We start from the raw sequence: 111,601 nt of genomic DNA, 5'->3' as shown, positions 1-111,601 counted from the left end.
GGCCGACAACCGGGCCCGTGCCGTGGCCCTGACCTATGAACGCATGAACAAGGCGGTCGGTGGTTACCTGCAGACTTACTACAAAGAGCTCACGGCCTTGAGGCCCGAGTGCGGCCGAACGAACTGGGCCGCCAACTCCGGCAACGGCATCTCCGCGAACAATTACACCGGCTGTAACCTGAACCTGCAGCTCAATGGCGGGCCCGTGACGCCCGTGGTCAATGCCCTGCAACCCACCCCCAGGGAATTGGCCCGGCTGGGCTTTCTTGAAGGGGGCAGCGCCTATGTGGACAGCTTGCCCCTGCCGACGTTGACGTCTGCCAATCCCACCCTGGCCTTCACCACCGGCAACTGGTTGGTGGGCGGACCGGGCGCGGCCATCTTGCCGGCGCGCTTCATGGTTCTCATCCAGTTCATGTGCATCAATGGCGGGTCGGTCTCGGTGTTCTTCACCACGGGTGCCTGTGCCTCGGGCACCATCGATTTGCGCAGCCTGGTGTTCAACTCGCAGCCCTACAACGTGCAGGCCGCCGACCCCAGCTCGCAGGTGCTCTACCAGGCGCTGGACAGGGTGGGCAGCGACGGCTACCTCTCGGGCCCTGGGCCCGGCACCAACACCCCCACCCAAGACACCGGCGAGCTGCGCAGCGTCAAAGGCGCGGCGGAACCCACCATGAGCAACCCCACCCGTCTTTACCCAGGAAATTTTGGCACGCCCTTCATTTTTGCCATGCGCAACGGCTATGGCACCGCCGACTGGAGCTTGTTCAAAAACCAGTTGGATGCTTTGCAGACACAGGTCAACAATCTGAACAACACAATCAATAGCATTCTGAACAACGGCGCAAGATGGGTTGAAGTCAGGGTCAATGACAACGAGATGCGCGCGCAAAATACGGGCTGGGCTTGCTCGGACTGGAGCAAGCCCGTTCTTTCGACGGCTTCACCAAACGATGATTCAGGATTCCAGGCTGATGTCTTTTGCGACGGAGGTACATGGCGCATTGCATTCGAAAATACCAAAAGTGCATTGCAGTGGTCCGACTGGGTGTCCTTTCGGGGAAAACGGTGGTGACCCCCATGCTGGTGCGACGGGTGGTGAACATTTCTGGCGAAACATGATGATGCGATGGCATGGCGTGTTGCTGGGCTGCACCCTGTTCTTGGGGTGTACGGTGGCGGCGTCCCATTGTTTTGAGCATGCGGCCCAGCGCTATGGTGTGCCGACGGTGCTGCTGCAAGCCATCGCGCACCAGGAGTCGGGCGGGCGGGCCACGGCCATCAACGTCAACCGCAATGGCAGCCGCGACATCGGTCTGATGCAGATCAACAGCGGCTGGTTACGTACCTTGGCGCGGCACGGCATTGACGAGCGCGACCTCTACGATCCTTGCGTGAACACCCTGGTGGGGGCTTGGATTTTGGCCAACAACTTTGCCCGCCACGGCTACACCACACAAGGGCTGGGCGCTTACAACGCCGTCTCGCCCGACAAGCGCGAGCGTTATGCCCGCCAGGTGCTGCAGCGTGTCGAACGCATGACGCATTGGCCTACGCAAGCCCCCAACGTGGCTTCAGCGGCACAGACCGCGCCCTGAAGGCAAGGGCATGGACTTGGCCGATTTGTCGCATCTGCCCAGTGGCTTCTGGGTGGGTGTGGCCGCCTTGTGGGGTCTGGTGTGGGGCAGCTTTGCCGGTGTAGTGGTGTACCGCCTGCCCCGCCAATTGCTGGGCGAAGAGGGCTTGGGCCTGTGTTTCCCGGCCTCGCATTGTGCGGCGTGTCAACACCCGCTGCGCTGGTGGCATAACCTGCCGGTGTTCAGTTATGTGTGCTTGCGCGGGCGCTGCGGTTTTTGTGGCGCACCCATCGGGCTTGCCAACCTCGGGCTCGAGTTGGTTTTTGCGCTTGTGTGGGTCGCTTGCGTGCTGCATCTGGGGCCTGGGCGTGAGGCGCTGGTCTGGGGGGCCTTCTTTTCGGTGCTGGTGGTGCTGAGCGTCATCGATGCGCAAACCCTGTTGCTGCCCGATGTGCTGACCTGGCCGCTGGCCCTGGTGGGCTTGTTGTTGTCATTGTTGGGATGGACCGGGGTGGATGGGCTGTCGGCCTTGTTGGGGGCTGGGCTGGGCTGGGGCATGCTGGCGGGCGTGGCCTGGGTCTTTGAGCGTTGGCGCGGCGTGGCGGCCATGGGTGGGGGCGATCCCAAACTCATGGCGGCGTTGGGCGCATGGTTGGGTTTTCCGGCCCTGCTGCCTCTGCTGTTGATGTCCAGCTTGTTGCACTTGGCCTACGCCCTGGTGCTCACGGGGGGCCGCCGCCAGCAGGAAGTGCCGTTCGGGCCAGCCATGGCCGTTGCGGCGGCGATTTACTGGATGTTTCGCGAACAAGCCTGGATGCAGGTGCTGAGCGGGGGGCTGTCCGGACCTCTGGGATAATCCCGCCCATGAGCGGCAATACCTTCGGAAACTTATTCAGTGTCACCAACTTTGGTGAATCCCACGGCCCGGCCATTGGCTGCGTGATCGACGGCTGCCCCCCGGGCATGCCGCTGTCCGAAGCCGACATCCAGCCCGACCTGGACCGCCGCCGTCCCGGCACCAGCAAATTTGTCACCCAGCGCAACGAGCCCGATGCGGTGCAGATCCTCTCGGGCGTGTACCAGGGGCTGACCACGGGGACCCCGATTTGCCTCTTGATCCAGAACACCGACCAGCGCAGCAAGGACTATGGCGACATCCTGCAAACCTTCCGTCCCGGACATGCCGATTACACCTACTGGCGCAAATACGGCCTGCGCGATCCGCGAGGCGGTGGCCGCTCGTCGGCTCGCCTCACAGCCCCCATGGTGGCCGCAGGGGCCGTGGCCAAGAAGTGGCTGAAAGAAAAATATGGCACCACGTTTGTCGGCTGCATGAGCCAGATTGGCGATGTGCCCATTGGCTTTGAGAGCTGGGACCATGTACCCCACAACCCGTTTTTTGCCCCAGTGGCCGATGTGTCGGCACTGGAGGCCTATATGAACGCCCTGCGCAAGTCGGGCGATTCTTGTGGTGCGCGCTTGCGCGTGGTGGCCCGGGGCGTTCCCGTGGGCCTGGGCCAACCCCTGTTTGACAAGATCGACGCCGACATCGCGTTTGCCATGATGGGCATCAACGCCGTCAAGGGCGTGGAGATCGGCGCCGGTTTTGGCTGCGTCACACAAAAAGGCAGTATGGCAGGCGATGCGCTCACCCCTGAGGGATTTGTCGGCAACAACGCGGGCGGCGTGCTCGGCGGTATCAGCACCGGACAAGACATTGAAGTGTCGATCGCCATCAAACCGACCAGCTCGATCCTGATTGCCCGCGATTCGATCGATTCGGCCGGCCAGCCCACCGAAGTCATCACCAAAGGCCGTCACGACCCTTGCGTGGGCATCCGCGCCACGCCGATTGCCGAGGCCATGCTGGCCCTGGTGGTGATGGAGCATGCCTTGCAGCACCGCGCCCAATGCGGCGATGTTGAGCACGCGCAGGCCCCGATCGCCGCGACCAAGCCTTAAGGCATGACGCCACGCAGTCAACTTTGGCCTTTTGCCGCGTTGTCGGCCAGTTACTTTGCACACATCGGGTTTTTCAACCCGTATTTGCCACTGTGGCTGCAGGACATGGGCTTGAGCTTGCTGACCATCAGCGTGCTCACCGCCGTGCAGGCCACCACCCGTTTGTTTGCGCCCTATGCCTGGGGCGCCATCAGTGACCGCACCGGAGAGCGGGTCAAGTTGCTGCGCATTGGCGCCGGGGTGGCGTTTGCCACGGCTTGTTTGCTGTTTTGGGATTGGGGCCCGCTGGGCCTGGGTCTGGTGCTGCTGCTCATGTTCACCCACACCAGCGCCATGATGCCCATGAGCGAAGCCGCCATGGCCCACCTGGTCAGCCGAGGCGGCGCGTTTGACGCCAAGCGCTATGGGCGGGTGCGCCTGTGGGGCTCTATGGGTTTTCTGGTCACGGTGTTTGCGGCGGGGGCCTGGTTCGAGGCCTTTGGCATGCAGCACTTCCCGGCCTGGACGGTGCTGACCCTGGGCGCGGTGCTGCTCAGCGTGTGGTGGATGCCCGACCTGAAAGAGACCACCCACCACACCGATGAGCACGCCCCTGTGTGGCCTGTGCTGCGCCAAAAACCGGTGTTCTGGTTTTTCACTTCCACGTTTTTCCATGTGCTGTCGCACATCGGGGTGTACGTGTTTTTCTCGCTTTACCTCGATTCGCTGGGTTACAGCAAAACCATGATCGGCCTGTTGTGGGCCGTCTCGGTGGCGGTCGAGATCATTTGGTTTTTCACACAGTCGCGCTGGTTGCCGCGCATGCCTTTGACGGCTTGGCTGGTGCTGTGCTCGGCCGTGATGGTGCTGCGGATGCTGATCACTGCGACTTGGGCCGATGTGTTGTGGGTTTTGCTGCTGGCGCAAACCCTGCACGCCATCACCTTTGCCACGCACCACACGGCTTGTATTGCGCTGATATCGCAGCATTTTTCCGGCCGTTTGCGCGGGCGCGGGCAGGCGCTGTACACCGTGATCGCGTATGGCTTCCCAGGCGTGTTGGGCGCTTTGTTGGGCGGCTTGATCAGCGAGCGCTGGGGCTTGCAGAGTGTCTTTGTGCTCAGTGTGCTGACCAGTGTGGTGGCGACCATGGCGGCCTTTAAAGTGTGGCGCTTGCATGAACCGGTTTGAATGTCCTGATTTTTTACCCCCCGATCTGCGCGTGTCGCTGGCCGGGGCCACACGCCTGCACACCCTGTGTGATGGCAGCCGCACGGTCTGGCACGCTTGGGGGCAGCCCTCGCAGCCCGCCGTGGTCTTGCTGCACGGCGGCAGCGGCAGCTGGACGCACTGGGTGCGCAACATCGCCCCTTTGCAAGCGGCAGGCTGGCGGGTCTTGGTGCCCGACTTGCCCGGTTTTGGCGACTCGGATTTGCCGCCCGGCTGCACCGATGTGGACGCTTTGCACGCCCATCTGCATACCGGTTTGCAGCAGCTGCAAGCCAGTGGTGCCTGTGGCGATCGGGTGCGCGTGGTGGGTTTTTCGTTTGGCGGCATGGCGGGCGCTTTGTGGCTGGCCGCGCACCCGCAAGATGCCGAGCAACTGGTGTTGGTCGGCGCGCCGGGCATGGGCATGGCCACGTCGCAACGGGTGCCGCTCAAAGGCTGGCGGCATTTGCCCACGCCCGAAGCACAGAACCAAGTGCACCGCCACAACCTGATGGCGCTCATGCTCGAATGGCCCACTTCTTTGGATGAATTGGCCCTGCGCTTGCATGCCGCCAATGTGCAGCGCGACCGCATGCCGCGCAGGCGCTTGTCGTCGACCGACATCGTGGCGCGTGCTTTGCCTCAGTTGCAGGTGCCTGTGAGCGCCATTTTTGGTGAGCACGATGCTTTGTACCGTGAGCGCTTGTCAGAGCTCCAAGCGGCCATGCCTCGCTGGGCACACCGGTGGGGGCAATGGCACACCGTGGCCGGTGCCGGGCATTGGGTGCAGTACGAGGCGACACAGGCCTTTGATCAGGCCTTGCAGAGGGTGTTGGGCTCGGTGCCTGCTTGAATCAGCCTCGGGCGGCCGATACGGCTGCCCGCAGGCCCAGCAAGTAGCTGTCCACACCCAAACCGGCGATCTGGCCTTTGGCGATGTCGGCGATCACCGAGTGGTGGCGAAACGCTTCGCGGGCGTGGATGTTGGACATGTGGACTTCGATAATGGGGCACTTCAAGATGGCCAAAGCATCGCGGATGCCGTAGCTGTAATGCGTCCAAGCCCCGGCGTTGATGACCACCGCCTGCACGCCATCGGCGTGAGCGCGGTGGATGCGCTCGGCCATTTCGCCTTCGAAGTTGGTTTGGTAGCACTCGACCTGTGCACCCAGTTCAAGGCCCAGGGCGGTCACTTGGGTGTTGATTTCGTCCAGCGTGGTCGTGCCGTACTGGGCCGGGTCGCGTTTGCCGAACATGTTCAGGTTGATGCCGTGCAGGACAAGGATCTTCATGGTGGGGCTCTATCGCTCGATGGATCATGGGAATTGGAGGGCTTGGCTGCGATTGTCGGTGATTTACGGCAATATCCAAGGCCTTGATTGAAAGTGTCCCATGACCCCTTTGAAAATTGATTTTGTGTCCGACATTGCCTGCCCTTGGTGCGCCGTGGGTTTGGGTGCGCTGGAGCAAGCGCTGCAGCGCCTGCAAGGCCAGGTGCAGGCCGAGCTGCACTTCCAGCCTTTTGAGCTGAACCCGCACATGGGCCCCGGCGGGCAGGACTTGGGTGAGCACCTGACGCAAAAGTACGGCTCTACCGCAGCTCAGCAGGCGCAAATTCGCCAGAACATAGCGGCACGCGGGGCCGAGGTGGGTTTTGAATTTCACCCGGGCGGTCGGGGCCGGGTTTACAACACTTTCAATGCGCACCGTTTGTTGCATTGGGCCGAAGGGCAGGGCGCTGGTGCGCAGCACCAACTCAAAAAAGCCTTTTTGCAGGCCTATCAGGGCCGTGCCGAGTGCATGGAGGACCCTGAGGTTTTGCTGGCGAGCGTGGCGGCGGCGGGGCTGAATGTGGACGCGGCCCGAGCGGTGCTGCAAAGCGATGCACACACCGAAGAGGTGCGAGAGCGGCAACAGTTTTACACCCAGGCGGGCATCCGCTCGGTGCCAGCGGTCATCATCAACGACAAGCACTTGATCTCGGGCGGCCAGCCGGTGGAGGTGTTTGAACAAGCCCTGCGCCGCATCGCCTTGGGCGAAGTGGATTGAGCAGGGCCCTGCACATGAACACCACGTCCAAGCTGCCCGCTGCACACCACGAGACGCCCATGGTCTGCACATCTCGGCGCAGACTTTTGGGCCAATGGCCTGCGGCGGCGCTTGCCCTGATGGGCATTTCTGGCGTGGTGCAGGCGCAGCCTGAGCGCAAGTCAGCCGCGGCCGAACTGTTGCGCCTGTGGCGGCAAAGCGGCGGTGCGCTGCTGATTCGCCATGCCGCGACCGAGGCGGGTCTGGGCGACCCGGCGGGATTCACTTTGGGCCAGTGCCGCACCCAGCGCAATTTGAGCGACGCGGGCAAACAAGCCTCGCAGGATTTCGGGGCCTGGCTGCAAGCGCAAAATTTCAAGCCCGATGCGGTGCTCAGCAGCCAGTGGTGCCGCTGCCAAGACACGGCGCGACTGGCTTTTGGGCAGTTCGAAGACTGGCCCGCCTTGAACAGCACCTTCGCCGGGCAGGGCGATCCGGCGGCGCAGCAAAAGGCCTTGTTGGCCCGTTTGCGGGGATTGCCCAAAGGGCGCACCGAGGTCTGGGTCACGCACCAAGTGATCATGACCGGCCTGACCGGGGCCTACCCCAGCATGGGCGAAGGGTTTCTGGTGGACCGACAAGGCCGGTTGGTGGCCCGAGCGGAGTTGGCCCCATGAGCGGCCTGCACAGTTTGACCGTTTACTTTGACGGCTCGTGCCCCATGTGCCGACGCGAGATCGCCATTTACCGGCGTTTGCCCCAAGCGGCTGCCATCGATTGGGTGGATGTGAGTGCTGGGGCCGAATTGGGCGCTTCGCTCAGCTGCGCGCAGGCCATGGCCCGTTTCCATGTGCGCGACCGCCAAGGCCGTTTGTTCAGTGGCGCGGCAGCGTTCTCGCAAATGTGGCGCATGTTTCCGGGGTGGCGTTGGCTGGGCTGGCTGTCGGCCTGGCCGCCGCTGTCGTGGCTTTTCGAGGCCGCCTACCGTTTGTTTTTGCCCTTGCGACCCACTTTGCAAAAGTGGGTGCGACGGGCTTGGGGTGAGGAGAAAACGTGATGAGCAAAGGTTTGTGGCGTGCTTTGTCCGCAGTGCATGGGTGGGGTCTGTTGGGCGCTTGGGCTTGGGCGGGTCTGCCCCAGGCGCTGGCGCAAGCCCCCAGCCCTGTTGGCGAGAAGGTGGCTTTGGGCAGCTGGGCCATTGACCGCACCGAAGTGACCATTGGTCAGTTTGAGCGCTATGTGCGGGCCACTGGCACCGTGACCCGCGCGGAAAAAGAAGGCGGTGGTTTTGAGTATGTGGGCGGATGGGTACGCCGTCCCGGCTGGTCTTGGCGTCAACCGGATGGCGTTCCTGCCCGTGCTGATTTGCCTGCTGTGCACGTGGACTTTGCCGAGGCGCAGGCTTACTGCCGCTGGGCTGGTGGCCGCTTGCCCACAGGTGCGGAATGGCAAAAGGCGGGGTTCACCGAGATGCGCGACAACCCCCCAGCGCCCTGGGTGAAAGGCCGAACCTACCCTTGGAGCACGGGTGACAGCCCGCAAGGCGCGAACACCAGCGACCCAGACCCCTGGCCCCGCGCAGCGCCGGCCGGGGCCACCCGCCCAGGCGTGAACGGCTTGTTCGACATGGGCGCCAACGTGTGGGAGTGGACCAGCGATGCGCAGGGCAGCGAGCGGCGCACCGTGGGGGGGTCGTGGTGGTACGGCGCTTACAACATGAAGGCCGATGTGCAGGCCTTCAAAGCCGCTGACGTTTATGTGGTCTACCTCGGCTTTCGCTGCGCTTATGACCTCTCGCCAAAAGGCGGCAACCCGAGCAAATCACCCTCATGATGCATTCCTTGCCCGATGGCTACCGCGCCTTGGTGGTGGGTGCGAGCGGTGCCATCGGCAGCGCCTTGTTGCAGCAATTGCAAAGCGACCCGCGCTGCGCTTCAGTGTGCGGCGTGTCGCGCCAAAGCACACCGGGCCTGGACCTGCTGGACGAGCCCAGCCTTGCAGCCTGTGCGCAGGCGCTGGCCGGGCAGGGGCCTTTTCATTTGGTGCTGGACGCCACGGGGGCCTTGACGCTGAATGGGCGTGGCCCCGAAAAGCGCCTGGACGAACTCGATGCCACGCATTTTCTCAACGCCATGCACTTGAATGCGGTGGGCCCTGGTCTTTTGCTCAAGCACTTCGCGCCTTTGCTGGCGTCTGGGCAGCGGGTGATTTGGGGCAAGCTGTCGGCACGGGTGGGCAGCATTGAAGACAACCGCAAGGGTGGTTGGTACGGTTACCGGGCGGCCAAGGCGGCACTCAACATGCTGCTGCAAACGGCGGCCATCGAGTTGTCGCGGCGCAGGCCCTTGCTGGTGGTGGCCGCTTTGCAGCCGGGCACGGTGCAATCGGCCTTGAGCCATCCCTTTGTGGGCCAGGATGCCCTGCACCCTGACGCGTCAGCCCAGCGTTTGCTGGCCACGCTCGATGGCTTGCAGCCCACCGGGCGCGCGCAGTTTGTGGACCATCAGGGTCAGCACATCCCTTGGTGATGCGCCTGGGCTGAGTGGCGTGATCAGCCCAGCGCCTTGGCAATCTTGTGGCGCGGCACAGTGGTTTTGGGGCATTGCCCCTTGGGCAGCTTAAACCACTGGCGCACATCGTTGTCCACCCCCACGCCGTGCATGAAGTTGTAGATGGCTTTTTTCAGGCCCTGGCCCAGCAGGTCGTGGTCCACGCCAGGGGGCATGGGGGTGGGATCGACAAAACCCACATCGTTTTTGGCAAAGGTGCCTTCGGGCAAGGGCAGCAGCGTCACGCCGTAGGCCTCGGGGTTCAGGCCCACGGGCGAATGCACGGTGCAGACAAAGCGGTGGAAAAAACCGCTGTGGATGCAGCCGTTTTCAAACAACTGGCGCACGTATTCGAGCGCGTCCACCGTGTCTTGCACGGTTTGCGTCGGAAAGCCGTACATCAGGTAGGCGTGCACCAGCACGCCCGCGTCGGCAAAGCCTTTGGTGACTTGGGCCACCTGCTCGACCGAGACGCCTTTTTTCATCAGCTGAAGCAAGCGGTCCGACGCCACTTCGAGCCCGCCCGACATGGCGATGCAGCCACTTTGCGCCAGCAGTTCGCACAGCTCGGGCGTGAAGGTTTTCTCAAAGCGGATGTTGCCCCACCACGAGATTTGCACGCCCCGGCGCAGCAGCTCTTCGGCCAGGGCCTTGAGGGCTTTGGGGGGGGCGGCTTCGTCCACCAAGTGAAACCCGGTCTGGCCCGTCTCGGCCACGATCTGCTCGATGCGGTCCACCAGGGTGCTGGCCTGCGCGGTTTCGTAGCGGCTGATGTAGTCCAGGCTCACATCGCAAAAGCTGCATTTTTTCCAGTAGCAGCCGTGCGCCACGGTGAGTTTGTTCCAGCGCCCGTCGCTCCACAGCCGGTTCATCGGGTTGAGCATGTCCAGCAAGGACAGGTATTGGTGCAGCGGCAGGCCATCCCAAGTGGCCGTGCCCACGTCTTCAAAAGCGATGTCGGGCTCAGCCAAGTTGATGTACTGCACCTGGCCTGCGTCATTGCGGATGAAGGTGCGTTGCAGGCGTTGTGCGCTGCGTTGGCCTTGCAGGTGCTCGATCAGGCTGAGCAGTGGGCGCTCGCCGCCGTCGAGCGTGACGAAATCGACATGGTCGAAGACGCGGGCGTCTTTCAACTCACGCAGCTCGGTGTTCACAAAGCCGCCACCCAGGCCAATGCGGATGCTGGGGTGCGCCCGTTTGAGGCACTGCGCGATGCGAAAGGCCGCATAGACCGAGCCAGGAAAGGGCACCGACAACAACACCAGGCTGGGCTGGTGGCGCTCAACAGCCTGCAGGGCCAAGCGCTCCAGCGTGGCGTCGATCAAATTCGGCGGCTCGGCCAAGGCCTCTGCCAGTGCGTCAAAACTGGGCTGGCTCGCGGCCAGGCGCTCGGCGTAGCGCACGAACTCGAAACCCTCATCGACAGCGTCGCGCAGCACATCGGCCAGGTCGTTCAAATACAGCGTGGCCAGGTGCCGAGCGCGGTCGGTCTGTCCTAAGGCGCCAAAAGCCCAGCCGATCGGGTCGCCGGTGCCATCGTCGTCGTAGGCGTCGAGCGCGGCAAAGCGCGGGCCTTCGGGCAAAAAGCCCCGGCCTGCAATGCGGTGGCTCAGCGTGCTGTCGCGGCCCTGCAAAAAGGCGATCACCGGCCCGATGCTGACGGCGTAATCGTGGAAGTGGTCCAGAAAGAAGTTCACCGGGCCCGAGCGCTCTTCGAGTGGCAAAGCCAGCGCTGCGTCGCGCAGATCGGTCAGGCCTTGGCGGTTGAGCAAGGCCAGCACGGTGGCCAGGGCCAAATCCTCTTGCACCGCATCCAAACCCCGTGAACGCAAAAAACCCGTCAGGTAGGCCGTGGACGGGTAGGGCGTGTTCAGCTGCGTCATCGGCGGGATGAGGCTGAGCACTTTGAGGGGGGTGGGGCTGGGCATCAGGCGGGTGGTTTTCGGGTCACAGCTGGGATTATCAACGGCCTCAGGGGCGTTAACATCCCACAGCCCAGCTGCTAGGCATGATTTGACTTTTTGGATGCCTCTTTTGCCCGACGCGCTCCCAGCCACGCCCCCTGCTTTGTCCATCCTGATGGTGCAGGCCTCGGCCCAAGCCCCACTCACCCCTGCTCAGCAGCGCTTCAACGACTTGCTGGCCCAGATCGAGCGGCTGTCGGGGCTGATTCAGCGCCTGGAAGCTTGGTCTGACCAGCACCGTTATGCGCACATTCAGGCCCTGCGCGAGTGGGTGCAACAGGCGCAGGTGCACCGCAAGAGCCTGCTGCTCTGGGTGCACGAACGCTTGCAAACGACCGACTTCACCGATCGGCAGCAGCGCATGGCCCGGGGACTGGTGCGGGGTTTGATCGACCAATTGTCCGCCAGTGCTGACCCGCAAGTGCAGGCTTTGTCCGACTTGTACGTGAGCGAAGAAGACACGCAGGAAGCCGCCGAAGAACAGGCCGAGGCCGCGCAGCGCTTGCGCGAGCGAATCGAAGAAGCGCTCGGCCAGCCGCTCAACAAGCCCAGTCAATACCAAACACCTGAAGAGATGATGCAGGCGGGCATGCGCCAGTGGCAAGCGCAGCAAGAGGCCAATGAAGCGCGCAAGGCCGCCAAGCGCGCGGCCCGAAAAGCACAAAAACAAGCGCAAAAGAAAAGTGCTGCCGCCGAAACAGGCGAACTGCCCGTCGCCATGCTGCGCGAGCTGGACGCCAAAAGCGCCATCCGCACCATTTTCAGGCAACTGGCCAGTGCCCTTCACCCGGACCGCGAGCCCGACGAACAAGCGCGTCTGCGCAAAACCGCGCTGATGAGCGAGGTCAACGCCGCTTATGAAAAAAACGACCTGACCACCTTGCTGCGCCTGCAAATGCAGGTCACGCAGGGCGGCCCCCAAAGTGCGGCCCGCATGGCTGACGACAAGTTGATCGCCATGTCGGTCTTGCTCAAAGAGCAAGTGGCCGCGTTGGAAGACGATCTGGATCAGTTGGAAAGCCGCTTGAGCCGCGAGTTGTGCGTGCCGGTGCGCGCCGATGCCGACGAGGCGGCGCTGACCCAGTCGCTGCAGCGCCTACAGGCCGATCAGCGCCAGATCGCTGACAGCCTGGCCTCGGACCTGCGCCGCATTGAGAACGAGGCCGAGCTCAAGCGTTGGCTCAAGGAGCAATGGCAGCTGGCGAAAGCCACTTCTGCATGAAGCTGGCTTGGCCCGCCGCCGGGTCCAGCGCATAAGGCGCAAAGCCAAAGCCGAGGTAACTCTTCAAGGCCCGCGTGTTGCCCGTGAGCACTTCCAGCGTGAGCTTGCAGCAGCCACGCGCTTGGGCGTGTTGCTCGGCCGCCGCCAGCAGGGCCTGGCCGACCCCCGCACCCCGGTGACCTGGCAGCACGGCGATGTCGTGGATGTTCATCAGGGGCTGGGCCTTGAAGGTGGAATAGCCCTCGATGCAATTGACCAACCCCACCGGTGCACCGTCCAGCCAAGCGATGAAGCTGGCCGCGTCAGTGCGCGCGGCCAAGTCGTCGCACAGCCGGGCTTTCACATCCTGCGCCAGTGGCTCACCCCCGCCCATCGGGTCTTGGGCGTAGGCGTCCAGCAACATCACCAGCGCTTGGCGGTGTGCAGGGTTTTGGTAATCAACAGGCAGGATGTGCAGCGGCATGATCAGGCGGTGGCAGGGGTCATGAAGGAGCGCACATTGTCCTTCATACCGGCCATCACATGGCCCGCCAATTGGTGCGCTGTGATGGCACTCAGCGTCCAGCCCAGGTGGCCGTGGCCGGTGTTGTAGAACACGTTGGCTTTTTTGCCCGGGCCCACGCGCGGCAGCATGTTGGGCATCATGGGGCGCAGGCCGGCCCACGGCACCACCTTGCGGGTGTCGATGCCTGGGAAGCACTGGTTGACCCACTGGATCAGGGGCTGGATGCGGTCGGCGCGGATGTCCAGGTTGAGGCCGTTGAATTCTGCGGTGCCCGCCACGCGGAAGCGGTCATCGCCCAAGCGGCTGGTGACCAGCTTGGTCTCGTCGTCGAGCAGGCTGACCTGTGGCGCTGCGGCCTGGCTGGCACCGTCGGGCAGGTTGACGGTGATCGAGTAGCCCTTGACAGGGTAGATGTTCAGGCGGTCACCCAGCTGCGCGGCCAGGCGGCGGCCATGCACGCCAGCACAAACCACGATGCCGTCAAAGGTCAGCGAGTCGGTCTCCCCGGCATGCTTGACCTGCACGAAAGCGCTTTGCCCGTTGGCGGCCACGCTCAGGACTTCGTGTTCGTTGAGGATCTTGACGCCCAGGCGCTCGCACGCCTTGGCCAGGCCGTAGGTGAACTTGTGGATGTCGCCGGTCGAGTCGCTTTCGGTGAAGTAGCCACCGTAGTAGCTCCCATGCAGGGTGGGCTCGATGGCTTTGATCTCTTCGGGCGTCACCGCGCGGCGGGGCAAGCCGCCTTGGGCCAGCAGCTTGGAGACTTGGCCGGCATGGTCAAAGCCTTTTTTGTCACGGTAAAAATGCAGGATGCCTTCGCGCTTGTGGTCGAACTCGATGCCCTCGGCCTGGGCCCAGGCAAAGTGGTGCGCGCGCGATTCGACGGCCAGCTGCGCGGTGGCGATGGTGTTGTCCCGGTACTTGGGCATGGCGGCCATGAATTCGGCCATCCAGCTGAGTTTGTGCCAGGTGGGGGTGGGGTTCATCAGCAAGGGGGCATCGCTTTTGAGCATCCACTTCAGGCCCTTGATGATGGTGGAGGGGTGGGTCCAGACCTCGGCATTGGAGGCGGACAACTGGCCGCCATTGGCATAGGACGTTTCCATGCCGGGGTAGCGGTTCTTCTCGATGAGGGTGACCTCAAAACCCTGTTGAACCAGGGCATAGGCGGATGTGACGCCGGTGATGCCGCCGCCGATGACAACCATGTGTTTTTTCATGGAGCTTCTCTCTCTTTAAGACGTCTCAAACAAGTGGACACGCGGCACACCGGATGTGTTCTGCATGACCCCCTCTGTTTGAAACCTGAGAGATTCACCGAACGGGGTTCGGCTTGCTCCTGCGGTGGACCCGGCTGACGAAGCCGGGGCGCTCTTCAGAGTTTTTGACACGGATGTGTCGACCTGCATCGGTCCTTTGGCCTGAGAGTTTCCGGGGTGGTTGCTCCTTCGGCGCTGTCTGCTGTGACAGACAGTCTCTCCCGATGCGAGTATTTGATTTTGAAGTGTGGGTCTTCCTTTGCGCGTGGATCAGGCGTAGTCGCTCAGCGGAATGCAGCTGCAAAACAGGTTGCGGTCGCCATACACGTTGTCGACACGGCCTACTTGTGGCCAGTACTTGACGCTGCCGGGCACGCGCTGGGCTTGCGCGGCACCGACCTCGCGGCTGTAGGGCCGGTTCCATTCGCTGCCCAGCAGACTGTCTGCTGTGTGTGGCGCGTTTTTCAGGGGGTTGTTGTCCTGCGGCCAGCTGCCGTTTTCCACCTGACGAATTTCTTCGCGGATGGCGATCATGGCGTCGATGAAGCGGTCCAGCTCTTGCAGGGTTTCGCTCTCGGTGGGCTCCACCATCAAGGTGTTGACCACCGGAAAGCTCAGCGTGGGTGCGTGAAAGCCGTAATCCATCAAACGTTTGGCCACGTCTTCGGCCATCACGCCGCTGGTCTCCTTGAGGCCGCGCAAATCCAAGATGCATTCGTGGGCCACATGGCCGCTGTCACTGGCGTAGAGCGTGGGGTAGTGCGCAGCCAGGCGCTTGCTGATGTAGTTGGCCGACAAAATCGCCGCTTCGGTCGCGTGCTTCAGGCCTTCGGCACCCATCATGCGGCAGTACATCCAGCTGATGGGCAGCACGGCGGCATTGCCCAAAGGCGCGGCACTGACAGCGCCCACACCGTTGACCGGCACACCGCCGGTGGCGTGCCCCGGAAGATAGGGCACCAGGTCTTCGACCACGCAGACAGGGCCCACACCGGGGCCACCGCCGCCGTGCGGAATGCAGAAGGTCTTGTGCAGGTTCAGGTGGCTCACATCGCCGCCGAACTCACCCGGTGCGGCCACGCCCACCAGGGCGTTCATGTTGGCGCCGTCCACGTACACGCGCCCGCCGTGCTGGTGCACCAGCTCGCAGAGCTGCTTGACCTGGGTTTCAAACACCCCGTGGGTGCTGGGGTAAGTGATCATCACGGCAGCCAGGTTCGCGCTGTGTTGCTCGCACTTGGCTTGCAGGTCGGCCATGTCCACGTTGCCGTTCTCGTCGCATTGGGTGACCACCACGGTCATGCCGACCATTTGGGCACTGGCGGGGTTGGTGCCGTGCGCACTGGACGGGATCAGGCAGATGTTGCGGTGGCCCTGGCCGTGGGCGCGGTGGTAGGCCTGAATGACCAAAAGACCGGCGTATTCGCCCTGGCTGCCTGCGTTGGGCTGCAGGCTGATGCCTTTGTAACCCGTGGCCTGGCACAGCCAGTCGCGCAGTTGCTGGTCCAGCAGTTGGTAGCCCGCCAGTTGGTCGGCCGGGGCAAAGGGGTGGACGCCCGCAAATTCGGGCCAGGTGATGGGGATCATCTCGCTGGTGGCGTTGAGCTTCATGGTGCAGCTGCCCAAGGGGATCATGCTGCGGTCCAGCGCCAAATCTTTGTCGGACAGCTGGCGGATGTAGCGCAGCATGCCGGTCTCAGAGTGGTAGTGGTTGAACACCGGGTGAGTCAGAAAGGGGCTGGTGCGGCGCAGGGATTCGGGGATCAGGGGCTCGATGCCTTTTTCGAACGCATCGAAGCTGGGCAGCGCCTGGCCCGGGTTGGCTGATTCGGCGGCGAACACTTGCCACAGGGCCTGGATGTCCTCGCGCGTGGTGGTTTCGTCCAGCGAGATCGACACGCTCTTGTCGCAAGCCTTGCGCAAGTTGATGCCCGCTTGCAGGGCCCGCTGAATGAGCGAGGCCGAGGATTCGCCGATGGCGATCCAGACGGTGTCAAAGGCGGTGTCTTTGCGCAGCTTGTAGCCCAGGCTTTGCAAGCCTTGCGCGAAGATGGCGGTGTAGGTCGCCACGCGGCGCGCAATGCGCTTCAAGCCCTCGGGGCCGTGGTACACGGCGTACATGCTGGCCACCACGGCGGGGAGCACCTGCGCGGTGCAAATGTTGCTCGTGGCCTTTTCGCGGCGGATGTGTTGCTCGCGGGTTTGCAGTGCCAAGCGGTAGGCGGGTTGGCCATGCACGTCCACGCTCACGCCGACCAAGCGGCCGGGCAGGGAGCGCTTGTACTCGTCGCGGCAGGCCATGTAAGCCGCGTGCGGGCCACCCGCGCCCATGGGCATGCCAAAGCGCTGCGTGGTGCCCACCACGATGTCGGCGCCCATGTCGCCAGGGGGCTTGAGCAGCGTGAGCGCCAGCAGGTCAGCGGCCACGATGAAGGCGGCCGACTGCGCATGGCTTTGTGCGGCATAGCCGCTGAGGTCTTCCACCAACCCGGTGCTACAGGGGTACTGCACCAGAGCGGCAAAGTGTTCAGCGTTCAGCGCCGCGGTGAAGGCGTCGGCACTCTGCGGTACCAGCACCTCAATGCCCAAGGGTTTGGCGCGGGTCTGGATGACCTCGATGGTTTGTGGATGGCAAGCGCGTGAGACCACGAAGACCTTGCTTTTGCTTTTGACCGTGCGCATCGCCAAGGTCATGGCCTCGGCGGCCGCAGTGGCCTCGTCGAGCATGGAGGCGTTGGCAATGGCCATGCCGGTCAGGTCGGTCACCATGGTCTGGAAGTTGACCAATGCTTCCATGCGGCCTTGCGAAATCTCGGCTTGGTAAGGCGTGTAGGCGGTGTACCAAGCGGGGTTTTCCAGGATGTTGCGCAGAATCACGCCCGGCGTGTGGGTGCCGTAATAGCCTTGGCCGATGTGGCTTTTGAGCAAGCGGTTTTTCTGCGCCAGGGCTTTGAGTTCGGCCAGAGCTGCCGCTTCAGTCAGGGGCGCAGGCAAGACCATGGCTTGTGCCCGGGCGATGCTGCGCGGCACGATGGATTCGATCAGGGACCGACGTGACGCCTCACCGATCACACCCAGCATGTGCTGTTCGTCGGCAGCGCCGATGCCAATGTGGCGGGCGATGAATTCGGACGGGTTTTCGAGTTCGCCCAAGGGCTTGAGGGTGGACATCAGCATGCGCAGCTCCGTGAAAAAAATCAACCAGCAGAGAACTTGTTGTAAGCGGTTTCGTCCAGCAGGGCATCGGTCTGCGCCAGGTTGGACAGCTTGACCTTGAAGAACCAACCTTTGCCCAGCGGGTCGGTGTTGGCCAGCGACGGGTCGCCGCGCAGTTCTTCGTTCACTTCAGTGACCTCGCCGTCCACCGGCATGTAGACGTCGGCTGCGGCCTTGACCGACTCGACCACGCCAGCGACCTCTTTGGCCGCGAAGGTTTTGCCGACTTCGGGCAGGTCCACAAACACCACATCGCCCAGCGCATCCTGCGCGTGATGGGTGATGCCGACGACAGCGGTGTCGCCGTCAATTTGCAACCATTCGTGGTCTTCGGTGTACTTGATCATGAGGGGGCTCCTTGTGTAGGGGGTTGGGGTCATTGAATTGGGATCTGACCCCGATTAACCGATTAATTTCAGCCGCGGTGATAGCGGTTGGGGACGAAGGGCAGGGGGCTGACTTGTATGGGCACGGCCTTGCCGCGCACCATGGCGTTCAGACGTGTGCCCGACGCTGCATATTCTGCCTGCACATAGGCCAGCGCCACGGGCTGGTCGGCGGTGGGGGCCAGCAAGCCGCTGGTGACTTCGCCCACTTTTTGGCCTGCGTCGTTGTGCAAGTCGACATGCTCGCGCACCGGCACGCGCTCCAGCCCCACCAGGCCCACGCGCAAACGCTGCGCTGGCGCTGTGCCGTCCAGTTGTGCCAGCACCTTGGCCGCACCCGGAAAGCCACCCGCGCGGGCACCGCCGGTGCGGCGTACCTTTTGCATGGCCCAGTTCAGACCCGCTTCGACCGGGGTGGTGGTGGTGTCGATGTCGTTGCCGTACAGGCACAAGCCCGCTTCCAGGCGCAGCGAGTTGCGGGCCCCCAGGCCAACGGGCTTGACTTCGGGTTGGGCCAGCAGGCGGCGGGCAAAGGCCTCGGCAGCGTGGGCGGGCAGAGAAATTTCAAAACCGTCTTCGCCGGTGTAGCCGCTGCGCGTCACGTACAGGTCTGTGCCCTCCACATCAAAAGCAGCGCCGGTCATGAAGACCAGTTTGTCGACGTCAGGCAAGAGGCGTTGCAAGGCGGTCACCGCTTGTGGGCCTTGCAGGGCGAGCAAGGCGCGGTCAAATTGGGGCTCGATGGTGCAGCGGCTGCCGATGCGTTGCTGGATGTGCGCCAGATCGCCGTGTTTGCAGGCGCCGTTGACGATCACAAAAATGTCACCCCCGTTGGCCACATCGCGGTTCACGAACATCAGATCGTCGACGATGCCGCCCTCGTCATTGAGGAGCAGGCCGTAGCGTTGTTTGTTGACTCCCAGACCGATCACGTCCACCGGCATCAAGCTTTCAAAGGCCGCTGCGGCATCGGCCCCGCGCAGGCACAACTGGCCCATGTGCGAGACATCGAACAGGCCGGCGGCCTTGCGGGTGTGGTGGTGTTCGGCCACGAGGCCAGCTGGGTATTGCACCGGCATGCTGTACCCCGCAAAAGGCACCATGCGTGCGCCCAGCTCAGTGTGCAGCGCATTCAAAGGGGTGGTGAGCAGGTCGGCAGAAGCGGTCACAAAAACTCCAAGGGCAACGAAAAACCACAGCACTTGCTGTGGCGCTTGCCCTCGCTGTCCGCTTTACCTGAGAGATTCGCCGGGAGCGTTCGGTTGTTGAACCAAACACTCTGCGGGTTGCTCCTTCGGTGGATGCCGTGACTCGATGGTCCGGCACCTCTCTCCAGTGAGGTAACGCTTGGGATCAAGCGTTTTGTCAGTCCTTTTGCCTGAGCGTTCAGCAGCTGGTCACAGCGCCTGCGCCTTCGGCGGCCTGACTTGTTTCACGAGGAAGCAAGTCAGGCGCTCTCCTGACAGGGTTGTATTCTAACTTTATTTGCTGAAAATCAGATCCCGCAAGGTCAAGGATATGGCGGGCACATAACTGATCAGCATCAGACAAGCCAGGATCACCCCAATGAAGGGGATCAGGTCTTTGATGATCCTGTCCAGCGATATTCGGGCCACCGTACAGGCGGCAAACAGGTTCACCCCAAAAGGCGGGGTGATCATGCCTAAAGCCAGGTTGACGATCATCACCATGCCGAATTGAATCGGGTCGATGCCAAAGTGGATCGCCACCGGCACCAGGATCGGGGCCAGCACGATGATGGCCGCGCTGGTCTCGATGAACATGCCGATGACGAACAAAGCCGCATTGACGCCCAGCAAGAAATACACGGGTGACTGCAGCACCTCTTGCAACCAAGCGCCAATGGCCGCGGGCACACCGGCACGGGTGATCATGAAGGCAAACAAGCCGGCGTTGGCAATGATGAACATGATCACCGCGCTTGAAATCACCGATTTGCGCAGGATGGTGTACATGTCCTTGAAGCCGATTTCGCGGTAGATTACGGTGCCCACAATGAAGGAGTAAAGCACCGCCACAGCCGCCGCTTCGGTGGGGGTGAAAACGCCGCCATAAATGCCGCCGAGCACAATCACCGGCATGAGCAAAGCCCAGCTGGCTTGCCAAGTGGCTTTGCCAAAGCTCAGGCGGCCCTCGCCGTCGTTTTTGCCCCAGCCTTTGTACTTCGCATACAACCAGCAAAACAGCATCAGGGCAAAGCCAATCAGCAGGCCAGGGCCCACGCCCGCCACAAACAGCTCGCCGATCGAGAGTTCGGCGCTCACGCCCAGCAAAATCATGGGGATCGATGGGGGGATGATCACGCCCAATTCGGCCGAAGTGGCTTGCAAGGCGGTGGCCCATGGCCTGGGGTAGCCGTGTTTGATCAATGCCGGGATCAAGATGGCGCCGATGGCAAAGGTGGTGGCCACCGAAGAGCCTGAAACCGCCGCAAAAATCATGCAAGTCAGCACGCAGGTGATGGGCAAGCCGCCCTGGATGCCCCCCACAATGCTCTTGGCAAACTCCACCAAACGGCGAGAAATGCCGCCGGTTTCCATGAGGTTACCCGCCAAAATGAAGAAGGGGATCGCTGCCAGCGGAAACTTGTTCAGCGAGTTGAACATTTCCTTCACGGAAATGAGCATGTTGGCGTTGGCGATCTGGATGCCAACAATCGCCGACAAACCAATTGAAACGGCCACCGATACCGTCAGTGCAAAGCACAGCAGCATCGTGAAAAGCATCGCTGAACTCATTGTGCGCTCTCCAATTCCATGCGCTGGGGATCCAGCCAAAAGCCGATGATGCCGATGATGCTGAACACCGCCCCCACGGGCAGCGCCAAATACGCCCAGAACATCGAGACGCCCTCAAGGCCAATCATGGACTGGACGCTGCCCCGGTTGGCATAGTCCCAGCCCCACCACAAAATGATGCCGCACAGCGTCAGGGCCGTGATGGCCACCACGGCATCCAAAACCCGCCGCATGCGTTCGCCGCTCAAGCGGTACAGCAAATCCACGCTGACCATGGCGCCTGTGCGAAAAGCGGTGGGAATGCCGAGAAACACCATCCAGATCAGGCTGAAACGGATGAGCACTTCAGTCCATTCTGCGGGGGATTCGAGAATGAATCGGGTCACGATCTGGTGGATGCCGAAGGCAGACGCCAAGGCCATCATGAGGCAGGCGACCATCATCGAGAAGGAGGTGGTCCAGCTCTCGAAGCGTAAGTAAAGTTGTTTCATCGGCCCATCGCTTTGCTGAATTAAAAAACGCCCGCCAGCCAAAACCGGTCGGGCGTTGCCAGAAGACTCAGATCACTTGAAATTGCGGATGCGGTCCAGGTTGGCTTTGCCGAACTGCTTTTCAAACTCGGCCATGGCTGGGCCCATGGTGGCGAGGAACTTGGACTTGTCCACGTTCTCGATGATGGTCATGCCTTTCTTGCGCAACTCAGCCACACCGTTGGCATCGTCTTTGTCGACGCGCGCACGGTTGACCTTGACGGCTTCTTTGGCCGAGTCGAGGAAGATCTGCTTGTCAGCGGCGCTGAGTTTGTCGAATGAACCTTTGTTCATCAAGATCACCACGGGGGAATAGACGTGGCCTGTGAGGGTCAAGTGCTTTTGCACTTGGTCAAAGTTGGCCGCCATGATCACGGACAAGGGGTTTTCCTGACCGTCCACAGTGCCTTGCTGCAAAGCGGTGAACACTTCGGGGAACGCCATGGGGGTAGTCACAATGCCCAAGCTCTTGTAGGCCGCGACGTGCACGGGGTTTTCCATGGTGCGCATCTTCAAACCCTTGAGGTCATTGGGCTCATTGACCGCACGCTTGCTGTTGGTCATGTGGCGCACGCCGTTTTCGCCCCAGGCCAAAGCTTTGAAGCCCTTGGCGTCAAATTTGGTCAACAGTTCTTGACCAATAGGGCCGTCCAAAACAGCGCGTGCGTGCGCTTTGTCACGGAACAAGAAAGGCACATCCAAGATGCGCGACTCGGGCACAAAGTTGGGCACGGGGCCGGTGGAGGTGGTGGCCAATTCCTGGGTACCCAGTTGCACCGATTCAATCGACTCGCGCTCGCCGCCCAAAGCGCCAGAGTAGAAGTTCTGGATCTTGATGCGACCGTTGGTGCGTCGCTCGACTTCTTTGGCCAAGGTGTCAATGGCCTCACCTTGGTGGGAGTTTTGACCCACAGAGATGCTGTTGCGCATGGTGATTTGTGCGGAGGCCGTGGCCACGATACCGACAGCCAGGCTCAGGCCCAACATCAATTTGCTCAATTTCATTCAAAAGCTCCTCATGATTCGGTGGAAGACAACAAGGTGGGAATCAACTTGTCATACAAATCGGATTATGGTGTTTGGCGAAACCATTTCGCCTAGGGTTTTCGCGGGGGTGATGATGCCTTGGAGACCCTGCTTTGAAAATAAGCAAAGGCCCATGAAATAAGAGGCTTTGAGGGCCTCTTTGGAGGGGCATCACATGCCGGTGTAGTTGGGCCCACCACCGCCCTCTGGTGTGACCCACACGATGTTTTGTGTGGGGTCCTTGATGTCGCAGGTCTTGCAGTGCACGCAGTTTTGCGCGTTGATCTGCAGGCGGTCGCTGTTGTCTTCGTTCTTGACGTATTCGTAAACACCGGCAGGGCAATAGCGAGCTTCTGGGCCTGCGAATTTCGCCAAGTTGATGCCCACGGGCACCGACGCATCTTTGAGGGTCAGGTGGGCGGGCTGGTTTTCTTCATGGTTGGTGTTGCTGATGAACACGCTGCTCAAGCGGTCGAAGGTGAGCTTGCCGTCCGGCTTGGGGTAGTCGATCTTGGGGCACTCGGCCGCAGCTTTCAGATAGGTGTGATCGGCCTTGTCGCGGCGCAGCGTCCATGGGATGTGGCCGCGCAAGACAAACTGCTCAAAACCGTTCATGAGTGTGGCCACCGTCAGGCCCTTTTTGAACCAGGTCTTGAAATTGCGCGACTTGTTGAGTTCGGTGTAGAGCCAACTGGCCTCAAACGCTTCGGGGTAGGCGCTCAGCTCGTCGTGCTGGCGACCGGACACGATGGCGTCATAAGCCGCTTCGGCGGCCAGCATGCCGGTCTTGATGGCGGCGTGGCTGCCCTTGATGCGGCTCACATTCAGGTAACCGGCGTCACAACCCACCAAGGCGCCCCCCGGGAACACGGTTTTGGGCAGGCTCATCAGGCCGCCAGCGGTGATGGCGCGGGCGCCGTAGCCGATGCGTTTGGCGTTGACTTCACCTTGGTCGTTGGTGAAGTACCACTGGATGTTGGGGTGGGTCTTCCAGCGCTGCAACTCTTCAAAGGGACTCAGCCACGGGTTGGCGTAGTCCAGACCCACCACATAACCGATGGCGATCTTGTTGTCTTCCATGTGGTACATGAAAGCGCCGCCGTAGGTGTCGTTGTTCATGGGCCAACCGGCGGTGTGCATGACAAAGCCGGGGGTGTGGCGTGAGGGGTCGATCTCCCAGACTTCTTTGATGCCGATGCCGTAGGTCTGCGGGTCGCGGCCTTCGTCGAGTTGGTATTTGGCGATCAGCTGCTTGCCCAGGTGGCCGCGCGCGCCTTCGGCAAACACGGTGTACTTGGCGTGCAGCTCCATGCCCAACTGAAAGTTTTCGGTAGGTTCGCCGTCTTTGCCCACACCCATATTGCCAGTGGCCACGCCCTTGACGCTGCCGTCTTCGTTGTAAAGCACTTCGGCGGCCGTGAAGCCCGGGAAAATTTCAACACCCAGGTTTTCGGCCTGCTGGCCCAACCAGCGGGTGAAATTGGACAGGCTGATGATGTAGTTGCCGTGGTTTTGCGCGCACTCGGGCAGGAAGATGCCGGGGGTGCGGGTGGCGCCGGTCTCGCTCAAAAAGCTCCAGGCGTCGTCAGTCACAGGCTGGTTGAGGGGCGCGCCGCGCTCTTTCCAGTCGGGGAAGAGTTCGGTCAAGGCCTTGGGGTCCATGATGGCGCCCGACAGGATGTGCGCGCCGGGCTCGCCGCCTTTTTCAAGGACGACCACCGACACGTCTTGGCCTTTTTCAGCGGCCAGTTGCTTCAAGCGAATGGCCGTCGAGAGGCCACCGGGGCCGCCGCCGACAACGACCACGTCGTATTCCATGGATTCGCGGGGGCCGTAAGTGCTCAGGATGTCTTCGGGGCTCATGGGCGTCTCTTCAAGTGCAAGGGGGTCAATACAAATGCCCGGACACCTTGATGTCGAAGTGGTGTCGGGCGTGTGACTCATTTTATGCGGCTCTTGGCGGCTTGGCCTGCACAATGGCGTCAACCGTTTTTGCCCGGTAAGGGTTCATTCTCAGAGGAGATGTCATGGCTTATGAAATCGATTTGTCCGGCCGCGTGGCTTTGGTCACGGGGGCGTCCGGGGGGTTGGGCGCGCAATTTGCCAAAACCTTGGCCGCAGCGGGTGCGGGCGTGGTGCTGGCCAGTCGCCGCATGGAAAAGCTCAAGGACCTGCGGGCTGAGATCGAGGCCGCGGGCGGCGACGCCCATGTGGTCGAGATGGATGTGACCGACCGGCACAGCATTGCCGCCGCCGTGGCGCACGCCGAAACCGAGATGGGCAGCATCGATATTTTGGTGAATAACTCGGGCGTGAGCACCACCCAGCGCATCCAGGATGTGACCGAAGAAGACTACGACTTCATCATGGACACCAATGTGCGCGGCGCGTTTTTTGTGGCGCAAGAGGTGGGCAAGCGCATGCTGGCCCGGGCCAAGGGCGCAGCGCCGGGCAGCTTCACCGGCGGGCGCATCATCAACATTGCCTCGATGGCAGGCCTCAAGGTCTTGCCGCAAATTGGGGTGTACTGCATGAGCAAGGCCGCTGTGATCCAGATGACCAAGGCCTTTGCCGTCGAGTGGGGCAAGTTCGGCATCAACGTGAACGCGATTTGCCCGGGCTACATCGACACCGAAATCAACCACCACCACTGGCAAACCGAGCAGGGCCAAAAGCTCATCAGCATGCTGCCGCGCAAACGCGTGGGCCAGCCGCAAGACCTGGACGCTTTGTTGATGCTGCTGGCCAGCGACCAGAGCCACTTCATCAATGGTGCAGTGGTGTCGGCCGACGACGGTTTTGCCGTGTGAGGGTCAGGCCATGAAGCTGTCGCTGCCTGAACACAAAAAGCAAGTTTTTGAGCTGGTGATCCCCATCCGTTGGGGTGACATGGACGCCATGGGCCATGTCAACAACACGGTGTACTTTCGCTACATGGAGACGCTGCGCATCGACTGGTTTGAAGGAATCGGGTGTCAGGTCAACCCCCAAGGGCAGGGGCCTGTGATCGTGAACGCGTTTTGCAATTTCTACAAACAGTTTGAATTTCCCGGCGACATTCTGGCCAAGATGTTTGTCAGCGACCCGGGCCGCACGACCTTCGAGAGTTGGTGCACTTTGGAGCGCACCGACCAGCCCGGGGTGATTTTTGCGGCCGGTGGTGCCACCACGATTTGGGTGGATTTCCCGAATCAAAAGGCGGTGACCTTGCCCGACTGGGTGCGGGCTTTGGTCAGCGACTGAAGGCGTTAAGCCGCCGATGGGGCGCTTGTGCCCACCGCACGCCATTGGTGGGCGTGGCTTTGCAACCAGTCTTGCGACAGTGTGGCACTGCCCACTTGCATGGGGTGAAAGTCTTTGCGGGTGTAGGCCCACATGGGCTTGGCCACGCGCCACACCATGCCGTGGCGACCGAACAAGAACTTGGACGCCGACCACCAGGTGGAGGGCTTGAACAGCGTCTTGTCGTGCCACAGGTTGTTGACCGTCTGGCGAAACACGTCGGTGCTGAACTGGACTGTCACGTACCAAAACCATCGCATGCGCCACTGATGGTTGCCACCCAAACGTTGGTAGAGGTCAAAGGCCACACATTTGTGCTCGGACTCTTCGGCCGCATGCCAACGCCACAGGGTTTTGAGAGGGTCTTCGGCCTTGGCAAACCAGTCTCCTGCTTGGTCCATGCGGTCCAAAGTCAGGTCGCCAAAGATGGAGGTGTAGTGCTCAAAAGCGGCGGTGATGGCCAATTCGTGCAGGTAACCCTTGTCGCTTTTGCTGAAGAACTCTTCGCGGCCTTGTTTCAGGCGTTGTTCAGCACGGGGGCCCCAGTGGTTGACCAGGCCTTGCTTTTCCAGGTGCGCGTTGTAGAGCGCATGCAGGTGGCGGTGGGTGGCTTCTTGGCCCACAAAGCCCTTGGCGATGTGCTTGAGTTCGGCGTTTTCTGGGGTGTCCGGCAGGTTCTTCGCCCCGTTTTTGACCGCGTCGATGAAAGACTGCTCTCCGACTGGAAAACTCATGGACAGCGCGTTGGCGTAGGCCGTTAAAAACGCGTCGCCACCGTTCCAGTGACGAGAAAAACCTTGGCTCAGGTCCACGCTGAGGCGGCGAACGGTCAATTCGGTCGGGGATGCGGGTGTGCTCATGGCGTGCTTTGTAGGTGATCAGACAGAATATGAGCATTGTTCAGGTTTTGCAAAGACCTTGCAACTCGCGATCTGCTCACATTTTTTGAAGGGCTTTTTCATGGCCAGTGCCAAACCCAGCAAGACAACGGCTCAGCCGCAAGCTCCAGCCGGCTTGCGTCGTCAGCCCTCGCAGGCCCGGGCGCAGCAAACCATGCAAACCCTGTTCAAGGCGGCTGCTCAGATTTTGGACAAAGAAGGCGAGGCCGGTTTGACCACCAACAAGGTGGCCGCTGCAGCCGGTTTCTCGATTGGCACGCTCTACCAATACTTCCCCAGCAAAGAAGTGCTGGTGCGCGCCATGGCGGCCAAAGGGCAGGGCATGGTGCTGCAGGAGTTGGGGCGCTACCTGAGTGAGCTGGAAAATTTGGCCGATGTGCGCGAGTTGGATGGCCGCGAGTTGCTGGCCAAGGCCATTCGCATCTTGGTGCGGGGCTTTGCCACGGGCAAGGGCCTCAGCCAAAGCCTGATTCACCTGTGCTGGACGCTCGAAAAGCCCGAAGAAACGGCCAGCGCCGTTCGACAGGTGGCCGACCGGTTGGCCATCTTTTTTGAGCGCATTGACCACCCGGCGCTGCAAGCCCCCAGCCCAGCGCAGTTGTTTGTGTTGACCCGCTCGGTCATTGGCACGCTGCGCAGCGCCAGCCTGGAAAAATCGCCTTTGCTGGGCAGTCCCGCGTTCGAAGAGGTGTTGGTGCAGATGGCTTGGGCTCTGTTGGCCCGGCCAGAGCCCCTTCAAGCCCCTGGTTTGACTTTGGGCGCACGGCCCATCAGGTAAAACTCGGGGTTGGGCATCATGCCGCTGAAGCTGGCCATGCGGTTAGACAGGCCAAAGAAAGCGGTGATGGCCGCGATGTCCCAGATGTCCTCGTCGTCAAAGCCGTGCGCGTGCAGGGCGGCAAAGTCGGCGTCTTCCACTTGGTCGGAGTGGTTGCAGACTTTGAGCGCGAAGTCCAGCATGGCGCGCTGGCGGGGGCTGATGTCGGCTTTGCGGTAATTGATGGCCACTTGGTCGGCCACCAGGGGTTTTTTCTCGTAAATGCGCAGAATCGCACCATGGGCCACCACGCAATACAAGCAGTTGTTGGCCGCGCTGGTGGTGGTCACGATCATCTCGCGCTCGCCCTTGGTCAGGCCGCTGGTGCGCCCCACGGATTCGGGCACCATCAGGGCGTCGTGGTACGCAAAAAACGCACGCCACTCGGCCGGGCGACGGGCAAAGGCCAAAAACACATTGGGCACAAAACCGGCTTTTTCTTGCACTTCCAGCACCTTGGCGCGGATGTCGTCAGGCAAGTCCCGGATTTCGGGGGCGGGGTAACGGGGGGTGCTAGGGGATGTTTGGGGTGTGCTCATGGTGTCTCCTGGAGGGCTTGCCTTTGATTATGCTCAAGGCTTTTACAGGAGCCTGTCATGTCCCAAACACCTTCAACTTCAGCCATTGACCAAGCCCGTGATGCCCGCCTCGACGATGCGGCCTTCCAAGCGGGCCTGACCACCCGCACCCAGGTCATGGGACCGGCCTATGTGGAGCGCGCTTTGGGCGCCGCCACCGACTACACCATGCCCATGCAAGAGTTCATCACGGCCAATGCCTGGGGCAATGTGTGGCAGCGCCCAGGTTTGGAGCTGAAAACCCGCAGCCTGATCACCGTGGCCATGCTGGCGGCGCAGGGCAAGCAGCATGAACTCAAGGCCCATGTGCGCGGGGCCATCCACAACGGCGCCACGCCCGAAGAGTTGCGCGAGGTGATGCTGCATGCCACCGTGTACTGTGGCTTCCCCACGGCCATCGATGCGTTTCGCAGCGTGACCGAAGTGGTCGAATCGATGGCCTGAGTGCCCGATCAGTTGGCCCGCGCCACCCAGACGGTGGCGCCTTGCGGGCCATACAACTCGGCATGGGCCACATTGCGTGCCAGCCTGAAAAAGTCACCTTCCTTGAGGTGTTTGACGTCGTCGCCCACGGTCAACCAGTATTCGCCTTGCGCCACATAGGCACTCACGTCGAAAGGATGGGTGTGTGTGTCGAGTTTCAGGTTGGCGTCCCATTGGCGCACGATGATTTCGTCAAAGCCCTCGTCCATGGATTGGGCGGTGAAGGATTCCAAAGTGGGGGTGTTCATGCGCAACTCCTGTTTATTTGCCGTTGATGGCGAGCAGTTCGACTTCAAACAGCAAAGTCGCGTTGGGGGGGATCACGCCGCCTGCGCCCCGTTCACCGTAGGCGGTGGCGGGCGGGCAGGTTAATTTGGCGCTACCGCCCACTTTCATCATTTGGACGCCCTCGGTCCAGCAGGGAATGACCCGGTTCAGGGGGAACTCAATGGCTTCATTGCGCTTGTAGGAGCTGTCAAATTCTTTGCCATCAGGCAGCGTGCCCCGGTAGTGCACTTTCACTTTGTCCGAGGATTTGGGGCTGGCGCCCGTGCCTTCTTTGAGGGCGCGGTAAACCATGCCCGAGGGCGTGAGTCTGGCGCCCGCTTCTTGGGCCGCTGCGGCCGTGACCGCGTTGGAAGCCGAGGCCGGCGAAGCGCTCAAAAGGCAAAAAGTCAGGCTGCTGAGGGTCAAAAGGGTTTTCATGGCAAGTGGGGCAGGGTGGGTTGAAGTGTTTGAGCTTAGCCAAAAGCGTGTTGTTGTGCCAACAGCCCAAGCCTTGCGGTGATGCTGCGGAACTCGGCCACCGTTTGGTCGATGATGTGCTGAGCGGTCAGAACTTCATGGACCAGACCCGCCGATTGGCCTGCCAAGGCGGGCGCAGCGTTCATGTCGCCGCCAAAGTAAACCTGTTGTATGCCTTGAAACGCATCAGGCCCCATCAGGCCTGCTTCGTGCAGGCTCTGGGTGAAGGGCGCTTTCAGGGCGCGGATGCAAGGCGAGGACTTGGTGTTGAGCATGTAAGTGCCGGTGGTGCTGGCGTCCACGATGGCTTGTTTGTAATGCGCGTGCACCGGACTCTCGGCGCAGGCCACAAAGCGCGTACCCATTTGAATGGCTTCAGCCCCCAAGGCAAATGCAGCGGCCATGCCGCGCCCGTCCACGATGCCGCCTGCCGCAATCAGGGGCAGGTCGGTCTTTTCGCGAATGGCCTGCAGAAGTACCAATGTGCTGACCTCTTCGGGATTCTTGAATCCACCCCCTTCAGAGCCTTCGACCACCAAGCCGTCGACACCGGCATCGGCGCACTTGAGGGCTGCCTCCAAGGTCGGCACGGCGTGGTACACCGCGATGCCCGCCGCTTGCAGGGGCGCTACAAACTTGGCGGGGCTGCCTGCAGAGGTGGTGACAAAGCGCACGCCCGATTCGCAGACAAAGCGCAGCATGGCATCGTCTTTCAAAAACCGAATCGGCAGGTTGACGCCAAACGGTAAACCTGTCTGGCGCATCGCCAGGATTTCACGTTGGCAATTTTCGGTTTCACCCGAAGACGTTTCAATGATCCCCAAACCGCCAGCGCGTGAGACCGCAGAGGCCAAAGCGCTTCGGGCAATCCAGCCCATGGGCGCTTGCAAGATGGGATAACGTGCCCCGGTGTGGGCTAAAACGCGGTTCATGTCTGGGCCTTGTCGGTGAAAAATCCATGATACGGCCCTTGTCATGCCGGTGCAGTCGCCAATCTGTCGCCGCTTTTCCTGGGCTTTGCCTAAACTCACAGCTTGTTCTTTGAAAGGTTTGGTCATGGCTTTGACCCTGTTTGCTTTTGACACCCCCAATGCCCGCAAGATCACCGTGGCCCTGGAAGAAATGGGCCTGAGTTACGCGGTCCAGGTGGTCGACATCACGCGCGATGAGCAATTTGCGCCTGATTTTTTGAAAATCAGTCCCAACAACAAAATTCCGGCCTTGGTCGACACCGATGGGCCCGACGGGCAAACGCAAACGGTCTTTGAGTCGGGTGCCATCCTGATTTATTTGGCTGAAAAAACCAGGCAGTTTTTGCCTGCTCAAGGCGCTGCCCGGGTGGCCGTGCTCGAGTGGTTGATGTTTCAGATGGGGGGCTTTGGCCCTGCGCCGGGCCAGGTGCACCACTTTGTGGCTTTGAAGGACGAGGCTGACCAGCGTTATGGCTTGCAGCGCTTCATGGCCGAAACCTTGCGCCTTTATGGCGTGATGGACCGCCGCTTGGCCGAGCAGCCGTTTTTTGCGGGGGATTTGTCGATCGCCGACTTCGCCATCTTGGGTTGGGTATGGCGCCACCCCCGTCACCAGGTTGATTTGGCGAAGTTTCCACATGTTCAGCGTTGGTACCAAAGCATGATGGCTCGATCCGCCGTGCAAAGGGGCTTTGCCGTGGCCTTGCGCCGAGATTGAAGGGCGTTCAGGCCGTTTGAAGCAGGACTGCAGGCGCACCACTGGGTGCATTTCGCGGCCAAAGCCGTCGGCGTGGGCTCAATCGGCCCATTCTTGTGGCTTAATATCGTTTTGCATTTTTATCCGGAGCCACAGATGGGCAACAAAATCGTCACCGAAGCAGATCGTAAATTCACCCCCCCACTGCCCGCACTGCCAGGCGTGACCTTGCGCACAGGCGGCCGTGGACAGCGCGTCAGCCTCGAGCGCGGCGTGTCCACACGCAGCAAAAAGAACCCAGGTAAGCGCTCTACAAAGGGCGGTTGATCGAGGTCAGCCCGGCGTTTTGCCGGGCCAGTGCCCAGCCACTGAGCAAATCAGTGGCTTTTTTTTCGACTTTTTGGCGTGCTTTGGGTCAGGCCAAATGGGTCACTTCAAGGAGAGCTGAATGTTGATTTCTTATGGCGCCGTGTTGGTGGCAGGCCTCATGCCGGTGGTGTGTGCAGGCATTGCCAAATCAGGCTTCAAGGGCTATGACAACAGCGACCCTCGCGCTTGGCTGGCCCGTCAGACCGGCTTCAGGGCCCGTGCTAATGCGGCTCAAGCCAATTGTTTCGAGGCCTTTCCCTTTTTTGCAGTGGGTGTGATTTTGGCGCTGCTCACCGGGGTAGAACCCGACTGGGTCGACGCTTTGGCCATGCTGTTCATCGCCTTCAGGGTGGCCTATATTTTCTTTTATGTCACGGACAAAGCCAAATGGCGCACGATGGTGTGGTCGGGAGCCTATGTGGTGGTTCTGGCCCTGTTCGCCATGGCGATGCTGAATTTGCACCCGGCTTGATGCCATAAAGGCAAGTTAACAAGGCACAATAAGACCTCTGCCCCGGTGGTGAAACTGGTAGACACACCGGACTTAAAATCCGTTGCTTCCGTAACAGGGGCGTGCCGATTCGATTTCGGCCCGGGGCACCAAAGTACTCTAAGCACCATCATGACCCAAGACAACGCAGCGCTTGAAATTCACGTGCATGGTGATGTGCCCATCAAAACCGGCACCGACACTGCTGCCATTCAAGAGGCTTTGAAGCCTTTGTGGCGCTACGCCGGCGCTCGCAGTTTGGCAGAGGGCGCCATCAGCCTCTACGAAGAAGAGCCCGGTATCCGTTTTGACCCTGTCACCAGCCGCTTGCACCTGTGCTGGACGGTGCGGGGTGATGAAGATTTTCGCTTGGTCATGGACGACCTGTGCATGAACCTCAACGAATTGTCTGCTGCAGGCACCCAAATCGAGGTGACTTTTTACGACACCGAGTTTGACGACGAGGACGAGGCCAATGGGGCCGAGTCGCGCGACGATTTTGTGATGTTGTTTGTCGGCCCTGACCCAGGGGCCATCATGCAAGCCCAGCGTGATTTGCTGGTGCACGATGTCGTCAACATGATGGAGCGCCACTTTGATGGCGCCGAGTTGTCGGGTGTGGTGGCTGAAATCGACAAGTTGTTCGGTTTGCGCTTTGACAGTTTGGTCAGCTCATTGGACATTGGCAAGCCGCCCCGTGGCCCCGGTGGCGGCAATGGTCATGGCGGCGGCGGTCGCCGTCCACGTCACCTGCACTGATTGGGGGCAGCCCATGAATGCTTCAGGACTCCGTTCTGCGCTCAACCCGGGTGTGCGCTTGCGCGAGGTCTTTGGCTGGGCCATGTACGACTTCGCCAACTCGGGCTATTCCACGGTGGTCATCACGGCCGTGTTTGCCGCTTACTTTGTGGGTGGCGTGGCCGATGGCGCCGACTGGGCCACTTTGGCCTGGACATCGGGCCTGAGCCTTTCTTATTTGGTGGTCATGCTGACCATGCCCGGTCTGGGTGCCTGGGCCGACCGTGTGGCCGGCAAAAAGCGCATGCTGATGTGGGTCACCGCAGGTTGCGTGCTCAGCACGGCGGCCTTGTCTCTGGTGGGGCCAGGTCAGGTGGCGTTGGGCTTGTTCATCTTGGTGGTGTCCAACACCTTCTTTTCGTATGGTGAGTCGCTGACCGCCTCGTTTTTGCCCGAATTGGCCAAGCCCCACGCCATGGGCCGCGTGAGCGGCTGGGGTTGGTCTTTGGGCTACATCGGTGGCATGCTGACTTTGGGCATTTGCTTGGCCTATGTGCTGTCTGCCCAGGCGCGTGGCGAATCGGGTAGCCAGTTCGTGCCGGTGACGATGTGGATCACGGCGGCCATGTACGGCGCGGCGGCCTTGGTGACTTTGGCTTTGTTGCGCGAGCACTCGCCGCCGCAACCCCATGCCCCGGTGGTTTCGGTGGTTCAAAGCTTGCGTGGCCTGCAGCAAACCTTGCGTGAGGCCTTGCCTTACCGAGACTTCACCCGTTTGCTGGCCTGTGCGGTGGCCTATCAGGGCGGGGTGGCTGTGGCCATCACGCTGGCAGCCATTTACGCCGAGCAGGTGATTGGTTTTCAGCCGCAAGAGACCATGGTGCTGATTTTTGTGCTCAACCTGGCGGCTTTTGCGGGTGCTTTCTTGTTGGGTTACGTGCAAGACCGCGCGGGCCACAAGCTGACGCTGGCACTGACCTTGTTGGGTTGGGTGGTCACCTGTTTCATCGCGGCTTTGTCGACCGACAAAGCCACGTTTTGGTGGGCTGCAGCCATTGCTGGTTTTTGCATGGGCTCCAGCCAGTCTACGGGCCGAGCCATGGCCGGCCTGATGGTGCCGGCTCACCGCTTGGGTGAGTTTTTTGGCCTGTGGACGTTTGCCATTCGATTGGCCAGTATCCTGGGGCCGCTGATGTACGGCCTGATCACTTGGTTGAGCGACGGCAATCAGCGTTTGGCCATCGGGGCGACCTCTTTGCTGTTCATTTTGGGCTTGGTGCTTTTGATGCCCGTTGACGTTGAGCGCGGCCGTTTGGCGGCGCAAAAGCCCGCCTGAAGTTCAGGCTTGCAGGGTGGCAGGCGCTGCCTCGCACAACTCAGGCGGCAAACCCAACCAGCGCTGGGCAGCCGCTTGCAGGCCTTGCAAGTCACCCGTGGTCAACAAGCGCATGGGCTGCGCAGTCTCATGGGGGGCTTGTGTGTTCAGCAAATCAGCCGCCGCCAACAAACGCTGCGTTTGACGTGCCACGGCCTCGCCTGTCGAGAGCAATTGCACATCTGGCCCCAATAGTTGGCGCAACTCGTCTTCGACAAACACATAGTGGGTGCAACCCAGAACCAGGGTGTCGATGTCACCAGGCCCTGTACCAAAGCGGCCCATGGCTTGGGTATAGGTCTGCAGCAAGTGCGAGATTTGATCTTGCGCGGCCCGCGCCTGATCGGGCAGGGTGCTTTGCTCGATGGCCAAGGCCAAGCCGTTACAGGCTTGCACCACAAAATGCGCCTCGGCTTGCAAACTGGCCAACAGCCGAGCGAATTTGTCACTGCCCACTGTGCCCCGTGTCGCGATCACGCCGATATGGCCTGTGCGGCTCAGGGCCAGGGCGGGTTTCAGGGCAGGCTCGACGCCAACCAGAGGCAATTGGGGGTGCAGGGCACGCAGCGCGTGGATGGCTGCAGCGGTGGCGGTGTTACAGGCCACCACCAGCGCTTTGATGTGGTGTTGCGCCCGCAAATGCAGGGCAATCGTTAGCGTTCGCTGGGTCACAAAGGCTTCGGTTTTCTCGCCATATGGCGCGTGCGCGCTGTCGGCCAGGTACACAAAGCGTTCGTGCGGCAGGGCCTTTTGCAAGGCCCGCAGCACACTCAGGCCCCCAATGCCGCTGTCAAAAACGCCAATGGGGGCGTTCACGTTCAGCCGGCGTTGACGCCAATGCCTTTGAACTCGCCGGTGGCGATGCGCTTTTGCCATTCGGCGGGGCCGGTGGTGTGGGCACTGGTGCCGCCCGCATCGACCGCGACCGTGACAGGCATATCGACCACGTCGAACTCGTAGATGGCTTCCATGCCCATGTCCGCAAAGCCCACGACCTTGGCGTGTTTGATGGCTTTGGACACGAGGTAAGCCGCGCCGCCCACAGCCATCAGGTAGGCCGACTTGTGCTTTTTGATGGCTTCGATGGCGATGGGGCCGCGCTCGGCTTTGCCGATCATGGCGATCAGGCCGGTTTGAGCCAGCATCATCTCGGTGAAGCCGTCCATGCGGGTGGCGGTGGTGGGGCCGGCGGGGCCCACGGCCTCGTCGCCCACAGGGTCGACCGGACCCACGTAGTAAATCACCCGGTTGGTGAAGTCCACGGGCAGCTTTTCGCCCTTGGCCAGTATGTCCTGGATGCGTTTGTGTGCGGCGTCACGGCCGGTGAGCATCTTGCCGTTGAGCAAGAGCGTTTGGCCGGGTTTCCAGCTGGCCACTTCGGTGGGTGTCAAGGCGTTCAGGTCGACGCGTTTGCTTTTCTCAGTGTCGGCCGTCCAGTTGACATTGGGCCAGAGGTCGAGTGAAGGCGCCTCGAGGTAGCTGGGGCCGGAACCGTCGAGCACAAAGTGCGCGTGACGGGTGGCCGCGCAGTTGGGGATCATGGCCACGGGTTTGCCGGCCGCGTGTGTGGGGTACATCTTGATCTTCACGTCGAGCACGGTCGTCAGGCCCCCAAGGCCCTGCGCGCCAATGCCCAGGGCGTTGACCTTGTGGTACAGCTCCAGTCGCATTTCTTCCACCTGGTCGAGCTTCTCGCCCTTGCTGGATTTTTCGAGCAACTGGTACATGTCCAGGTCGTCCATCAGGCTTTCTTTGGCCAAGAGCACGGCTTTTTCGGCGGTGCCGCCAATGCCAATGCCCAACATGCCCGGTGGGCACCAACCTGCACCCATGGTGGGCACGGTTTTCAAAACCCAATCCACGATGCTGTCGCCAGGGTTGAGCATGCTCAACTTGGACTTGTTCTCGCTGCCGCCGCCTTTGGCCGCCACAGTCACATGAACATGGTGGCCCGGCACGATCTTGGTGAAGATCACGGCAGGGGTGTTGTCCTTGGTGTTCTTGCGGTTGAAGTGGGGGTCAGAAACGACAGATGCGCGCAGCATGTTGTCAGACTGGTTGTAACCCCGGCGCACGCCTTCGTTGATGGCGTCTTCCAAGCTGCCCGTGAAGCCGTCAAATTTCACGTCCATGCCGACTTCCAGGAACACGTTGACGATGCCGGTGTCCTGGCAAATCGGACGGTGGCCAATGGCGCTCATTTTGCTGTTGGTCAAAATTTGCGCAATCGCGTCCTTGGCGGCAGGGCTTTGCTCACGCGCATAGGCGCTGGCCAAGTGAGAGATGAAGTCTGCTGGGTGGTAGTAGCTGATGTACTGCAGGGCGGCGGCGACGGATTCGATCAGGTCGGCTTGTTTAATCAAGGTGGTCATGGTGCGTGTGTCAGTGGGTATTCAAAGGAAAACGAGATCAGTGGTCGGCTTTTTGGTGGTGAGACATCAGGCGGTCTGCATAGGCGATGGCGATGGCGCTGAACAAGAAAGCGATGTGGATGATGGTTTGCCACATCAAGACTTGTTCCGTGTAGTTGGCGGCGTTGATGAAGGTCTTGAGTAAATGGATGGAGCTGATGCCGATGATGGCCGTGGCCAGCTTGACTTTGAGCACCGAGGCGTTCACATGGTCCAGCCATTCGGGTTGGTCGGGGTGGCCTTCGAGGTTCAGGCGCGAGACAAAGGTCTCGTAGCCACCCACAATCACCATGATCAAGAGGTTGGAGATCATGACCACGTCAATCAGGCCCAACACGACCAGCATGATGACCACTTCATTCAGCCCCGTGATGGGGGCATCGGTTTTGTAGCCAATGCTGCCAATCAGGGCTTGCAGGGCTGTTTGGCTGCCAAAAGCGGCTTCCAGCAAATGAACCAATTCGACCCAAAAGTGAAAGACATAGACGGCTTGCGCTGCGATCAAGCCCAAGTACAGCGGCAATTGCAGCCAGCGGCTGGCAAAAATAAAGCTGTTGATCTGGGTAATCGAGGATTTGACGATGGGGCGTGGCATGATTTTCCAAGTTTGAAATTCACAAAGCGCAGCTTTGTGCAACCCGCAATTTTAGGCTCAAGAGCCTGTATCTGAGCGTGCGGATGTGCAAGTTTGATGTCAGTCAGTGCTTTGTAAGAGCGACGAACGACATTTGCCCCAGTTTAAAATTTGACCAGTTACAAAGGAGACAGCCGCCATGAGCACCCCCATTTATCAGCCAAGCGCCGATTTCGTCAAAAACGCCCATATCTCGGGCATGCCCGCCTATGAGGCGCTTTGCAAAGAAGCCGAAGCCGATTACGAAGGCTATTGGGCTCGTCTGGCGAAAGAGCTGATCACCTGGAAAACCCCTTTCACCAAAGTGCTGGACGAATCCAACGCGCCTTACTTCAAGTGGTTCGAAGACGGCACTTTGAACGCGTCCTACAACTGCCTGGACCGCAATGTCGAAAAAGGCTTGGGTAACAAGACCGCCATCATTTTTGAAGCCGACGGCGGCGAAGTGAGCAAGGTCACTTACAGCCAGTTGTTGGCCAAGACCTGCCAATACGCCAATGCCTTGAAGAGCCTGGGCATCAAAAAGGGTGACCGTGTTGTCATCTACATCTCGATGTCCGTCGAGGGCGTGGCTGCGATGCAGGCCTGCGCCCGCATCGGCGCCACCCACTCGGTGGTGTTCGGCGGATTTTCGGCGCAATCGCTGCGCGACCGCATTGAAGACACCGGCGCAGTGGCCGTGATCACGGCCGACAACCAAGTTCGCGGTGGCAAATTGCTGCCCCTCAAGTCCATCGTGGACGACGCCATCAATTTGGGGGGGTGCGGCTCCATCAAAAACGTGTTGGTCGTCAAGCGCTCGGGCGCTGACATCGCCATGACCGCTGGTCGTGACCAATGGATGGCCGAGCTGGCCGACCAGCAAGCCACCACCTGCGAGCCCGAGTGGGTCGGTGCCGAGCACCCCCTGTTCTTGCTCTACACCTCGGGCTCCACAGGCAAACCCAAAGGTGTTCAACACAGCACCGGTGGCTATTTGCTGCACGCAGCCCTGACCACCAAGTGGACCTTTGACTTGAAGGCGGACGACGTGTTCTGGTGTACAGCCGACATCGGCTGGGTGACGGGCCACACCTACATCACCTACGGCCCCTTGGCCTTGGGCGGCACCGAAATCGTGTTCGAAGGCGTGCCCACCTACCCTGACGCTGGCCGCTTCTGGAAGATGATCCAGGACCACAAAGCCACCATTTTCTATACCGCGCCCACCGCCATCCGCTCGCTCATCAAGGCCGCGGAAGCCAACGACGCTGTGCACCCCAAGAGCTACAACTTGTCGAGCCTGCGCCTGTTGGGCTCGGTTGGCGAGCCGATCAACCCTGCGGCTTGGGAGTGGTACCACAAGCATGTCGGCGGCGGCAATTGCCCCATCGTCGACACCTTCTGGCAGACCGAAACCGGTGGCCACATGATCACGCCTTTGCCGGGTGCCACGCCCATGGTGCCTGGTTCTTGCACCTTGCCTTTCCCGGGTATCCAAGCGGCCATCGTGGACGAAACCGGCAAAGACATGCCCAATGGTCAAGGGGGTATTTTGGTGGTCAAGCGCCCCTGGCCTTCCATGATCCGCACGATCTGGGGCGACCCTGAGCGCTTCAAGAAAAGCTACTACCCTGAAGACTTCAAGGGCAAGTATTACTTGGCAGGCGACGGTTCGATCCGTGATGAGAAAACCGGTTACTTCACCATCACCGGCCGCATCGATGACGTGCTGAACGTGTCGGGTCACCGCATGGGCACCATGGAAATCGAATCGGCCTTGGTCAGCTGCACCGAGTTGGTGGCCGAAGCCGCCGTGGTGGGCCGCCCCGATGACACCACCGGTGAGGCCATTTGCGCCTTCGTGGTGCTCAAGCGCTCCTTGCCCAACACCGATGAAGGCAAAGCCATTGCCAAGCAACTGCGCGATCACATCGCCAAAGAAATCGGCCCGATCGCCAAACCCAAGGACATCCGCTTCGGTGAAAACCTGCCCAAGACACGTTCGGGCAAGATCATGCGCCGACTGCTGCGCTCCTTGGCCAAGGGCGAAGAGATCACGCAGGACATCTCGACCCTCGAGAACCCCGCCATCTTGGGTCAGCTCGGCCAGGCTTACTGATCTGGGTCGATCTGCCAAGGGCTTTTGGGCCCTTGACAGCGGTGCAAAACAAAAGGCAGCCTTGGCTGCCTTTTGTCATGGTGCTGACCCGTGTCAGGATTTCATGGCCAAGCCCAATCGCTCGATGGTCGCTTTTTCGGACTGGAACATGTTGTTGATGAACCGGGTGTATTCCTCGGTGCCCATGTAGATCACCGACTGGTCGTATTTGTCGAAGCTGGCCAGCACGGCCGGATCTTGCAGCGTGCTTCTGAAAGCGTCGTGCAGGCGTTTGACCACGGCCGGGTCCATGCCCTTGGGGCCGCCGATGCCAAAGGGCGAGTCAGACACGGTGTCGAAACCCAACTCGTTGAGCGTGGGCACGTTGGGCCAGCGCTTGGTGCGTTTGCTGCCGTAGGTGGCCAGCAGGCGCATGGTGCCGGCTTCGACCTGTGGGGCCCAGCCGGTGGCGTCGCTGTGTGACATGACATGGCCGCCCAACACCGCTTGCACGCCATCGGCGCTGCCTTTGAAGGGCACGTGGGTGACGTCGATCTTGGCTTTGCTGGCAAATTCGGCAAACGCCAGGTGCGGTGTGGTGCCGTTGCCTGTGGAGCCATAGGTGAACTTGCCCGGGTTGGCACGGGCAAAAGCCACCAGGTCAGCAATCGACTTGATGGGCGAGTCGGCCCGCACCACCACGCCAAAGGTGTAGCCGGTCAGGCAGGCGATGTAGGTGAAGTCTTTGAGCGGGTCGAACTGCATTTTTTGCATGTGCGGCAAACGCGCGACGCCGATGGTGATTTGCGACAGGGTGTAGCCGTCGGGCTGGGCCCGCACCAGCTCATTGGGGCCGAGCATGCCGCTGGCACCGGGTTTGTTTTCGATGACCACTTGCACGCCCAACGCTTTGGTGGCGCTTTCTGCCAAGGCGCGCATCACGGCATCCGTCGAGCCGCCTGCAGGCCAGGGGCAGATCAGTTTGATGGGCCTGGCCGGGAAAGCCTGGGCTTGGGCCAGCGATGGAAAGGCCACCGTGACCGCAGCGGCGGCAGTGGCCTGTACAAAAGTGCGTCGTGACGCGTCTTGGGATTTCAAACCGGTCTCCTTTTTACAAATGGGTGAACCCATTGAAAAGCAAGACGGCGCATCCGGCAAGGGGGGAAACCTTCAGCCTTGCCTGCGCTCGGTCGCTTGCGTGACTGGCAAGGGGCCACGCCTCTTGGCGCTTGTTCAATCGCCCATCACCACGCCTTCGCGCCGGGGGTCGGCACCGCCAAACCAACCCTTGGGTGTGCGTTCAATCGCTTGCAGGCCGCTGGTCATGTCGATCTGCACCACGTCGTGGCCACGGGCTTTGAGCGCGTCGATGGTGGCGCTGTCAAAGCCCTGGGCTTCGAGCAGGGTGGGGCCGTTCAGCGTGCCGAAGTTGGGCAGGTTGATGGCTTGTTGGGCGTTCAGCCCCCAGTGCAAGCTGCCCCTGAGCAGCTTGGCCGTGTAATGGATGATGAAGGCACCACCCGGGCTGCCAGCGCTCATGAGCAGTTGGCCTGTGGCTTTGTCAAACACCAGGGTGGGTGACATCGAAGAGCGCGGGCGCTTGCCGGGCTCGACGCGGTTGGCGATCGGGCGGCCCTGCGCATCTGAGGGGGACAAGCTGAAGTCGGTCAACTCGTTGTTGAGCAAAAAACCGCCTTGGCGCGCGGGGTCGGTGCTCACCATGCGGCGCGCGCCGAAGGCGGCTTCGATGGTGCTGGTCATGGCCACGGCGCGGCCTTGTGCATCGATCACGCTGATGTGGCTGGTGCCGTACTCGGTCTGGGTGGGCATGGGCGCAAAGCTGCTTTGGGAGGTGCCCGGTTGTCCGGGCTTGGCCACTTTCATGGACTGGTGGCCAATGAGTTGGCTGCGTTGGCGCAGGTAATCAGGGGCCAGCAGGCTGCGCCAGTCGCCGCCCGGGGCCGGCACAAAATCCGGGTCGGCCAGGTATTGCGCCCGGTCGGCAAAAGCCAGGCGCGAGGCCTCGGTGTAGCGGTGCAAAAAATCGGGCGAGGGCAAACCCCCCACCAGCTCCGGGCCCTGCGGCTGGGTGTGGGTCAGCAGCCCCAAGATTTGCCCGATGGCGATGTGCCCAGACGATGGCGGCGGAAAGCCGCAGACGCGGACCTCGCGTGCAGGCGCCGGGTGGTCAAAGCACAAGGCTTGTCTTTCCTTGGGCTGATAACTCGCCAAGTCTTGCAGGCTCAAGGTGCCGGGGCGGGGTGCTTGCGCTGTGCGAGCCACCATGGCCTGGGCCACTGGTCCTTCGTGCAGGGCGCGGCTGCCCTCTGTGGCAATGCGTCTGAGCACATGGGCGTATTCGGGGTTGCGCAGCACATGGCCCACGGGCCAAGCTTGCCCTTGGGCGTTGTAGAAAAAACGCAAAGCCAGCGGGTCTTTTCTCAGGTGCGGGTCGGCTTGTAGCAGGGTGTGCAAGCGGGGGCTGACCCGAAAGCCTTGCTCGGCCAGCGTGATGGCGGGCGCCAACAGCTGCGCCCAAGGCAAGCGGCCGTGTTGCCGGTGCGCTGCCTCCAGCATGCGCACCACGCCGGGCACACCCACCGAATGCCCGCTTTGTACGGCTTCGTCAAACGGCAGCGGTTTGCCCTGGTCCATGAACATGTCGCCGCGTGCGCCAGCAGGGGCGGTTTCGCGCCCGTCGTGCGCCGTGACTTTTTGGCCATCAAAGTGCAACAAAAACGCGCCGCCGCCAATGCCGCTCGACTGCGGCTCCACCAGGCCCAACACCATTTGCACGGCAATGGCGGCATCCAGCGCCGAGCCGCCTGCGCGAAGCACCTGGTGCCCCGCATCGGTGGCCAGCGGGTTGGCGGCGGCCACGGCCTGGCGCGAGAAGGCCCAGCCGGGTTTGGCGCTGCGGCCACTGGCCGCTTCGGGTTGAACGGCAAGATTTGGCACGCTGTAGCGCAAAGCGTTGGCGGGTGTTGGTGATGTGGGCCCGGACGCGCAGGCGCTCAACAGCGTCAGCACGATCAGGCTCCAAGGTAAGTGTGTGTTCATGTGTCGTAACTCTTCTCAGCATGCTAGCGGCATTGGAGGTCAACACCCAGTGATCCGATGGCAAGAATTTTGTCAAGGTTTACAGGCCAATAGTGGGTATCAATGTATTCATAATGGCCTCGTCAAATTTGAATTTTGCTTCGAGGCGTTGATCCGATCAGCCATCAGGTGAACGCCAGTTTGGGTTTATTCGTAAAGTCATGATTTACAGTTTATGATCCTGAGCATCCGACACAAAGGTCTTGAGCTTTATTTCAAGACGGGGCGCATGTCTGGCATTCAGGCCATTCATGCCCAGCGTTTGCGTGAATTGCTCACCGCGCTGAACGTGGCGCAAGGCCCGGCTGATTTGAATCGCCCGTCATGGCGTTTGCATGTTTTGACGGGAGACCGGTCCGGTTTTCATGCTGTGACGGTGCAAGCCAATTGGCGCTTGACCTTCAGGTTTGTGGGGCAAGACGTTGAATTGCTGGATTATTTGGACTACCACTGAAAGGCAAACCATGAAGATGCACAACCCGCTCCACCCCGGTGAAATGCTGGCAGGGTGGCTGGAAGACTTGAACACGAGCGTGACCGCTTTTGCAGGTCATTTGGGCATCAGCCGTGTGATGCTGTCCCGGGTGCTGCATGGCCATGCGGCGGTGTCGGCCGACATGGACGTGAGGCTCTCAGAGGCTTTGGGCACGAATCCAGGGTATTGGCTGGCTTTGCAAGCCCAGAGTGATTTGTGGAAAGCCACGGAGCGGGCCAAAGAGCGCCCACCCATTGGGCGCATGCCATTGCCAGACGGTTTGGCGGCGGGATGATTTGTCGAACGATAGCCCATCATTTACAAACAACAACAGGCCCCTCGGGGCCTGTTGTTGTTTGGGCAAAGAGAAGTCTTCAGCTCACTTCGGCGCCAAGCGGATCGCGCCGTCCAGACGAATCACCTCGCCGTTGAGCATGTCGTTTTCGATGATGTGTTTGGCCAATTTGGCGTAATCCTGCGGTGTACCCAAGCGGCTGGGGAAGGGCACGCCAGCAGCCAGCGCGTCTTGCACTTCTTGCGGCATGCCAAACAGCATGGGGGTGCCGAAGATGCCGGGGGCAATGGTCATGTTGCGGATGCCGTTGCGCGAGAGGTCGCGGGCAATGGGCAAGGTCATGCCGACCACGCCGCCTTTGGATGCCGCATAAGCGGCCTGACCGATCTGACCGTCATAGGCGGCCACGCTGGCTGTGCTGATCAGCACGCCGCGCTCGCCCGTGGCTTCGGGTTCGTTTTTGCTCATGGCTTCAGAGGCCAGGCGGATCATGTTGAAGGTGCCCACCAGGTTGACCATGATGGTCTTGGTGTAAACGGCCAGGTTGTGCGCGCCGTTTTTGCCCACGGTCTTTTCAGCCGGGGCAATGCCCGCGCAGTTGACCAAACCCACCAGCTTGCCCATGGACACGGCCTGTGCCACCACGGCTTGGCCATCGGTTTCGTTGCTGACATCGCACTTGACAAAGGCGCCGCCCAATTCTTTGGCGATGGCCTCGCCTTTTTCGGCCTGCATGTCGGCGATGACCACTTTGCCGCCGTTGGCCGCCAGCATGCGTGCCGTGCCTTCGCCCAAGCCCGATGCGCCGCCGGTGACGATGAAAACTTTGCCTTGAATGTCCATGTTCAACTCCTGAATTTGATTGACGTTACGTCAACGTCAATTATGCACAGATGGACTGGCCAACCGGACCCCATTCAATCGGGCCATGGCACCAAGCCGTAACCCGAATACGGTACGGGGCTACCGGCTTTGAGGGATGGATCCAGGCCGAGGTGGTGCTTAGCATGGACACCACCGAGGGCGAGCGGTCCGGAAGGGTTCATGAACAGGAGAGCAGGATGGTTTCAGCGCTCAATGGGGACAAGAATGAAACCGTTTTGGTGCGCACGGACAACAACTGGCGGCGCGCCAGCGAGTTGCTGGCCACGGCCGATATCCGTGTCGGGGGCGGCAGGCCTTGGGACATGCGGGTGCACCACCCTGACACCTTTGACCGCATCTTGACGCGCGGCAGTTTGGGCTTGGGCGAAAGTTACATGGATGGCTGGTGGGATTGCGACCAAGTGGACGAGTTCATCACCCGGATTTTGCGGGCGCGCTTGGACGAGCAGGTTGGCCGGGCCGGGTGGCTGTGGGCGTCGCTCAAGGCTCGGCTGACCAATTTGCAATCTCCCCACCGGGCCTGGCAGGTGGGCGAAATGCACTACGACATGGGCAACGATTTGTACGAAGCCATGCTCGACCCGTCCATGGCCTACAGCTGCGCTTATTGGCCCTTGGCCCAAACCCTGGCGCAGGCGCAAGAGGCCAAGCTTGATTTGATATGCCAAAAGCTGCAACTCCAGCCGGGCATGTCGCTGCTGGACATCGGTTGCGGCTGGGGCAGCTTGATGTTGCATGCAGCCCGACATTACCGAGTGCAGTGCGTGGGTCTGACCATCTCCAAAGAGCAAGCCCGGCTGGGCACCCAAAAGGCGCAAGACTTGCCCGTGCGTTTTGAGCTGGTCGATTATCGGCAGTTCAACCCCTATGGTGAGCAGCGCTTTGACCGGGTGGCCTCCATTGGCATGTTTGAGCATGTGGGGCACAAAAACTACCGCGCGTACTTTGAGATGGCGCGCCGCAGCGTGCGCGATGAGGGTTTGTTTTTGCTGCACACCATTGGCAAAAACCGGGCAGGGGCGAGCATTGATCCGTGGATTGAAAAATACATCTTTCCCAATGGCGTGCTGCCTTCGGCCTCTGAAATCGCCTTCTACAGCGAAGAGGATTTCGTCATGGAGGATTGGCACAACTTGGGCGAGGACTACGACAAGACGCTGTTGGCTTGGCATGCGCGTTTCGAAGCCGCATGGCCCTTACTTCAGGACCGCTATGGCGAACGTTTTTACCGCATGTGGCGCTATTACCTGCTGTGTTGTGCAGGCACATTTCGGGCCCGCGACAACCAGTTGTGGCAGGTGGTGCTGTCGCCCGGTGGGCGGGCTGGGGGTTACCGCAGACCGCTGATGTAAGCGTTCTTTGTGGATGGTTCACGGGGCTGACAAACGTGCTCCAATGCGCAGGTCCCTTTTTTGGCCTTGCGCCCAGCCTCCCCCATGCCCAGCCCGTACTCTGCTTTTGCCTCTATTGTCTCGACCCAAATCTGGCCGCTCTCGGCCCGGTGGTTTTTGGCGGTGGGGGCCATCAGCGCTTGCGCCAGTGTGGTGTTCAGCGCTGCGTTTGCGCATCTGCCGGTGTTTGCCGAGGGCGTGCCCACGGCGGTGCAAACCGCTTTGAGCCAGCAACAATTTCATTCGCTGGGTTTGGTGCTCACGGGGCTGGCGTTGCGGGTCTGCGGCGCATCGCGCTGGCTGCAGGCGGCGGGTTGGCTCATGATCGTCGGTTTGTTGTTGTTCAGCTTCAACCTGTATGCCCGCCATGTGTTCGCTTGGGATGCCTTGCGCCCCCTGGTGCCGTGGGGCGGCATGGCTTGGATCCTGGCTTGGCTGAGCTTGGCGCTGGGTTTTTGGAGCAGGTCACAGCCCCCACAGGCTTGATTCGCCCATCAAAACGGTCCGCCCCAAGCAGGATGGGGTGGGTCCAAAGGTTTTTCCTATCGGGGCCATAAAAACTACTCATGAGTAGAAACCCTAGGCTGCATTATGATTGCGACCAATGAGTTACCTCATTCGATAGTTTTTTTAAACCACCCTTAGGAAACACCATGTCCTCTTTGATCAATACCCAAGTCCAGCCTTTCAAAACCCAGGCTTTCCACAACGGCAAGTTTGTGCAAGTGTCCAACGAAACCCTCAAGGGCGAGTGGTCCGTGCTGATTTTCATGCCCGCCGCTTTCACCTTCAACTGCCCCACAGAAATCGAAGACGCGGCCGACAACTACGCCGAGTTCCAAAAAGCCGGTGCTGAGGTCTACATCGTGACCACCGACACCCACTTCTCGCACAAAGTCTGGCACGAGACATCGCCTGCCGTGGGCAAGGCCAAGTTCCCCTTGGTTGGTGATCCTACACACGCCCTGACACGCGCTTTTGGCGTGCACATCGAAGAAGAAGGCCTGGCCTTGCGCGGCACCTTCATCATCAACCCCGAAGGCAAGATCAAGACGGCCGAAGTGCACTCCAACGAGATCGCTCGTGACGTGTCCGAGACCCTGCGCAAGCTCAAAGCCGCTCAGTACACCGCCGCCAACCCCGGCCAAGTGTGCCCCGCCAAGTGGAAAGAAGGCGCCAAGACTTTGGCCCCTTCCATCGACCTGGTCGGCAAGATCTAAATCTCGGGTGCCCTGCTGGTCAGGGCGCTGAGTTCAGCGCATGCGGGCCACAAGCCTGCCTGCCTTGCGCTCAACGTATTCCCCCCCCAAATTTCCCCCAATTCCCCCTGTTCCCTGGCCTGCGCCACAAGTGCGGGTTCAAGTTCACTGCCCCCTTTAAACCGGAGATCACCATGCTCGACGACACCCTCAAAGCCCAACTTCAGCAATACCTTGGCTTGCTGCGTCAGCCGATTCGCCTGATGGCGTCGCTGGACGACAGCGAGACGGGCGTCGACATGAAGAACCTGCTGGACACCATCGTGGGCCTGTCGGACAAAGTCAGTTTGGACACCACTGGCAACGATGCCCGCAAGCCGTCTTTTGTGGTGGCGCGTGAAGGTCAAACGCAAGGCGTGCGTTTTGCGGGTTTGCCTTTGGGCCACGAGTTCACCTCGCTGGTGTTGGCGCTGCTGTGGACGGGTGGCCACCCGCCCAAGGTCGAGGCCGACGTCATTGACAGCATCAAGGCGCTGGAAGGCAACTTCAACTTCGAGGTCTACATGTCGCTGAGCTGCCACAACTGCCCTGATGTGGTTCAGGCTTTGTCGCTCATGGCCATCGTCAATCCGCAGGTCAACACCGTGGTGATCGAAGGCGGCGCCTTTCAGAAAGAGGTCGAAGAGCGCCAGATCATGGCGGTGCCCATGGTCTTCCTGAATGGCCAAGTGTTCGGCTCGGGCCGCATGTCGGTCGAGGAAATCGTGGCCAAACTCGACACCAACGCCGGTGAACGCGACGCGGCCAAGCTCAGCGCCAAAGACCCGTTTGACGTGTTGATCGTGGGCGGTGGCCCAGCCGGTGCCGCTGCAGCCGTGTACGCGGCCCGCAAAGGCATCCGCGTGGGCGTGGCCGCCGAGCGTTTTGGCGGCCAGACCAACGACACCATGGCCATTGAGAACTACATCTCGGTGCTGGAGACCGACGGCCCCAAGTTTGCGGCAGCTCTGGAAGCCCAAGTGCGCCACTACGAGGTGGACATCATGAATTTGCAACGTGCCGAAAAGATCATCCCGGCGACTGAGCCAGGTGGCCTGATTGAGGTGCAAATGGGCCATGGTGGCTCTTTGAAAGCCCGCTCGGTCATCCTCTCCACCGGGGCCCGGTGGCGCAATGTGAACGTGCCCGGTGAAGCCGAGTACAAGAACAAAGGCGTGGCCTATTGCCCGCACTGCGACGGCCCCTTGTTCAAGGGCAAGCGCACTGCGGTCATTGGCGGTGGCAACTCCGGCATCGAAGCGGCAATTGACTTGGCGGGCATCGTGGCGCATGTCACGGTGTTTGAGTTTGCCGACCAGCTCAAGGCGGACGCCGTGCTGGTCAGCAAGCTCAAGAGCCTGCCCAACGTGCGCATCCACACCCACGCCCAGACCACCGAAATCACGGGTGCAGACGGCAAGGTCAATGGCATTCGTTACAAAGACCGCACCACGGGGGATGACCACTGGGTGGAACTCGAAGGGGTGTTCGTCCAAATCGGCCTGGTGCCCAACACCGAGTTCCTCAAAGGCACTTTGGAGTTGAGCAAGTTCGGCGAGATCGTGGTGGATGCCAAGGGCCATACCAATGTGGCCGGCGTTTTTGCGGCGGGTGATTGCACCACCGTGCCGTACAAGCAGATCGTGATCGCCGCAGGCGAGGGTGCCAAGGCCGCCTTGAGCGCTTTTGACCACCTGATCCGTTTGCCTGCTTTGCCGCTGAGTGACACCCCAACACCAGCGCACGCAGTTTTGTAATCTGGCCCGTCTGGCCGCTTGGGCTTATTTGAAGCCCACCCGGTCCAGCATCTGTTGCACCTTGATCTGGTTCATGCCCACGGCGCTGATCGGGAGCAATTCGCTTTTGAAGCTGCCACCGGTCATGGCTTTCAGGGCCGGGTTGTCAAAACTGACGCCCCTGGACGCTGGCCATTCGTTGTTGCCGTTGGCAAAGTGGTTTTGGGCGGCGGGGCTGGCCAAATACTCCAAAAACTGCACCGCGTTGCCGCTGTTTTTGGCGTGGCGTGCCACCGCGCCACCGGCCACGTTCATGTGGGTGCCCCAACTGCTTTGGTTGGGAAACACCACACCGACTTTTTCAGCCACGGCTTTGTCTGCAGGATTGGGCGAGCGCATCATCCTGGCCAGGTAATAGGTGTTGGTGACGGCCACGCCGCACTCACCCGAAGCCACGCCCCTGATCTGGTCGGTGTCGCCGCCCTTGGGGCTGCGGGCCATGTTGGCCACCAAGCCTTTGAGCCAAACCTCGGTGTTTTGCGGTCCCAGGTGCTCGGTCAGAGCCCCAAAAAGACTCAGGTTGTAGGGGTGCGAGCCGCTGCGGATGCACAAGCTGCCTTTGAACTTGGGATCGGCCAGTTTTTCGTAGCTGTCCAGATCGGCTTTGTTGAATTTGGCCTTGTCATAGACCACCACGCGTGCGCGGGTGGACAGGCCAAACCAAGCCGTGCCGCCGTTGTCGGCAGGTTTGGCGCGCAAGTGGGCGGGGATGGCGTCTTCCAAGACTTTGGATTTGATGGGCAAGAAAAGACCATCGACCTCGGCGCGCCACAAACGCGCTGCATCGACCAGCAAAATCACGTCGGCAGGGGAGGCGGCACCCTCGGCCTTGAGACGGGCGAGAATACCGGCATCGTCAGCGTCCACTCGGTTGATTTTGATGCCCGTGGCTTTGGTGAATTCGCTGTACATGACCTCGTCACTGGGGTAATGGCGTGCTGAATAGATGTTCAAGACTTTGTCTTGGGCCATGCTGGACGCGGCAGTCATCAGGCAAGCCAAGCTCAGAATGGATCGTGTGAAATGCATGGTTTCGGTCGGGGTGGGTTAGGTTGGACAGAGTTTAATCCAAATGCGAATCATTATCAACAAGATTTGAGAGAAAAATGGCTTCAAGGGATCATCGTGAAAAAAACAGGCCGCATTGCCAGCGATCGGGCAGAGACTTGACGACGTGGGGAGGGCGTTTGGCGCTGTTGGCCATGGCGGTGGTTTTGGCCGCTTGCACCAGTTTGCCGCCCACAACGCCCACGGTCGTGGCCTTGCCAGGTGTGGAGCGCAAAGAGTTGCGTTTGGGCTTGGCACTGGGCGGTGGCGCCGCCCGGGGATTCGCACATGTGGGCGTGATCCAGGTGCTCGAGGAGGCCGGTCTGCGACCTGCTTATTTAGTGGGGACTTCTGCAGGCAGTTTGGTGGCCGCTTTGTATGCCAGTGGCAAGACACCCGCTGAGCTGATCCGCGTTGCTGAAAGCATGCAAGAAGCCGAGATCACCGATTGGATGCTGCCCATCTTGAACCGAGGCGCTTTGCGCGGCGAAGCCTTGGCGCGCTATGTGAACACCCAAGTGGGCGGACGAACGCTGGAGCAAATGAGGATCCCCGTGGGCATTGTGGCCACCGACTTGGGCAACGGCGATGCCATCACATTCCGGCGGGGCAACACCGGCGCTGCGGTGCGGGCTTCGAGCGCGGTGCCTGGGGTTTTTCAGCCGGTGCGCGTGGCCGATCGTGAATACGTGGATGGGGGTTTGGTGGCCCCTGTGCCTGTGCGTCAGACCCGTGAGATGGGGGCCAACTTTGTGATCGCGGTCGATATTTCCAGCGATCCTGAAGGCAACCCGTCTGGCGACACGTTCCAGATCCTCATGCAGACCTTTGCCATCATGGGCAAGAGCATCAACCAACTGGCCCTCAAAGAAGCCGATTGGGTGGTCAGGCCGGCTCTGACGGGGGTCAAAAGCGCTGACTTCAGCGCCCGCATGCGCTCTATTGAAGCGGGCAGGGCCGCCATGCGTGAGGCTCTACCGGGACTCAAAGCCCGAATGGCAGCGTTTGAAGCGGGGCGCTGAAGCACAAAAAAAGGGCTGATCTTGCGATCAGCCCTTGAAGGGATCCCTGTTTCCCAGACGAAATTCAAAAGGATCCGAGGAGACAACTTGCAAAGGATGGTTCAAGTCAAGTGGACTTGAACAGCCTTGAATTACTTCTTCTTGGCGGCTTTGGGGGCTGCTGCAGTGACCGATTGGGCCACAGCGGCGATGTTGGATTCGGCCATGTCGGTGGCTTGCTTGACCGCTTTTTGCACCGACTCGTAGGCGGTGTTGGCGGCGGTGACTGCACCCTTCATCATGGCCACGGCTTGCTCAGAACCAGCGGGCGCGTTTTGTGTGGCGGTTTCCACCAAGGTGCTGAATTGCTTTTGGGCAGCGACCGATTGGTTTTCAAAAGCTTTGGTGAACTCGCTGCCTGTGCCCGATGCGATGTCGTAGAGGTGGCGGCTGTATGCGGCGGTTTTTTCAGCCAAGGGCTGGAACAGGTTGGCTTGCATGGCCAGCAGCTCTTGGGCGTCTTTGACGCTCAGAACAGCTTGCGTGCTGTGTGCAGACTCGTCCAAGGCGGCTTTGGCTGCGCTGAGGTTCAACTCGACCAGTTTTTCAACGCCTTCAAAGGCTTTGGCAGTCAGGCCAAACAGGGTTTCAACGTTGGCTTTGTGTGAGGCGACGATTTGTTCGGGTGTCATCATGAGGGGCTCCAAATAAGGGTTTGATTTCAAGAAGACTGCGCCGAAACTGACCGGGGTCATACAACTTTGTTGCAGTGCAGCATGGTTTGAAGTATAGGGTTTCGATGGTCTCTTACAAGGGCATGGACCGGTTATTGGCTCAGTTTAGAGAGAGTTTTCTAGAATCGCATTGCTCTGAATCAATCCATGCACGCTTATTACGCCGACCACTTTGTCCTGCCTTTGCCCGAGGGCCATCGCTTTCCGATGCGCAAGTACAGCCGACTGCGCGACCGGCTCACGCAAGAGCTGCCCGGGGTGCTCATGCGTGAGGCGCCTTGTGCCAGCGATGGTGAGTTGGCGCTGGTGCACACGCCCGCGTACATACAGGGTGTGCGCCACGGGACTTTGGAGCCCGCCTTGCAGCGCGAGATCGGTTTTCCCTGGAGCCCGGCCATGGCCGAGCGGGCCAGGCGATCGGTGGGCGCGACCGTGGCTGCTGCCCGTGATGCCTTGGCCCAAGGTGTGGCGGGCAACCTGGCTGGCGGCACGCACCATGCTTATGCGTTCAAGGGCGGTGGCTTTTGTGTGTTCAACGACATCGCGGTGACGGCCCGCCTGATGCAAGCCGAAGCCTGGCGGCACCACCGCCAACCCTTGAAAGTGGCGGTGATTGACCTGGACGTGCACCAAGGCAATGGCACGGCCCATGTGTTTGCCAACGACCCCAGCGTGTTCACCCTGTCGATGCATGGCGAGAAGAACTTTCCCTTTCGCAAAGAGGCCAGCGACCTGGATGTGGGCCTGCCGGATGGCTGCACCGACGAGCCCTATCTGGCGGCGCTGCACCAGGCCTTGCAAACGCTGCAAGACCGCTTTGATCCGCAGTTGGTCATTTACCTGGCCGGGGCCGACCCGCATGAGGGTGACCGTTTGGGCCGCCTCAAACTGACAATGGATGGCATGCAGGCGCGCGATCGGGTGGTGATGGACTGGGCCTGGCATCGCAGGCTGCCGGTGGTCATGTGCATGGGCGGCGGCTATGGCCACGACATCGAGACCACGGTGCAGGTGCAAATGCAGACTTGGGAAGTGGCCTTGGCCTATTGGCGCCTGTGGCAAGGCTGGCACAATCGCGGGCGATGAACACCCCTGTAACTCCCCCTGCATCAGTGCCCGCCAAGGCCCAGCCTGACGCACGCCACCGCTACAAAGCTTTTCGCGCCATCAGCACCCGCTGGATGGACAACGACGTGTATGGCCATGTGAACAACGTCGTCTACTACAGCTGGTTTGACACCGCCGTGAATGCCACCCTGATCGAGCAGGGTGTGCTGGATATTCACGCGGGCACCACCATTGGCTTGGTGGTCGAAACCCAGTGTTTCTATTTCGCACCCTTGGCTTTTCCGCAAACCATCGACGCAGGCATCCGCGTGGCCAAACTGGGCACCTCGAGTGTGCGCTACGAGGTGGGCCTGTTCGCCCAAGGTGAAGACCTGACCGCCGCCCGTGGCCACTTTGTGCATGTGTACGTGGACCGTGAGACGCGCCGCCCCGTTCCCTTGCCGGCCCCACTTAAAGCATTTTTGGAGACATTGACATGAAAACCACCGGACCCCAAGTCAGCACCCGCGTGAACGACCCCGCCAGTGTGGACGCGGCCATTCTGAGTCGCTTTTCGGCCCGCGCTTATTTGCAAAAGCCGGTGGACCGCGCTGTGTTGCAAGAGGTGCTGGGCATTGCTGCCCGCTCACCCAGCGGCACCAACACCCAGCCCTGGAAGGTGTATGTGCTGCAAGGCGCCAAACGCGACGAGTTGGTGGCCAAGACCTGTGCCGCACACGACGCCATCAGCGCCAACCCCGCGCTGGCGGTTGACTATGCCGAGGCCTATGACTACTACCCTGAAAAATGGGTCAGCCCCTACATCGACCGCCGCCGCGAGTGCGGTTTTGGTTTGTATGGCGTGCTGGGCATTGGCAAAGGCGACAAGGCTTTGATGCACGCGCAGCACCAGAAAAACTTCCGTTTTTTCGACGCACCTGTGGGCCTGATGTTCACCATCGACAAGGTCATGGGCAGAGGCAGTTTGCTCGACTACGGCATGTTCTTGCAAAGCATCATGGTGGCCGCGCGCTCGCGGGGCCTGCACACCTGCCCGCAAGCGGCATGGAACGGTTTTTCCAAAATCATCTTGCCGCTGGTCGGAGCGGGTGACAACGAAATGGTGGTTTGCGGCATGTCGCTGGGCTATGCCGACGAGTCGGCCTTGGTCAATACGTTTGAGACCACGCGCGTGCCGGCCCAAGATTTCACCCACTGGGTGGACTGACGCGCTCCCCCAGCGCGCTTTTCTGACGACAAGGGTCTGAATTGGGATTCGAAGCTCTGGCGCTGCAACTGCTCAACGGGCTGAGCCACGCCACCACCTTGTTCTTGATGGCTTCCGGTTTGACGCTGATTTTTGGCGTGACCCGGATCGTCAACTTTGCGCATGGCAGTTTTTTCATGCTGGGGGCTTTGTGGTCGGCGCACGCGGTGACCCATGGGTGGCCCGACATGGCGGGCACCGCATGGGGCTATGGCGCGGTGATTTTGATGGGCGCCTGTGTGGCCGCTTTGCTGGGGGCCGTGACCGAGGTGCTGTTGCTCAAGCGCATGCGCCACGCGCCGCAGCTCTACCAACTGGTCGCCACCTTTGGGCTGACCTTGGCGCTGCACGACGCCATGCGCTGGTACTTTGGGCCGGAAGAGGTCTTTGCCCCGCGCTTTCCGGGACTCAAGGGTGCGATCCAGCTGGGCGAGTCGTATTTCCCGACCTGGCAATTGTTCACCCTGGTGCTTGGGCCTTTGGTCTGGCTGGGCCTGCACCTCTTGCTCACGCGCACTTTATGGGGCCAGCGCGTGAAAGCCGCGACGCAAGACCGCGAAATGCTCGACGCGCTGGGTGTGAATCCTGCGCCCCTGATGTTGGGCGTGGTCATGCTGGGCTGCGGTTTGGCGGGCCTGGCCGGGGCGCTGCAGTTGCCGCGCGAGCCTGCGCATTTGCAAATGGACGTGAACGTGGTGGTCGAGACCTTTGTGGTGGTGGTCACCGGGGGCTTGGGCAGCATCGGCGGCGCGTTTGCAGCGGCGGTTTTGATCGGGGTGATCCACGCCTTGGGCCTGAGTTTTTTCCCGCAAGCGACCTTGGTGTTGGTGTTTCTGACCATGGCGGTGGTTTTGGTCTGGCGGCCCCAGGGCTTGGCCGGCTCGGCTGCGCATGCTGAGCAACGCGAAAGCGTGCCGGTGTTTGAGCTTTGGCCTGTGGCGGCTTGGGGCCAGGCGGTTTTTGTCCTGGCCTTTGTGGGTTTGACGCTCTTGGCCTGGGGGCAGGGTGACTACGGCCGCAGCCTGGCCGAAGACGTGATGGTGATGATGCTGTTTGGCCTGAGCCTTCAGTGGATGATGGCTTTGGGCGGTTTGGTCAGTTTTGGCCATGCGGCGTTTTTTGCGCTGGGCGCTTATGGCGCGGCGCTGTCTCACCTGCATGGGGGGGTGGGTTTGTGGGCCGCTTTGGCCGCTGGCATGGCGCTGGCCCTGGCGGTGGCTTTGGCGTTTGGCGCTTTGGTGGTGCGCAGCAGCGGGGTGTACTTGGCCATGCTGTCGCTGGCGCTGGCACAAATGATTTGGGCCGGAGCCACGCAGTGGGTGGGCCTGACGGGCGGTGACAACGGTTTGATTGGGGTGCGCTTGATCGCGCCCGAATCGCGTGCCTTGGCGGATGCGGTGCTGTGCGCCTTCATGCTGTTGGCCATCGTGGGCATGGCCCGTGTGGTTCGCTCCAGCAGGGGCTCGGCTTTGCAAGCTTTGCGCGATGCGCCGCTGCGGGCGGCGGCCAGTGGTTTGCCGGTGCAGGCGCTGCGCTACCAGGTGTTTGTGGGCAGCGCCACCTTGGCGGGTTTGGCTGGCGGGCTTTGGGCCGCCTTCAAAGGTGCGGTGTTTCCCTCTGTGGCTTCGGTCGCCATGTCGGTGGATGCCTTGCTGGTGATTTTGCTGGGCGGTGTGCACCAGCTTTGGGGCTCGGCCGTGGGCAGTGCGCTCTTGGTGTGGGGCGGGGCAGAGCTGGGTCGGGGTCTGGAGTATTGGCGCGGTGTTTTGGGCCTGGTGATCATGTGGGTCATGGTGCTGGCGCCCAGTGGTGTGCTGGGTGGTTTGCAAATGCTCAAGGTCCGCTGGTTGCCTCAGAAGGGTGGCCGCACATGAGCGCCGAGCAGGCATTGCAGGTCAAGGGCCTGGCCAAGCACTTTGGCGGGGTGCGGGCGCTCGATGGCGTGGACTTTGCAGTGCCCGTTGGTCAGTGCGTGGCCCTGATAGGCCCGAACGGCGCAGGCAAGTCGACCTGTTTTGCCTGCTTGGCGGGCCAACACGTGCCCACGGCGGGCGAAGTGCTGTGGCAAGGCCAATCGCTTTTGGGCAAGCCGCCCGCCGAGCGCCTAGGTCTGGGCGTGGCCCGCACCTTCCAGGTGGCGCAAACCTTCGAAGCCCTCACGGTGTTGCAAAACATCCAGCTGGTGCTGCGCAGTGCGGCCCCCTTGGCTTGGTGGGACCGGCTGGACCGCCGCCAAGCTGAGCGCGCCATGCTGTTGGCCACGCAAGCGGGCCTGCAGAGCCAGTCTCATGCCACGGTGGCCGATCTGCCCTATGGGGCCAAAAAGCGCTTGGAGTTGGCCATGGCATTGGCGGGCTTGCCGCAAGCCGTGTCTGCTGTGGGGGCCGCTGCCGGCGCCGATCTGTCCTTGGATCGAGGCCCTTCATTGCTGCTGCTGGACGAGCCCGCTGCTGGGCTGGCCTTGGCCGAGCGGGCCGACATGATGGCCCTGGTGCGGCAAGTGGCCGCTCAAGGCGTGACGGTGCTTTACACCGAGCACAACATGGACGCGGTGTTTGGCGTGGCCGACCGGGTGCTGGTCCTGATGCAAGGCCGCTTGGTGGCCGACGGCCTGCCCGAAGTGGTGGCGCAAGACCCGCAGGTGCGCGAGCGTTACCTGGGGATGGATTTCGATCTGAACGCCAACGTGAATGCCGATGCGAAAGGCCTGCTCGATGCTCGCGGTTGAAGGACTCAACGCTTGGTACGGCCAAGCCCAGGCCTTGTTCGACGTCAGTTTGTCGGTGGGTGAGGGTGAGCTGGTCGTGATTCAGGGCCTGAACGGCGCGGGCAAATCCACACTGCTGCAAAGCCTGATCGGCATTGGCCCCAGGGCGCAAGGTCGCATCGAATGGCAAGGTCTGCCCATCACAGACTGGCCCGCGCACCGTCGCGCCCGTGCGGGCTTGGGTTTTGTGGCCGAGGACCGGCGCTTGTTCACCGGCTTGTCGGTCAAGGAGAACCTGTGGATCGCTGTGCCATTGGGCACAGCCTCCAGTGGGCAGGCGACGCCCGCGCAGCGCTTTAATCGGGTGATGGCCTTGTTTCCCCAGCTGCAGACCATGCTGCACCGCCCTGCCAGCCAAATGAGCGGGGGCGAGCAGCAAATGCTGGCGCTGGCCCGCACCCTCATGACCGCCCCGCGCCTGCTGCTGCTGGACGAACCTTGCGAAGGCATTGCCCCGGTGTTGGTGGCGGCCATGCGCGACGCGCTGCTGCAATTGGCCCGCGAAGGCGTGGCCATGCTGGTGGCCGAGCAAAACAACCTCTTGGCCCGGCATGCGCAGCGTGTGCTGGTGCTGACAAGTGGGCGCATCGACTCGGCCGCATGAGGCGCGCTGGCGTGGCGTGGGGTGGGCATCCCTTACACTGCCTCTCAACAACGAGCGGCCCCAGCTGCCAGAGACAAAAACCATGATCATCACCAGTCTGCTCGACACCGACCTGTACAAGTTCACCATGATGCAGGTCGTGCTGCACCAGTTCCCGGGGGCGCAGGTCGAATACAAGTTCAAGTGCCGCAACCCGGGTGTGCCCCTGGCGCCTTTTGCCGAAGAAATTCGCCGTGAAATCCGCTCCCTGTGCAGCCTGAGCTTCAAAGAGGCTGAGCTGCACTACTTGCGTTCGCTGCGCTTCATCAAAAGTGACTTTGTGGATTTTTTGGGCCTGTTCAAGCTCAACGAAAAATGCATCGAGGTCTTGCCACTGCCCACAGGTGAGATCGACATCACCATCCGCGGTCCGTGGTTGCACACCATCTTGTTTGAAATTCCGGTGCTGGCCATCGTCAACGAGGTGTTCTTTCGCAACACCCAAAAGGTGCCCGACCTGATGGAGGGACGCCGCCGACTGGACACCAAAATCGCCCAGTTGCAGGCGACAGGCCTTGAAACCCTGAAGATTGCCGACTACGGCACGCGCAGGCGCTTTTCAAGGGCTTGGCATGAAGAAGTCTTGCGTGTCTTGTCGGCCCGCTTGGGCACCGGCCCTGAGGGCCAGTTTGCGGGCACCAGCAACGTTTATTACGCTTACTTGTTGGGCCTCACGCCTTTGGGCACCATGGCCCACGAGTACCTGCAGGCCGCGCAGGCGCTGGGCCCCCGTTTGCGCGACAGCCAAGTGTTTGCGTTCGAGTCTTGGGCCAAAGAATACCGAGGGGATTTGGGCATTGCACTGAGCGATGTGTATGGCTTCAATGCTTTTTTGCGCGACTTTGACCTGTATTTTTGCAAGTTGTTTGACGGCGCACGGCACGACAGCGGCGACCCTTTCTCTTGGGGTGAGCGCATGATTGCGCATTACCAAAACAACCGCGTGGACCCCAAAACCAAGACACTGATTTTCAGTGACAGCCTGACGGTGCCTCGCACCATCGAGTTGTTTGAGCAATTCCGGGGCCGTTGCCAGTTGGCTTTTGGCGTGGGCACCAATCTGACCAATGACCTGGGTTATGAGGCGCTGCAAATCGTCATCAAGATGACCCGGTGCAATGGACAGCCGGTGGCCAAATTGTCAGATTCTCCCGGCAAAGGCATGTGCGAAGACGAAAAATATTTGGCCTATCTGAGCCAAGTGTTTGAAATTTCTACAGCAGTCTGAAAAGGATTCATGCGCCCGTTAACATACGCCACCTTTTTACAGGAGTTGCACTGATGACGCTATTGGGTACAAGACGGTCCGTTTGGCTGGTTTTGCCGGTGTTGCTGGCGATGTCCAGCGGGGCTTTTGCCGCTGATTTTGACGGGGCGCAGTTGTCCGCCATTTGGGGTGTGCCTTTTGCCGGCATTTTGTTGTCCATTGCCCTGATGCCTTTGCTGGCCCCACATTTTTGGCACCACCACTACGGCAAGGTGGCGGCAGCTTGGGGTTTGGCCTTTTTGCTGCCTTTTGCACTGGTGTTTGGGCCGGCTGCAGCGGGCGTCAACATGGTGCACGCGCTGTTTGCCGAATACATCCCCTTCATCATTTTGCTGACCGCTTTGTTCACGGTATCGGGTGGCATTTTCATCCGCGGTAACTTGCACGGCAGTCCGGGTTTGAACACCGCCATCTTGGCCATCGGTGCGTTTTTGGCCAGTTTCATGGGCACCACGGGGGCGTCCATGTTGTTGATCCGACCCTTGATCCGTGCCAACGACAACCGCAAGCATGTGGCCCACGTGGTGGTTTTCTTCATCTTCATCGTGTCCAACGCGGGCGGCGCACTGACGCCCTTGGGCGACCCGCCTTTGTTCTTGGGCTTCCTCAAAGGGGTGGACTTTTTCTGGACCGTCAAAACACTGTTGCCCGAAACCCTTTTTATGGTGGGCAGCCTGTTGGCCATCTTTTACCTGATCGACTCTTGGTACTACCACCGCCGTGAAGAGTTGTTGCCGAAAGACCCCACACCTGATTCCAAGGCCATTGGCTTTGACGGCGGCATCAACTTTGTCTTGCTGGGCGCTGTGGTGGCTTTGGTGCTGATGAGCGGCTTTTGGAAGTCGCCGGTTTCGTTCAACATTTATGGCACCGAGGTCGGCTTGCCTGGCATTTTGCGTGACATCGGCTTGGTGGCGGTTGCGCTGGTTTCACTCAAACTCACCCCTGCCAAAGTGCATGCCGACAACCAGTTCGGTTGGGCGCCCATGGCCGAAGTGGCCAAGCTGTTTGCAGGCATTTTTCTCACCATCATCCCGGTGATCGCCATGCTCAAAGCGGGTGTCAACGGGCCATTTGGTGCGGTGGTGCAGGCCGTGACCCAGCCCGATGGCAGCCCGGATGTGTTGATGTACTTCTGGATCACCGGCGCCCTGAGCTCGTTCCTGGACAACGCGCCCACTTATCTGGTGTTCTTCAACACCGCCGGCGGTGACCCGCAGGTTTTGATGACCACCTTGGCGCCGACTTTGGCGGCCATCTCTGCCGGTGCCGTGTTCATGGGCGCCAACACTTACATTGGCAATGCGCCCAATTTGATGGTCAAAGCCATCGCCGAAGACCGTGGGGTCAAAATGCCCAGCTTCTTTGGCTACATGTTGTGGTCGGGTGGCATTTTGGTGCCCCTGTTTGTGGTGATGAGTTTTATCTGGTTCAAATGATGTCCAAACCTTCCATTTTGGTGGCCCGTGCCATCTTCCCCGAGGTCCTGCAATCCCTGGCGCAGGTGTTTGATGTGGAGAGCAACCAGGCCGATGAAGTCTGGACGCCTGCTGAGCTCACGCGCCGCATGCAAGGCAAAGTGGGCGCTTTGACCACCGGCAGCGAACGCATCGACGCGGCGCTGCTGCAGGCCAACCCCCAGTTGCGCATCGTCGCCAACATGGCTGTGGGCTACAACAACTTTGACGTACCCGCCATGACCGCCGCTGGGGTGTTGGCCAGCAACACCCCTGATGTTTTGACCGAAACCACGGCCGACTTTGGTTTTGCCTTGCTCATGGCCACGGCCCGCCGTGTGACCGAGAGCGAGCACTATTTGCGTGCCGGTTTGTGGAAAAAGTGGAGCTATGACATGTTTGCCGGAGCCGAGGTGCATGGCTCGACCATCGGCATCATCGGCATGGGCCGCATCGGCCAGGGCATTGCCCGCCGTGCGGCGCATGGCTTTGGCATGACGGTGATTTATCACAACCGCAGCCGCCTGAGCGCTGAGCTGGAAGCCGAGTGCAAAGCCACGTATGTCTCCAAGCAAGAATTGCTGAAAACGGCTGACCACGTGATGTTGGTCGTGCCCTACAGCGCCGAGTCGCACCACACGATGGGTGCGGCCGAGTTGGCGCAGATGAAACCCACGGCCACACTGGTCAACATTGCACGCGGCGGCATTGTGGACGATGCAGCCTTGGCCCAAGCCTTGGCCGCGCGCCAAATTGCCGCTGCGGGCATCGATGTGTTCGAGGGCGAGCCCTCGGTACACCCCGATTTGCTGAAGGTGCCCAACGTGGTGCTCACCCCCCACATTGCCAGCAGCACGGTCAAAACCCGAATGGCCATGGCCCAGTTGGCGGCCGACAACTTGGTGGCTTACCTGACCCGTGGCCAAGCCCTGACCCCCTTGAACAAGTTGCCTGGCGCTGCTGCATGATTGAAGGGGTCTTGCTGGCCTTGGGTGGGCTGAACCTGTTGCTGGTGCTCGGTTTGCTCATGAGAGGGCGTTCGGCCTCCCATGACAAAACCACAGCCGAGCAAACAGCGTGGCAACAACAGCAGTTTGCAGCCTTGCAGGCACAGACCGACCGCCTTGAGCGCGCGCTGCGCACCGAGATCAGCCAATCCGGTGTGCAAGGCCGTCAAGAAGCGATGCAAAACCTCAGCTTGTTCCAGCAATCCTTGCTGCAGCAAGGCGCTGAAACCACCCGAACGCAAAATCAACAAATCGACGCGCTGGCCCAGCAGTTGGCCTTGCTGCAAAAAAGCCTGACCGACAGCCTGGCCCAGCAGGTCAATGCTTTGTCAGAGGCCAATGCCCGGCGTTTGACCGAGATGCGCGGCACCATGGAAACCCAGCTGTCGCAGCTTCAGCAAAGCAATGCTGCCAAGTTGGATGAAATGCGCCAGACCGTGGACGAAAAACTGCAGGCCACGCTGCAAGCCCGTTTGGGCGAGAGCTTCAAACAAGTGGCCGATCGCTTGGAGCAAGTGCACAAGGGCTTGGGCGAAATGAACACCTTGGCCCAAGGGGTGGGCGATCTCAAGCACCTGCTGACCAACGTCAAAACACGGGGCATGTTTGGCGAGGCGCAATTGGCGTCTTTGCTGGAACAAGTGCTCACGCCCGAGCAATACGCGGTGCAAGTGGCCACACGCCCGGGTGACAAAAATCGGGTGGACTTTGCCATCCGCTTGCCAGGTCGTTCAGACCACGGCGAGCCGGTTTGGTTGCCGATCGATGCCAAGTTTCCGAATGAGGACTACGAACGCTTGCTCGAGGCTCAAGGCCGCGCCGACCCGGTGCAGGCCGAGTTGTGCGCCAAGGCACTTGAGAGCCGCATCAAGCTTGAAGCCAAGTCGATCGCCGAAAAGTATTTGGAGCCGCCCCACACCACCGACTTTGCGGTCATGTTTTTGCCCACCGAAGGCCTTTACGCCGAAGTGCTGCGCCGGCCAGGCCTGATGGAGACCCTCCAACGCGAGCACCGTGTGACCTTGGCGGGCCCGACCAACCTGATGGCCATGCTCAACGCCCTGCAAATGGGGTTCAGAACCCTCGCACTCGAAAAGCGTTCTAGCGAAGTCTGGCAGGTGCTCGGCGCCGTCAAGACCGAGTTTGGCAAGTTTGGCGATGTGCTGGACAAGGTGCGCAACCAGACGCAAACCGTGCTCAACACGCTGGACCAGGCCCAAACCCGCAGCAATGTCATGCACCGGGCTTTGCGCCAGGTCGATGCCTTGCCAGAACCCGAGGCCCAGGCTTTGTTGCCCGGCAGCGAGCACTGATTCGCCCTTTGGAAACCGGGGGGCACCTGACATGAAGACACTCCCCCAACTGATCGCGGGCCAAATTTTCTTGCACGCCTGCATGGCGGGCATGCGCATGGCCACGCCATTGCTCGCGTTGAAGCAAGGCTACAGCCCTTTGGCCGTGGGCGCCTTGTTGGCTTTGTTTGCCCTGACTCAGGTTTTTTTGGCCTTGCCCGCAGGCCGATACATTGACCGCACAGGCCTCAAAAAACCCTTGATGATCAGCGTGGCCATCTCGTCTGTGGGGGCCAGTTTGTCGGCCATTTGGCCCATTTTTCCGGTCTTGTGCCTGAGCGCTTTGGCCACGGGCGGCGCTACAGGCATGGCGGTGATCGCCCTGCAGCGCCATGTGGGCCGCATGGCCCAAAACCCCGCTGAGCTGCGTGTGGCTTTCAGTTGGCTGTCGATCGGCCCGGCCATTTCCAACTTTTTGGGCCCCGTCATGGCGGGTTTGTTGATCGACTTTGCCGGACCGCAACCCGCCCACATTGCAGGCTTTCAGTGGGCCTTTTTGTTGTTGGCCATGTTGCCCTTGAGCACTTGGTTCTGGGTGCGGTCGGTGCCCGAGTTGCATGCCCCCAAAGCGCCCGGTGAGGTGCAGCCTCGCCGGGCCATGGATTTGCTGGCCGAGCCCATGATGCGCCGTTTGCTGGGGGTCAATTGGGTGTTGTCCTCGTGTTGGGATGTGCACACTTTTGTCGTTCCGGTGCTGGGCCATGAGCGTGGTTACAGCGCTTCCGTGGTGGGCACCATTTTGGGTGCTTTTGCCGTTGCGGCCACATTCATTCGCGTGTGCCTGCCTTTCATCTCGCGCCATGTGAAGGAGTACCAGATCATCACGGGCTCGATGGCATGCACGGCAGTTTTGTTTGGGCTTTACCCCTTCATGCCCACGGCTTGGGCCATGGGCCTGTGTTCGATCTTGCTGGGCTTGGTCTTGGGCACAGCGCAGCCCATGATCATGAGCACCTTGCACCAGATCACCCCGCCGCACCGCCACGGCGAGGCGCTGGCGCTGAGGCTGATGAGCATCAACGCGTCCAGCGTCCTCATGCCCATGCTTTTTGGTGCTGCGGGTGCCGTAGCAGGGGTTGGGCCTGTTTTCTGGGTGGTGGGTGCGGTGGTGGGCTGGGGTTCTCAATGGGGCTGGCGGCTTCGGCCCGCCAGCGCTCACGGCAAGAGCCCTTGACGCGATCAGATGCAAGGGACTGTGTTTGCATCCAGTGGTTCGCCTGAAATCCCTCTACAATTCGCCCCCATGGTCACCCAAACAACTGTCAAAACGCCCAGCGGATCCAGCGATTACTCTGAGGGCTCGATCCGCGTCTTGAAGGGCCTGGAGCCCGTCAAGCAACGCCCGGGCATGTACACCCGCACCGACAACCCCCTGCACATCATCCAAGAGGTGCTGGACAACGCCGCCGACGAGGCGCTGGCGGGGCACGGCAAAAAGATCAAGGTCATCCTGCACATCGATGGCTCGGTCAGCATCGAAGACGATGGCCGAGGCATTCCCTTTGGTCTGCACCCCGAAGAAAACGCCCCGGTGATTGAGCTGGTTTTTACCAGGCTGCACGCGGGCGGCAAGTTCGACAAGGGCAAGGGTGGGGCCTACAGCTTCTCGGGCGGCCTGCATGGCGTAGGCGTTTCGGTGACCAACGCGTTGTCCAAACGGCTGGAAGCCACCAGCTACCGCGAAGGCCAAGTGGCCACCTTGGTGTTTTCGGGCGGCGACGTGACCGAGCCTTTGGTCCAACGCGCCACAGGCGAGGGGGATCGCAAACAAGGCACCACCGTGCGCGCCTGGCCTGACGCCAAATATTTCGAGTCCAGCGCACTGCCCATGAATGAGCTGACGCACTTGCTGCGCAGCAAAGCCGTGCTGATGCCGGGCGTGACGGTGACCTTGGTCCATGAAAAAACCAAGGAAACCCAGCAGTGGCAATACAAAGCAGGCCTGCGCGACTACCTCACGCAGACTTTGAACGGCGATCCGGTGATCCCGCTGTTTGAAGGCGAGGGCTTTGCCGACGCCAACCACGACAGTTTTGCCGAAGGCGAAGGCGCCTCATGGGCGGTGGCCTTCACCGAGGACGGCGCGCCGGTGCGCGAGAGCTATGTCAACCTGATCCCCACCAGCGCAGGTGGCACGCACGACAGCGGTTTGCGCGATGGCCTGTTCACCGCGGTCAAAAGTTTCATCGAGCTGCATGGTCTGCTGCCCAAGGGCGTCAAGCTCATGCCCGAAGACGTGTTCGCCCGCGCCAGCTTTGTGCTGAGCGCCAAAGTGCTGGACCCGCAGTTTCAGGGCCAGATCAAAGAGCGTCTGAATTCGCGTGACGCAGTCCGGCTGGTCTCCAGCTATGTGCGTCCGGCGCTGGAGCTGTGGCTGAACGAGCATGTGGATTACGGCAAAAAACTGGCCGAACTGGCCATCAAGGCCGCGCAAACCCGCCAGAAGGCAGGCCAAAAAGTCGAAAAACGCAAGAGCTCCGGCGTGGCCGTGTTGCCTGGCAAACTGACCGACTGCGAGAGCAAAGACATCCTGCACAACGAGGTGTTTTTGGTCGAGGGCGACTCGGCGGGCGGCAGCGCCAAAATGGGCCGCAACAAAGAGTGCCAGGCCATCTTGCCCCTGCGCGGCAAGGTGCTCAACACCTGGGAGGTGGACCGCGACCGCCTGTTTGCCAACAACGAGATCCACGACATCTCTGTGGCCATCGGGGTGGACCCGCATGGCCCCAACGACGCCCCTGACTTGAGCAACCTGCGCTACGGCAAGGTGTGCATCTTGTCGGACGCGGACGTGGACGGCTCGCACATCCAGGTGCTGCTGCTCACCTTGTTCTTCCGCCACTTTCCCAAGCTCATCGAAGCTGGCCATTTGTATGTGGCAAGGCCTCCGTTGTTCCGCGTCGATGCGCCTGCACGCGGCAAAAAGCCCGCATCCAAAGCCTATGCCCTGGACGAAGGTGAGCTCACCGCCATCATCGACAAGCTGCGCAAAGACGGTGTGAAAGAAGGCGGCTGGAGCATCAGCCGCTTCAAGGGCTTGGGCGAGATGAGCGCTGAGCAGCTGTGGGACACCACCCTCAACCCCGACACGCGCCGCTTGCTGCCGATCGAGCTGGGCCCTTTGGACAACGCGGGCACTGAAAACCTGATGACCCAGCTCATGGGCAAAGGCGAAGCGGCCGCCCGCCGAGAACTGATGGAACTGCACGGCGACAGCATCGACATCGACGTGTGACGAATTCCCTGTAGGAGCCCACCCCGTGGGCGAAATGTCTGAGCAAATCCAACGCCCGCAGGCAGGCGCCTACCCTGAAAGAACCTGATGACCATTGACCTGTTGACCCCCGAACCCACCGCCGCACCCGAAGGCGACCACCTGGGCGCCTACGCCCAGCGTGCTTACCTGGAATACGCGCTGTCCGTCGTCAAAGGCCGCGCCTTGCCCGATGTGTGCGACGGCCAAAAGCCGGTGCAGCGCCGCATTTTGTATTCGATGGACCGCATGGGTCTGTCCTACAGCGGCCCGAACAACAACACCGCCGCCAAGCCGGTCAAAAGCGCCCGCGTGGTGGGCGATGTGCTGGGCCGCTACCACCCGCACGGGGACACCGCCGCCTACGATGCACTGGTGCGCATGGCGCAAGACTTTTCTCAGCGTTACCCCTTGATCGACGGCCAGGGTAACTTTGGCTCGCGCGACGGCGACGGTGCGGCCGCCATGCGCTACACCGAAGCGCGTTTGTCGCGCATCACCAGCTTGCTGCTGGATGAGATCGACATGGGCACGGTGGACTTCATCCCCAACTACGACGGTTCCACCGAAGAACCGCGCCAGCTGCCCGCCCGCTTGCCCTTCAGCTTGCTCAACGGTGCCAGCGGCATTGCCGTGGGCCTGGCCACCGAAATCCCCAGCCACAACCTGCGCGAAGTGGCCGACGCCTGCGTGGCGCTGATCAAGAACGACAAGCTCAGCGACAGCGAGTTGATGGCCATCATTCCTGGCCCCGACTACCCCGGTGGCGGCCAGATCATCAGCCCGGCCAGCGACATTGCCGACGCCTACCGCACGGGGCGCGGCAGCCTGAAGGTCCGTGCCCGCTGGAAGATCGAAGAACTCGCCCGCAGCCAATGGCAGTTGGTGGTGACCGAACTGCCGCAAGGCGTCAGCTCTCAGCGCGTGCTCGAAGAGATTGAAGAACTCACCAACCCCAAAGTCAAGGCCGGCAAAAAAGCGCTCAGCACCGACCAAATGCAACTCAAGGCCAGCCTGTTGGCCGTGCTCGATGTGGTGCGTGACGAATCGAGCAAAGACGCCGCCGTGCGCTTGGTGTTCGAGCCCAAAACCAGCCGCATCGAACAGCAAGAACTCATCACCGCCTTGCTGGCCCACACCAGCCTGGAAACGTCTGCGCCGATCAACATGACGTCCGTGGGCATCGATGGCAAGCCGATCCAGAAGTCGCTGCGCCAGATGCTGGTGGAGTGGATCAGCTTCCGCCAGACCACCATCACCCGCCGCAGCCAGCACCGCTTGAACAAAGTGCTGGACCGCATCCACATTCTGGAAGGCCGCCAGCTGGTGCTGCTGAACATCGACGAGGTGATCCGCATCATCCGCCACAGCGACGAGCCCAAGCCCGCGCTGATCGAGGCCTTCCGCTTGAGCGACCGCCAAGCCGAAGACATCCTCGAAATCCGCCTGCGTCAACTGGCCCGCCTGGAGGCCATCAAGATCGAGCAAGAGCTGAGTGAGCTGCGCGGTGAACAAGGCAAGTTGGAAGAAATTTTGGGCAGCCCCGCTGCGCTGCGCCGCCTGATGGTCAAAGAGATCGAACAGGATGCCAAGACCTTCGCCGACCCGCGCCGCACGCTGATCCAGGAAGAGAAAAAAGCCATCGCCGAAGTCAAGGTGGTGGACGAGCCCGTGACGGTGGTTGTGTCCGAAAAAGGCTGGGTCCGTGCGCGCACGGGCCACGGCCACGATGCCACGAGTTTTGCCTTCAAGGCGGGCGACGGCCTGTATGGCACCTTCGATTGCCGCACGGTGGACACGCTGCTGATGTTTGGCAGCAACGGGCGCATCTACAGCGTGCCCGTGGCCACACTGCCTGGCGCACGCGGTGACGGCCAACCGGTGACCACGCTGATTGAGCTGGAAGCCACCACGCAAATTGCCCACTACTTTGCAGGCCCGGCCCACGCCACGCTGCTGCTGAGCGGCTCAGGCGGCTACGGCTTCATGGCTTCGGTCGAGAACATGATTTCTCGCAACAAAGCAGGCAAGGCCTTCATCAGCCTGGGCGAGGGCGAAACCGTCTGCGCTCCTAGCCACGTGAGCGGCTCCAGCGCCACCGTGCCTGCCGACCAGCCAGCCATGCCGGCAGCCACCAGCGTCTGCTGCGCCAGCACGGGCGGCCGCGTGCTGACCTTTGAGATCAGCGAACTCAAGACCATGGAAAAAGGCGGCCGGGGCCTGATGCTCATCGACCTGGAAGTCAAGGACACCCTGGCAGGTGCGGCGGCCTACACGCGCAGCGTGAAGATCGAAGGCATTGGCCGGGGCGGCAAAGCGCGCGAAGAAACGCTGGAAATCCGCAGCCTGAACAACGCCAAAACCGCCCGTGCCAAAAAAGGCAAAGTGGCGGACTTGGGCTTCAAGCCGAACCGGGTGACGCGGGTGGCGTGATCAGGGCGCAGTCATCAAGCCGTATTGATGCTTTTTTGAGCACACCCTGCCAGCCCTTGTGGGGTGGGGCTTAGCCGGCTTGTCCCTGCACTTGTCCACAGCTTTGGGCACGGTCTTTGGGGATTGTGGGGCTGTTCATGCGGGACAGTCGGGTGCGGGTGGTGCTTTTATGATCGGGGACACCCACTTTCCATCCAGCGACCGAATGCACCCTCTTGACGAAGCCATCGCCCTGCGCTCCACCTCACGCCACGAATTCATGGGCGCAACCCACCCGGCCTACGCCAACATGGTGGGGCCGTTTGGGGGCACCACGGCGGCGCAGTTGTTGCAGGCCGCTCTGTTGCATCCTGAGCGTCTGGGCGAGCCCCTGGCCCTGACGGTCAACTTTGCGGCCCCGGTGGCCGATGGCGAGATTCGCTTTGTGGCGCGGCCCGTGCGCACCAACCGATCGACCCAGCACTGGATCATCGAAGCCCATCAAACGGTCCATGACACGGAGGGCGTCGTGGCCACCGCCACCGCCGTGTTTGCGGTGCGGCGCGAGACTTGGTCGAATGTTGAAGCTGTGATGCCCGCCAATGTGCCCGCCCCAGACGCCGTGCCGCGCATGCTGGTCAAAGGCATGCCGCCTTGGCCGCAGCGCTACGACATGCGCTTTGTCGAAGGCGCATTCCCCGCAGCCTTTGATGAGCAAGAGCAAGCGCACTCGCGCTCGACCCTGTGGTTGCGCGACGAGCCGCCGCGTGCGCTGGACTTTGCCTCTTTGGCCGCCTTGAGCGACAGTTTTTTTCCGCGCATCTACATCCGCCGCCGCCGCCGCGCGATGATCGGCACGGTGTCCCTCACCACCTATTTCCACGCCGACAGCGCCTTGCTGGCGCAAATCGGTACGCGCCATGTGCTGGGCGTGGCCAAGGCACTCAACTACCGCCACGGTTACTTTGACCAGACCGGCGAGCTGTGGAGCCCCGAAGGGCAGCTGCTGGCGAGCACGCACCAGCTGGTGTATTTCAAGGATTGATCGCGAGGGTCAGTACACCGCAGGCTTCAAAAGCCTTGACGTTTTTATTAAACGCATCTACATTAATTCAATGGATGCCAAGCTGAGTTGGGACGAAGCCAAGAGGCAAATCAACCTGCGCAAGCATGGGCTGGACTTTGCCTCGGCAGGGGCTGTTCTGGATTCCCGTTACCGGCTCGACATCCCGGTGGTTCGCCACGCAGAACCTCGAACATTGTCCATGTCCTATGCGATGGGGTTTCTGGCTGTACTGACGGTGATCCATGTGGCACGTGATGGGTCTTGTCGAATCATCAGTTTCCGCCGTGCCAGCCGTGAAGAAAGAGAGGCGTACCTTGTCTGGATCGAAAACGAATGCGATGAGCCGTAAAGACGTGATCACGGCTTTGAAGGTCAAAGAGCGCGAGGCCCCCTATGTGTGGGATGGCCAGGATGAGGACGAGCGCCCGGCTACGCCAGAGGAGTTGGCGCACGGACTGGCGCTGGTCCGCAAACGGGGCAGGCCAGCAGGCAGTGGTGTCAAGGAGCAGGTGGCCATTCGCTTGGACAAGGACATCCTGGAGGCTTTTCGCGCGCAAGGGCAGGGTTGGCAAACGCGCATCAACCAAGCATTGAGGCGCTATTTGGCGGAGCACCCCCCTGCGCAGTCGTGACAACGCGCGAAGGGTGCTCTAGGCTTCAGCGCTTCATCTGCTGCAGCGCACTCGCCACTTCTGTCACCAGCGCCGGGCCTTTGTAGATGAGGCCGGTGTAAATCTGCACCACGTCGGCTCCGGCTTCTATTTTTGAAATCGCGTCGTGTCCGCTCAGGATGCCGCCCACGCCGATGATGGGGAAGTCTTTGCCCAAGGCGGTGCGCAGCCCGCGGATCACGCGGTTGCTGCTGTCCAAAACAGGCGAACCTGACAGGCCGCCCATTTCTTCGGCATGGGGCAGGCCGCTCACGGCGTCACGTGCGAGGGTGGTGTTGGTGGCGATCACGCCGTCCATGCCGTGCTTTTGCAGCGTAGCGGCAATCACGCCCACTTGGGTCTCGTCCAGATCCGGGGCGATTTTCAAGAACATGGGTACGCGGCGGCCGTGTTCGGATGCCAGTTCTTCGCGCCGCGCCACCAAGGCGCCCAGCAGGCCGTCCAATGCCTCATCGCTTTGCAGGGCGCGCAGGTTTTTGGTGTTGGGGCTGGAGATGTTCACGGTCACGTAATCGGCATGCGGGTACACACCGGCCAGCGCAATGAGGTAATCGTCGGTGGCGTTTTCAATCGGGGTTGCAGCGTTCTTGCCGATGTTCAGGCCCAAAAGGCGCCCCTGTTGGCGAAATTTGGAGCGCTTGACGTTGGCCACAAAGGCCTCGAGTCCGTCGTTGTTGAAGCCCAGTCGGTTGATCAAGGCTTGCGCATCAGGCAAGCGGAACATGCGGGGTTGGGGGTTACCTGGCTGGGCCTTGGGGGTGACGGTGCCGACTTCGACAAAGCCAAAACCCATGGCGCCCAGGCCGTCAATGCAGCGGGCGTTTTTGTCCAGGCCTGCGGCCAAGCCCACCCGGTTGGGAAACTGCAGACCCGCCAAGGTGATGGGTTGGGCCACAAAGGGTTGGCGGTAAACGCGGTCGAGGGGGGTGTTTTGGGTGCGGGCCAAGCCCTCGATGGTCAGGTCGTGTGCCTCTTCCGGGTCCATCTTGAACAAAAAGGAGCGGGCGAGGGCATAAGGGATCAGGGACATTGGATAATTCCGGTCTTGCGCAGGGTGCTGCGGCGTTGGGCTGAATGGCCTTGATTGTCGCAAACCCCAGCCTGTTTCTTTTTATCCCTGAACCGAGCTGCTTTCATGACCCAAGACGAACTCAAAGCCCTGGTGGGCCATGCCGCCCTGAAATACGTGGTGCCCGGCGAGATTGTGGGCGTGGGCACAGGCTCTACGGTGAACAAATTCATCGATGCGCTGGCCAGCATGAAAGACCAGATCAAGGGCGCAGTGTCCAGTTCCGAAGCCTCCACCATCCGCCTCAAAGCGCTCGGTATTCCGGTGTATGACAGCAACGAAGTCGAGAGTCTGTCCGTTTACATCGACGGTGCAGACGAAATTGATCACCAAGGCCACATGGTCAAAGGCGGTGGCGCGGCGCTGACCCGAGAAAAAATCGTGGCTGCGCAGAGCCAGCGCTTTGTTTGCATCGCCGACGAGAGCAAGCTGGTGGACACCTTGGGCGCCTTTCCTTTGCCCGTGGAAGTCATCCCCATGGCCACAGCCCGCGTGATCCGTCAGTTTGCGGCCATGGGCGCCAAGGCCGCTGTGCGCCAAAAAGAGGGCCAGCCCTTGGTGACCGACAACGGCCAACACATCGTGGATGTGCAGGGCCTCAAAATCACCGATCCGGTGGGCTTTGAAAACACCGTGAGCCAGTGGCCTGGCGTGGTCACAGTGGGGGTCTTTGCTTTGCAAAAAGCGCAGGTCTGTTTGCTGGGTACGGCCTCAGGGGTCAAGACACTGGACTTTTAAAATCAGCCCAGTTGTTGACGCAGCACGGTCTTGAGGACCTTCCCGTAATTGTTCTTGGGCAAGCTGCTCACCACCTCGTAGCGCTTGGGCCGTTTAAAACGGGCGATCTCTTGCAGGCACAAGGCGTCCAGCGCGTGCGTGTCAAGCGTGTGTCCTGCTTGAGGCACCACAAAAGCCACCACCACCTCACCCCATTCGGGATCGGGCGCGCCCACCACGGCCACTTCGGCCACGCCGGGGGCGTGCAGCAGCACTTCTTCGATTTCGCGCGGGTAGATGTTGGAACCGCCGCTGATGATCAGGTCTTTGCTGCGGTCTTTCAGGGTCAAAAAGCCGTCGGCGTCCAGGCAGCCCATGTCGCCCGTGAACAGCCAGCCGTTCTGAATGGCATGGGCCGTGGCCTCGGGGTTGCGCCAGTAGCCAGCCATGACGCTGTCGCCTTGGATCAGCACCTCGCCCACTTCGCCCAGGGGCAAGTCTTGCCCTTGCGCGTCGGTCACCCGGATGCGCACCGGCGTTTGCGCCACACCCACAGAAGCCAAGCGTTCTGCGTAGCGCGGGTGGGCGGTGTCCTGCAGGTGTTGACGTGACAAGGCGGTGCCCACCATGGGGCTTTCCCCTTGGCCGTAAATCTGCACAAAGCGCGGGCCCATGACGCGCAGCGCACGCTGGATGTCGGCGGCATACATCGGGGCGCCGCCGTACACCACGGTCTTGAACGATTGCCCGCAAGTATTGGTCGTCAGGCCTGCGGCCTCAGCGTGGTCCACCAAGCGTTTGACGATGGTGGGCGCCGCAAACATGGACAGTGGCCCGATCTGCTGGCCCAGCGCAAACAGCTCGGCCGGATCGAACCCGCCCGATGGCGGCACCATGTGCCGGGCCCCCGCCATGAGGTGGGGAATGGCATAAATGCCCGCGCCGTGTGACATGGGCGCAGCATAAGCAATCGTGTCGCGCGGGGCCAAGCCATCGACATCCGAAAAATAGGCCAGTCCCATGGTCATCAGGTTTCGATGGGTGATCATCACGCCCTTAGGCCGGCCCGTGGTGCCACTGGTGTAAAACAACCAGGCCAGATCATCCGAAGCCCGTTCGTGTATGGGCGTGTCTGCTGCGCCTTCAGCGCCGTGCCACAGCGCATCGGCTTGGGCACTGTCCACATCGATCACTTGCTCCAGGCTTTGCAAGCTGTCACCGGTCTCGCTGGTGATGTCGGCCGTCACAAAAGCCCAGCGGGCCTGTGCGTTGTCGATGATCCATTGCGCCTCGCGCAGGTGCAGTTTGGCGTTGATGGGCACCACCGCCAAGCCGGCCCACCAAGCTGCAAACATCACTTCCAGGTAGCGCACATGGTTGCGCATGAACAGGGCCACCCTGTCCCCGGGTTGCAGACCGGCGGCTTGGAACTGTGCCGCCAAGTGCTGGCAGCGCTTGGCCCATTGCCCGTGCGTCGCCACCTTGTGCGTGCCCAGAAAAATAGCGGGCTGCTCGGGGGCCATGCGGGCTTGGCGTTGCAGCAGATGGGCGAGGTTCAATTCGGACTCCGACAAAAAAGAGGGGGCATTGTGGTTGGAAGGGCCACTTGCAAGGTGTCTCGCCCAGGTCTTTCAGGCTTTGCGCAGCAACAAGCGCAGATCGGGACCGATGCGGTCAACGGTGTGGAACGCCAGTTTCACCGAGTCGGTGAGCGCTGTCAGCGTTGGAAGCTTGGCCATGCCCTGGCCGGGGCCGAGCAACTGCGGAGCGATGTAGAGCAGGTATTCGTCCACCAGTCCTTCTCGGATGAATGACCCGTTGAGTTTGTGGCCCGCTTCGACATGCAGTTCGTTGATCTCTCGCCGAGCCAAGTCGCGCAGCATCGCGGCGAGATCGACCTTGCCGTTGGGGCTGGGCAGGTCGAGGACAGTGGCTCCCCGTGCAGTCAGGGCTGCGCATTTTTGGGCTTGCAGGGGGTTGTTCGGGTCGATGGCGGTGTAAATCCAGATTTGGCGGGCCTGGTCGCCCGAGCCTTGGGTGTCCAGCAGCTTGGCGTTCAGGGGCATGTCCAGCTTGCTGTCGACCACCACCAGGTGGGGTTGGCGCGGCACTTCGAATCCGCGCACGTTCAACTGGGGATCGTCTTCGAGCACCGTGCCGATGCCGGTGAGCACCGCACAGGCGCGCGCACGCCAAGCGTGGCCATCGGCACGGGCCTCAGGGCCAGTGATCCATTGGCTTTGGCCATTTTGCAAAGCGGTTTGGCCGTCCAGCGAGGTGGCCACTTTCATGCGCACCCAGGGCGATTGCCGTTCCATCCGGCTGAAAAAACCGATGTTCAACTCACGGGCTTGCTGAGCGGCTTCGCTGTGCGCATCGAGCAGTTCGGTCTGTACCCCAGCTGCAGCCAATTGAGCCATGCCCTGACCTGCCACAAGTGGGTTGGGGTCACGCATGGCCACGACCACGCGGGCGATGCCGGCGGCGGCCAAGGCGTCGCAACAGGGCCCGGTGCGTCCTTGATGGGCGCAGGGTTCCAGCGTGACCCAAGCGGTGGCGCCTGAAACAGAGTGGCCGTGTTTTTCGGCGTCCCGCAGGGCCATGATTTCGGCATGCGGCCCGCCTGCACGCTGGGTGTGGCCTTGGCCCAGCACGGCCCCATCAGGGGCGGTGATGACACAGCCCACGCGCGGGTTCGGAGAAGTCAGCCACAAGGCTTGGGCGGCCAAAGCCAGCGCCTGCTGCATGGGCGGGGTGGGTTGGATGGGACTTTGGGTTGGGGGCACGGTCATGGGGCTCGAAAATCAGGAAAAACGCTTCAGCGCAGTGTCATCAGCGGGTTGTCGTCAGGGCGAGGATACGCCAACCCAAGAGGGCAAGGTGCTCACGCTGCTGCGCCAGCTGATCTGTGGGTCCGAATGATCGCTTGAGGCGCCACCCACGCGTCTGTTGGGCCAAGACACCTGCACCAGCAGGTCGGTGGACTGTCCTTGTGGCGAAGTCTGTGCTTGCCGGGTATAGCGGGTGCCCTGCACCACGATGCTCTGTTGCGCCGGACACGCGGCAGTTGGGGTATGGGCCTGAGCCTGCAGACAATCCATGGCCTCGAGCGCGAGCATCTGGCCCACGGCGTTTTGCCGGCTTTCGGTGGCCGTTTGCTGTGATTTGAGCGCGAGTTGGGCGGCACCCAGCAAACCGATGGCCAAGACGGCGGAGGCGATGAGTGCCTCGACCAAAGCCATGCCCTCTTGGTGTGCGGGCCGGCTGGCCTTCCATGAGGGTTTCATGGCGAACCCTCGCTCCAACTGCCGTTGATGCGTTGAATTCGGCGGGCATCGATGCCTTCAGGCCAATTCAAGATATAGGCGTCTCGGCCTTGTGGGGTGGCCACAACCGTGCCCGAGCGCCACTCGGGCATGCCAGATTCGACCACCAGTTGGCCTTCTATGCGGCCGCCTTCCCAGCCGCGCATTTTTTCGTCGTTGCAGCCCGAGTCCAGCAACACGCTTCCCATGATGCGCACCCCTGCACCGATGCGTGGACACCGCTGGGCGCAGGCCAGGGCAGAAAACACCAACAAAGCCGGAATCTCTGGGGTGCCCACACTGGTGTGCCAATCCGCTGGGCTGTCGATCCAATAAATAGATCGAGGAGGGGAGGTCTGCGCGGTCAGGCCGTTGCGCTCCTGAGCCTGGGACCAAGCTTTCAATTGCCCGTCTTCAATCGAACCCAACACGCTGGCCCAAGCTTTTCGCTGGCAAGGGCTGCGCGTCCCGGCCGTACTGGGGCCGGTGCGGGTGCCCCCGCCGGGCATGCTGACCGTGCTCAGAGCCAAGCAGGTGTTTCTTTCGGCCGTGGAGATGAGGCCATTGCCATTGGTGTCCGCCACAAAATGGGTTTGAACCACCGGGGCTTGGGCTGTACCGCTGCAGCTTTCACCTCGGCTAATCAGGGGGCAGATCCGCAGCTGGGCCCCCAACGCTTCACTGATGCAGCCTTGGGTGACTACAGCCGCTGGGCTGGCCAAGCTGGGGGCAGGTGCCACGGCCGGCACAAACAGGCTCTCACGCATGTGGGCTTGGCTGCCTTGCCCGCTGTGGCTGGCGCTGGCATGCAGGGTGATGACATGGGGCGACATCAGCAAATCGCGCACGGCGGTGACCCGTCCTTGTACTCTTGGCATGTCTGGGTGCTGCGCGGTGCCCATGTCGCTGCATTGCCAGCCCAAACCCGACACGCCTGAGGGGCAGGCCGCTTGAACCGCCAACCAGTCGGTCAAAGGCGTGCTCGCGGCAGTGCTTTGAGCGAGGGCCAGAGCCATGCCTGCGGCCAAGCGCGCTTGCGCGGCGCGGGCGTGGTTTTGGCTGGCGAGTTGGTCGAACAGCACGGTGCGGGCGCTGTACAAACTGGTCAGACTGGCCAACATCACCAAGCCAACGGCCACCATCAGAGTGACAGCGCCTTTTTGTCTGGAACACGAGGGGCGAGCGGTCATGGGCACGTTCATGGGCAAAACAGCGCTTGTTGGCTGCCCGGTATGTCGTTGCGCAAGTGCACCGTCTTGGACAAGGTGAAGTGCCGAGACGCATCGCTGGGCCATTGGGCTTTGAGGGTCATCTGGACGCTGCGGCGCAGCCAGCCTTGGTGCGCCTCGCATTGCATTTGCCAGGCCAAGTCGGTGATGTGCACGGTTTGGCTGTGGGTGATGGCCTGCCAATCGCCGCTGGCGCTGCAAGATCTTTTGGCGTGCAATGTGGTGCCAGACAGGCGAAAACCCATGCATTCGTCGTTGTCTTGTTCGCCGTTGTGGTTGCGGTCGTGGCTGAAATCGATCCAGTCGCCTTCGATGCTGAAGTCTTCGAAACCGTCGCAAAAAGTGTCATCGCAAAGTGTGGGGGAGCGGGTCGCCCATGCGTTGGCCGAGTATTGGGTCTTGCGCAGTTCGCGGCCCATCCAGTCTGCGGCGACGCGCAATTCATGGTTCAGATGGCTGTCTTGCCAGGCCATTCGGTGCCCCCGCAAATGGTGGGCCAGCAGGCTGCTGCCTCCGGCCAGTACGACCAAGCCCACCGACAAGCCCACCATCAGGCCCATCAAGGTTTCCCCTTTTTGAATGGTTTTGGCCATGGCGCTAACGTCGCCAGCAGCGCGCCACATCGCTGTCAGGCGATGCGCCTGCACCCAACACCACATGGGCACTGCCTTGCCAGCGCAACTGCAAGGGTGTGCAGGCTTGGTCTGCGGCTTGGGCGCCCACGGCAACGGCCTGGGCGGTGTAGGTGTCCGCCGTGCTCTCGACCAGGCGAATCCGGTAATGTCCCAGAGGGGAGAGGTCGCTGGACCAACCCATTGCCGCCAGGCTTTCGGCATGAGTGTCATGCATGCTCCGCCAACGTGCTTGGTCGGTTTGCAACTGCAACAAAGCCGCTTGACCGTCGCTGCGGCGAGCCAGACGCTGTTGCTCTTGGTAAGCGGGGAGGGCCAACGCGGCCAGTATGCCCAGCAGCGCCAAACAAACCAGCATTTCGGTCAAGGTCCAGCCTCGGCTTTTGGCCGTTTGAAAGCGAGGTGCTTGGGGGACAAAGCCCAATTTTTTGGGCTTGGCGTTGAACCGCTGCATGGGGTGGCCTCCTCATGGTGGGATTTAATTGTGGCTTTTTGTATTCATCTTGTACAGTTTCAAGCCACACCCCCCAAACCTGCTGCCTCAAGATGCCGCTACCGATGCTTGTCCCAACTCCGCCCCGAGGCAAAACCCAGCAGCATGGCTTTACCTTGCTGGAGGCCTTGGTGGCGATGGCTTTGCTGGGCATTTTGGTGGGCTTGGCAGCACCTGCCATGTCGGGGCTTCGGGCGCGTCAGCAGTTGCAAGGCCAAGGCGAGGCTTTTTTGAACAGCTTGGTCTTGGCCCGTTCGGAGGCTTTGCGAAGACAGCAAGGGGTGAGCGTTTGCGCTCAGGGCTTAGAAGCCCAATGCGACTCGCTGGGTCGCTGGCACCAAGGCTGGTTGGTGTTTGCCGATACCAACCACAACGGCAAGAGGGATTGGGGTGAAGTGCTGATTGAGGCCAGACCTGGGGTGCCTGTTGGCATGCAGGTGGGAGTGAGCAACACGGTGAAAACCTATTTTTCTTACAACGCGGAAGGTCGCAGTGCCAGTGCCAGCGGTGCGTTCATGGCCGGGACTTGGCGCTTTTGCAGGCCGGATTCAAGTGCGGGCTGGCAAGTGGTGGTCAATGCGCTGGGCCGGCCTCGGATCGAGGCCTATACCGTGCAGCTTTGTGCTTGAGTGCCGAGTGAGGTTCAGCGCTGCACCTCATCGACCAGCGTCTTGAAGGCGTCGATGTCCTCGAAGTTGCGGTACACGCTGGCAAAGCGCACATAGGCCACTTTGTCGAGCTTTTTCAACTCCCGCATCACAAGCTCGCCGATGCGGTGCGAGGCCACCTCACGGATGCCTAAATTGAGGAGCTTTTCTTCGATGCGCTCAATCGCACCGTCCACCTGTTCGATGCTCACCGGGCGCTTGCGCAAGGCCAAACGCAGGCTGGCCAACAATTTATCGCGCTGGTAATCGATGCGACGACCGTCTTTTTTGACGATGGCCGGAAAGCTGACCTCCGGCTTTTCGTAGGTCGTGAAGCGCTTTTCACAGGCGCCACATTGGCGCCGTCGCCGAATGAAGTCCCCGTCTTCGGCCAACCGCGTCTCCACCACCTGGGTTTCGAGGTGGCCGCAGAAAGGGCATTTCATGGTGCGCCTCGCTCAGCCGTAGACCGGAAAGCGGCTGGTCAGCGCGTGCACTTTGGCGCGCACAGCGGCCAGATTGGCTTCGTCCAGCGGGTTGTCCAGCACGTCAGCAATCAGGTGGGCGGTGGCGCGGGCCTCTTCGTCCTTGAAGCCACGGGTCGTGAGGGCCGGGGTGCCGATGCGCACGCCGCTGGTGACGAACGGTTTTTCGGGGTCGTTCGGAATGGCGTTTTTGTTGATCGTCATGTGGGCGTTGCCCAAAGCGACTTCTGCCACCTTGCCGGTGATGCCTTTGGCCCGGAGGTCCACCAGCATGACGTGGCTCTGGGTACCACCGCTGACGATGCGCAGGCCCCGCTGCGTCAAAGTCTCGGCCATGATCTGTGCGTTTTTGATGACCTGGGCTTGGTAGGCCTTGAACTCAGGCGTCATGGCTTCTTTGAAGGCGACGGCTTTGGCTGCGATGACGTGCATCAGTGGACCGCCTTGAAGGCCGGGGAAGATCGCGCTGTTGATGGCTTTTTCGTGCTCGGCTTTCATCAAAATGATGCCGCCGCGGGGGCCGCGCAAGCTCTTGTGGGTGGTCGACGTCACCACATCAGCGTGCGGTACCGGGTTGGGGTAGACGCCTGCAGCGATCAAACCCGAGTAATGGGCCATGTCCACCAAAAAGATGGCGCCCACCTCTTTGGCAATCTTGGCAAACCGCTCAAAGTCAATGTGGAGTGAATAGGCCGAGGCACCGGCGATGATGAGCTTGGGCTTGTGCTCGCGGGCCTTGGCTTCCATGGCTTCATAGTCGATGGCTTCATGGGCGTCCAAGCCGTAGGAAATGGCGTTGAACCATTTGCCAGACATGTTCAGCGGCATGCCGTGGGTCAGGTGACCGCCTTCGGCCAGGCTCATGCCCAAAATGGTGTCGCCCGGCTTCAAGAACGCCAAGAACACAGCCTCGTTGGCCGATGCGCCGCAATGCGGCTGCACGTTGGCGGCTTCAGCCCCGTAAATTTGTTTGATGCGGTCGATGGCCAATTGTTCGGCCACGTCGACGTATTCACAGCCACCGTAATAACGCTTGCCGGGGTAGCCTTCGGCGTACTTGTTGGTCAACTGGCTCCCTTGGGCCGCCATGACCGCTGGGGAGGCGTAGTTCTCGCTGGCAATCAGCTCAATGTGGTGCTCTTGTCGGGCGTTTTCGGCCTGGATGGCAGCGAACAGCTCGGGATCGGTTTGTTCAATCAGTGTGTTGCGGTTGTACATGGCAGTCCTTCAAATGATGGAACCTTGGAGGGTCAGTTGTGACAATGACCGACAAGGGCTGCCCAGGCGAACGGCTTAAAACCGTGCCGGGGCAAGATGCAATCCAGGCAGGCTGTGCGCTTCCCAGTGGTTCTGGGCGGGCCCAAAGTGGCCGCCACGCTCCACGTCAGAGTGGTCTGTTTTGAATCCAAAACAGGCTCCTATCGCCAGTCGCGCACTTTCAGAGTGTAGCCCAGTCAGGACCCAGAAATGGACGCAGCTGGTGACTAAAGTCGGCTGTTTTGCGCGACTTCAATGCCTTTGGCGTTGCGTGTCATGGATTCAAGCTGTTGTTGCTTGGCCAGAACCCGGATGGCATATTCGGCAACGTTGGCTTGCCCAGAGGCTGCGGCATACAACTGCAAGGCTGCTTCCACGGATGTGCTTTGCGCGATGAGCGTTTGCAGGTACCGAGCGCCCACGCGCAGGTTGGTCAGAGGATCAAACGCCGCCAAGGGGCCACCAAAAGGCAACAAAGCCAAATGCAGTGCGTTGGGCTCGATCTGCATCAGGCCAATGCCACCTTGGGTGCCCGAGGCAAAAGGGTTGAACCGAGACTCAATGGCCATGACGGCCAGCAACAACGTGGGGGAGACTTGGATGCGATCACCCACAGCCCATGCCTCTGCGACCAGGCCACCCAGAGGCTCTGGAGATAACTTGTACCTGCGGCTTAGCCAACGTGTGATGGCTTGTTGTTCTTCGGTCAAAGCCAATTGGGTGACAGGGTCCGACGGCGTTGCGCTGAGGTCAGCGTGAGTGGACACTGAATCTGCCAGTTGGTTGTCTTGTCTCGAATCCAACCAGCTGATCAGGTTGTGGCCTGCGCTCAGTCGCCACGCGGGTTGACTGGCAAAAACCAAGACCAAAACCAAGCCTGCCATGCCCAGCAGGGCGAAGCTGTGGCGGGTCAGACGCACGAAGCTTTCATGCAGGTGTTTGCTCAAAGAAATCCTTTTCATTTTCACTTTGTCGGTCACATTGTTCCTCTCAGGCCATGGCAAGACCGCGCTCTCAGCGGAGTCTGTTCGGATGGGTGGATGGATGGGCAGTGACCACAAGTGATGATCACTGGGGTCAAAGACTCCGTTTTGACTGCCGTACGGACGCGTCTTGATCGGAGAGATGGTTGATTTTAAAGGATAAAAGTATTTGAAATCACATATCAAAATACTTCCATATATCAAAGTGAGTATTTTGAAAAGATGGTGGGCCCCTAAACAGCTGAGATTGCAAAGGAAAGTGGGTCAACACGCAATGGGCGTGAAATAACGGCGAAAATACACCTCTTTCTGGCTGGAGCTGTGTGCAAGCGCGCACGCTCTGGCCTCGCGTGATGCCAGCCCGGCATACCTTGTGTTTTAAAGCCTTTACCGTGACCACTCCCTCCAAGCCCCTCGATCTCGCCAACCTGGACCCTCTGACAGCCGGGATCTTTCAAGCCACCACTTCAGGTGATCGCAGCGCCCGTTTGCGCGAGTGGCTACAGACGGGGCCCAGCGAAGCCTTGTTGAATGACGTGTACCGTGAGCTGTCGACCAAAGACAAGGGTGTGGCCAAACAGCTCAAGGAAAAGATCGAAGAGATCAAGCGCAGTCATGGACAAGAGGCATTGGCCAGCGATTGGGCACAAAAAGCGGAGCTGATTTTGTCGGCACCTCGCCTGAACATGGCCGACGCGCTGGCTTGGCAACGCGACGCTGCCAAAGCAGGGGCGCCTTTGTCGCGCGAGCCTTTAGCCAGCCTCAAAGTCAAGCTGGTGGAGGTGGTCAAAGGCGTTGAAGACCTGCAACACCAGGTCATGGTGCAACGCGAATCGGCGGTCTTGCTGGCGCAGCGCATTGAGGTCTTGTCGACCAAGCCATTGGCCGAAGCCGAACACGGCCATGCCGGATTGCAAAACGATGTGGCGCAGTGGCAAACCCAGGCCCAAGCGCTCACCGTCAGCGCCGTTTGGCCCAGCGTTGACCTGAAGTACCCCCACCAATTGGATGCCGCTGGCAAACAAATGCAAGCGGTGTGGGATGGTTTTTCGGCTGCCCTGGTCTTGGCCAATGAGGCTTTGGGCGATGCCAGTGCGGCTTTGCCCCCGGTGCCCGTGTGGGCCGACGAGATTCGCCGTCAGCGCGGCGAAATGGTGCAGGCCCCCACAGGCCCCGTGGCCAGCGCCGGTGCGTCCAATGCCGAAAAGTCGGACAAATCCGACAAGCCAGCCAAACCCAAAATCGACCCGGCCCAGCGCCAAGCCCTGCGTGAGTTGGCGCTCCAAACGGTCACCCAAGCGCTGGAAAGCCTGGAAAAACAAATCACCGAAAACCCTGGCGTGCCGCTGCCCGAGGCTTGCGTCGCTTTGCGCACGGCACTCAAAACGCACGGCAAAAATCTGGACACCAGTTTGGATGAGCGCCTGCACAAAGCCCTCACTGCGGCTGGCGATGCGGAGGGTTGGCAGCGCTGGTTGGCCGATCAAGTGCGTCTTGACTTGGTCACCCAAGCCGAAGCTTTGCTCGACGAGAACAAAGTACCCACCGTGGGTGGGCGCAAGCTGCAAGACAAGCTGCGCCAATTGCGTGACGGCTGGAAGCAAATCGACCAAGGTGGCTTGCCCAACCATGGTCTGTGGAAGCGTTTCGATGCCGCGTGCAACGAGGCTTACAAAGCCGTGCTGGCTTGGCTTGAACAGATGAAAAAAGACTCGGCCGATCAGCGTGCACAGCGCGTCGCCCTGATGGACGAAGTCAAGGCTTGGACGGCTGCCCATGTCGACAGTGACGACTGGCGCGCCCAGTTGCGCGCCTTGCACCAGTTTGCCGATCGTTGGCGCAACGCAGGTCATTTGAGCGAAAAAGCCTTTGGCGAAATGCAAAGCCAGTGGAAAAGTCTTTTCAAAGCGGCAGCCGCTCGGCTTGAGGCGGCCCAAAAAGCCAGCATTGAGCGACGCCAAGCCTTGATTCAGGAAGCCCAAGCGGTGGGCGCAGCCCCTGCCTTGCGCATCGACGCGGTCAAAGCCCTCCAGCAACGCTGGCAAGTCGAGGCGCAGTCTGTGCCTTTAGACCGCAAAACAGAACAAAAATTGTGGGAAGTCTTCCGTGCGCCTTTGGACGAAGCTTTCCAGCGCAAAGGCACAGAGCGCCCACAAGCGGCTGGCCCCATCAGCGACCATGACCGTGCTGTCATCGATGCGTCCAAAGCCTTGGATGCCGCCAATGCCAGTGGTGATGTCGTCCAAATTCGCGCGGCCATGGGCGCCTTGGACGCTGCTTTGCGCGGCCAAGCCCTGCAGGCCAAAGCTGTGCAGTCCGCGCCAGCGGTGCAGCCCGTGGCTGCAGCAGCGGTTCATGAGACGGCATCCAATGAAACAGCGGATTCGACGACCCACGATGCGGCGCCAGCCGACAAGGCAGAGATGGCCTCTGGTGAAGGGGCCCAAGAGGACGCGGCCCTGTCCACAACAGATGCAACCGGTGAGCAGACGCCAGCCCCTGCGCCAGCAGCGGTGGTCAAGCCTGCCAAACCCGTGGTCGCCGTTCGTGGCGACGACCGACCTGGTCAAAAGCGCACGGAGGCGCCGACCGGCCGTGATGGTCGCCGAGATGCGCGCCCAGGCGAGCGCGGCGTGCGACCCGGTGCTGACCGTGGCCCCGGACGCGCTGGTGACCGATTTGCGGACCGTGCGCCGCGTGGCGATTTCCGCGAAGACCGTGGCCCACGTTTGGGCGACGCTGCCTTCCGTGCGCAACGTGAGGCGATGGAGCGCGCAGAAATGTCGCTGCGCAAACTCGCCGCACAAGCGCATGGCGAAACCTTGACCCGTTTGATCGGCGCTTGGCAAGGCAGGCAGGCCGATGCATTGCCGACCTCGCAAGAATTGGGCAAAGCCGTCCCTGCTCCGGTTCGACAGGCTTGGGTTCAAGCTGTGGGCGCCGAGGCCAAGGCACCAGCCGCTAACGCCTTGCTGCGCCTTGAAATGGCAGCCGAAATCCCCACACCCGCTGATCAATTGAATGCGCGCCGTGCACTGCAACTTCAGTTGCTGACCCAACGCAACCAGCCCGGCCCCAAAGAAACATGGGCCCAGGATGTGGCGCAAGTCTTGTCAGGGCCACACGAAGAGGCGACTGCGCGTCGTTTGCAAAACGCGCTCAAAAACCTTTTGCGTGCGTGAAATTCAGACGGCTCGAGCCGCCTGATCGATCGAGCCGCATGACCTGAGCCCTGTGGGGTTCATGGTCAAGCGACCAATCGCTCAGCACATGCCGCAGCCCCTGACCCAGTGGATGGTCTGCGGGCTGGTGGGTGTGGCCATGCACCAGACTGTTGGCGGCCACCCGGTTCAACCAATTCAAGGCCATCGCGGCGTCTGCATCTGCGAACTGCTTGTGGGTGTGCTTTTGGGTCTCGCTTTGGGAACGCATCGCGCGTGCCAAAGCCAATCGCTCGGTCAGAGGTTTGGCCAAAAAATCATGTTGCCAATCTTCACCCCGGACTTGCTCGCGGAACGCTTGGTAATCCAAATCCGCCAAACACAGGGCGTCGCCATGGCTCAGCAAAAGCCGTTGGGTTCCAAATTCGAGCAGGCAAGGGTCAACGAGCGCATGCACACCACAGCCGGATAAGAAGGCGGATCCCACCAAAAAGTCACGGTTGCCGGGCATGAAGGCCACATGCAGCCTCTGAGCCGCTTGGCTGAGCACGTCGGCGCAGGATGCCAAAAATGGATCTTTCGCCACGGCATCGTCCCCGACCCAAACCTCGAAGAGGTCGCCCAGGATCAGCACAGCGTCTGCCGGGGTGCTGGCCATGTAGTCACGCCAGGCTTCAAAAGTGGCGGTCTCGGAGGCCTGCAAATGCAGATCCGAGATCAAGTCCACGGTCTGCCATGCCTGTGGCGCGGTCAGCTGGCCGAAGATCGGCGAGGTGGTGCGCGGGTCAGACATGGCTCAAACCATCAAAGGGCGATGGCTTTTTCGATCACAACGTCCTCTTTGGGCACGTCGCCGTGGCCACCGCGGTTGCCGGTTTTCACGCCTTCAATCTGGTCGACCACTTCGGTGCCCTTGACCACTTTGCCGAACACGGCATAGCCCCAGCCTTGCATGGAAGGCGCCGTGTGGTTCAGGAAGTCGTTTTTGGCGACGTTGATGAAGAACTGGGAAGAGGCCGAGTGGGGCGCCGAGGTGCGGGCCATGGCCACGGTGTACTTGTCGTTTTTCAGGCCATTGTTGGCTTCGTTTTCGATGGTCGCATCGGTGGGCTTTTGGTTCATGCCGGGCTCAAAGCCGCCGCCTTGGACCATGAAGCCGGGGATGACACGGTGAAAAATCGTGTTGTTGTAGTGGCCCTTGTTCACATAGGCCAGGAAGTTTTCGGTCGACTTGGGGGCTTTTTCGGCGTCCAGTTCGAGGGTGATGACGCCGTAGCCGGTGATGTGCAGTTCGACTTGTGGGTTGCTCATGGTGTTACTTCAACAAAGTGATGGTTTGAATGACGACCGGCGTGCGGGGCACATCGGTCGGGAAGGGGCCGCCTGCGCCCGTGGGCGTATTGCGGATTTTTTGGAGCACGTCCATGCCGGACGTGACTTTGCCAAAAACGGTGTAGCCGAAGCTTTGAAAACTCGGGTCCAAAAAGGCGTTATCGACCACGTTGATGAAAAACTGGGCCGTGGCCGATTGCGGATCGTTGGTGCGGGCCATGGCGAGCGTGCCCGTGGTGTTTTTCAGGCCAGCGGCCAAGGCTTGTCGGCCTTCGTGCGCCACTGGCGCACGGGTTTTCTTCTCTCGGTACTGACCGTCGTAGCCGCCCCCTTGCACCATGAAGCCAGGGATCACGCGGTGGAAAATCGTGCCGTCGTAGTGTTTGTCGTTCACGTACTGGACAAAATTGGCCACGGTTTTAGGCGCTTTGTCGGCGTACAACTCGGCTTCAATGTCACCCAAGGAGGTGGTGATGCGCACTTTGCTCAGAGGTGCTGGGTTTTGAGCCCAAGAGGCAATGGGCGCCAGCAGGCCCATGGCCAACAACACGCAGGTCAAGCGACGGGGGATATTTAAAAATGGGGTCATCACGATCAGAGGGTGTTGGGCCAATTGAAAAGGCCAACTCAAGGCGCTTTCAAAACCTGTTGGGTGTTCGCTTGTTTGTTTTGCAGGCGTCGCACGGTGGGCGTCAAATGGAGCGCTTGTCCGTAAGCGCGGGCGGCCAATGCCAAATACAGGTCGCCCATGTTCTCCAGAGCCAAAGCGTAATCTGGGCGGGCCTGAACGGCTGCCTGCAATGACTGCAAGGCTTCTTCATGCCGGTTGGCGCGTGCCAGCAATGCGGCCAGGTTGTTGTGGGGCTCGGGCAACTCTGGAAAAGACAAGGTCAAGGCTCTCAAGGTGTCCATGGCCGCTTGGGTTTGCCCCAATCCTGTCTGGATGTGGCTGAGCAAAAGCCGCATCTGCGGATCGGTTGGGGTGGTTTTGAGACGCGACTCCGCCAGAGCTTGTGCGGGCTGCCATTGACCGCTTTGAACCAGCGCGTTGACTTCTGTGTAGATGTCCGCTCTTGCACTGGCACTCAAAGTCCAGAGTGTGCAAAAAGCCATCAAGGTCAGCCAAATTCGCATGCGAGCCCGAAAAAGTTGTGGGTGAGTGTCCCGATTGTCAAGGAGGCAAAACCTGACGCCAAAAGAGCGCCAAGCACCTGGGCACGGGGATATACTGAGCGGCCATTGTAGCGGAGCACTTTCTTTTTCCGGGTGCCCAAAACCCTCTTCAGTTCCGAGTTTGCTGGCTTCACCGGGTTGTTGGGGTGTTGAACCGCAGACGCCAACCCGAGCTGTTTGCGACCTTGGCGGATTTTTACCGCCCCTTCTTTTTATCAAACATGAGTTTGCGCATTTTCAACACGCTCAGCCGTGCTGTCTCCGAATTTTCAACCGCCGAGCCCGGTCATGTGCGCATGTACGTGTGCGGCATGACCGTGTATGACCTGTGCCATCTGGGCCATGCCCGTTCAATGATTGCGTTCGATGTGGTTCAACGTTGGCTCAAAGCCAGTGGCTACCGGGTGACTTATGTGCGCAACGTGACCGATATTGACGACAAGATCATCAAACGCGCCTTGGAAAACGGCGAAACCATCCGCAGCTTGACCGACCGCATGATCGATGCGCTGCACCAGGACGCCGATGCTTTGGGCATTGAACGCCCCCAACACGAGCCCCGCGCCACCGATTACGTGCCCCAAATGCTGAGCATGATTGGCACGCTGGCGCAAAAAGGCTTGGCTTACCGCGCTGGCAACGGGGACATGAACTATTCGGTCCGCAAGTTTGCGGGTTACGGCAAGTTGTCCGGCAAGTCGCTGGACGAATTGAATGCCGGGGAGCGTGTGGCCGTGGAGACGGACAAGCAAGACCCGCTGGACTTTGTGCTCTGGAAGAGTGCCAAGCCCACCGAGCCCGAAGACGTGAAATGGGCCAGCCCCTTTGGCACAGGCCGCCCCGGCTGGCACATCGAGTGCTCGGCCATGGCTTGCGAGCTGCTGGGCCAGACTTTTGACATCCACGGTGGCGGGGCCGATTTGCAGTTTCCGCACCACGAAAACGAAATTGCCCAAAGCGAAGGCGCCAACGGTCAGCCTCTGGCCCGCTATTGGATGCACAACGGCTTCATCAATGTGGACAACGAGAAGATGTCCAAGAGCCTGGGCAACTTTTTCACCATCCGTGATGTGCTGAAAGAATTCGACCCTGAGACCGTGCGCTTTTTCATCGTGCGCAGCCATTACCGCAGTTCGCTCAATTACAGCGATGTGCACCTGAACGACGCCAAAGGCGCTTTAAAGCGCCTGTACACCGCACTGCAAGCCGTGCCACCGGCCGACATCCAGATCGACTGGGCCGAGCCCCTGGCAGCACGCTTCAAAGCCGCCATGGACGAGGACTTTGGCACACCCGAGGCGGTGGCCGTGCTGTTTGAGTTGGCGGGCGAGGTCAACCGCCATGGTTCGGCCGAGCGCGCAGGCCTGCTCAAGGCTTTGGGTGGCTTGCTCGGCTTGCTGCAGACCGACCCGACGGTTTACTTGCAGGCGGGTGCCGGTTTGGATGAGGCGGCCATTCAGGCGCACATTCAAGCCCGTGCCGACGCCAAAAAGGCCAAAAACTTTGCCGAGGCCGACCGCATCCGCAACGACTTGCTGGCCCAAGGCATTGTGCTGAAAGACTCGGCTTCGGGCACCACATGGGAGGCGGCGCCATGAGCGCGACTGTGGTGGCCACCGTTGTGCCGGTCACGCCGGCCTATTGGGCGGAGGCCTGTGCACACCTGGCCAAAAAAGACCGGGTCATGAAAAAACTGATCCCGCAATTTGGCGATGCCATTCTCGAGACAAGGGGCGATGCCTTTGTGACCTTGGCGCGGTCCATCGTGGGCCAACAAATATCGGTCAAAGCAGCCCAAACCGTTTGGGATCGTTTTGCCTTGCTGAGCAAGCGCATGACCCCTGCGGCCGTCCTCAAGCTCAAAGTGGACGACATGCGTGCTGCAGGCCTGTCGGTGCGCAAAGTCGAGTACCTGGTCGATCTGGCCGTTCACTTCAGCTCTGGCGCTGTGCACGTCAAGGCTTGGCAAGAGATGGACGACGAGGCCATCATTGACGAACTGGTGGCCATCCGGGGCATTGGCCGTTGGACGGCTGAAATGTTCCTGATTTTCCACTTGCTTCGGCCCAATGTGTTGCCACTCGATGATGTGGGTTTGATCAATGGCATCAGCCGCAACTACTTTTCCGGTGAGCCGGTCAGTCGCAGCGATGCCCGTGAGGTGGCCCAAGCCTGGAGCCCCTATGCCACCGTAGCAACTTGGTATATTTGGCGCTCGCTGGATCCGGTTCCGGTGGCGTATTGAGGGCTGGACAAAGCGTCCACCCGGTTTAGAACAGAGGAGTCCAACTTGGCCAAAAAATCATTTCTCGACTTTGAGCAACCCGTTGCCGAACTCGAAGCCAAGATCGAAGAGTTGCGCTACGTGCAAACCGAGTCGGCGGTGGACATCACCCTCGAAATCGAGCAGCTGAGCAAAAAAAGCCAGCAACTGACCAAAGACATTTACAGCGACCTGACCCCCTGGCAGGTCACCAAAATTTCCCGCCACCCCGAGCGCCCATACACATTGGATTACATCCACGGCATCTTCACCGACTTTGTCGAGATGCATGGCGACCGCCACTTCGCTGACGACCTGTCCATCGTGGGCGGCCTGGCCCGTTTCAATGGCCAAGCCTGCATGGTGCTGGGTCAGCAAAAAGGGCGCGACACCAAAGAGCGCACGCTGCGTAACTTTGGCATGAGCAAACCCGAGGGCTACCGCAAAGCCTTGCGGCTCATGAAAACGGCCGAAAAATTCAAGCTGCCGGTCTTCACGTTTGTGGACACGCCTGGCGCCTACCCCGGAATCGACGCCGAAGAACGCGGCCAGTCCGAAGCCATTGGGCGCAATATTTTCGAGATGGCCCAACTTGAGGTGCCCATCATCACCACCATCATTGGCGAAGGCGGCTCGGGCGGCGCTTTGGCCATTTCAGTGGCCGATCAGGTCTTGATGCTCCAGTACTCGGTGTACTCGGTCATCAGCCCAGAAGGCTGTGCCTCCATCCTCTGGAAGACCAGCGAAAAAGCCGAAGTCGCGGCCGATGCTTTGGGCATCACAGCGCACCGCCTCAAGGCTTTGGGACTGGTTGACAAAATCGTCAATGAACCCATTGGCGGCGCTCACCGCGACACCGACCAAATGGTGGCCTTTCTCAAACGCGCTCTGGGCGAAGCTTGGCGTCAAGTGGCGGACCTCAAGCCCAAAGAGTTGCTGGATCGCCGGTATGAACGGCTGAACAGCTACGGCCGTTTCACGGACACCAAAGCGGGTAAGTAAACAAGCTGCGGAGCCTTTGAGCTTCACACATGTCGCAACACACCACCAAAACGCCCGAACAGGCCTTGGCTGAGTTCAGTCCGGGCCTTCCTTTTGCGGTGGCCTTGAGTGGTGGCGCCGATTCTGTGGCCCTGTTGTTGGCCTGCACCCAGCGCTGGCCAGGTCAGGTGAGGGCGGTTCACATTCACCACGGGTTGCAAGCTGCCGCCGATGATTTCCAATCGCATTGCGCGCACCTTTGCGAACAGTGGGGCGTACCGCTGGTCGTTCGCCGTGTGGATGCTGGGCACGCTCCGGGCCAAAGCCCCGAAGACGCTGCCCGTCAAGCCCGCTACAAGGCGCTGTCGGAAGCCGTGCACAGTGAATGGCCCGAAGTGCGTGACGTGGTGTTGGCACAGCACGCCGATGACCAAGTCGAAACCCTGCTCATCGCTTTGTCGCGGGGGGCGGGCTTGCCCGGTTTGGCCAGCATGCCAGCCCAGTGGCAGCGCCAGGGCTTGCACTGGCATCGCCCTTGGCTGAGCGTGCCGGGCCGTGTGCTGCGCGAATGGCTGCGCAGCCAGGGTCAAGCGTGGATCGAAGACCCCAGCAACAGCGATCAAAAGTTCACCCGCAACCGCATTCGGTCCCAAGTTTTACCCGCCTTGGCCGAGGCCTTACCGGCTTTTCGGGAAACCTTTGCCCGCAGCGCAGCCCATGCAGCCCAGGCCCAAGAAGTTTTGAACGAAGTGGCCGCGCAAGACTTGTCTCAGACAGGTGTGCCTCCGCGCATTCAAGCGGTACAGCAACTCAGCCGCGCTCGCCAAGCTTTGGTGCTGCGCCATTGGTTGCGACAACACCATGCCACCACGCCCAGCACCGCACAGTTGAACGAGTTGTTGGGTCAAATCGAGGTCTGCACCACCCGAGGCCATCGGCTGCACCTGAAAGTGGGGCAGGGCTACATCGAGCGAGCCGGTGAGCACCTGGCCTGGCGCAGCACATGACCGCCTGCAAACCGCTCAAAAACACCACCGACTGAGAAACATCGGGCTTGGGCTTGGGTCAAGAAACTGTCAGGCCGGTGGGTACAATCTAGGGTTTTTCCGGGTCCGGTGGACAGGTTCTTTGGCTTTGACCACTCGGTTTCATTTTTTCTTCAGCACTACACATGGCTTTGATCGTTCACAAATACGGCGGCACTTCGATGGGCTCGACCGAGCGCATTCGCAATGTCGCCAAGCGGGTTGCCAAATGGGCGCGCGCTGGCCACCAGATCGTGGTGGTGCCCAGCGCCATGAGCGGCGAGACCAACCGCCTCTTGGGTTTGGCCAAAGAGCTGGCGCCCGCCAAGCCCGACACCACTTACAGCCGCGAACTCGACATGCTGGCTTCCACCGGCGAGCAGGCCTCTTCAGCGCTGCTGGCCATTGCGCTGCAATCCGAAGGTCAGCCCTCGGTCAGTTATGCCGGTTGGCAAGTCGCCATCAAAACCAACGACGCCTTCACCAAAGCGCGCATCCAGTCGATCGATGACGAAAAGGTCATGGCCGATCTGAATGCGGGCAAGGTCGTCATCATCACCGGCTTTCAAGGTGTGGACGACAACGGCAACATCACCACGCTGGGCCGTGGTGGCTCAGACACCTCGGCCGTGGCCGTGGCAGCCGCGCTCAAAGCCGACGAGTGCCTCATTTACACCGACGTGGACGGTGTCTACACCACAGACCCTCGCGTGGTGCCCGAAGCGCGCCGACTGCACACCGTGAGCTTTGAAGAAATGCTCGAAATGGCATCGCTCGGCTCCAAGGTCTTGCAAATCCGCTCGGTCGAATTTGCGGGCAAATACAAAGTGCCCATGCGCGTGCTCTCCAGCTTCACGCCCTGGGACATCGACATCACCGAAGAAGCCGCATCCGGCACCCTGATCACTTTTGAGGAAGACGAACAAATGGAACAAGCCGTCGTTTCCGGCATCGCATTCAACCGCGACGAAGCCAAAATTTCTGTAGTGGGCGTGCCCGACAAGCCCGGTATCGCCTACCAAATCTTGGGTGCAGTGGCCGATGCGAACATCGAAGTCGATGTGATCATCCAAAACCTGAGCAAAGACGGCAAGACCGACTTCAGCTTCACGGTGCACCGCAACGACTACTCAAAGACGATTGACCTGCTCAAGGAAAAAGTTCTGCCTGCCTTGGGTGCGGCTGAAGTGCTGGGCGATGCCAAGATCTGCAAGGTTTCCATTGTGGGCATCGGCATGCGCAGCCATGTGGGCGTGGCCAGCAAGATGTTCCGCAGCCTGAGCGAAGAGGGCATCAACATCCAGATGATCTCGACTTCCGAAATCAAGACATCGGTCGTGATCGACGAAAAATACATGGAGTTGGCTGTGCGCGCCCTGCACAAAGCCTTCGATCTGGATCAAGCCTAAGTTATAATTTGCTCACTGGAAACGTGACCGAGTGGCCGAAGGTGCTCCCCTGCTAAGGGAGTATGGGGTGTAGAGCCTCATCGAGGGTTCGAATCCCTCCGTTTCCGCCAAGACTATTTCGAACTGATTCCAAGTCGTTCGAACAATTTACAACCCGTTCGGGGCCTCCTTGGGTGTGCCGCTAGAACACCTTCCGGATCAGACAGGCTTCTTCATAGGCCTCAATGTCTTTGAGCCGGTACAAAACTTTCCCCACGATCTTCAAGTACTGCGGGCCCTCGCCGACGGTGCGCCAGCGCTGAAGGCGTGCGACTGAACACACCCAACGATCAGCGAGCATTATTTCTGTCAGGAGCTGGCGGGCTGGTTCGGCCGGGACCTCTGGAACCAACAGTTTGGGCTCGAACTTGGGTTCGTTGGCCGCTGTTTTGGCGATGCCGCTGGACAGGACGTCCAGCACGTCACCCATTTTTTTAGCCCGTCGGTTCGAGGATGAGGTGTTGTTAGTAGCCATGGCCTTGCTCCTTGATGCCTATATGCAGTGGTTTCATATAGGTTCATACCGGTTGGCTGGGCATTTTTCTCAGCGGGGTGGGTTAGTGCATGCACGAGCAAGCATTTACTTGTGGCGATGTTTCGGATTTCCAATCCATAGTTCATGTGCCGGGGAACCCCCGTTTGTTTCGTGGAGCCGCATGGTTGCTTCGATCCCCAAGAGCTATCAAGTCGATCTAACCTTTCTGATTGCTCTGAGTTCAAATTGATTTTTGATTCACTCTTTTGGAAAGTTCAATGGCAGATTCTTTACGCTCGCTGTAACGGTCAACCAAATAAGGTGCGGCATCACGCGTCAGAAGCGTGAACTTAACCAGTTCCTCCATGACATCTACCACTCTGTCGTAATAAGCCGATGGCTTCATGCGGCCATCTTCCTCGAACTCTAAGAACGCTTTAGCCACTGAGCTTTGGTTGGGGATCGTCAGCATCCTCATCCAGCGCCCCAAGATGCGCATTTGGTTCACGGCGTTGAAAGATTGTGAGCCACCGCTGACCTCCATCACGGCCAAGGTTTTGCCTTGGGTTGGACGAACAGCGCCTACTGACAATGGGATCCAGTCGATCTGACTTTTCATGATCCCAGTCATTGCACCGTGGCGTTCAGGCGAACACCAAACCATCCCCTCTGACCAAGCTGCCAAATCACGCAACTCCTTCACCTTTGGATGCGTATCTGGTGCGGCATCTGGTTGAGGAAGATTTAATGGATCAAACACCTTCACTTCTGCACCCATTGCTTCAAGCAACTTGGCTGCCGCTAATGTCAATAGCTTGCTGTAAGAGCGCTCGCGCAAAGAGCCATACAACATCAAAATCCGAGGTGGGTGAGTAGAGGGCTTCGAGGGCGACAAAAGTTCTTGCTGAGGCAACTTGAGGCTGCTTTGATCAAGGTTGGGCAATTGATCAGTGACCTTAGACACGCAAACCCTTTTCATTGATGACAACTTCACCGTCTTCTTTAGAAAAAGCGCTCATCTGTGGATTCACCAGAATATCAAGCACTGCTTCAGATGGACGGCACAATTTTGTTCCAAGTGGGGTCACAACAATTGGCCGATTGATCAAAATGGGGTACGCCATCATGAAGTCCAACAACTCTTCGTCATTCCATTTCGCATTACCTAAGTCCAATTCTTCATATGGCGTACCCTTTTGACGCAGTATGTCCCTGACAGGAATGCCCATATCAGCGATCAACTTCTTGAGCTGTTCCTTGGAGGGAGGTGTCTCTAAGTAAAGCACCATCTCAGGTTCAACGCCTGAATTTCGAATCAGGGCTAATGTATTCCGAGAAGTGCCGCATTTTGGATTGTGGAAAATTTTGACCATATCAATTCTTAATGACTGTGGAGGTGGTCTGACTTCAATAATGAATGAAGGAACAAGCCGAGGAATCCGCCAACTATTTGAGCAACAACAAAAGCTGGAACGTCAAATGGTGTGATACCTGCAAATGTGTTGCTGAACATGCGACCGAACGCAGCTGCTGGATTCGCAAAAGATGTACTAGCAGTGAACCAATATGCTGCGCCGATATAGCAAGCAACAATAGTCGATGCCTTACCTTCGGGGGAGCGCAAGATCACAAATAGCAAGCCACATGTAGCTACTGCCTCAGCAAACCACTGTGCAGGACCAGTTCTCACTTTCGTGGACCATTGCAGTATTTCGAGATCAAACATTGCATGAGCCGCCCACGCGCCCAATGCAGCACCTGTGAGCTGAGCGATCACATAGCCCACCAAGTGATGACGGGCCAAATCTTTGCGATAGGCCATGACCATCGACACAACTGGATTGAAATGCGCACCACTGACTGGCCCTAGTGTTTCAATCAACACATAAAGAGCAAAGACAGTGGCAAGCGTATTGGCCAAAAGAGCAACGGCTGTGTTCCCGTCTGCCAATTGCTCGGCCATGATGCCTGAGCCGATTACGGCACACAACAAGGCTGCTGTGCCAATTAGCTCAGCAAAATATCTTCTCCAATGAATCATTTTGTTGCGAGATCTCGAGCTGTATTTTCCAAAGCCATCTTGCTGAGACTTGTTAAAGGCAGACTTGTAAACAGATCCAGGCGTCTTTTGATTTGATGAAGCGTTTGCTTGAAAGCTTCTTGTTTTTGTTCTTCAGTGCCCACTGTCTCTGAAGGATCTGCATAACCCCAATGCGCGGTTGCAGGTTGACCAGGCCAATAGGGACAAACTTCGCCAGCTGCGTTGTCGCAAACTGTGATCACCAAATCCATATGCGGTGCATCAGGTGTAGCAAAAACATCCCAACTTTTGCTAGTCAATCCTTCGGTTGAAACACCAGCTTTTTCTAACGTAGCAATCGTCATTGGGTTAGGAGTTTGATCTTTAGCTGGGCTGCTACCGGCAGAGAAAGCCTTGAACTTTCCATGACCTATATGGTTGAGTAATGCTTCAGCCAAGATGCTGCGAGCAGAGTTGTGGGTACATAGAAAAAGTACGTTCAATGGTTTGTCTTCAGTCACTTTGGATTCCTTAGGTTTAGCAGGTTTTGCAAATATCCTCAGGGCTGACCTCGCAGGGCTCCCCTTGGCAACAGTTTTGGGTCAGGAAGGACAACACTGCATTCATGCGGTCGTACTGCGCCCGATAAATCAGGTTGCGGCCACTGCGCTCTTGCGAAATGAGATCTGCGTGCATCAACTCTTTCAGGTGAAATGAAAGAGTGTTCGCGGGCATACCCAGTTCCTCAGCGATCAGCGCGGGCGTCAACCCTTCCGCGCCTTTCACGACCAACAAGCGAAAAATCTGAAGTCGGTTGGGTTGTGCTAGCGCCGCGAGTGCTTTGATGACGTATTTGTCTTCCATGATTCAACCTTACTGGAAATATGTGACTATTGTATGTCAGCGATTGATGTTAATGACAAATGACCCCCTCAGATCATTTTTCCGTTGTGCAGGCTAGCAATTCCAACTGAATTTTCAATTACCCGTTTGTGCGAGATGGCTGTCTCAACATTTAGAATGATGCATTGAAACCCAAGTGCTTGATCGGCTTGTCCTTGGGAAACTTAGGCGGTTTGTGATGAAGCACGTTCTGCTCCGCCAAGACCAAACCCTGAACAGTCTGACTGTTCAGGGTTTTTTCTTTTCAGGCCTTGGACCCGTGTGCCAAAGCTCGTTCGCGGCTCGCGGCCAAGGCTTTTGCGTCAGGCGCCGACAAGTCCCAAGCCTGCATGTGGTCCAAGCTGATGTCGGTCAGGGCTTCAATCCATTGTGCGTCGTTGTTCAGGCAAGGGATGTAGTTGAAGCTTTCGCCACCCGCGTGCAAAAAGGCTTCTTTGGCTTCAAGCTGAATTTCTTCCAGAGTTTCCAAGCAGTCGCTGGTGAAGCCGGGGCAAATCACATCGACGGATTTCACACCTTGTCCAGCCATGGCGACCAGGCTTGGTTCGGTGTAGGGCTCGAGCCATTTGGCTTTGCCAAAGCGCGACTGGAAGGTGAGCTTGTATTGGTCTTTGCGCAAGCCCAGGGCTTCGGCCAGCAAGCGGCCTGTTTTCAAGCACTCGCAGTGGTAGGGGTCACCCAGCTGAAGGGTTCTTTCCGGTACACCGTGGAAGCTCATGAGCAATTGTTCGGATTGCCCATTCGCAGCCCAGTGGGCGCGCACCGTTTGCGCCAATGCAGCGATGTAACGCGTGTCGTCATGGTAGTGATTGACGAAGCGCATCTCGGGGATCAGACGGGTCTTGAGGCCCCAGTGGTACACCGCGTCAAACACGCTGGCTGTGGTGGTGCCGCTGTATTGGGGGTAGGCCGGCAAGATCAGGACACGCTGCACGCCTTCTGCTTTGAGGGCGCTCAGTTGCGCCGGGATAGACGGCTGGCCATAGCGCATGGCGTAGCGCACGGTGACATGGTGGCCACGCTCTTGCAGTGAGGTGCCCAATGATTGGGATTGTTGCTCGGTAAAAGCTTTCAGGGGCGAGCCTTGCTCGGTCCAAATGCTGGCGTATTTGGCGGCCGATTTGGCCGGACGCACGCGCAAGATGATGCCGTGCAGGATCAGCCACCAAATGGGTTTGGGGATTTCGACCACGCGGCTGTCGCCTAAAAACTCGGCCAGGTATTTGCGCAGTGCAGGTGCTGTGGGGGCGCTGGGCGTGCCCAGATTGCAATACAAAACAGCCGTGCGAGCTGCCTGACCATGCTGGAAAGAGGGTTCTTTTTGAAATGCCATGCGGTATTCTCCCACCACCATGATTGACATTACCAAAATCAGAGCCATTACCCTCGATCTGGACGACACACTTTGGCCCGTCTGGCCCACGATTGGCCGTGCAGAAAACGCCTTGCAGGCCTGGTTGGCCGCACATGCGCCAAACACAGCGGTCTTGTCGGCCGATGCTGAACTCAAAAAAACCGTTCGCGCCGAAATCAATGCCCGCCATTCGGACCGGGCTCACGATTTGTCGTTTTTGCGTCTGCAGTCCATTCGCGCCATGTTGCAGCAAGCCGGTGATTCGCTGCACTTGGCCGAGCCAGCTTTTGAGGTCTTTTTTGCCGAGCGTCAGCGGGTGGATTTGTTTGACGATGCGTTGCCGGCCTTGCGTTTTTGGAGCCAACGCTACCCTGTGATCGCCCTGTCAAACGGCAATGCTGACGTGCACCGCGTGGGCATTGGGGAGCACTTTCGCGCCAGCGTGAGCGCCCAGTCCTTGGGCGTGGCCAAGCCCGATTTGCGCATTTTTGAAGCGGCAGCTGCTGCTGCCGGCGTGCAGCCCCATGAGGTATTGCACGTGGGTGACGATGCCCACGCCGACTGTGTGGGTGCTTTGGCAGCGGGTATGCAAGTGGCCTGGCTCAACCGCGAAGGCCACGACTGGACCCATGGCGACACCCGTCCGCACTTGGAGGTGCGAGACTTGCATCTGTTGTGCGCCAGTTGGTCTGACTATGAGCGCTAAGCCTGCGGCGTGAGAACCGGCTTGAAATTTTTTGCAATTTGACACTTGGAGAACCCCATGACTTTGAAGATTTACGGCATTGGCGCCTCTCGCGCAGCCCGACCCCTCTGGACCGCCTTGGAACTGGGCTTGAACTTTGAACACACAGGCACGCCTTATGCCGGTGGGGCGACCCGAACGCCCGAGTTTTTGGCACTGAACCCCAATGGTCACATTCCGGTGCTGATCGACGAGCGTGACGATGGCACGGTGACTGTGTGGGAGAGCATGGCTTGCGCTTTGTACATTGCCCGTGTGCATGGCCGTCCCGATGGCCAGTCGCTCACCCCCGCCACGCCCCGTGAAGAGGCCGAGGCCTTGCGTTGGAGCTTTTGGACCGTGTCCGAGTTGGAAAAAGACGCGCTCACCGTGTTGATGCACCGCATGGCCATGCCCGCTGACCAGCGCAAGCCGGAGTTGGCCGAACAGGCTGAAAGCCGCTTGAAGGTGCCATTGGCGGTGCTGGAAGCCCACTTGCAGGCCCAAAACGCCAAAGGCGAGGCGCATTTGGCTGCGCAACGCTTCACGGTGGCCGATGTGTGCGTGGCCAGTGTGGTGGGCTGGCTGCGTCCTGCGCCTGGCTTGTTGGCGCAGTACCCGGCGGTATCAAGCTGGATGGAGGCGTGTTTGGCCCGTCCGGCTCAGGCGCAAGCCCGGGGCATGAAGTAACAGCACCAAGAGGCAGGGCAAGAGGGGCCTTTAAAACCGACCCAAGGCCTGCATCTTCCAAGCCAGCCACAGTTTACGCAGGGGCGTGAGGGCGATGCGTTGGTGCAGGACCTGAAAGCCCGAGGCTTCGATTTCGCGCAGCAAGGTGCGGTAGATGCTGGCCATCATGAGGCCGGGTTTTTGGGCGCGTCGGTCGGCGGCGGGCAGCAGGGCCAGGGCTTCGTCGTAAAGGGCGTGGGCACGGTCGGTCTGGAACTGCATCAGCGCTTTGAAGCGGTCTGAATAATCCCTCTGCATCAGTTCGTTGGCTTTGACGCCAAAGCGCTGCTGCTCATCCAGTGGCAGGTAGATGCGCCCGCGCATGGCGTCTTCGCCCACGTCGCGGATGATGTTGGTCATCTGAAAAGCCAGACCCAGCTTGTGGGCGTAATGGGTGGTGGCTTCGTCAGTCTGGCCAAAGATGCGGGCGGCGACTTCGCCCACCACACCGGCGACCAAATGGCAGTACGTCGTCAGGCCCGCAAAGTCCAAATACCGGGTTTGGTTCAGGTCCATCTGACAGCCTTCGATCACGGCCATCAGGTGGCGGCTCTCAATGCCGAAGCTGGGCGCCAAGGGCATGAGGGCGTGCATCACGGGGTGGCTGGGCTGTCCGGTGAAGGCTTGCAGGACTTCTTTTTGCCACCAGGCGAGTTTGGTGGCCGCCACGCCGGGGTCTTTGATTTCGTCAACCACATCGTCGACTTCACGGCAAAACGCATAAAAGGCAGTGATCGCGGCACGCCGCTCTGGCGGTAAAAACAAAAAAGCGTAATAGAAACTGCTGCCTGAAGCAGCGGCTTTTTGCTGGACGTAATCTTGCGGGCTCATGGACTGGGATTCTCGCATTCAAAGCGCAGACTCAAGGCTGGGGCCGGCGAGACAATTGGAGAAATTCTCTTTCCAGAACGGGCGCAGACCCGAGGCCCAAGGCGATGCGCCAGAGCAGGGCGCGCACTTCATGGCGTGGCATTTTGATGCTTTGGGTCAGGGCCGCAGGGCCAGCCTCTCGCAGCAGAGCCACGGTGCGGGCACCGATCAAGGCGGGCAGTGCACTGGCCAGGCGCAGACGCCAAGGCTTGACCGCCAATGCATACCGCATGCCACAGGCCAACTGAGACTGGGTGGTGTCCAGCCACTGGTTGTAAAGCGGGGTGATGGATGTCAGTGTGTTGATTTTTCGAGAGTTTGCCTCGCTGGCATTGCCTGTGCCGTTTGTGGCGCGTGCAGCTTCTGCCAGCCGTTCGGGCGTCAGGCCAGCCTTTGCCAAAGTCTCGACCGGCCAGTAGCAGCGCCCGTCTGCCAAGTCGGCGCCCATGTCGCGAACAATGTTCAGGCGTTGCAGGCCCATGCCGTATTGGCGACCGATGTGCATCATCTCGTCTTGGGGCAAAAGGGCATAGTCTGGCAAGTGGCGGCCGCACAACGCCGTCCAGAATTCCCCCACGCACCCCGCCACCAGCCAGGTGTAGTCGTCCAACTCTGTTTCAGTTTGCAAAGACTCAAGCCGATGGGGGCCGTTTCCAAAGCGGGTCATGTCCAGTTGCTGCCCCCGGGTGATGTGGCCCAGTACGGTACGCACGCTGGCTTGATCAGGCTCAGACAAGGTGTGCAGCAATGGCAGACATTGCGGCAGCGCTTGCATCAAGGCGCGTTCGTGCGGGTTGGTTTGTTGCGCGGCAAAGGCTTGGGTGAGCTTGGGCAGCGGGCTGAGTTGTTCATCGCTATCTGAAGTGACGGCGATGGCCTGCGTCATGAGATGCAGCAGGGTTTGCCGCTCCGCCAAGGGCAGGTCGCTGGTGTCGGCCACGGTGTCTGTCGCTCGGGCCAACAGATAGCCGATGGCCACAGGGGCTTGTAAAACGGACGGTAAAAGTCGGATCGACAAGTCAAACGAACGGGAGACGCGGCGCAGGAGCTGGCCTTGTTCTGCGTTCAATCCACGGGGTGGGCGTCGTCCAAATAGGGGGGGTGTTGTCATGGTCAATCGGTATTGTCGCTTGACAGCTGCAACCGCTTTGAATAAATTACTAACCAATCGGTCATTATTTTTCTTTGGACACACCATGCATTTTTTGATGTCACTCGCCTCAGGGCGAGTTCTTCGTTTCTGCGGTTTTGCTGGTTTTTTGTTGACTTTAATAGCATGTTCCAAGACCGAGGCGCCACTGGAGCCTTTGCGTTCGGTCAAGTTGATCACTGTGGCGGGCAGCGATTTGACGGTGGACGGGACATTTTCAGCCGAGGTGCGTGCCCGGGTCGAGTCCCGGTTGGGCTTCAGGGTCGGCGGCAAACTGGTGCAGCGAGCCGTTGAACCTGGACAGCGGGTGGTCGCCGGGCAGCTGTTGGCGGTGCTGGATGCGCAAGATTTTGAGTTGGCTGTGTCGGCAGCTCAGGCGCAGGTCAGCGCTGCGCAAAGCCAGCGCGACTTGGCTCTGGCTGATTTCAAACGTTTTGAGGCCTTGAAAGCCCAAAACTTCATCAGCGGCGCCGAACTGGAGCGGCGCGAGGCCAGTTTGAAGGCGGCGGACGCGGCATTGAGTCAGGCCAAGGCCCAAGCGCAGGCGCAGGGCAATCAAGCAAGCTATGCCCGTTTGGTGGCCAGCCATGCGGGTGTGATCACCGGCGTGGAGGCTGAGGTCGGTCAAGTGGTTTCGGCGGGACAGCCCGTGGTGCGTTTGGCCCACGATGGCCCGCGCGATGCGGTTTTTGCGGTGTCCGAATCGATCATCATGGCGCTCAAGACCGGTCAAATCATGCAGGCCACGGTACTCAGCACGGGGCAAACCGTGCAAGGCTCAGTGAGGGAGTTGGCCGCCATGGCCGATCCGGTCACGCGCTCCTTCACCGTGAAGTTGGCGCTGGAGGGCGGTATAGCTTTGCCTTTAGGGGCCACGCTCAATGTGAGGGCGCCAGGGCTGTCTGGTTCAGCGTCGACGGCGATGGTGCTGCCCACCAGTGCACTGCGCCAAGAGGGGCAGGGCACGGCGGTGTGGGTGCTGGACGAAACCACCATGACGGTCAACAGCCAGGGGGTGCAGTTGGGCCCGGTCAATGGCAACGATGTCGTCATCAGATCGGGGCTCACACCAGGGCAAAAAGTGGTGAGCGCTGGGGTGCATGTGCTGTCGCCGGGTCAAAAGGTCACGATTTATGGCGCAGTGCCAAGCATGGCCCCTGCTGCTTCGGTTGCACCAGCACGGTGATCCCATGAGCAGCACCGACAACACCCGTTTCAACCTCTCGCGCTGGGCGCTGGAGCACCCGGCCCTGACCCGCTACCTGATGGTGGTGTTGATGGTACTGGGCATGGCGTCTTATTTTCAGCTGGGGCAAGACGAAGACCCACCCTTCACCTTCCGCGCCATGGTGGTGAGGGCCTATTGGCCCGGCGCCACGGCCGAGCAAGTGGCCGAGCAGGTGACCGACAAAATCGAGCGCACCCTCCAAGAGGTGCCCTTTGCCGACAAGATAAGAAGTTATTCCAAGCCGGGTGAGGCGCAGATCATTTTTCAGATCAAAGACAACTCGGACCCCGGGGCTGTTCCGCAGATTTGGTACACCGTGCGCAAAAAGATCGGTGACATGCGCGGCAGCTTGCCGCCGGGTGTGGTGGGGCCATTTTTCAACGACGAATTTGGGGATGTGTTCGGCGTGATTTACGCGCTGGGTGGTCAGGGTTTTACGCCAGCCGAACTCAAAACCCAGGCCGACAGCTTGCGCCAGCAACTGCTGCGCGTGCCCGATGTGGCCAAGGTTGAGTTGTTTGGCGTGCAAGACGAAAAGGTATTCGTTGAAATTTCGCAGCAGCGCTTGGCACAAATGGGCTTGGACATGGGGGCTGTGCTGGCTCAGCTCAGCCAGCAAAACGCGGTGGAGCCGGCGGGCAGCATCCAGTCGCCAGTCGATGTGGTTCAAGTTCGAGTGGGCGGGCAGTTTCAGAGCCTGGATGACTTGAGGGCCATGCCCATTCGCGGCGCATCGGGTGCGCAAATCCGTTTGTCAGACATCGCCACAGTCACACGCGCTTATGCCGATCCAGCCAGCGTCAAGGTGCGGCACGATGCGCAAGAAGTCATTGCGATCGGTGTGTCCATGGCCAAAGGGGGCGACATCATTGCCCTGGGCCAGTCTTTGCGCGTGACGATGGCGTCTACCCAAGCCAGCCTGCCTGCGGGCATGACGTTGACGCAGGTCCAGGACCAGCCCAGCGCGGTGGCGAGCTCGGTCAACGAGTTCATCAAGGTGTTGATCGAGGCGGTGGTGATCGTGTTGGCGGTGAGTTTTTTGGCCTTGGGTCTGCACAAGCGGCCGGGCCAACACCCCATGTGGCGGCGCTGGACGCTGGACATCCGCCCGGGGTTGGTGGTGGGCATCACGATTCCGCTGGTGTTGGCGGTCACGTTTTTGGCCATGCATTACCTGGGCATTGGCCTGCACAAAATTTCATTGGGCTCGCTCATCATCGCTTTGGGCTTGCTGGTGGACGACGCCATCATCGCGGTGGAGATGATGGTGCGCAAGATGGAAGAGGGCTACGACAAGCTGCGGGCGGCGACCTTTGCCTATGAGTTGACCGCCATGCCCATGTTGACGGGCACCTTGATCACCGCTGCCGGGTTCTTGCCGATTGGCATGGCCAAGTCCATGACGGGCGAGTACACCTTCGCGATTTTTGCGGTGACGGTGGTGGCGCTCTTGGTCAGTTGGGTGGCTTCGGTTTATTTTGTGCCTTATTTGGGGGCCTGGTTGCTCAAGCCGCCTGCGCACGCCGTGTCGGCGGAGCACCTGGATTCGGCCGAGATGTTCAACACGCCGTTTTACAGGCACTTTCGCGCTGGGGTGACTTGGTGCGTGACGCACCGCTGGAAAACGATTGGCATCACGGTCTTTTTGTTCGCCATGGGGATCGTGGGCATGGGCAAGGTGCAGCAGCAGTTCTTCCCGGACTCTTCACGTCCTGAAATCATGGTGGACTTGTGGCTGCCTGAGGGGTCTCCTGTCAAGGCCAGCGAGGACATCACCCGCCGTGTAGAGCAGCGCTTGGCGCAAGAGCAGGGCGTCAAATCGGTCACGGCTTGGGTCGGTTCGGGCGTACCGCGCTTTTATTTACCACTCGACCAGGTGTTTCCGCAGACCAACGTGTCGCAACTGATCGTGCAGCCCACCGATTTGAAAACCCGCGAAGTGCTTCGGGCTAAGTTGCCAGCCTTGCTGGCGCAGGAATTCCCTGAAGTGCGCGGGCGGGTCAAGCTGTTGCCCAACGGGCCGCCTGTGCCCTATCCGGTGCAGTTTCGGGTGGTGGGGCCGGACCCCAAGGTTCTGCGCCTGAAGGCCGAAGAAATCAAGGCACAAATGCGCCTGAACCCCAACACGCGCGGCGTGAACGACAACTGGAACGAGTCGGTCAAGTCGGTGCGACTGGAGGTCGACCAGGCCAAAGCCCGCACTCTGGGTGTGAGCAGCCAGTCGATTGCCCAGGTTTCACGCACCTTGCTGTCCGGTGCCCCCGTGGGCCAGTTCCGTGACGGTGACAAACTGATCGACATCGTTTTGCGCCAGCCGCTGGCCGAGCGCGATGCCTTGTCCGACTTGAGTCAAGCTTATGTGCCCACGGCCTCAGGTCGGTTCATTCCTTTGTTGCAAGTGGCCACGCCGGTTTTGACCTGGGAGCCTGGCGTGATGTGGCGCGAGGGGCGGCAATTCGCCATCACGGTGCAGGCCGATATTGCCGAAGGCCTTCAGGGGGCCACGGTGACGGCGCAGTTGCTGCCTGAGCTGAAAAAGACCGAGGCCACCTGGCAAGGTCAGGGCTTGAGCGCTTACCGCATCGAGGTGTCCGGTGCCGTTGAAGAAAGCGCCAAAGGCTCAGCCTCGATCGCGGCCGGCGTGCCCATCATGCTGTTCATCACCTTCACGCTGCTCATGCTGCAGCTACAAAGCTTCAGCCGGGCGATGTTGGTTTTTTTGACGGGGCCACTGGGCATGGCGGGTGTGGCAGGGGCCTTGTTGGTGCTTGATCGGCCCTTTGGTTTTGTGGCTCTGCTGGGCGTGATCGCGCTCATGGGCATGATTCAGCGCAACTCGGTCATCTTGATTGACCAAATTGAGCAGGACCGGGCGGCCGGTATGGCGCCGTGGCAGGCCATCGTCGAGTCAGCGGTGCGGCGTTTGCGTCCCATTGTGCTCACGGCGGCTGCGGCGGTGCTGGCCATGATCCCGCTGTCCCGAAGCATCTTTTGGGGACCGATGGCGGTGGCCATCATGGGGGGCTTGGTGGTGGCCACGGCCTTGACCCTGCTGGCCTTGCCGGCCATGTACGCGGCCTGGTTCCGAATTGAGCGGCCAAATCAAGCCCGTGCCTGATTTTGGCCAATCGAAGCGGCTAAAATATAAAGTTGACCGATTTCAAGCGGGCGGTCAGGTGAATCCAAGACTCACGCCGTCTTGTGGTGATGCCTGACGCCCTTTTTGTTTGGACATGCGCGGGTGGCGAAATTGGTAGACGCACCAGGTTTAGGTCCTGACGGTGGCAACACTGTGCGGGTTCGAGTCCCGCCCCGCGCACCAACCGACTGGTGGCCAATGGCGCAAGCCGCTGGCCTGAGAGACATTCAATTAACCGAGAACGACGATGACTGTGACTGTTGAAACCCTGGAAAAGCTGGAACGCAAGATCACCCTGACTGTGCCTGTGACGGCCATTCAGTCTGAAGTGGATGCACGTTTGAAGAAAATGGCCCGTACGGTCAAGATGGACGGTTTTCGCCCCGGCAAAGTCCCCATGAACGTGGTGACGCAGCGCTACGGTTACTCGGTTCAGTACGAAGTTCTGAACGACAAAGTGGGCGAGGCTTTTGCTGTGGCCGCCAATGAAGCCCAAGTGCGTGTGGCCGGACAACCCCGCATCTCTGAAAAAGAAGGTGCGCCCGAAGGCGAGCTGAATTTCGAAGCGATTTTCGAGGTGTACCCCGAAGTCAAACTCGGCAACTTGGCCGACACCGCCGTCGAGAAACTGACGGCTGAAGTGTCTGACGCCGCCATCGACAAGACTGTGGACATCCTGCGCAAGCAGCGCCGCACCTTTGCCCAGCGTGCGCAAGACGCCGCAGCACAAGACGGCGACCGTGCCACCATCGACTTCGAAGGCAAGATCGACGGTGAAGTGTTCACCGGCGGCAAAGCCGAAGACTTCCAGTTCATTCTGGGCGATGGTCAGATGCTCAAGGAATTCGAAGATGCGGTACGCGGCATGAAATCCGGCGAGAGCAAGACTTTCCCTCTGGCTTTCCCGGCCGATTACCACGGTCAAGACGTGGCTGGCAAAACCGCCGACTTCATGGTCACCGTCAAGAAAATTGAAGCGGCCAACCTGCCCGAAGTGAACGAAGCTTTGGCCAAGTCTTTGGGCATTGCCGACGCTTCCGTCGAAGGCCTGCGCGCTGATATCCGCAAAAACCTCGAGCGCGAAGTGAAATTTCGCTTGCTGGCCCGCAACAAGCAAGCGGCCATGGACGCTTTGGTGGCCAAGGCCGAGCTGGACTTGCCTCAGTCGATCGTGCAAAACGAAATCGAACGCTTGAAAGAAGGCGCCCGCGCTGACCTCAAGCAGCGCGGTGTCAAAGACGCCGACAAGGCGCCAATCCCTGACGACATCTTCCGCCCGCAAGCCGAGCAGCGCGTTCGTTTGGGTCTGGTGGTGGCTGAAGTCGTGCGTGGCAACACGCTGCATGCCAAGCCCGATCAGATCCAGGCGCACATTTTGGAGCTCGCTTCCAGCTACGAGCGTCCCGATGACGTGGTGCGTTGGTACAACAGCGACAACCAGCGCATGGCCGAGGTTGAAGCCGTGGTCATTGAAAGCAATGTGTCCGACTTCGTTTTGGCCCAAGCCAAAGTGGTCGAAAAAGCCATCTCTTTTGAAGAGCTGATGGGCCAACAGGGCTGATCGCTTTCCGATTCCCTTGAAAACGGGGCTTGTGCCGAGCTTGCAGTTCGGCTAACAAGCCCCATCTCATTGGTGGGCTTGACGACTCGGGTTAAAGTCTCTTTCATATTTTTTGGAGAAATGATGAGCGCAATGGACATCACAAGCTTGGGCATGGTTCCCATGGTCATCGAGCAATCGGGTCGTGGCGAACGTGCCTATGACATCTATTCGCGTTTGCTCAAGGAGCGCGTGATCTTTTTGGTGGGCGAGGTCAACGACCACATGGCCAACCTGATCGTGGCTCAGTTGTTGTTTTTGGAAAGCGAAAACCCTGAAAAGGACATTTCTCTGTACATCAACTCCCCTGGTGGTTCGGTGAGCGCCGGTATGGCGATTTACGACACCATGAACTTCATCAAGCCCGATGTGTCCACATTGTGCAATGGCATGGCGGCCAGCATGGGCGCGTTTTTGTTGTCTTCGGGTGCCAAGGGCAAGCGTTTTTCCTTGCCCAACTCCAAGATCATGATTCACCAGCCCTTGGGCGGTGCGCGTGGTCAGGCCACCGAGATCGAGATCGCTGCCCGTGAGATCGTCAAGACACGTGCCCATTTGAACCGCATCTTGGCCGAGAACACCGGTCAGCCTCTGTCCAAGATCGAGCTCGACACTGAGCGTGACTATTATTTGTCAGCCACAGAGTCCAAAGAGTACGGTTTGATTGACGAAGTCATTTCCAAACGCGCTTGAGTTTGGCCGGGCCTACCGACTCCTTTGCCGACGGCGTTTACCCTGAAAGGGTGAGCGCCGTTTTTCTTTCGTTATCATTGACGAATTCCGGATTCCGAGGCGAGATTTATGGCCGATAAAAAAGGCGCCAACACTGAAAAAAACCTGTTCTGCTCTTTTTGCGGCAAAAGCCAGCACGAAGTCAAAAAGCTGATCGCAGGGCCGTCGGTTTTCATCTGTGATGAGTGCATCGATTTGTGCAACGACATCGTGCGCGATGAGTTGGCCACCACCACGGTGGCCGCAGGGGCCAAAGAAGGCTTGCCCACACCGCTGGACATCAAGACCAACCTCGACAACTACGTGATTGGTCAAGAAAAAGCCAAGCGCAGTTTGGCGGTGGCGGTTTACAACCATTACAAGCGACTGAAACACAAAGAGGGTGCCAAAAAAGACGAGGTGGAGCTGGCCAAAAGCAACATTTTGCTGATTGGCCCCACGGGTTCCGGCAAAACCTTGTTGGCGCAAACCATGGCCCGCATGCTGGACGTGCCTTTTGTCATGGCCGATGCCACCACCTTGACCGAAGCCGGTTACGTGGGCGAGGACGTTGAGAACATCGTGGCCAAATTGCTGCAAACGTGCAATTACGATGTTGAACGAGCCCAGCGCGGCATCGTCTACATAGACGAGATCGACAAAATCACCCGCAAATCTGACAACCCGTCCATCACGCGAGACGTGTCGGGCGAGGGCGTTCAACAAGCGCTGCTCAAATTGGTCGAAGGCACCATGGCCAGCGTGCCCCCGCAGGGCGGACGCAAGCACCCCAATCAAGATTTTTTGCAGATCGACACCACCAACATCTTGTTCATTTGTGGCGGCGCGTTCGCGGGTCTCGAAAAAGTCATTGAAAACCGCACCGAATCGGGTGGTATCGGCTTCGGCGCAACCGTCAAAAGCAAAAAACAGCGCTCTCTCACCGACGTCTTCAACGAAGTCGAGCCCGAAGACCTGATCAAGTTTGGCTTGATTCCCGAGCTGGTGGGCCGTTTGCCTGTGGTCGCTACTTTGGCCGAACTGAGCGAAGAAGCTTTGGTGCAAATTTTGACCGAACCGAAGAATGCGGTGGTCAAGCAATTCACCAAGCTGCTGGCCATGGAGGGTGTCGAGCTCGAAGTTCGCCCCAATGCGCTCACGGCCATGGCCCGCAAGGCGCTGGCCCGCAAAACAGGTGCCCGTGGCCTGCGCTCCATCATGGAGCAGGCCTTGATCGACACCATGTTTGAGTTGCCCAACCAAGCGAATGTTGAAAAAGTGGTGGTGGACGAGTCGGTCATTGACGACAACAAGCCGCCATTGCTGGTTTACCGAGAGTCGGCCAAACAGGCCTGACCCACATGCGAAGCACCCTGATTCACTCCCTTACAAGTTCATGGGTTGAATTCTTGTGTGCAGCATCCATGTGTAGCTGAATTGACCCGAGGGACACACCATGTCTGGACACACACCTTTGCCGCCCACCCCTGATCGAACTGCCCATGTTGCCGCTGCGCGACGTGGTGGTGTTCCCTCACATGGTGATTCCTTTGTTTGTGGGCCGCCCAAAGAGCATCAAGGCGCTTGAGACGGCCATGGCGGCTGAACGCCGCATCATGCTTGTGGCGCAGAAAACGGCGGCCAAAGACGAACCCGGCGTGGAAGACATGTTCGATGTGGGTTGTGTCTCCACCATCCTGCAGATGCTGAAACTGCCCGACGGTACGGTCAAAGTTTTGGTTGAAGGCCAGCAACGTGCCATGGTCAAATCCATCACGGACGGTGAGGTGCACTTTGTGGCCGCTGTCACGCCGGTTGATCCCCTGTCTGAGCAGTCAGACGCCAGCAGCGAAATCGAAGCACTTCGCCGTGCCGTGATGCAGCAGTTTGACCAGTACGTCAAACTCAACAAAAAAATCCCCCCAGAGATTCTGACGTCCATTTCCAGCATCGATGATCCAGGCCGTTTGGCCGACACCATCGCAGCGCACTTGCCCCTCAAGCTTGAAAACAAGCAACAGGTGCTCGACTTGGCCAACATCAAGTCACGCCTTGAAAATCTCTTCGCTCAGTTAGAGCACGAGGTGGATATCTTGAACGTGGACAAGCGCATCCGTGGCCGCGTGAAGCGTCAGATGGAGAAGAACCAACGCGATTTCTACCTGAACGAGCAGGTCAAGGCCATTCAAAAAGAATTGGGTGACGGCGAAGAGGGCGCGGACATCGAGGAACTCGAAAAGAAGATCAAGGCTGCCAAGATGTCGGCAGAAGCCCGTAAAAAAGCCGAGGGCGAGTTGAAAAAACTCAAACTCATGTCCCCTATGTCGGCTGAAGCTTCGGTGGTGCGCAATTATCTGGACGTGCTCATTGGCCTGCCTTGGGGCAAAAAGACCAAACTCAAGCACGACTTGGCCAATGCTGAAGATGTGCTCAACCAAGACCATTTCGGCTTGGACAAAGTCAAAGACCGTATTTTGGAATACCTCGCGGTGCAACAACGCGTGGACAAAGTCAAAGCGCCCATCCTTTGCCTTGTGGGGCCACCCGGCGTGGGCAAGACGTCTCTCGGTCAGTCAATTGCCAAGGCCACGGGTCGCAAATACGTGCGGATGGCTTTGGGCGGCATGCGTGACGAAGCCGAGATTCGCGGGCACCGACGCACTTACATCGGGGCTTTGCCGGGCAAAGTGCTGCAAAATCTGAACAAGGTCGGCACCAAGAATCCGCTGTTTTTGCTCGACGAGATCGACAAGCTGGGCACAGACTTCCGGGGCGACCCCTCGAGCGCATTGCTGGAGGTGCTCGACCCTGAGCAGAATCACACCTTTGGTGACCATTACGTGGAGGTCGACTTTGATCTGAGTGACGTGATGTTCGTGGCCACCTCCAATTCGATGAACATTCCCTCGGCCCTCTTGGACCGGATGGAAGTGATTCGTTTGTCGGGTTACACCGAAGACGAGAAAACCAGCATCGCCATGAAGTATTTGCTGCCCAAGCAAATGACCAACAACGGCGTGAAAGAGACCGAGCTGCAGGTGACCGAGGCCGCTGTGCGCGATGTGGTGCGTTATTACACCCGCGAAGCTGGTGTGCGTTCGCTTGAGCGGGAGCTTGGCAAGATTTGCCGCAAGGTCGTCAAGGCCTTGTTGCTCAAACAAATGATGCCGCAGGTGGTGGTGAACGAGGACAACCTGAACGACTTTTTGGGCGTGCGCAAGTTCACCTACGGTCGCGCGGAGCAAAAAAATCAAGTGGGCCAAGTGGTCGGTTTGGCTTGGACCGAAGTGGGCGGTGATTTGCTCACAATCGAAGCCGCTCTGATGCCGGGTAAAGGCGTGATCACCCGCACCGGCTCACTGGGCGATGTGATGAAAGAGTCCGTGGAAGCTGCACGCACCGTTGTGCGCAGTCGCTCGCGTCTTCTGGGCATCAAAGACGAAGTCTTTGAAAAGAAAGACTTGCACATTCACGTGCCAGACGGTGCAACGCCAAAAGACGGGCCCAGTGCGGGCGCGGCCATGACGACCGCCATGGTGTCGGCCATGACGGGTATTCCTGTTCGTGCCGATGTGGCCATGACGGGTGAAATCACCCTGCGCGGTGAAGTCACCGCCATTGGTGGCTTGAAAGAGAAGTTGCTGGCCGCTTTGCGCGGGGGGATCAAGACCGTCTTGATTCCAGAGGACAACGTGAAAGACCTGCAAGACATTCCTGAGAATGTCAAAAATGGTCTTGAGATCGTGCCTGTCAAGTGGATCGACCAAGTTTTGGAAGTGGCTTTGGAAGCCAAACCGGTTCCCTTGAGTGACGAAGAAGTGGCTGCCGCTGCTTTGACGGCCGTACCAGCAACAGCCAAAGCCGAGGCTGTGAAGCATTGATGCGAAATTTTCAGGCTGACCTCAAAGTCGGCCTGAAATTGCTTTACAATTTGTACATTGCAGCGCACTAAGCACACTGTGCCAAGTTGCCTGAAATACGCGGGAATAGCTCAGTTGGTAGAGCGCAACCTTGCCAAGGTTGAGGTCGCGAGTTCGAGCCTCGTTTCCCGCTCCAAATTCCGAAAGATTCACCAAGTCTTTCCAACAAAAAGGAAGCTCCGGCTTCCTTTTTTGTTTTCCAATTGGGCCAAGTCAGCCCATCAATTGACCATGACCAGTTTGCCCTTGACGCTGCGCGAGCCCATCAAGGCATAAGCAGCCTTGAGTTCGCTCATGGGCAAAGTGCGATCGAGCACAGGTTTGATTTTCCCTTGGCCATACCATTGAGCCAGTTCGCCCATCATGGCCGCGTTGGCTTGGGGTTCGCGCCTGGCAAAGTCACCCCAAAAAACGCCCACCAAAGATGCACCCTTGAGCAAAGGCAGGTTCAGCGGCAGCGAGGGGATGGGGCCACCGGCAAAGCCCACCACCAAATACCGGCCACGCCAAGCGATGGATCTGAAGGCGGGTTCTGCCAACTCGCCGCCAACCGGGTCGTAAACCACATCAGGTCCCTTGCCATCGGTCAGGCTTTTGAGGGCCTCACGCAGGTTTTCACGGGTGTAATTGATCGTTGCATCGGCCCCCAATGTCATGCACAAAGCGCATTTTTCATCGGTGGAGGCTGCCGCAATGACTTTGGCGCCCATTGCCTTGGCGATTTGGATCGCTGCGGTGCCGACGCCTCCGGCCGCACCCAGCACCAAAACGGTCTCTCCGGCCTTCAGGGACGCCCGGTCGACCAATGCATGGTGCGAGGTGGCGTAAGTCATGATGAAAGCCGCGCCATCGGTGGCTGGAAAACCCGCTGGCAGGGGCATGCACAATTTTGCCGGTGCGAGGGTGTGGGTGCCAAAGCCCCCCGTGCCCGACAAACAGGCCACGCTTTGGCCCACTTTCAGGTGGGTCACACCTTCGCCCACGGCCTCAACGGTGCCAGCATATTCCGAGCCTGGCACGAAGGGCAGCTCGGGCTTCATCTGGTATTTGTTTTGGACGATGAGCAGGTCTGGGAAATTCAGGCTGGCCGCCTCGATTTTGACAAGCACTTGACCCGGACCCGGTGTGGGTGTGGGCAGTTCTTTCCAGTTCAGGGCATCAACGCCTGTGGGGTTTTCGCAAAGCCAAGCGTGCATGTTTTTTCTCCAAATCTTTTCAATGAAATCAAACTTCCATCTTAGTCAGCACGGACGTCCGATTCATGTCTCGCCAGCGACCACCTGATGCCTTGGGTGCTTGTGTTGACTGGTGGTCCCAAAAACGGTCATCGCCCTACAATGGCCGATTGATCAAAAACTGAACATGAAAATCCTGATTTCCAACGACGATGGCTTTCGGGCCGAAGGCATCGTGGCTTTGCATGAGGCACTCAAAGACATCGCCGAGGTGGAGGTGGTGGCGCCCGAGCACAACAACAGTGCCAAGTCGAATGCACTGACGCTGCACACGCCCTTGTATGTGAACCGTGCAGACAACGGTTTTCGCTATGTCAACGGTACCCCGGCCGATTGCGTGCACATCGCCTTGACGGGCTTGTTGGGATATCGCCCAGATTTGGTGATCTCTGGCATCAACAACGGCGCCAACATGGGCGATGACACCTTGTATT

110 protein-coding genes, 4 tRNA genes, 1 pseudogene and 5 riboswitches (2 of these 120 running past the window's edge) are annotated in these 111,601 nt (G+C 60.0%); of the genes and pseudogenes, 66 read left to right on the top strand and 49 right to left on the bottom strand.

Features of this window, described 5'->3' with window-relative positions; all coding sequences use genetic code 11:
- The 6 genes in view from B472_RS01865 to B472_RS01840 are tightly spaced (at most 43 nt apart) and all read left to right on the top strand, a layout consistent with a single transcriptional unit that may run on beyond the window.
- Positions 1-1,075, top strand: the 3' portion of a protein-coding gene (locus B472_RS01865) for a type II secretion system protein (protein WP_019428133.1). 131 nt of this gene lie to the left of the window's left edge; only the last 1,075 of its 1,206 coding nucleotides appear in the window; its start codon lies off the left edge, out of view; it ends in the stop codon at positions 1,073-1,075.
- Positions 1,076-1,118: 43 nt separating this feature from the next.
- A complete protein-coding gene (locus B472_RS01860; protein WP_019428132.1) occupies positions 1,119-1,598 on the top strand; it encodes a lytic transglycosylase domain-containing protein in 480 nt (159 codons plus the stop codon).
- A 10-nt stretch (positions 1,599-1,608) separates the two neighbouring features.
- Positions 1,609-2,433, top strand: a complete 825-nt coding sequence (locus tag B472_RS01855) for an A24 family peptidase (RefSeq protein ID WP_019428131.1) — start codon at positions 1,609-1,611, stop codon at positions 2,431-2,433.
- 8 nt (positions 2,434-2,441) lie between these two features.
- Complete coding sequence (gene aroC / locus B472_RS01850) at positions 2,442-3,539, top strand: chorismate synthase (protein ID WP_019428130.1); 1,098 nt, start codon at positions 2,442-2,444, stop codon at positions 3,537-3,539.
- A gap of 3 nt (positions 3,540-3,542) precedes the next feature.
- Positions 3,543-4,709, top strand: coding sequence for an MFS transporter (locus tag B472_RS01845; RefSeq protein WP_019428129.1), 1,167 nt, complete (start codon positions 3,543-3,545; stop codon positions 4,707-4,709).
- Positions 4,696-5,580, top strand: a complete 885-nt coding sequence (locus tag B472_RS01840; RefSeq protein WP_019428128.1) for an alpha/beta fold hydrolase — start codon at positions 4,696-4,698, stop codon at positions 5,578-5,580. Before B472_RS01845 ends, B472_RS01840 begins: the two co-directional genes overlap by 14 nt.
- Position 5,581: 1 nt before the next feature.
- On the opposite strand, the gene aroQ is transcribed toward B472_RS01840, so the two are convergent.
- The gene (gene aroQ, locus B472_RS01835; protein ID WP_019428127.1) at positions 5,582-6,019 is read right to left on the bottom strand and encodes a type II 3-dehydroquinate dehydratase; all 438 of its coding nucleotides are present in this window, start codon (positions 6,017-6,019) and stop codon (positions 5,582-5,584) included.
- Positions 6,020-6,119: 100 nt separating this feature from the next.
- Here aroQ and B472_RS01830 point away from each other — a divergent pair, with 100 nt between their 5' ends.
- Genes B472_RS01830 through B472_RS01810 form a run of 5 tightly spaced genes read left to right on the top strand, consistent with a single transcriptional unit; the run spans position 6,120 to position 9,283 of the window.
- The gene (locus tag B472_RS01830) at positions 6,120-6,776 is read left to right on the top strand and encodes a DsbA family oxidoreductase (RefSeq protein WP_019428126.1); all 657 of its coding nucleotides are present in this window, start codon (positions 6,120-6,122) and stop codon (positions 6,774-6,776) included.
- Positions 6,777-6,790: 14 nt separating this feature from the next.
- The gene (locus tag B472_RS01825) at positions 6,791-7,432 is read left to right on the top strand and encodes a histidine phosphatase family protein (RefSeq protein WP_019428125.1); all 642 of its coding nucleotides are present in this window, start codon (positions 6,791-6,793) and stop codon (positions 7,430-7,432) included.
- Positions 7,429-7,812: a thiol-disulfide oxidoreductase DCC family protein gene (locus tag B472_RS01820; protein ID WP_019428124.1), complete on the top strand. Its 384-nt coding sequence runs from the start codon at positions 7,429-7,431 to the stop codon at positions 7,810-7,812. The genes B472_RS01825 and B472_RS01820 overlap by 4 nt, the downstream gene beginning before the upstream one ends.
- On the top strand, positions 7,812-8,588 hold the full coding sequence (locus tag B472_RS01815; protein ID WP_019428123.1) for a formylglycine-generating enzyme family protein: 777 nt from the start codon (positions 7,812-7,814) through the stop codon (positions 8,586-8,588). The genes B472_RS01820 and B472_RS01815 overlap by 1 nt, the downstream gene beginning before the upstream one ends.
- Positions 8,585-9,283 carry an SDR family NAD(P)-dependent oxidoreductase gene (locus tag B472_RS01810; RefSeq protein ID WP_019428122.1) on the top strand — a complete coding sequence of 233 codons (699 nt, stop codon included), beginning with the start codon at positions 8,585-8,587 and terminating at the stop codon, positions 9,281-9,283. The genes B472_RS01815 and B472_RS01810 overlap by 4 nt, the downstream gene beginning before the upstream one ends.
- Before the next feature lie 23 nt (positions 9,284-9,306).
- Here B472_RS01810 and B472_RS01805 read toward each other — a convergent pair whose 3' ends face one another.
- Positions 9,307-11,232, bottom strand: coding sequence for a radical SAM protein (locus B472_RS01805; RefSeq protein ID WP_019428121.1), 1,926 nt, complete (start codon positions 11,230-11,232; stop codon positions 9,307-9,309).
- Positions 11,233-11,329: 97 nt separating this feature from the next.
- Between B472_RS01805 and B472_RS01800 the strand changes: the two genes are divergently transcribed.
- Entirely contained in the window at positions 11,330-12,490 is a 1,161-nt protein-coding gene (locus tag B472_RS01800; RefSeq protein ID WP_019428120.1) for a J domain-containing protein, read from the top strand.
- Here the strand turns inward: B472_RS01800 and B472_RS01795 are convergent.
- The 9 genes from B472_RS01795 to B472_RS01755 form a co-directional block, all read right to left on the bottom strand.
- A complete protein-coding gene (locus B472_RS01795) occupies positions 12,450-12,953 on the bottom strand; it encodes a GNAT family N-acetyltransferase (RefSeq protein ID WP_019428119.1) in 504 nt (167 codons plus the stop codon). The genes B472_RS01800 and B472_RS01795 overlap by 41 nt on opposite strands.
- A 2-nt stretch (positions 12,954-12,955) precedes the next feature.
- Positions 12,956-14,215 (bottom strand): D-amino acid dehydrogenase, encoded by a 1,260-nt coding sequence (locus B472_RS01790; protein WP_019428118.1) that lies wholly within the window; start codon positions 14,213-14,215, stop codon positions 12,956-12,958.
- 64 nt (positions 14,216-14,279) lie between these two features.
- Positions 14,280-14,384: riboswitch (glycine riboswitch) on the bottom strand.
- Between the two features lie 10 nt (positions 14,385-14,394).
- Positions 14,395-14,488: riboswitch (glycine riboswitch) on the bottom strand.
- A gap of 36 nt (positions 14,489-14,524) precedes the next feature.
- Positions 14,525-17,431 (bottom strand): aminomethyl-transferring glycine dehydrogenase, encoded by a 2,907-nt coding sequence (gcvP, locus tag B472_RS01785; RefSeq protein ID WP_026039765.1) that lies wholly within the window; start codon positions 17,429-17,431, stop codon positions 14,525-14,527.
- Between the two features lie 20 nt (positions 17,432-17,451).
- The gene (gene gcvH, locus B472_RS01780) at positions 17,452-17,817 is read right to left on the bottom strand and encodes a glycine cleavage system protein GcvH (protein WP_019428116.1); all 366 of its coding nucleotides are present in this window, start codon (positions 17,815-17,817) and stop codon (positions 17,452-17,454) included.
- Positions 17,818-17,885: 68 nt separating this feature from the next.
- Complete coding sequence (gcvT, locus tag B472_RS01775) at positions 17,886-19,025, bottom strand: glycine cleavage system aminomethyltransferase GcvT (protein ID WP_019428115.1); 1,140 nt, start codon at positions 19,023-19,025, stop codon at positions 17,886-17,888.
- Between the two features lie 44 nt (positions 19,026-19,069).
- A riboswitch (glycine riboswitch) is annotated at positions 19,070-19,202 on the bottom strand.
- Between the two features lie 10 nt (positions 19,203-19,212).
- Positions 19,213-19,328: riboswitch (glycine riboswitch) on the bottom strand.
- A 9-nt stretch (positions 19,329-19,337) separates the two neighbouring features.
- Positions 19,338-20,615 carry a TRAP transporter large permease gene (locus B472_RS01770; RefSeq protein ID WP_026039764.1) on the bottom strand — a complete coding sequence of 426 codons (1,278 nt, stop codon included), beginning with the start codon at positions 20,613-20,615 and terminating at the stop codon, positions 19,338-19,340.
- Positions 20,612-21,106, bottom strand: a complete 495-nt coding sequence (locus tag B472_RS01765) for a TRAP transporter small permease (protein WP_019428113.1) — start codon at positions 21,104-21,106, stop codon at positions 20,612-20,614. The genes B472_RS01770 and B472_RS01765 overlap by 4 nt, the downstream gene beginning before the upstream one ends.
- 72 nt (positions 21,107-21,178) lie before the next feature.
- Entirely contained in the window at positions 21,179-22,150 is a 972-nt protein-coding gene (locus B472_RS01760) for a TRAP transporter substrate-binding protein (protein WP_019428112.1), read from the bottom strand.
- Positions 22,151-22,342: 192 nt separating this feature from the next.
- Positions 22,343-24,034: an electron transfer flavoprotein-ubiquinone oxidoreductase gene (locus B472_RS01755; protein ID WP_019428111.1), complete on the bottom strand. Its 1,692-nt coding sequence runs from the start codon at positions 24,032-24,034 to the stop codon at positions 22,343-22,345.
- A gap of 164 nt (positions 24,035-24,198) precedes the next feature.
- Here B472_RS01755 and B472_RS01750 point away from each other — a divergent pair, with 164 nt between their 5' ends.
- Together B472_RS01750 and B472_RS01745 are read left to right on the top strand one after the other, a co-directional pair.
- Positions 24,199-24,981, top strand: coding sequence for an SDR family oxidoreductase (locus tag B472_RS01750; protein WP_019428110.1), 783 nt, complete (start codon positions 24,199-24,201; stop codon positions 24,979-24,981).
- A 10-nt stretch (positions 24,982-24,991) separates the two neighbouring features.
- The gene (locus B472_RS01745; RefSeq protein WP_019428109.1) at positions 24,992-25,414 is read left to right on the top strand and encodes a thioesterase family protein; all 423 of its coding nucleotides are present in this window, start codon (positions 24,992-24,994) and stop codon (positions 25,412-25,414) included.
- 5 nt (positions 25,415-25,419) lie between these two features.
- Here the strand turns inward: B472_RS01745 and B472_RS01740 are convergent, their stop codons facing one another.
- On the bottom strand, positions 25,420-26,313 hold the full coding sequence (locus B472_RS01740; RefSeq protein WP_019428108.1) for a metal-dependent hydrolase: 894 nt from the start codon (positions 26,311-26,313) through the stop codon (positions 25,420-25,422).
- A 100-nt stretch (positions 26,314-26,413) separates the two neighbouring features.
- On the opposite strand from B472_RS01740, the gene B472_RS01735 reads away from it, so the two are divergent.
- Positions 26,414-27,130 carry a TetR/AcrR family transcriptional regulator gene (locus B472_RS01735; protein WP_040506084.1) on the top strand — a complete coding sequence of 239 codons (717 nt, stop codon included), beginning with the start codon at positions 26,414-26,416 and terminating at the stop codon, positions 27,128-27,130.
- Here the strand turns inward: B472_RS01735 and B472_RS01730 are convergent.
- Positions 27,088-27,708, bottom strand: coding sequence for a peroxidase-related enzyme (locus B472_RS01730; protein WP_019428106.1), 621 nt, complete (start codon positions 27,706-27,708; stop codon positions 27,088-27,090). The two genes, B472_RS01735 and B472_RS01730, sit on opposite strands and share 43 nt — an antisense overlap.
- A 57-nt stretch (positions 27,709-27,765) precedes the next feature.
- On the opposite strand from B472_RS01730, the gene B472_RS01725 reads away from it, so the two are divergent.
- Positions 27,766-28,191: a carboxymuconolactone decarboxylase family protein gene (locus B472_RS01725; protein WP_019428105.1), complete on the top strand. Its 426-nt coding sequence runs from the start codon at positions 27,766-27,768 to the stop codon at positions 28,189-28,191.
- Between the two features lie 8 nt (positions 28,192-28,199).
- Here the strand turns inward: B472_RS01725 and B472_RS01720 are convergent, their stop codons facing one another.
- The 3 genes from B472_RS01720 to B472_RS01710 are packed head-to-tail and all read right to left on the bottom strand — an operon-like array spanning position 28,200 to position 29,906.
- On the bottom strand, positions 28,200-28,478 hold the full coding sequence (locus B472_RS01720) for a cupin domain-containing protein (RefSeq protein ID WP_019428104.1): 279 nt from the start codon (positions 28,476-28,478) through the stop codon (positions 28,200-28,202).
- Between the two features lie 13 nt (positions 28,479-28,491).
- A complete protein-coding gene (locus B472_RS01715; RefSeq protein ID WP_019428103.1) occupies positions 28,492-28,935 on the bottom strand; it encodes an FKBP-type peptidyl-prolyl cis-trans isomerase in 444 nt (147 codons plus the stop codon).
- A 35-nt stretch (positions 28,936-28,970) separates the two neighbouring features.
- Positions 28,971-29,906: a nitronate monooxygenase family protein gene (locus B472_RS01710; protein WP_026039762.1), complete on the bottom strand. Its 936-nt coding sequence runs from the start codon at positions 29,904-29,906 to the stop codon at positions 28,971-28,973.
- A 124-nt stretch (positions 29,907-30,030) separates the two neighbouring features.
- Between B472_RS01710 and B472_RS01705 the strand changes: the two genes are divergently transcribed.
- The 6 genes from B472_RS01705 (at position 30,031) to B472_RS01685 (ending at position 33,575) form a co-directional block, all read left to right on the top strand.
- Positions 30,031-30,663 (top strand): glutathione S-transferase family protein, encoded by a 633-nt coding sequence (locus B472_RS01705; RefSeq protein WP_019428101.1) that lies wholly within the window; start codon positions 30,031-30,033, stop codon positions 30,661-30,663.
- A gap of 135 nt (positions 30,664-30,798) precedes the next feature.
- Positions 30,799-30,969: a hypothetical protein gene (locus B472_RS17205; protein WP_019428100.1), complete on the top strand. Its 171-nt coding sequence runs from the start codon at positions 30,799-30,801 to the stop codon at positions 30,967-30,969.
- Between the two features lie 121 nt (positions 30,970-31,090).
- Positions 31,091-31,483 carry an MAPEG family protein gene (locus tag B472_RS01700; protein WP_019428098.1) on the top strand — a complete coding sequence of 131 codons (393 nt, stop codon included), beginning with the start codon at positions 31,091-31,093 and terminating at the stop codon, positions 31,481-31,483.
- A 39-nt stretch (positions 31,484-31,522) separates the two neighbouring features.
- Positions 31,523-31,614: transfer RNA gene (locus B472_RS01695), tRNA-Leu, on the top strand.
- A 19-nt stretch (positions 31,615-31,633) separates the two neighbouring features.
- Positions 31,634-32,260, top strand: coding sequence for a DUF6806 family protein (locus B472_RS01690; RefSeq protein WP_019428097.1), 627 nt, complete (start codon positions 31,634-31,636; stop codon positions 32,258-32,260).
- Positions 32,261-32,273: 13 nt separating this feature from the next.
- On the top strand, positions 32,274-33,575 hold the full coding sequence (locus B472_RS01685; protein WP_026039761.1) for an MFS transporter: 1,302 nt from the start codon (positions 32,274-32,276) through the stop codon (positions 33,573-33,575).
- Positions 33,576-33,578: 3 nt separating this feature from the next.
- On the opposite strand, the gene murI is transcribed toward B472_RS01685, so the two are convergent.
- From murI to B472_RS01670, 3 genes are read right to left on the bottom strand one after another with little or no spacing between them, the layout of a single operon-like run.
- Positions 33,579-34,430: a glutamate racemase gene (murI, locus tag B472_RS01680; RefSeq protein WP_019428095.1), complete on the bottom strand. Its 852-nt coding sequence runs from the start codon at positions 34,428-34,430 to the stop codon at positions 33,579-33,581.
- 2 nt (positions 34,431-34,432) lie between these two features.
- Positions 34,433-35,986, bottom strand: a complete 1,554-nt coding sequence (locus B472_RS01675) for a fumarate hydratase (protein WP_019428094.1) — start codon at positions 35,984-35,986, stop codon at positions 34,433-34,435.
- 37 nt (positions 35,987-36,023) lie between these two features.
- Positions 36,024-36,620, bottom strand: a complete 597-nt coding sequence (locus B472_RS01670; RefSeq protein WP_040506081.1) for a TIGR00645 family protein — start codon at positions 36,618-36,620, stop codon at positions 36,024-36,026.
- A gap of 178 nt (positions 36,621-36,798) precedes the next feature.
- On the opposite strand from B472_RS01670, the gene acs reads away from it, so the two are divergent.
- The gene (gene acs, locus B472_RS01665; protein WP_019428092.1) at positions 36,799-38,760 is read left to right on the top strand and encodes an acetate--CoA ligase; all 1,962 of its coding nucleotides are present in this window, start codon (positions 36,799-36,801) and stop codon (positions 38,758-38,760) included.
- A gap of 93 nt (positions 38,761-38,853) precedes the next feature.
- On the opposite strand, the gene B472_RS01660 is transcribed toward acs, so the two are convergent.
- Positions 38,854-39,870 (bottom strand): tripartite tricarboxylate transporter substrate binding protein, encoded by a 1,017-nt coding sequence (locus B472_RS01660; protein ID WP_019428091.1) that lies wholly within the window; start codon positions 39,868-39,870, stop codon positions 38,854-38,856.
- A gap of 102 nt (positions 39,871-39,972) precedes the next feature.
- A complete protein-coding gene (locus B472_RS01655; protein WP_019428090.1) occupies positions 39,973-41,799 on the bottom strand; it encodes a gamma-glutamyltransferase family protein in 1,827 nt (608 codons plus the stop codon).
- A 214-nt stretch (positions 41,800-42,013) separates the two neighbouring features.
- Here B472_RS01655 and B472_RS01650 point away from each other — a divergent pair, with 214 nt between their 5' ends.
- Entirely contained in the window at positions 42,014-42,292 is a 279-nt protein-coding gene (locus B472_RS01650) for a type II toxin-antitoxin system RelE/ParE family toxin (protein ID WP_019428089.1), read from the top strand.
- Positions 42,293-42,302: 10 nt separating this feature from the next.
- Positions 42,303-42,608, top strand: coding sequence for a HigA family addiction module antitoxin (locus B472_RS01645; RefSeq protein WP_019428088.1), 306 nt, complete (start codon positions 42,303-42,305; stop codon positions 42,606-42,608).
- An 84-nt stretch (positions 42,609-42,692) separates the two neighbouring features.
- Here the strand turns inward: B472_RS01645 and B472_RS01640 are convergent, their stop codons facing one another.
- Both B472_RS01640 and B472_RS17405 read right to left on the bottom strand, forming a co-directional pair.
- Positions 42,693-43,451 carry a 3-hydroxyacyl-CoA dehydrogenase gene (locus B472_RS01640; protein WP_019428087.1) on the bottom strand — a complete coding sequence of 253 codons (759 nt, stop codon included), beginning with the start codon at positions 43,449-43,451 and terminating at the stop codon, positions 42,693-42,695.
- Positions 43,452-43,525: 74 nt separating this feature from the next.
- A complete protein-coding gene (locus B472_RS17405) occupies positions 43,526-43,654 on the bottom strand; it encodes a hypothetical protein (RefSeq protein ID WP_255418397.1) in 129 nt (42 codons plus the stop codon).
- A 15-nt stretch (positions 43,655-43,669) separates the two neighbouring features.
- Between B472_RS17405 and cfa the strand changes: the two genes are divergently transcribed.
- The 4 genes from cfa to ahpF all read left to right on the top strand — a co-directional run bounded on the left by cfa (position 43,670) and on the right by ahpF (position 47,879).
- The gene (cfa, locus tag B472_RS01635) at positions 43,670-44,845 is read left to right on the top strand and encodes a cyclopropane fatty acyl phospholipid synthase (protein WP_019428086.1); all 1,176 of its coding nucleotides are present in this window, start codon (positions 43,670-43,672) and stop codon (positions 44,843-44,845) included.
- 84 nt (positions 44,846-44,929) lie between these two features.
- Complete coding sequence (locus B472_RS01630; protein ID WP_019428085.1) at positions 44,930-45,370, top strand: DUF423 domain-containing protein; 441 nt, start codon at positions 44,930-44,932, stop codon at positions 45,368-45,370.
- A gap of 167 nt (positions 45,371-45,537) precedes the next feature.
- Complete coding sequence (gene ahpC / locus B472_RS01625) at positions 45,538-46,104, top strand: alkyl hydroperoxide reductase subunit C (RefSeq protein ID WP_019428084.1); 567 nt, start codon at positions 45,538-45,540, stop codon at positions 46,102-46,104.
- Between the two features lie 173 nt (positions 46,105-46,277).
- Positions 46,278-47,879: an alkyl hydroperoxide reductase subunit F gene (gene ahpF, locus B472_RS01620; RefSeq protein WP_019428083.1), complete on the top strand. Its 1,602-nt coding sequence runs from the start codon at positions 46,278-46,280 to the stop codon at positions 47,877-47,879.
- Between the two features lie 24 nt (positions 47,880-47,903).
- Here the strand turns inward: ahpF and B472_RS01615 are convergent, their stop codons facing one another.
- Complete coding sequence (locus tag B472_RS01615) at positions 47,904-48,947, bottom strand: Fe(3+) ABC transporter substrate-binding protein (RefSeq protein ID WP_019428082.1); 1,044 nt, start codon at positions 48,945-48,947, stop codon at positions 47,904-47,906.
- 173 nt (positions 48,948-49,120) lie between these two features.
- Between B472_RS01615 and B472_RS01610 the strand changes: the two genes are divergently transcribed.
- A complete protein-coding gene (locus B472_RS01610) occupies positions 49,121-49,987 on the top strand; it encodes a patatin-like phospholipase family protein (RefSeq protein ID WP_050995486.1) in 867 nt (288 codons plus the stop codon).
- 131 nt (positions 49,988-50,118) lie between these two features.
- Here the strand turns inward: B472_RS01610 and B472_RS01605 are convergent, their stop codons facing one another.
- Entirely contained in the window at positions 50,119-50,661 is a 543-nt protein-coding gene (locus tag B472_RS01605; protein ID WP_026039758.1) for a phasin family protein, read from the bottom strand.
- 186 nt (positions 50,662-50,847) lie between these two features.
- Here B472_RS01605 and B472_RS01600 point away from each other — a divergent pair, with 186 nt between their 5' ends.
- The 16 genes from B472_RS01600 to B472_RS01525 all read left to right on the top strand — a co-directional run bounded on the left by B472_RS01600 (position 50,848) and on the right by B472_RS01525 (position 68,870).
- Positions 50,848-51,786, top strand: a complete 939-nt coding sequence (locus tag B472_RS01600) for a histone deacetylase (RefSeq protein ID WP_019428079.1) — start codon at positions 50,848-50,850, stop codon at positions 51,784-51,786.
- Positions 51,783-52,247: a thioesterase family protein gene (locus B472_RS01595; protein ID WP_019428078.1), complete on the top strand. Its 465-nt coding sequence runs from the start codon at positions 51,783-51,785 to the stop codon at positions 52,245-52,247. The genes B472_RS01600 and B472_RS01595 overlap by 4 nt, the downstream gene beginning before the upstream one ends.
- The gene (locus B472_RS01590; RefSeq protein WP_019428077.1) at positions 52,244-52,975 is read left to right on the top strand and encodes a nitroreductase; all 732 of its coding nucleotides are present in this window, start codon (positions 52,244-52,246) and stop codon (positions 52,973-52,975) included. Before B472_RS01595 ends, B472_RS01590 begins: the two co-directional genes overlap by 4 nt.
- Before the next feature lie 41 nt (positions 52,976-53,016).
- Positions 53,017-54,888, top strand: a complete 1,872-nt coding sequence (locus B472_RS01585) for an ABC transporter permease (protein ID WP_019428076.1) — start codon at positions 53,017-53,019, stop codon at positions 54,886-54,888.
- On the top strand, positions 54,885-55,742 hold the full coding sequence (locus B472_RS01580; protein ID WP_019428075.1) for an ABC transporter ATP-binding protein: 858 nt from the start codon (positions 54,885-54,887) through the stop codon (positions 55,740-55,742). The genes B472_RS01585 and B472_RS01580 overlap by 4 nt, the downstream gene beginning before the upstream one ends.
- Positions 55,729-56,385, top strand: a complete 657-nt coding sequence (locus tag B472_RS01575) for an ABC transporter ATP-binding protein (RefSeq protein ID WP_040506077.1) — start codon at positions 55,729-55,731, stop codon at positions 56,383-56,385. Before B472_RS01580 ends, B472_RS01575 begins: the two co-directional genes overlap by 14 nt.
- An 82-nt stretch (positions 56,386-56,467) precedes the next feature.
- Positions 56,468-57,652, top strand: coding sequence for a nicotinate phosphoribosyltransferase (gene pncB / locus B472_RS01570; RefSeq protein WP_019428073.1), 1,185 nt, complete (start codon positions 56,468-56,470; stop codon positions 57,650-57,652).
- 110 nt (positions 57,653-57,762) lie between these two features.
- Complete coding sequence (locus tag B472_RS01565; protein WP_238147366.1) at positions 57,763-59,130, top strand: sodium:proton antiporter; 1,368 nt, start codon at positions 57,763-57,765, stop codon at positions 59,128-59,130.
- On the top strand, positions 59,130-60,116 hold the full coding sequence (locus B472_RS01560; RefSeq protein ID WP_026039757.1) for a D-glycerate dehydrogenase: 987 nt from the start codon (positions 59,130-59,132) through the stop codon (positions 60,114-60,116). Before B472_RS01565 ends, B472_RS01560 begins: the two co-directional genes overlap by 1 nt.
- A complete protein-coding gene (locus B472_RS01555) occupies positions 60,113-61,468 on the top strand; it encodes a DNA recombination protein RmuC (RefSeq protein WP_019428070.1) in 1,356 nt (451 codons plus the stop codon). Before B472_RS01560 ends, B472_RS01555 begins: the two co-directional genes overlap by 4 nt.
- Positions 61,469-61,499: 31 nt before the next feature.
- Complete coding sequence (locus B472_RS01550; RefSeq protein ID WP_019428069.1) at positions 61,500-62,681, top strand: MFS transporter; 1,182 nt, start codon at positions 61,500-61,502, stop codon at positions 62,679-62,681.
- Positions 62,682-62,750: 69 nt separating this feature from the next.
- A complete protein-coding gene (locus tag B472_RS01545; RefSeq protein ID WP_019428068.1) occupies positions 62,751-64,742 on the top strand; it encodes a DNA topoisomerase IV subunit B in 1,992 nt (663 codons plus the stop codon).
- 87 nt (positions 64,743-64,829) lie between these two features.
- Positions 64,830-67,193: a DNA topoisomerase IV subunit A gene (gene parC, locus B472_RS01540; RefSeq protein WP_019428067.1), complete on the top strand. Its 2,364-nt coding sequence runs from the start codon at positions 64,830-64,832 to the stop codon at positions 67,191-67,193.
- A gap of 205 nt (positions 67,194-67,398) precedes the next feature.
- Complete coding sequence (locus tag B472_RS01535; RefSeq protein ID WP_040506076.1) at positions 67,399-68,217, top strand: acyl-CoA thioesterase II; 819 nt, start codon at positions 67,399-67,401, stop codon at positions 68,215-68,217.
- A 70-nt stretch (positions 68,218-68,287) separates the two neighbouring features.
- Positions 68,288-68,587, top strand: coding sequence for a BrnT family toxin (locus B472_RS01530; RefSeq protein WP_019428065.1), 300 nt, complete (start codon positions 68,288-68,290; stop codon positions 68,585-68,587).
- Complete coding sequence (locus B472_RS01525) at positions 68,577-68,870, top strand: BrnA antitoxin family protein (RefSeq protein ID WP_019428064.1); 294 nt, start codon at positions 68,577-68,579, stop codon at positions 68,868-68,870. The genes B472_RS01530 and B472_RS01525 overlap by 11 nt, the downstream gene beginning before the upstream one ends.
- Before the next feature lie 25 nt (positions 68,871-68,895).
- Here B472_RS01525 and B472_RS01520 read toward each other — a convergent pair whose 3' ends face one another.
- Positions 68,896-69,939 carry a quinone-dependent dihydroorotate dehydrogenase gene (locus tag B472_RS01520; RefSeq protein WP_019428063.1) on the bottom strand — a complete coding sequence of 348 codons (1,044 nt, stop codon included), beginning with the start codon at positions 69,937-69,939 and terminating at the stop codon, positions 68,896-68,898.
- Positions 69,940-70,044: 105 nt separating this feature from the next.
- Between B472_RS01520 and rpiA the strand changes: the two genes are divergently transcribed.
- Positions 70,045-70,716: a ribose-5-phosphate isomerase RpiA gene (gene rpiA / locus B472_RS01515; protein ID WP_019428062.1), complete on the top strand. Its 672-nt coding sequence runs from the start codon at positions 70,045-70,047 to the stop codon at positions 70,714-70,716.
- Between the two features lie 2 nt (positions 70,717-70,718).
- On the opposite strand, the gene B472_RS01510 is transcribed toward rpiA, so the two are convergent.
- The 6 genes from B472_RS01510 to B472_RS01485 form a co-directional block, all read right to left on the bottom strand.
- Positions 70,719-72,254, bottom strand: a complete 1,536-nt coding sequence (locus B472_RS01510) for a class I adenylate-forming enzyme family protein (RefSeq protein ID WP_019428061.1) — start codon at positions 72,252-72,254, stop codon at positions 70,719-70,721.
- 72 nt (positions 72,255-72,326) lie between these two features.
- Positions 72,327-73,487 (bottom strand): bifunctional diaminohydroxyphosphoribosylaminopyrimidine deaminase/5-amino-6-(5-phosphoribosylamino)uracil reductase RibD, encoded by a 1,161-nt coding sequence (ribD, locus tag B472_RS01505; protein ID WP_019428060.1) that lies wholly within the window; start codon positions 73,485-73,487, stop codon positions 72,327-72,329.
- A 54-nt stretch (positions 73,488-73,541) separates the two neighbouring features.
- On the bottom strand, positions 73,542-73,982 hold the full coding sequence (locus B472_RS01500) for a hypothetical protein (RefSeq protein WP_019428059.1): 441 nt from the start codon (positions 73,980-73,982) through the stop codon (positions 73,542-73,544).
- Positions 73,979-75,190, bottom strand: coding sequence for a hypothetical protein (locus tag B472_RS01495; protein ID WP_116798551.1), 1,212 nt, complete (start codon positions 75,188-75,190; stop codon positions 73,979-73,981). The genes B472_RS01500 and B472_RS01495 overlap by 4 nt, the downstream gene beginning before the upstream one ends.
- An 8-nt stretch (positions 75,191-75,198) precedes the next feature.
- Positions 75,199-75,822, bottom strand: a complete 624-nt coding sequence (locus tag B472_RS01490; RefSeq protein ID WP_238147355.1) for a PilW family protein — start codon at positions 75,820-75,822, stop codon at positions 75,199-75,201.
- Between the two features lie 4 nt (positions 75,823-75,826).
- Positions 75,827-76,315, bottom strand: a complete 489-nt coding sequence (locus B472_RS01485; RefSeq protein ID WP_019428056.1) for a type IV pilin protein — start codon at positions 76,313-76,315, stop codon at positions 75,827-75,829.
- 104 nt (positions 76,316-76,419) lie between these two features.
- On the opposite strand from B472_RS01485, the gene B472_RS01480 reads away from it, so the two are divergent.
- Positions 76,420-76,983: a GspH/FimT family pseudopilin gene (locus tag B472_RS01480; RefSeq protein WP_081504990.1), complete on the top strand. Its 564-nt coding sequence runs from the start codon at positions 76,420-76,422 to the stop codon at positions 76,981-76,983.
- A gap of 14 nt (positions 76,984-76,997) precedes the next feature.
- On the opposite strand, the gene nrdR is transcribed toward B472_RS01480, so the two are convergent.
- The 3 genes from nrdR to B472_RS01465 form a co-directional block, all read right to left on the bottom strand.
- Entirely contained in the window at positions 76,998-77,447 is a 450-nt protein-coding gene (gene nrdR / locus B472_RS01475; protein ID WP_019428054.1) for a transcriptional regulator NrdR, read from the bottom strand.
- Between the two features lie 12 nt (positions 77,448-77,459).
- Complete coding sequence (gene glyA / locus B472_RS01470; RefSeq protein WP_019428053.1) at positions 77,460-78,704, bottom strand: serine hydroxymethyltransferase; 1,245 nt, start codon at positions 78,702-78,704, stop codon at positions 77,460-77,462.
- A 53-nt stretch (positions 78,705-78,757) separates the two neighbouring features.
- Positions 78,758-78,928: riboswitch (ZMP/ZTP riboswitch) on the bottom strand.
- Between the two features lie 42 nt (positions 78,929-78,970).
- The gene (locus B472_RS01465) at positions 78,971-79,705 is read right to left on the bottom strand and encodes a transglycosylase SLT domain-containing protein (RefSeq protein WP_133176045.1); all 735 of its coding nucleotides are present in this window, start codon (positions 79,703-79,705) and stop codon (positions 78,971-78,973) included.
- Between the two features lie 374 nt (positions 79,706-80,079).
- On the opposite strand from B472_RS01465, the gene B472_RS01460 reads away from it, so the two are divergent.
- Entirely contained in the window at positions 80,080-82,908 is a 2,829-nt protein-coding gene (locus tag B472_RS01460) for a DUF349 domain-containing protein (RefSeq protein ID WP_050995484.1), read from the top strand.
- On the opposite strand, the gene B472_RS01455 is transcribed toward B472_RS01460, so the two are convergent.
- The 4 genes from B472_RS01455 to B472_RS01440 are packed head-to-tail and all read right to left on the bottom strand — an operon-like array spanning position 82,886 to position 85,353.
- On the bottom strand, positions 82,886-83,680 hold the full coding sequence (locus B472_RS01455; protein ID WP_019428050.1) for a UDP-2,3-diacylglucosamine diphosphatase: 795 nt from the start codon (positions 83,678-83,680) through the stop codon (positions 82,886-82,888). The genes B472_RS01460 and B472_RS01455 overlap by 23 nt on opposite strands.
- Positions 83,681-83,691: 11 nt before the next feature.
- Positions 83,692-84,198: a peptidylprolyl isomerase gene (locus B472_RS01450; RefSeq protein ID WP_019428049.1), complete on the bottom strand. Its 507-nt coding sequence runs from the start codon at positions 84,196-84,198 to the stop codon at positions 83,692-83,694.
- Positions 84,199-84,202: 4 nt separating this feature from the next.
- The gene (locus B472_RS01445) at positions 84,203-84,808 is read right to left on the bottom strand and encodes a peptidylprolyl isomerase (RefSeq protein ID WP_040506072.1); all 606 of its coding nucleotides are present in this window, start codon (positions 84,806-84,808) and stop codon (positions 84,203-84,205) included.
- A 38-nt stretch (positions 84,809-84,846) separates the two neighbouring features.
- On the bottom strand, positions 84,847-85,353 hold the full coding sequence (locus B472_RS01440) for a tetratricopeptide repeat protein (RefSeq protein ID WP_019428047.1): 507 nt from the start codon (positions 85,351-85,353) through the stop codon (positions 84,847-84,849).
- A gap of 260 nt (positions 85,354-85,613) precedes the next feature.
- Between B472_RS01440 and cysS the strand changes: the two genes are divergently transcribed.
- The 6 genes from cysS (at position 85,614) to B472_RS01410 (ending at position 91,180) form a co-directional block, all read left to right on the top strand.
- Positions 85,614-86,990, top strand: a complete 1,377-nt coding sequence (gene cysS, locus B472_RS01435) for a cysteine--tRNA ligase (protein WP_026039752.1) — start codon at positions 85,614-85,616, stop codon at positions 86,988-86,990.
- Complete coding sequence (locus B472_RS01430; RefSeq protein WP_026039751.1) at positions 86,987-87,637, top strand: DNA-3-methyladenine glycosylase; 651 nt, start codon at positions 86,987-86,989, stop codon at positions 87,635-87,637. Before cysS ends, B472_RS01430 begins: the two co-directional genes overlap by 4 nt.
- Positions 87,638-87,682: 45 nt before the next feature.
- Positions 87,683-88,657, top strand: coding sequence for an acetyl-CoA carboxylase carboxyltransferase subunit alpha (locus tag B472_RS01425; protein ID WP_019428044.1), 975 nt, complete (start codon positions 87,683-87,685; stop codon positions 88,655-88,657).
- 29 nt (positions 88,658-88,686) lie between these two features.
- The gene (tilS, locus tag B472_RS01420; protein ID WP_019428043.1) at positions 88,687-89,643 is read left to right on the top strand and encodes a tRNA lysidine(34) synthetase TilS; all 957 of its coding nucleotides are present in this window, start codon (positions 88,687-88,689) and stop codon (positions 89,641-89,643) included.
- 164 nt (positions 89,644-89,807) lie between these two features.
- Positions 89,808-91,070 carry an aspartate kinase gene (locus B472_RS01415; protein WP_019428042.1) on the top strand — a complete coding sequence of 421 codons (1,263 nt, stop codon included), beginning with the start codon at positions 89,808-89,810 and terminating at the stop codon, positions 91,068-91,070.
- A 17-nt stretch (positions 91,071-91,087) separates the two neighbouring features.
- Positions 91,088-91,180, top strand: a tRNA-Ser gene (locus B472_RS01410).
- Positions 91,181-91,251: 71 nt separating this feature from the next.
- Here the strand turns inward: B472_RS01410 and B472_RS01405 are convergent.
- The 7 genes from B472_RS01405 to hemH all read right to left on the bottom strand — a co-directional run bounded on the left by B472_RS01405 (position 91,252) and on the right by hemH (position 95,840).
- Positions 91,252-91,584 carry a hypothetical protein gene (locus tag B472_RS01405; RefSeq protein WP_192877845.1) on the bottom strand — a complete coding sequence of 111 codons (333 nt, stop codon included), beginning with the start codon at positions 91,582-91,584 and terminating at the stop codon, positions 91,252-91,254.
- Positions 91,585-91,825: 241 nt separating this feature from the next.
- The gene (arsH, locus tag B472_RS01400; protein WP_026039750.1) at positions 91,826-92,563 is read right to left on the bottom strand and encodes an arsenical resistance protein ArsH; all 738 of its coding nucleotides are present in this window, start codon (positions 92,561-92,563) and stop codon (positions 91,826-91,828) included.
- Positions 92,541-92,963, bottom strand: a complete 423-nt coding sequence (gene arsC, locus B472_RS01395; protein WP_026039749.1) for an arsenate reductase (glutaredoxin) — start codon at positions 92,961-92,963, stop codon at positions 92,541-92,543. Before arsC ends, arsH begins: the two co-directional genes overlap by 23 nt.
- Before the next feature lie 2 nt (positions 92,964-92,965).
- Positions 92,966-93,625: an MIP/aquaporin family protein gene (locus tag B472_RS01390; RefSeq protein WP_019428038.1), complete on the bottom strand. Its 660-nt coding sequence runs from the start codon at positions 93,623-93,625 to the stop codon at positions 92,966-92,968.
- Positions 93,622-94,125: an arsenate reductase ArsC gene (locus B472_RS01385; protein WP_026039748.1), complete on the bottom strand. Its 504-nt coding sequence runs from the start codon at positions 94,123-94,125 to the stop codon at positions 93,622-93,624. The genes B472_RS01390 and B472_RS01385 overlap by 4 nt, the downstream gene beginning before the upstream one ends.
- Positions 94,126-94,141: 16 nt before the next feature.
- Positions 94,142-94,468: a helix-turn-helix transcriptional regulator gene (locus B472_RS01380; protein ID WP_019428036.1), complete on the bottom strand. Its 327-nt coding sequence runs from the start codon at positions 94,466-94,468 to the stop codon at positions 94,142-94,144.
- Between the two features lie 283 nt (positions 94,469-94,751).
- Positions 94,752-95,840 carry a ferrochelatase gene (gene hemH, locus B472_RS01375; RefSeq protein ID WP_026039747.1) on the bottom strand — a complete coding sequence of 363 codons (1,089 nt, stop codon included), beginning with the start codon at positions 95,838-95,840 and terminating at the stop codon, positions 94,752-94,754.
- Positions 95,841-95,859: 19 nt separating this feature from the next.
- On the opposite strand from hemH, the gene B472_RS01370 reads away from it, so the two are divergent.
- Together B472_RS01370 and B472_RS01365 are read left to right on the top strand one after the other, a co-directional pair.
- On the top strand, positions 95,860-96,567 hold the full coding sequence (locus tag B472_RS01370; protein WP_019428034.1) for an HAD family hydrolase: 708 nt from the start codon (positions 95,860-95,862) through the stop codon (positions 96,565-96,567).
- Between the two features lie 57 nt (positions 96,568-96,624).
- Positions 96,625-97,275 carry a glutathione S-transferase family protein gene (locus tag B472_RS01365; RefSeq protein ID WP_019428033.1) on the top strand — a complete coding sequence of 217 codons (651 nt, stop codon included), beginning with the start codon at positions 96,625-96,627 and terminating at the stop codon, positions 97,273-97,275.
- A 30-nt stretch (positions 97,276-97,305) separates the two neighbouring features.
- Here the strand turns inward: B472_RS01365 and hpnD are convergent, their stop codons facing one another.
- Together hpnD and B472_RS01355 are read right to left on the bottom strand one after the other, a co-directional pair.
- Positions 97,306-98,145, bottom strand: coding sequence for a presqualene diphosphate synthase HpnD (gene hpnD, locus B472_RS01360; protein WP_019428032.1), 840 nt, complete (start codon positions 98,143-98,145; stop codon positions 97,306-97,308).
- A 31-nt stretch (positions 98,146-98,176) separates the two neighbouring features.
- Positions 98,177-99,295: a squalene/phytoene synthase family protein gene (locus B472_RS01355; RefSeq protein ID WP_026039746.1), complete on the bottom strand. Its 1,119-nt coding sequence runs from the start codon at positions 99,293-99,295 to the stop codon at positions 98,177-98,179.
- 85 nt (positions 99,296-99,380) lie between these two features.
- Here B472_RS01355 and B472_RS01350 point away from each other — a divergent pair, with 85 nt between their 5' ends.
- The 8 genes and pseudogenes from B472_RS01350 (at position 99,381) to B472_RS01315 (ending at position 110,068) form a co-directional block, all read left to right on the top strand.
- Positions 99,381-100,520, top strand: coding sequence for an efflux RND transporter periplasmic adaptor subunit (locus B472_RS01350; RefSeq protein WP_019428030.1), 1,140 nt, complete (start codon positions 99,381-99,383; stop codon positions 100,518-100,520).
- A 4-nt stretch (positions 100,521-100,524) separates the two neighbouring features.
- Entirely contained in the window at positions 100,525-103,680 is a 3,156-nt protein-coding gene (locus tag B472_RS01345) for an efflux RND transporter permease subunit (protein ID WP_026039745.1), read from the top strand.
- Between the two features lie 117 nt (positions 103,681-103,797).
- A tRNA-Leu gene (locus B472_RS01340) sits at positions 103,798-103,884 on the top strand.
- Positions 103,885-103,948: 64 nt separating this feature from the next.
- On the top strand, positions 103,949-105,262 hold the full coding sequence (gene tig / locus B472_RS01335) for a trigger factor (protein ID WP_019428028.1): 1,314 nt from the start codon (positions 103,949-103,951) through the stop codon (positions 105,260-105,262).
- 123 nt (positions 105,263-105,385) lie between these two features.
- Entirely contained in the window at positions 105,386-105,994 is a 609-nt protein-coding gene (clpP, locus tag B472_RS01330) for an ATP-dependent Clp endopeptidase proteolytic subunit ClpP (RefSeq protein WP_026039744.1), read from the top strand.
- Positions 105,995-106,102: 108 nt separating this feature from the next.
- Positions 106,103-107,368, top strand: a complete 1,266-nt coding sequence (gene clpX, locus B472_RS01325; RefSeq protein WP_019428026.1) for an ATP-dependent Clp protease ATP-binding subunit ClpX — start codon at positions 106,103-106,105, stop codon at positions 107,366-107,368.
- Between the two features lie 100 nt (positions 107,369-107,468).
- Positions 107,469-109,893 (top strand): annotated as a pseudogene (gene lon / locus B472_RS01320) (endopeptidase La).
- A 99-nt stretch (positions 109,894-109,992) separates the two neighbouring features.
- Positions 109,993-110,068 (top strand) — tRNA-Gly (locus B472_RS01315).
- Between the two features lie 85 nt (positions 110,069-110,153).
- On the opposite strand, the gene B472_RS01310 is transcribed toward B472_RS01315, so the two are convergent.
- Positions 110,154-111,128: an NADPH:quinone oxidoreductase family protein gene (locus tag B472_RS01310; RefSeq protein ID WP_019428024.1), complete on the bottom strand. Its 975-nt coding sequence runs from the start codon at positions 111,126-111,128 to the stop codon at positions 110,154-110,156.
- A gap of 166 nt (positions 111,129-111,294) precedes the next feature.
- Here B472_RS01310 and surE point away from each other — a divergent pair, with 166 nt between their 5' ends.
- Positions 111,295-111,601, top strand: the 5' end (the start) of a protein-coding gene (gene surE / locus B472_RS01305) for a 5'/3'-nucleotidase SurE (RefSeq protein WP_019428023.1). 464 nt of this gene lie beyond the right edge of the window; only the first 307 of its 771 coding nucleotides appear in the window; it begins with the start codon at positions 111,295-111,297; the stop codon falls past the right edge of the window.

The sequence above is a fragment of the Limnohabitans sp. Rim28 genome, assembly GCF_000293865.2.
Taxonomy (GTDB): Bacteria; Pseudomonadota; Gammaproteobacteria; order Burkholderiales; family Burkholderiaceae_C; genus Limnohabitans_A.
The sequence above is the reverse complement of the archived record's forward strand: the minus strand, read 5'-3'. Positions and strand labels throughout refer to the sequence as shown.

Bases quoted from the DNA above. Each gene is read 5' to 3' on its own strand.
- clpP (WP_026039744.1), top strand. From the start codon at position 105,386: ATGAGCGCAATGGACATCACAAGCTTGGGCATGGTTCCCATGGTCATC.
- B472_RS01795 (WP_019428119.1), bottom strand. From the start codon at position 12,953: ATGCCGCTGCACATCCTGCCTGTTGATTACCAAAACCCTGCACACCGC.
- B472_RS01805 (WP_019428121.1), bottom strand. From the start codon at position 11,232: ATGCCCAGCCCCACCCCCCTCAAAGTGCTCAGCCTCATCCCGCCGATG.
- B472_RS01310 (WP_019428024.1), bottom strand. From the start codon at position 111,128: ATGCACGCTTGGCTTTGCGAAAACCCCACAGGCGTTGATGCCCTGAAC.
- B472_RS01715 (WP_019428103.1), bottom strand. From the start codon at position 28,935: ATGAAAACCCTTTTGACCCTCAGCAGCCTGACTTTTTGCCTTTTGAGC.
- B472_RS01595 (WP_019428078.1), top strand. From the start codon at position 51,783: ATGAACACCCCTGTAACTCCCCCTGCATCAGTGCCCGCCAAGGCCCAG.
- B472_RS17205 (WP_019428100.1), top strand. From the start codon at position 30,799: ATGGGCAACAAAATCGTCACCGAAGCAGATCGTAAATTCACCCCCCCA.
- B472_RS01770 (WP_026039764.1), bottom strand. From the start codon at position 20,615: ATGAGTTCAGCGATGCTTTTCACGATGCTGCTGTGCTTTGCACTGACG.
- gcvH (WP_019428116.1), bottom strand. From the start codon at position 17,817: ATGATCAAGTACACCGAAGACCACGAATGGTTGCAAATTGACGGCGAC.
- clpX (WP_019428026.1), top strand. From the start codon at position 106,103: ATGGCCGATAAAAAAGGCGCCAACACTGAAAAAAACCTGTTCTGCTCT.
- B472_RS01630 (WP_019428085.1), top strand. From the start codon at position 44,930: ATGCCCAGCCCGTACTCTGCTTTTGCCTCTATTGTCTCGACCCAAATC.
- B472_RS01495 (WP_116798551.1), bottom strand. From the start codon at position 75,190: ATGACCGCTCGCCCCTCGTGTTCCAGACAAAAAGGCGCTGTCACTCTG.
- B472_RS01705 (WP_019428101.1), top strand. From the start codon at position 30,031: ATGGCTTTGACCCTGTTTGCTTTTGACACCCCCAATGCCCGCAAGATC.
- B472_RS01720 (WP_019428104.1), bottom strand. From the start codon at position 28,478: ATGAACACCCCCACTTTGGAATCCTTCACCGCCCAATCCATGGACGAG.
- rpiA (WP_019428062.1), top strand. From the start codon at position 70,045: ATGACCCAAGACGAACTCAAAGCCCTGGTGGGCCATGCCGCCCTGAAA.
- tilS (WP_019428043.1), top strand. From the start codon at position 88,687: ATGTCGCAACACACCACCAAAACGCCCGAACAGGCCTTGGCTGAGTTC.
- B472_RS01860 (WP_019428132.1), top strand. From the start codon at position 1,119: ATGATGATGCGATGGCATGGCGTGTTGCTGGGCTGCACCCTGTTCTTG.
- B472_RS01615 (WP_019428082.1), bottom strand. From the start codon at position 48,947: ATGCATTTCACACGATCCATTCTGAGCTTGGCTTGCCTGATGACTGCC.
- B472_RS01840 (WP_019428128.1), top strand. From the start codon at position 4,696: ATGAACCGGTTTGAATGTCCTGATTTTTTACCCCCCGATCTGCGCGTG.
- B472_RS17405 (WP_255418397.1), bottom strand. From the start codon at position 43,654: ATGAACCCTTCCGGACCGCTCGCCCTCGGTGGTGTCCATGCTAAGCAC.
- hemH (WP_026039747.1), bottom strand. From the start codon at position 95,840: ATGGCATTTCAAAAAGAACCCTCTTTCCAGCATGGTCAGGCAGCTCGC.
- B472_RS01735 (WP_040506084.1), top strand. From the start codon at position 26,414: ATGGCCAGTGCCAAACCCAGCAAGACAACGGCTCAGCCGCAAGCTCCA.
- B472_RS01690 (WP_019428097.1), top strand. From the start codon at position 31,634: ATGACCCAAGACAACGCAGCGCTTGAAATTCACGTGCATGGTGATGTG.
- B472_RS01530 (WP_019428065.1), top strand. From the start codon at position 68,288: ATGGATGCCAAGCTGAGTTGGGACGAAGCCAAGAGGCAAATCAACCTG.
- B472_RS01745 (WP_019428109.1), top strand. From the start codon at position 24,992: ATGAAGCTGTCGCTGCCTGAACACAAAAAGCAAGTTTTTGAGCTGGTG.
- B472_RS01700 (WP_019428098.1), top strand. From the start codon at position 31,091: ATGTTGATTTCTTATGGCGCCGTGTTGGTGGCAGGCCTCATGCCGGTG.
- B472_RS01560 (WP_026039757.1), top strand. From the start codon at position 59,130: ATGTCCAAACCTTCCATTTTGGTGGCCCGTGCCATCTTCCCCGAGGTC.
- B472_RS01725 (WP_019428105.1), top strand. From the start codon at position 27,766: ATGTCCCAAACACCTTCAACTTCAGCCATTGACCAAGCCCGTGATGCC.
- B472_RS01730 (WP_019428106.1), bottom strand. From the start codon at position 27,708: ATGAGCACACCCCAAACATCCCCTAGCACCCCCCGTTACCCCGCCCCC.
- B472_RS01590 (WP_019428077.1), top strand. From the start codon at position 52,244: ATGAAAACCACCGGACCCCAAGTCAGCACCCGCGTGAACGACCCCGCC.
- B472_RS01580 (WP_019428075.1), top strand. From the start codon at position 54,885: ATGAGCGCCGAGCAGGCATTGCAGGTCAAGGGCCTGGCCAAGCACTTT.
- B472_RS01810 (WP_019428122.1), top strand. From the start codon at position 8,585: ATGATGCATTCCTTGCCCGATGGCTACCGCGCCTTGGTGGTGGGTGCG.
- B472_RS01380 (WP_019428036.1), bottom strand. From the start codon at position 94,468: ATGGAAGACAAATACGTCATCAAAGCACTCGCGGCGCTAGCACAACCC.
- B472_RS01565 (WP_238147366.1), top strand. From the start codon at position 57,763: ATGTCCAGCGGGGCTTTTGCCGCTGATTTTGACGGGGCGCAGTTGTCC.
- B472_RS01760 (WP_019428112.1), bottom strand. From the start codon at position 22,150: ATGAAATTGAGCAAATTGATGTTGGGCCTGAGCCTGGCTGTCGGTATC.
- B472_RS01670 (WP_040506081.1), bottom strand. From the start codon at position 36,620: ATGCCACGCCCCATCGTCAAATCCTCGATTACCCAGATCAACAGCTTT.
- acs (WP_019428092.1), top strand. From the start codon at position 36,799: ATGAGCACCCCCATTTATCAGCCAAGCGCCGATTTCGTCAAAAACGCC.
- aroQ (WP_019428127.1), bottom strand. From the start codon at position 6,019: ATGAAGATCCTTGTCCTGCACGGCATCAACCTGAACATGTTCGGCAAA.
- tig (WP_019428028.1), top strand. From the start codon at position 103,949: ATGACTGTGACTGTTGAAACCCTGGAAAAGCTGGAACGCAAGATCACC.
- B472_RS01485 (WP_019428056.1), bottom strand. From the start codon at position 76,315: ATGCAGCGGTTCAACGCCAAGCCCAAAAAATTGGGCTTTGTCCCCCAA.
- ahpF (WP_019428083.1), top strand. From the start codon at position 46,278: ATGCTCGACGACACCCTCAAAGCCCAACTTCAGCAATACCTTGGCTTG.
- B472_RS01650 (WP_019428089.1), top strand. From the start codon at position 42,014: ATGATCCTGAGCATCCGACACAAAGGTCTTGAGCTTTATTTCAAGACG.
- B472_RS01520 (WP_019428063.1), bottom strand. From the start codon at position 69,939: ATGTCCCTGATCCCTTATGCCCTCGCCCGCTCCTTTTTGTTCAAGATG.
- B472_RS01355 (WP_026039746.1), bottom strand. From the start codon at position 99,295: ATGACAACACCCCCCCTATTTGGACGACGCCCACCCCGTGGATTGAAC.
- B472_RS01460 (WP_050995484.1), top strand. From the start codon at position 80,080: ATGCCAGCCCGGCATACCTTGTGTTTTAAAGCCTTTACCGTGACCACT.
- parC (WP_019428067.1), top strand. From the start codon at position 64,830: ATGACCATTGACCTGTTGACCCCCGAACCCACCGCCGCACCCGAAGGC.
- pncB (WP_019428073.1), top strand. From the start codon at position 56,468: ATGATCATCACCAGTCTGCTCGACACCGACCTGTACAAGTTCACCATG.
- B472_RS01370 (WP_019428034.1), top strand. From the start codon at position 95,860: ATGATTGACATTACCAAAATCAGAGCCATTACCCTCGATCTGGACGAC.
- B472_RS01825 (WP_019428125.1), top strand. From the start codon at position 6,791: ATGAACACCACGTCCAAGCTGCCCGCTGCACACCACGAGACGCCCATG.
- B472_RS01800 (WP_019428120.1), top strand. From the start codon at position 11,330: ATGCCTCTTTTGCCCGACGCGCTCCCAGCCACGCCCCCTGCTTTGTCC.
- B472_RS01815 (WP_019428123.1), top strand. From the start codon at position 7,812: ATGAGCAAAGGTTTGTGGCGTGCTTTGTCCGCAGTGCATGGGTGGGGT.
- B472_RS01600 (WP_019428079.1), top strand. From the start codon at position 50,848: ATGCACGCTTATTACGCCGACCACTTTGTCCTGCCTTTGCCCGAGGGC.
- B472_RS01525 (WP_019428064.1), top strand. From the start codon at position 68,577: ATGAGCCGTAAAGACGTGATCACGGCTTTGAAGGTCAAAGAGCGCGAG.
- B472_RS01575 (WP_040506077.1), top strand. From the start codon at position 55,729: ATGCTCGCGGTTGAAGGACTCAACGCTTGGTACGGCCAAGCCCAGGCC.
- ahpC (WP_019428084.1), top strand. From the start codon at position 45,538: ATGTCCTCTTTGATCAATACCCAAGTCCAGCCTTTCAAAACCCAGGCT.
- B472_RS01830 (WP_019428126.1), top strand. From the start codon at position 6,120: ATGACCCCTTTGAAAATTGATTTTGTGTCCGACATTGCCTGCCCTTGG.
- cysS (WP_026039752.1), top strand. From the start codon at position 85,614: ATGAGTTTGCGCATTTTCAACACGCTCAGCCGTGCTGTCTCCGAATTT.
- B472_RS01845 (WP_019428129.1), top strand. From the start codon at position 3,543: ATGACGCCACGCAGTCAACTTTGGCCTTTTGCCGCGTTGTCGGCCAGT.
- B472_RS01660 (WP_019428091.1), bottom strand. From the start codon at position 39,870: ATGGGTTCACCCATTTGTAAAAAGGAGACCGGTTTGAAATCCCAAGAC.
- B472_RS01535 (WP_040506076.1), top strand. From the start codon at position 67,399: ATGCACCCTCTTGACGAAGCCATCGCCCTGCGCTCCACCTCACGCCAC.
- B472_RS01640 (WP_019428087.1), bottom strand. From the start codon at position 43,451: ATGGACATTCAAGGCAAAGTTTTCATCGTCACCGGCGGCGCATCGGGC.
- glyA (WP_019428053.1), bottom strand. From the start codon at position 78,704: ATGTACAACCGCAACACACTGATTGAACAAACCGATCCCGAGCTGTTC.
- B472_RS01755 (WP_019428111.1), bottom strand. From the start codon at position 24,034: ATGAGCCCCGAAGACATCCTGAGCACTTACGGCCCCCGCGAATCCATG.
- B472_RS01765 (WP_019428113.1), bottom strand. From the start codon at position 21,106: ATGAAACAACTTTACTTACGCTTCGAGAGCTGGACCACCTCCTTCTCG.
- B472_RS01555 (WP_019428070.1), top strand. From the start codon at position 60,113: ATGATTGAAGGGGTCTTGCTGGCCTTGGGTGGGCTGAACCTGTTGCTG.
- arsH (WP_026039750.1), bottom strand. From the start codon at position 92,563: ATGAAAAGGGTTTGCGTGTCTAAGGTCACTGATCAATTGCCCAACCTT.
- hpnD (WP_019428032.1), bottom strand. From the start codon at position 98,145: ATGAGCCCGCAAGATTACGTCCAGCAAAAAGCCGCTGCTTCAGGCAGC.
- B472_RS01605 (WP_026039758.1), bottom strand. From the start codon at position 50,661: ATGATGACACCCGAACAAATCGTCGCCTCACACAAAGCCAACGTTGAA.
- B472_RS01415 (WP_019428042.1), top strand. From the start codon at position 89,808: ATGGCTTTGATCGTTCACAAATACGGCGGCACTTCGATGGGCTCGACC.
- B472_RS01675 (WP_019428094.1), bottom strand. From the start codon at position 35,986: ATGACCACCTTGATTAAACAAGCCGACCTGATCGAATCCGTCGCCGCC.
- B472_RS01350 (WP_019428030.1), top strand. From the start codon at position 99,381: ATGCATTTTTTGATGTCACTCGCCTCAGGGCGAGTTCTTCGTTTCTGC.
- B472_RS01740 (WP_019428108.1), bottom strand. From the start codon at position 26,313: ATGAGCACACCCGCATCCCCGACCGAATTGACCGTTCGCCGCCTCAGC.
- B472_RS01450 (WP_019428049.1), bottom strand. From the start codon at position 84,198: ATGAGCAACCCACAAGTCGAACTGCACATCACCGGCTACGGCGTCATC.
- ribD (WP_019428060.1), bottom strand. From the start codon at position 73,487: ATGACCGTGCCCCCAACCCAAAGTCCCATCCAACCCACCCCGCCCATG.
- B472_RS01490 (WP_238147355.1), bottom strand. From the start codon at position 75,822: ATGGCCAAAACCATTCAAAAAGGGGAAACCTTGATGGGCCTGATGGTG.
- B472_RS01480 (WP_081504990.1), top strand. From the start codon at position 76,420: ATGCTTGTCCCAACTCCGCCCCGAGGCAAAACCCAGCAGCATGGCTTT.
- B472_RS01820 (WP_019428124.1), top strand. From the start codon at position 7,429: ATGAGCGGCCTGCACAGTTTGACCGTTTACTTTGACGGCTCGTGCCCC.
- B472_RS01365 (WP_019428033.1), top strand. From the start codon at position 96,625: ATGACTTTGAAGATTTACGGCATTGGCGCCTCTCGCGCAGCCCGACCC.
- B472_RS01345 (WP_026039745.1), top strand. From the start codon at position 100,525: ATGAGCAGCACCGACAACACCCGTTTCAACCTCTCGCGCTGGGCGCTG.
- B472_RS01430 (WP_026039751.1), top strand. From the start codon at position 86,987: ATGAGCGCGACTGTGGTGGCCACCGTTGTGCCGGTCACGCCGGCCTAT.
- B472_RS01710 (WP_026039762.1), bottom strand. From the start codon at position 29,906: ATGAACCGCGTTTTAGCCCACACCGGGGCACGTTATCCCATCTTGCAA.
- B472_RS01790 (WP_019428118.1), bottom strand. From the start codon at position 14,215: ATGAAAAAACACATGGTTGTCATCGGCGGCGGCATCACCGGCGTCACA.
- B472_RS01855 (WP_019428131.1), top strand. From the start codon at position 1,609: ATGGACTTGGCCGATTTGTCGCATCTGCCCAGTGGCTTCTGGGTGGGT.
- B472_RS01500 (WP_019428059.1), bottom strand. From the start codon at position 73,982: ATGAAACCCTCATGGAAGGCCAGCCGGCCCGCACACCAAGAGGGCATG.
- B472_RS01445 (WP_040506072.1), bottom strand. From the start codon at position 84,808: ATGACCCCATTTTTAAATATCCCCCGTCGCTTGACCTGCGTGTTGTTG.
- nrdR (WP_019428054.1), bottom strand. From the start codon at position 77,447: ATGAAATGCCCTTTCTGCGGCCACCTCGAAACCCAGGTGGTGGAGACG.
- aroC (WP_019428130.1), top strand. From the start codon at position 2,442: ATGAGCGGCAATACCTTCGGAAACTTATTCAGTGTCACCAACTTTGGT.
- B472_RS01405 (WP_192877845.1), bottom strand. From the start codon at position 91,584: ATGGCTACTAACAACACCTCATCCTCGAACCGACGGGCTAAAAAAATG.
- B472_RS01440 (WP_019428047.1), bottom strand. From the start codon at position 85,353: ATGCGAATTTGGCTGACCTTGATGGCTTTTTGCACACTCTGGACTTTG.
- B472_RS01550 (WP_019428069.1), top strand. From the start codon at position 61,500: ATGAAGACACTCCCCCAACTGATCGCGGGCCAAATTTTCTTGCACGCC.
- B472_RS01545 (WP_019428068.1), top strand. From the start codon at position 62,751: ATGGTCACCCAAACAACTGTCAAAACGCCCAGCGGATCCAGCGATTAC.
- B472_RS01655 (WP_019428090.1), bottom strand. From the start codon at position 41,799: ATGAACACACACTTACCTTGGAGCCTGATCGTGCTGACGCTGTTGAGC.
- B472_RS01645 (WP_019428088.1), top strand. From the start codon at position 42,303: ATGAAGATGCACAACCCGCTCCACCCCGGTGAAATGCTGGCAGGGTGG.
- B472_RS01390 (WP_019428038.1), bottom strand. From the start codon at position 93,625: ATGATTCATTGGAGAAGATATTTTGCTGAGCTAATTGGCACAGCAGCC.
- B472_RS01610 (WP_050995486.1), top strand. From the start codon at position 49,121: ATGGCGGTGGTTTTGGCCGCTTGCACCAGTTTGCCGCCCACAACGCCC.
- cfa (WP_019428086.1), top strand. From the start codon at position 43,670: ATGGTTTCAGCGCTCAATGGGGACAAGAATGAAACCGTTTTGGTGCGC.
- B472_RS01455 (WP_019428050.1), bottom strand. From the start codon at position 83,680: ATGTCTGACCCGCGCACCACCTCGCCGATCTTCGGCCAGCTGACCGCG.
- gcvP (WP_026039765.1), bottom strand. From the start codon at position 17,431: ATGCTGATGTCCACCCTCAAGCCCTTGGGCGAACTCGAAAACCCGTCC.
- B472_RS01750 (WP_019428110.1), top strand. From the start codon at position 24,199: ATGGCTTATGAAATCGATTTGTCCGGCCGCGTGGCTTTGGTCACGGGG.
- B472_RS01685 (WP_026039761.1), top strand. From the start codon at position 32,274: ATGAATGCTTCAGGACTCCGTTCTGCGCTCAACCCGGGTGTGCGCTTG.
- B472_RS01465 (WP_133176045.1), bottom strand. From the start codon at position 79,705: ATGAAAAGGATTTCTTTGAGCAAACACCTGCATGAAAGCTTCGTGCGT.